This window comes from Bradyrhizobium iriomotense (assembly GCF_030160715.1).
In the GTDB taxonomy this organism is placed as follows: Bacteria; Pseudomonadota; Alphaproteobacteria; order Rhizobiales; family Xanthobacteraceae; genus Bradyrhizobium; species Bradyrhizobium iriomotense.
In genome coordinates this window covers 57,011-172,353 of record NZ_BSOW01000001.1, presented here as the reverse complement: position 1 = coordinate 172,353, position 115,343 = coordinate 57,011, and the positions used below count along the sequence as shown (strand labels likewise).

Genomic DNA, 115,343 nt, shown 5'->3' with positions numbered 1-115,343 from the left:
GCGGGGTCGACGCGCCACGCGCCGAGCGCCGCATCGAGTTCTTCAATCGTCTCCCGCGCGTCGCCCACCACCGCCAGCGCACGATGCTTCACCGCATCGAACCTGGCCGCGTTGATCGAGATGAAGCGCGCGTCGCGGCTGAAGGCGGTCCATGATCCCGTCGTGAAATCCTGAAGCCGCGTACCCACCGCAAGGATGACATCGGCCTCGGCTGCGAGCGCATTCGCCGAGGTTGAGCCGATAATTCCGATCGGTCCCGCATGGGCCGGGTGATAGTGAGTCACCGCGCCCTTGCCGGCGACCGTCTCCACAACAGGAATTCCGTGCTTGACGGCAAATTCCGCGACGACATGTCCCGCCAGCGAGTAGCGCACGCCGCCGCCAGAGATCAGAAGCGGCTTCTTCGCGGTCTTGAGCAGCGCGACTGCTTCCGCGAGCTGCTGACGGTCGGGACGCGGACGCGGGATGGCCCAGGTTCGCGACTCGAAGAAGACCTCGGGGTAGTCGAAAGCTATCTCCTGGGTGTCCTGTGGCAGCGCGAGAAAAGCCGGGCCGCAGTCAGCCGGATCGAGCATGGCGGCCACTGCCTGCGGCAGCGAAGACATGATCTGCGCGGGATGAGTGATCCGATCCCAGTAGCGCGTGACCGCCTTGAAGGCGTCGTTCACGGTGACGGTCGGGTCGCCAAAATGCTCGACCTGCTGGAGAACAGGATCCGGCAGCCGGTTGGTGAACGTATCGCCGGCGACGAGAAGGACGGGCAAGCGGTTTGCGTGAGCTGTTCCCGCCGCCGTCACCATGTTCAGCGCTCCGGGTCCAATGGACGACGTTGCGACCATGATTTGTCGCCGAAGCTTGGCCTTGGCGAAAGCGACAGCCGCCAACGCCATCGACTGCTCGTTCTGTCCGCGCCAGGTCGGCAGACGATCCTGCACCGCCTCCAAGGCCTCCGACAGGCAGGTCACGTTCCCATGACCAAAAATGCCGAAGACGCCGGCGAACAGGGGCACGCGAACTCCGTCGATTTCGGTGAACTGTTGAGTCAGCCATCGCACCACGGCCTGGGCCATGGTGAGTCGGATTGTCGCGCCAGTCATGTGATCTCCTCCCTCGACGGTTTGTGAGGAACATAACCTCTTGCATTGAATATTGACAATGAGATTTTTCCGCAACAATTATTGCCGACAAAGTCTTCCATTCAAATCGTGCTCGATTTTTTCGAAGGTCTGCTCAACTGCGACCTCATCGTGAACGGGATGTCCGACATGACCAAACCGAAGCTTCGCATCGGCCTCATCGGTAGCGGATTCATGGGTAAGACTCACGCGTTCGGCTACGCCATCGCCGCGCGCGTCTTCGACCTCCCTTTCGAGCTGGAACTGCGTACGATCGCAGATATCAGCGACGCGGCGGCCGCGAAAGCAGCCTCAGCCCTGGGTTTCGCGCGCGCGACCTCGGACTGGCGCTCGCTCGTGGCGGACCCAGCTATCGACGTCGTGAACATCACCACGCCCAACGCGCTCCACAAGGAAATGGCGCTAGCTGCGATCGCCGAGGGCAAACATGTGTATTGCGAAAAGCCGCTGGCGCCGCTTGCGACAGACTCCCGCGAAATGGCCGAGGCCGCCGAAGCGGCCGGGGTCAAGACGCAAGTCGGTTTCAACTACCTTTGCAACCCCATGCTGGGCCTCGCACGCGATATGATCGCGGCGGGAGAGCTCGGCGAGATACGCGGCTACCGTGGTGTCCACGCCGAAGACTACATGGCCGACGACTCCGGGCCGTTCACCTTCCGGCATGACCCGGCGGGCGGCGGCGCGCTGGCCGACATTGGCAGCCACGCACTGGCCACCGCCGAATTCCTGTTGGGTCCGACCGCCGGACCGATCATCCGCGTCATGGGCGATTGCGTCACGATGATCGGGGAACGTCCAGATGGCAAAGGCGGCCGGAGGAGCGTCGAAGTCGATGATGTCGGCCGGGCTTTCCTCCGTTTTTCCAACGGCGCCTCCGGCTCGATCGAGGCGAATTGGATTGCGACAGGGCGGAAGATGCAACACGACTTCGAGGTCTATGGAAGCAGAGGCGCCCTCGCCTTCAGCCAGGAACGATTCAACGAGTTGCATTTCTTCTCCACCGATGACCGCCGTGGCCGTCAGGGATTCCGCCGGATCGAGGCAGGCCCGGAGCATCCGCCATACGGCCTGTTCTGCGTCGCGCCAGGCCACCAGCTTGGCTTCAACGACCTGAAGGCGATCGAAGCCGCGGGCTACCTGGACGCTATCGCTGGACGCCGGCCGGAGCCATTCAACTTCCGCGCTGGCCTGCGCATTCAAACGCTCGTCGAGGCTATTCACGCCTCGAGTCGCGCTGGAACATGGAAAGACGTTCCGTGGTGACGTTCACGACACCTTGAAATCGTGGCGTAAATCGCCTGTTGTCAACCCGCGCTGGACAACGATAGTGACCCGCGGCGATGACGATCATCCGCCGCCCAGCGGAACCGATGCGGATGCGACCGACCCATGGCACAGAGCGGCTTTCACGGTGAGAAGTTCAGGGATCTGCTGCACCTGCAGCATACACCGTCGTCGCTGATCACGCGGTCTATGCGCGGCGTCGAAGTTGCAGCCACCGAAACGCGGGATGACAATCCCGTTCCGGGCCTTTGCGGCGCAGTTACTCCCGAGGATGCCTATATCGTCAGCTTGAAACTTCGCGATTACCCTGACTGCGAATATTGGGAGCGCGGCAAATGCGTGACCAAGCCCAATATCCGGGCGGGCGCGACATATCTGTACGACATGAAGTACGATCCGCGCTTTGTGATCGATAAGCCGTTCCACTCCCTTCATTTCTACGTTCCGGCTTTGGCACTCAACGGCATTGCAGAGCAATTCGGCGCGCGGCGTGTCGGCCAACTCGACTGTCAGTTCGGCACCGGCTTTCACGACGAGACTGTGTATCACATCGGCGCCGCGCTCTTGCAGGGACTGCGCCGGCCATCCGAAGCGAACCAGCTCTTCGTCGATCACATGATGCTTGCGCTCACGGCGCACGTCGCTCAGGCGTATGGCGGACTGCGCAACGCCGCCCCCGTGGCCAGTGGTCTAGCTCCCTGGCAGGCCAAGCGGGCCTGCGAAAGGCTCGAGTCTGATCTCGGCGGGAAACTCACATTGCAGGACATCGCGGCTGAACTCGGCCTCTCGGTCAGCCATTTTTCCCGCGCGTTTCGAACGTCCATTGGCCTGCCGCCGCATCAATGGCTGCTTCGCCAACGCGTGAGCACGGCCAAGCAGTTGATGGCCAACCGCAACCTGACACTAGCCGACATTGCACTGTCGGCCGGATTTGCCAATCAAAGCCACTTCACGCGCGTGTTTTCGACCGTGGCTGGAGTGAGCCCGGGCGTGTGGCGCCGCGAAACAGACGGCGCCCCGGAAAGCGAGACGTGAGCTTGGCTGCGCAATGCGCCAATTCTGGGCTCTGCTCGCACCACCTTCTCACTCTGCAATCTCGTTCCTGACGTAACCGGCAGTGTGCGCGCGGTTGGGGATGGTCCCCTCGGCGGGGTGACCGGGCCCGGCGCGAAGCTGACGTCACAAGCCAGCGCGATTGCGATAGCGGCCAGTCCTGCCGGAAGAGACCAGGTCCAATCTCCTGCGAACGGGACCACGACCGCCGCGACGATACAGCCCGTAAGGAACCCGAGCAGGCGACCAAACGACCGATTGAGCGGTGTTGAGTCACGAGCCAGCAAAGGATGGCATGCCGAGGCGAGATCCATTGCCGAAAAGACGGCATTGGCCAAATTGCCCGTCATCACCGCCGTCGAGATTGCGCCCGGCAGCGCAAGACGAAACAGCGCATATTGGCAAGCCATGGCCGATACGGCGATCATCGCGGCAGCGCCAGCCGGCAATCCAAGCGGGTCCGCAGAAGGCCTTGTGATCACGCCAACGATCAACAGCGCGGCAAGCAGCAGAAAATGAACCAGGAGCAACAGCCGCGCCAGGCTTGCACCATGCCGGCGCGATGCCCGGGCAATCAGCCACACGGAGGCCAACGCCAGCATGAAGACGGGCATAACCGACAACTGCGCCCAGTGAAACGAGCCGCCGTCGAGGGCCACGGCAGCAGCGAGCACGATGTTGCCGGTTACGTGGGCGGTGAAGACATGTCCCAGGGTGGAGAAACCGGTGAAGTCCACCATCCCTGCGATGATGCTGAGCAACGGCGGCAGCCTCGCTTCCAGACAGGATAGCTCGGCTGCGTCCGCTGAAACCGCCGGTCCCCCGAACGAGACGCCTCTCGCGAGCAAAGACATCTGCGGCTACTCCACAATCGTTCGCTACTGTGCCGTCCAGCCGCCGTCGACCGACATCGCCGTGCCCGTGATCTGGTCTGCCGCGGACGAGCACAGGAAGGCCACAGTGCCGCCGAGTTGCTCTGGCGAGACGAATTCCAGCGAAGGCTGCTTCTCGGCCAAGAGATCCCTCGCGGCTTGCTGCTGGCTGAGGCCTCGTTGCGCCGCGATGTCTTCGATCTGCTTCTCGACCAGCGGCGTGCGCACCCAGCCGGGACAGACCGCGTTGCAGGTCACGCCGCTTCCGGCCGCCTCCAGGCCGACCACCTTGGTCAGCCCGATCAGCCCGTGTTTGGCGGCGACATAGGCGGCCTTGTGTGTCGAGCCGACGAGGCCGTGCGCGGAAGCGATGTTGACGATCCGTCCCCACCGCTGCTTCCTCATCTGCGGCAGCGCGGCGGAAATACCGTGGAAAGCCGCCGAGAGATTGATCGCCAGGATAGCGTTCCATTTGGCGGCCGGGAATTCATCGACGGGCGCGGTGAACTGGATCCCTGCATTGTTTACGAGGATGTCGAGGCGTCCGAATTTCTCGATTGTGGCCCCGATCAACCCGCGCACAGCCTCCTCTTTCGACATGTCGGCGTCATCGTGGACGACACGCACGTCATTCTCCCGTTCGAGCCCGCTGCGAATGGTTTCGATTTCGCGAGTGTCGCCAAAACCGTTCAAGACGATGTCGGCGCGAAGCCTGGCCAATTCCCGGGCGATGCCCAGTCCAATGCCGCTGGTCGATCCGGTGACGATGGCTACCTTACCCTTCAACATGGGAGACTCCTTTTCGAGGCTTGAGTGGATAATTAATGCGCGCCGCCGCTCTCGAGGCGTTCCGGCCTCTTGAGCAGAAGGCCCGCCAGCAGTGCGACGACGAGCGCCGCACCGAGGATGTAGAAGGTGTCGCTGAACGCCAGGATGTAGGCCTGTTTCTGCACGGTCTTGCCGAGCGCGACGTAAGCGCGGTGCAAGGCATCGGCGCGGTCGATCACGCCATGATTGATGAAGTACTGGGTGAGCTGCTCCAGCCGCGTGCGGGTCGCCTGCTCGAACATGGAGACCGACTGCATCAGAACGTTGGAGTGATATTGCTCGCGCTTGGTCAGCAGCGTCTGCAGTGCGGCGATGCCGATCGCGCCGCCGAGATTGCGCATCATGTTGAACAGCGCGGATGCGGACCCGGCATTCTCCGCCTCGATTCCGGAGGTCGCAATCGCCGAAAGCGGGGCAAACACGAGCGCCTGGCCGAACGCGCGGATGACATTCGGCCAGAACAACTGATCGGCCGCATAATCGTTGGTCATGTAGATGTTCATGAAGTTGGAGGCAGCGAACAGCGCAAAGCCGGAGCCGATGACGATGCGCGGGTCGACACGCTTCATGAGCTGCGGCACCAGCGGGATCAGCATGAGCTGCGGCAGCCCGGTCCAGGCCAGCACCATGCCGATCTGCTCCGAATTGTAGCCCTGGATGCGCGATAGATAGACCGGCAGGATGTAGACGGAGCCATACAGCGCGACACCCAGCAAGAAGTTCGCGAGCACGCCGAAGCCGAAATTGCGGCGGAACAGGATGCGCAGGTTCAAGAGCGGCTGCTTTGCGGTCAGTTCGATGACGATGAACAACGTCAACGCGACCGCTGCGATTACTGCGAGACGAAGGATGAAGGGCGAGCCGAACCAGTCGTCCTTGTTGCCTTCTTCCAGCACGGTCTGCAGCGCAGCGAGCCCGATCGCCATGGTGACGATACCCGCCCAGTCGCCCTGGCGCAGCAATGACAAATTCATCGGCGCTGCTTCCAGCGAGACGTAGAGCATGCCGATCATGACCGCGCCCGGCACGACATTGACGTAGAAGATGTACTCCCAACCGAAATTCTCGGTGAGATAGCCGCCGATGGTCGGACCAATCGCCGGGGCAAAGGTCGCAGAGATCGCAAACAGCGCCAGGCCGATCGGCTGCTTCGGCTTCGGCAGGAGCGTGATGATCAGCGTGAACGCCAGCGGGATCAGGACGCCGCCGGTGAATCCCTGCACAGCTCGCAGGACAATCATTTGCGGCAGATCCTGCGCCAGCGCGCAGGCCGCGGAGAACACCAGGAAGAGAAAGGCATTCGTCAGGAGGTAGATACGAATCGAGAAGATCTGCGCAAGCCAGCCGCTCAGGGGGATCACGACGATCTCGGCAATCAGATAAGAGGTCGAGATCCATCCGCCGTCATCGATGCCGGCGCCGATGCCGCCTTGAATGTCAGCCAGCGAGGCATTGACGATCTGGATGTTCAGCACCGCCATGAAGGCACCGAGGGTGGCACCAATCACCGCGAGCCAGGTCTTTGCGGACGTCGCTGACGTCATGGCCGACGGGCCGCCTTCGCCGGCGGGAACTGCATCGACGGTGGTTTGCGAAGTAGTCATGGTCGTTCCTCGTCCCGTGCGAACGGGAGTTTCATTGAAGCTGTTCAGCTCCGGGGCTCGCGACCACGCGAGGCAAGGCGCTTCGTCGCTTCGCGCTCGGCGACTACAGCCGACTTGGTGTTGACCGTCGGGATAGCCGACATGCCAGGTCGCAAAAGGCCGGCGAGATTGTGATTGTCGAGGACAATCTTGACCGGCACGCGCTGCACGATCTTGGTGAAGTTGCCGGTCGCGTTGTCCGGCGGCAGCAGCGCGAATTCCAGGCCGCTCGCCGGCGCCAGACTGTCGACATGGCCCCTCAGGGCGGTTGATCGGAAGCTGTCGACGTACAGCTCGACCGGCTGGCCGTTGCGCACATGCGTGAGCTGGGTCTCCTTGAAGTTGGCCACCACATAGACCTGGTCGAGCGGCACCAAGGCCATGAGCTGCGTTCCGGCCTGCACATATTGGCCGACGCGCAGCGAACGTGCGCCGACGGTGCCCTCAACCGGCGCGGTGATCCGCGTGTACGACAAGTTCAGCGCAGCCTGCTGTTCGACCGCGCGGGTATGATCGAGCTGGGCGAGCGCCTGGGCGCGCTGGGTCGAGAGTATCTCGACCTTCTTTTTGGCGGCGATCAGGCCCGCCCTGCCCTGCTCGAGCTGCGCGGTCTGAGAACGCAACGCCGCGTCGGTCTGCTGCGCGCGTTGGATGGTGCCTGAACCCGACTTCATGAGCTCGTCATAGCGGGCACGCTCCTGCTGCGCGAACTTCAGATTGGCTTCGGTCGCGTCGACCTCGGCCGCCTGCTGCTCAATGAGCGGCCCCTGTAACTCGATCTGCGCGTCGAGATTTTTGACCGCAGCTTCGGAGGCTGCAACGTCGGCCTTGGCCTGATCCAACGCGGTCCTGAAATCGCGGTCGTCGATCCGTGCCAGAAGTTGACCAGCCTTGACGGTCTCATTGTCCGTCACCAGTACCTCGGTGAGGTAACCCGAAACTTTCGGCGCGATGATCGTGGAATCGGCTTTCACATAGGCATCATCGGTCGTCTCCAGGTAACGGCCGCTGGTGAGATAATAGTGGCCGTAATAGGCGACGCCGGCGACACCTAGCGCCGCGAGGAATGCGAGCGCCGCGCGCCGGATCGCCTGACGTGATGGGCGAAGGCGGGCGTTAGCTTCATGCCCAGGATCATAGGAAATGGTTGACATGGGATTCTCCGAAAGCTGCAGGCTGGGCCAAACTCATTCAGGGCGGTGAACGTCATGCGTCACGATGCCGAGACCGGGAGGCGGCGGGTCGAGCCGCTTCGGATCGGCCAGCGTGCGGCGGATGTCCTCGAGGCCGCTTTGCCAATGGGCGCGCATCGCTTTCGGCCCGAATTCGTAGTCCCGCGATTGGCCCTCGTAGATCTTGGACTGATAGATCAGGTGAATGATGTTGTAGGAGCGATGCCGGGCCATGTCGGCGATGGTGCGGATCTCAGGATCCTGCTTCGCACTTTCCGGCAGTTTTTCGATCGTCCGCTGCAAAGCCTGGCGCATCTTCTGCATCCGCAGCACATGATCGGTCACCGCGCGTGTGCGGCTCGAATATTGGATGTCCTTTTGCCGGCTGGACACTTCCATCAAGTCGTAGGGGACGCGGCCGCGCGCCGACCAGAGATCGACCTGGAACGTCAGCACATCACGAGCATCGCCGTTGAGCACGCGGGAAAGAGGCGTATTCCAGACCACGCCGCCATCCCAATAATGTTCACCTTCGATCTCCACGGCCGGAAATCCCGGGGGCAACGCACCGGAAGCCATGACATGCTTCGGCCCCAGCCGGCGTTCGGCCGTGTCAAAGTAGGTGAGGTTTCCCGTGCGGACGTTGACCGCGCCGACGCTGACGCGCACCTCACCAGAGTTAAGCCGGTCAAAATCCACCAGCCGCTCCAGCGTTCGCTGCAATGGCGAGGTGTCGTAGAAGCTTGTGGCGGCATCACCCGAGAACGGCGAAAAAATCGGCGGCGGGAAGCGGGGTTTGAAGAAGCCCGGCTGCCCCTGCACGAGTGCCCGCATCGCGGCCATCGCGTTGTGCAGCGAGTTCAGATCGAAAGCGAAGGGCATGGCATTGGCCAGTCCCTCCCCGGCGGGCCATTCCACTGGCGAGGCGCAGATGGTCTCCCAGAATTCGCGCAGGCGTGAGACCCGCTCGTCCTCGGGGGAGCCCCCGATGATGGCCGCATTGAGTGCGCCGATCGAGATGCCAGCCAGCCAGTTCGGCCGGATGCCGGCCTCATGCAGGCCTTGGTAGACACCGGCCTGATAGGCGCCCAGCGCCCCGCCCCCTTGCAGCACCAGGGCAACGACATCGTAAGGCAGCGTCCCGGTTTGCTGCGGCACAGGATTCGTTTTCTCGCGCATCACGTTCAACATTGCCAAGACTCCTCGCATTGCGGCTGATCCGATCAACCTAAATTCGCTTCGATCAGGATTGCGGCCCCCGGCGCACGTCGCGGCGCAGTTGCACCGGCGGACAAATAGTCGTGGATCACGGTGCCGAGCCCGAGGGTCAGGTCGGCAATCACGTGCTTGGCCGACAGCACCTGCAGGACCGGCAGCTCGGCGACGGGAGCGAGCGCATGCGAATAGAGGTCGAGCGCAGCCGGTCCGGTCCACGCACCCTTCACGGTGATGTCCTCGAGGTGGAAGCGCACCAGCTCGCAGATGCGCGCCGAGCCGTCGACATGCGGGATGATCTTGAGCAGGAAATTAGGCCCGGCGAGCTTCCTGGCTTCGGCTTCGATGTCGAGGGCCCGGTGCTTGTAGCCCATCGTGCCGGTCGCAACGCGGACCGAACCGTAGTTCAAGGTGCCGACCAGCGTGTCGGTCTCGACCGTGAGCTTCGGCTGCGCCAGCTTCTTGGGGAAGCCCCACAGCTCACGCCCGCCCGCAATCGGCGGATGATCATTGAGGAACATCTGATGGACGAAGCCGCCGGTCTGCCCCTGATAGGACACCGGAATGACCTGCCCGCTTTCGGTGTAATCCCCAAAGCCGGTGGAATCCGGCATGCGGATGAACTCGTAGTTTACGACAGGCTCGACGAGAGCGAGCGGTTCCGGCACGATCCGCCGCAGCGCATCAGGATCGGTCCGGTACTGAATGATAAAGTACTCCCGGTTGACGAACCTGTAAGGGCCGGCGGGAAAAGCCGGATTCGTCAGCGGCATGGCAAACGCGCTCGCGCGCACGGTCTCGTGTTTCACGGTGATGAGCTCCAGGGTTGTCGATGGTGAGCGGGCCGCACCGCTGCATGGGAGGCGCGGCCCGTATCGCGTGAGGCGCCTAAAGCGCGATGAGATTGGGATGAATCGTCATCGCGCTTTAGGTTATTGTTTGAGCATGATCTCTTCGGAAAACCGCTTCACACTTTTCCGGATCATGCTCTAGACCTCCGTGACGTGCTCGGGATCGGCCGAGGCCAGCGCAGCGGCACGCTCGGGCCGCGGCGGATAGATCCACGCCGTGTTGATCTCGCGCTTCGTTTTCTTTGCCACCTCGCCGACCATCTCGAGCTTCCGCTCCCAGCCGCGCGTGAAGATCGCGCCCGCCTCTCCGAGGTCGAGACAGGTGACATAGGCCTTCTGGTGGTACGGCTTGGTCGGGACCCCCAGGAGCTCCGCAGCGGCGTTGTTGCCGGCGAAGGCACCCATCCTCGTGGCATGCTGGCACGACATCAGCGCGTAGTTGCCGGCATCGTCGCATGCGGCACGGGCAGCATCGCCGGTCGCGAACACGCCAGCGATGCCCGGCACGCGCAGGTCGCGGTCGACCAGCAAGCGCCCAAAATTGTCGCGCTCGGCGGGGACCTGCTGCGTCAATGGCGCGGCACGGATGCCCGCCGCCCAGATCACCGTCTCCGCTTCGATGTGCTCGCCGTTCGACAGCGTGACACCGGAGGCGTCAAGCGAGGCCACGCCCGCACCGAGCCGTGTCTCCACGCCGACCTTGCGCAGAGCGTCCTCAATGACGGGGCGAGGACCTGCGCCCATATCGGGGGCGATCGCACTGTTACGATCGACGATAACGACGCGCGGATTGGCATCTTTGCCGAGGATGGCACGAAGGCGCGCCGGCATCTCGGTCGCCGCCTCGATGCCGGTGAAGCCGCCGCCGGCGACAACGACCGTGTCACGCCCGTTCCTTGCCGGCCGATCGGCAAGAGCGTGCAGATGCCGGTCGAGGGCAATCGCATCCTCGAGCTGGTCGACGCTGAAACCGTGCTCGGCAAGGCCGGGAATGTTCGGGCGGAACAGCCTGCTGCCGGTGGCCACGACCAGCCGGTCGTAGGACAGCGTCTTTCGCGTGCCCTTTTTGGTCGCCAACTGCACCATGCGTGACTTGGTGTCGATCGCCTCGGCGCTGCCTTGCACGAAGACGACGTCGATGGCATCGAGGACATCCTGCAGCGGTGCCGTCAGCGTTTCAGGCTTCCGCTCGTAAAGCCGCGGCCGAACCACCAGCGTCGGCTCGGGTGCGACCAGCGCGATCTCGAGCTCCTCGGGCGAAACACCCTGGATGTCGCGCAGGCGGGCGGCGGAAAGCGCGGCGTACATGCCGGCGAAGCCGGCGCCGATGATGACGAGTCGCATATGATTTTCTCCTGAGGTTTGGCTCTGTGGCCGTACGCGCGTCGGCCGCGAAATCGAGCGACTGCGACGCGAAGGGTGAAACGATGAAGTCGCGCTCCTACGGAGACGGACAGTCGGATATGAAGGCCAGCGGCGTCGCGCTTTGGCATCCCGCCTGGCAGCCTCGATTACCCGGCATTCCGTTGCGGAAGGCCGTCGTCTGAGCTGACTTCGCGTGCCAGTCCCTGTAGAAGGGTGGAGCGCCATCGTTGATCAGGATGGAGGTCATCGGAATGGCGCCTTGAGCGGCCTGTGCCGGAGCTTCCGTTTCCTCGCCTGTTGCCGACACGAAGCGAACGGTTAATGAAAGCCCGTACACGAGCGCGGTCGCGACCGCCCTCCGTCGTCGTGTGATTGGAAGGGAGCTGTCAAATCTACACCAGGCCATCGCTTGTCTCCGTCCGTTGTTGGCGTGAACGTCACGGTGGTTTAGCGATTTGAGTCCGCGACTGCCCCAGAGCGATTGCCGTACCTGTCGAGAGATTGCTGCTAACGGCTGTGCTTTCGCCAATCGCTCGGACTTTCCCCAGTCAGCTTCCGGAACGCGGCAGCGAACGCGGTCTGGGTCGAATAGCCGAGCGCGGCCGCAATCGAGACGATCGACTCGTCGGGGTCGCGCAGCATGTTCATGGCCTGCTCGAGCCGGTACTGGCGAAGCCACGCATGAGGCGACAGGCCGGTGCTCTCCTTGAAGGCCCGGCAAAAGTGGAAGCGCGACAAGCCGGCATCGGATGCCAGCGCGGCGAGCGACACGTCAGAATCGGAATTCGAACGCAAGCGTTCGATGGCGCGGCGCAACGTCGTGGGCGAAAGCCCGCCCATGGTCTGCTGGAATGCGATTGACGCGCCCGCATGTGCGGTCAGGAGGCGCGTAGCCAAGAGGTCCGTCAGTTGCTGCCTGAAAAGCGCATCCAAGGCCGCGTTGCCGTCCAGGACATCCGCTGCACTGACGAGCAGACGCGATGTCGTGGGGTCGGGATGTCCTGTCCGCTCCATGAGGTCGCCCACAGCAGGCACAGCTGCTTCTCCGGCGACCCGAGCGAGCGTTTTCTGCGGCAGATAGAGCTGAATGACATTGACAAATCCGGGAATATCCCATCGAGCGCTCGATCCACCCGGAATGATCGTCACAACCCCCGAACGCGCCGTTCCGATGGCAACGGACCGCCCCGAGCGCCGCTCCAGTCGCTGCATCGAGCCAATGTACGTCATGATGACGTGATCGGTCATGGGCTGGACGGTGTCGTGCAGAGCTCCGTGTTTCCAATGAGCGATGGCGCCCCCGGACGGATCTGACGCCATGCGAACTGGTGCGGTCTTAAGGACCCGCGCCATCTCGGCATCGGCGGCGCGCCGCTCAGCGGTCGGTGAAGCGTCCGGCAGCGCCGCGGGCGCCGACAGCAGAGCCTGCAGGGGGTCGTCTGACATTGGTTTGCCCATGGCTTGTGCTCACATCCAGGAAACACCGAGACTTCGTCTCTCCGGTGCTGGCAACGATGACGGCAAACGTCACGCGAGGGTATCGTGCAACGGGGCCGGTCTTGCTGGGTGAGCGAATAGATCGACCTATACTATGGAATAGCTGGCGCTGGTGCGCGCGATCGCCCCGCACCCCGCAATGCGCGAACGCCCATTGAATGGGCGGGTGAAACTAGTGAATCGAGCCGTCCGGGCTGGAGCCAACCGACGCCGGCACGGGAAGCGTGAAGCGAAAATGCGCGCCTCCGTTCGGTCGATTTGCTCCGGAGATGCTCCCGGCATGCGCGGTGATGATCGAGTGGCAAATCGCCAAGCCGATGCCGATTCCGGCATCCTTGGTGCTGAAGAAGCTGTCGAAGACGCGTTCGAGATCAGTCTCGGGAACGCCGGGCCCATTGTCGAAGACGGAAAAAGCCACCGACCCGTCGTTCTCAAGGCGCGTCTGGATATCGATCCGGCGTACGGGTTGTCCCGACTGCACGACCGCCTGCACGCTATTGACGAGCAAGTTGATGATCACCTGCTGCAGCTGAATCCGATCGCCCACCACCTGGGGGCGCCTGACATCGAACGCCGTAGACAGGGCGATCGATTTTGAATCGATGTCGTGGCGGATGAACAGGAGGGCTTCTTCGGCGGCCTCATTGAGATCCAGGAGGCGCTTCTCCGGCTCATGCTTCGCCGCCATGCCTCGTATGCGGTGAATGATCTCGCTGGCACGACGTGCATTCGACACGATTCGAGACGTGAGTTGATTGACCTTCTCGATGTTCGGATCGGGACGGGCCAGCCATCTCAGGCTCGTCTCGCCGTTCGTCACGATGGCCGCTAGCGGCTGGTTGACTTCGTGTGCGATCGACGTCGCCAATTCACCGAGAGTTGCGATGCGGCCGGCATGCGAAAAATCCGCTTGCAACTTTCGTAGCTGTTGCTCTGCACTCAATCGCTCACTGATGTCCAGCATCGTTATGAACGTATTGTCCAACTGCTCGGGCGGCACAGGATAGGTCACGGTAAACAGCACGTCGATGATCGAGCCATCGAAGGCACGAATCCTGGTCTGCTCGATAAAATTCCGTCGCCCTTCGAAATGAGCCACCATGACCCGTTCGGCGAGCCCCGGGGCGGCCGCGAAAATGTAGCGTACGGGCTTGATCATGTCTGCCTGATTGGCAGCGCGAAACAGTGACACCGCATCCCGATTGACGTCGGTCACGCGAACGACGTCCTTGGCATGCTCCACAAGCTCGGGATTCTGCTCGAGATAGGCCGCGATGTCGGTTACGCCGTTCGCCTTCAACTGATCGAACGCTTCGCCAGCGCTGCGGGAATCGACCTGCCACAGTGCGGTCGGCAGGTATTGTATGAGCTTCTGGTATCTCTCCTCGCTCGCCTGCAATTCCCACGAGGTACGTTCATCTTCTGCCACGCCGCTAAGCGTCACGAATATCGTCCCGGGCGGCATCGGCTCCCCGGCATGCCACACCCTGATGGTCGGATCCCGTATGGCTCCGCTCATGACAACTCTGCTTGTCTCAAGCCGGGAGTGGTCGGTCGCAACGCTTTCCAGCAGCGCAGCCAGGACCGCGCGGCTCTCGGCCGGCCAGAATGCGCCAACGGGGTGGCCGATCATCTGCTCGTAACGGGCATGTGCCCCGAACATGCGCACCGCGCGATCGTTCACGGCCAGGATGTTGGTCGCAGCCAGCAAGCCATCGACCCAGTCCGGCCTCCGGCCGAAATCGACAACGCCACCGTCACGTCTGACTTCGGCGATTGCATCGAGCAGTGGACGCGCCGGCGAGACATCAAGCTCCCAGCATGCAGCCAGCGAGCCCTGCAATTCGGCATCCATGCGCAGGTATTCAGCTCGAGAGAGTGCGCCCGCATTTCGACCGAACTCGACGACATCGACAAGAGAGCCGGCTGAATCCCGCCTGACGATCTGTCGCACGGCAACCGTGATCTCCGTTCCGGTCAGGTTACGCCGACGTATGACGCCCTCCCATCGACCTTCGCGCAGGAGCGTGTTGAAGTGATCGCCGCCCGATGACTGGGGTAAGCCGATCTCGTCGAGATGTCGCCCCACCATTGCCATGGCGGGCCATCCGTAAAGAGATTCGGACGCGCCGTTCCAGTATTGGATGATGCCGTTTCCATCACTGACGATGACGCTTTCGGATGCAAAGTCGGCCAGCTCGCCCCCATAGGGCGAGGTAAACGTGCTCTGCGGCGCGGCTCGTCGTACGAGATTAGTCATCGGACGGTGTGTCCCCGCGGCGGGAGCGCCTCGCGTGGTTCAGGGCCTTCTGCAAGAGCTGAAAGAGGACGTCGTCGTTCACAGGCTTCGTCAGGCAGGCATAAGCTCCGCCACTCAGCGCGCGTGCCTGAGTGGCCGGACTCGCGTCCGCGGTGATAAAGATAACCGGCATTGATGAGCCCAGTTCGCGCAGTTTCTCCTGAAGTTCGAGCCCGCTGCGGCCCGGCATGCTCACGTCCGTGATCAGACAATCAAAGCGGCCGGGCTCAAATTCGGCCATGAAGGCTTCCGCCCGATCAAAAGTGCGAGACGGAACCTCCAGCACCTGAAGGAGATCGGAAAGAGCCTCTCGAACAGCTTCGTCGTCATCTACGATGGCAACCAGGAACGTTTCGGACGAACAGATGTCATTTGCTGGCATGGCCTGACGACCATCCGCCGATTGCCGGCCGGCTTGTACCTATTCTTTGGTCTAGGCCGGCTAGTCCCCGCGAAGCTCCACAGGCAACGTTTCCCATATGCGGATCAGATCTCCAACCGACGCCGCTTGCAGTTTTCTCGTTGCATTGCCGCGATGCAGCTTGACGGTGATTTCGCTTATGCCGAGTTCGAACGCAATCTGCTTATTGAGGCGGCCCCTTGCTACCTCGCGCACGACTTCGCGCTCGCGCGGCGTCAACTTTGCAAACCGGGCGACGTGTTGCTCGATGCGGCCGGCCGCAGCTCTCTGCAAGACATCCTTCTCGATTGCCGTCGTGACTGCATCGAGAAGAGTCTGATCTCTGACCGGCTTGGTCAAAAAATCAACGGCCCCAGCTTTCATCGCCTGGACGGTCATGGCGATATCGCCATGGCCGGTTAGGAAGATGATCGGTCGCATATTGCCGTTTTGGGCGAGATGCTGCTGGAGATCCAAGCCGCTTGCTCCGGGCATGCGCACGTCGAGAATCAGGCAGCCTGGTCGCTCCGGAAGGTCGGCGCGCAGCAATTCCTGCGTCGAGCCGAAGCAGCATGCGTCGATCCCTACCGACAGCAGCAGCTCCCGAAGCGAGAAGCGGATCTCTTCGTCGTCATCCACGATCAGAACGAGCGGACGATCTGTGTTCTCAGCGGCGATAGCCATGGGAAAGCGAGACAAGTGCGATACAGTCGGTGAGCCGGCGAATGCGGTCCCAATCATGTCGTGACCTCCTCTGCTTCACCGCTTCTTCTGCAGGGGCGCGGGACCCGCTGCAGCTTTCCGATCACTCGGGTTTGAGCGTTCGCCGTGCGTTGTAGTGGTATAGGGTTCCTGCGTCTTTCCCAAAACGACCAAGCTTTGTCCGATCCTGCTCGTAGCACGTAATCGTGACATTCGGAGCCACGGGAACTTGCAGGATAACCGCCATCAAGAAACCGACAAATGCCTGGAATTGTTTCGGATTTCGATCCGCGACGCTGCGCTTACGGCAACGGATTTGGGCTGGACGGCCGCTTGCCGAATTCCGATAAGGTGCGGGACTCTCGCGGGCACACCATGGCCTGCTCGATCTGACTTCACTCGTGAGACTAGATATCCGACTTCACTCGTGAGACTAGATAGATGGCACAGTCGGCGCCCTTCGGACAGCGGCTCGGGAAGATCCTCCATTTAAAGGATGCGCCGCCCACGCTGACGACGCGGTCATTGCGCAGCCTCGAACTCGCAGTCACCGAAACCCGCAATGATGATCCTGAGCCAGGCCTTTCCGGGTCGTTGACCGCCGAGGACGCCTTCCTCGTGAGCTTGAAACTCCACGATTATCCGGATTGCGAGCTCTGGGAACGCGGCAAGAGCCTCATGAAGGCGGATGTCCGAGCAGGCGCCACGTATCTGTATGACCTCAAGCACGATCCGCGCTACGTGATCGACAAGCCGTTCCATTCCCTGTTCTTTTATCTTCCGCGTTCGGCGCTTGACAGCGTCGCCGAACAGCCCGGCACGACACGTGTCGATCAACTCGATTGTCAGCTCGGCATGGGCCATGACGACGAGGTTATCCGTCATATCGGAGCCTCTCTGCTACAGGGGCTACGTCGGCCGGACGAGACCAACCAGCTTTTCGTCGATCACATGATGATCGCGCTCACCGCACATGTCGCCCAGACCTATGGCGGCCTGCGGCGCATCAGCAAATTGCCTCGCGGCGGCCTCCCAGCCTGGCAGGTGAAGCGTGCCTGCGAAAAGCTCGAATCCGATCTCGGCGGGACGTTTTCATTGCAACTCGTCGCTGCCGAGCTCGGCTTTTCGGTCAGTCATTTTTCGCGCGCATTTCGAACGTCCACCGGACTGCCGCCGCACCAATGGCTGCTTCGCCGGCGCATCGATACGGCCAAGCAGTTGATGCGCGTCCGCGACCTGCCGCTCTCCGAGATCGCGATCGCGGCGGGGTTTGCCAATCAAAGCCACTTTACGCGGGTGTTTTCGACCATGGTCGGCGTCAGCCCGGGAGCCTGGCGCCGCGGCGCACAGGGCGCGCCGGATTAAACCGACACTCAGACCCGCGAGAGCCTCGTTGAGCTCCGCCGATGCATTCGACACGGCCCGCTCCTTCGGCCAGCCGCCCGGCAAATATCGATGTTCGGCGACCTCAAACGTCTGAATTGATTGCCGGCACGGCGCACAGACAAAGTACCGCGCGCCTCTTTGCTCCATCGAGCCGTCGCAGGCAGGACAATGGATCGGGATCATCAGGCAGTCGGCCACGGCGTGATTGCCCTAGTCGACGGTTTCATGTCGCAGGATCGACGTCGGCTGCGTACCGACGAGGTTCGTGCCGACGGAACTGATGCCGGCGCTTTCGAGCAGCATCGCGAGCTGCCTGCGAGCGTGAAACATCCGCGTTTTCACCGTCCCGCGCGGAATGTCGAGAATCTCGGCCACTTCAGCGACCGATCGTTCGTGATAGTAGATCAGATCGATGACGAGCCGATGCTCCAGGCGCAGCTTACCAATACAGGACCGCAACACGGAGTTCGTCTTCCGCCGATCGGCTGCGGCCTCGGGCGACTCGCCCTCGTCGACAATCTCGGGAATCTCGACATCGTCGATGCGTACGTGCGCGCGCCGCCGCAAATGACCAAGCGCCTTGAAGCGAGCGATCGACAGCAGCCATGTCGACACGCGTGACCGCCCCTCGAACGCGCCTGCCGCATGCCACACGTCCAAGAAGACGTGACTTACGAGATCCTCGGCAATTGCTCTCCCGCCGACGAGCCGGCGAATGAACTTGAATAGCCTTTCCCGGTGACGCAGGTAGAGAATATGCATTGCGGCACGATCCCGCTTCGCAACGCATCTGATGAGATCATCATCGGAGTCCCGGTGCCGATTGCCATCATCCGAGGCTCTCGCGTGCCAAGACGGCGCACTCGTTCGTGCTGCGTCCCTGAAGGGTTCACTCTGGCGCCGGGCCAGCCCGGCCAGAAAGCTCTCACCCAGAGCGACTTCAGGCGAGCTTCCCAGTGCCTGGTCGAATTGACACCGCCGCATTGAACCCTCCCATCACCTTGTCGAGGGTTGGAAGATGCGCTGCAAAGGCAGGACAGCCTATCGTCTCGGCGGTTCGACGTCTGATCTCTTGGTTTAGGTAGATCTAGACTTTCCGACTGGCGAATGCGCGGCGACCAAGCGTCGATCGCCAGCCAAAAAGAGGCAATATGATCCCGGAGCGACCGTCAGGCCGCGACCGGGGTTCGTCCGCGCTCGAAGGTGAAGTCACGATATCCCGCCTGCGCGACGGCGGCGCAATACTCCCGGTACTTCGGAAATCCGCCCGTAAAGAGCGTGAGCCCGAGCGGCTTGTCCTTGACGTTGGCGCCGAGATACCAGGTCTTCGCCTTGTTGAGCAGCGAGCGCTGCGCGATCCTGACGACGAGTTCCATCCATCCATCTTCAGCCGCCTTGGTCGGCTCGACGGTGGCGAGGCCTTGATCAGCCATGTGCGTGATCAGGTTCGCAATCCAGTCGACGTCGTTCTCGCTGATCCTGACGATGTTGGCCAGCGCCGCCGGGCCGTTCGGCCCCGTGGTCATGAATAGGTTCGGGAAACCTTCCATCATCAGGCCGAGATACGACCTCGCACCGTGCTTCCATTTGTCGTTGACCTTGCCGCCGCCGCGGCCGACGACGTCGAAAGCCGTCAGCGCGCCAGTGAGCCCATCATAGCCGGTCGCGAGAATCAGCATGTCGAGCTCGGTTTCGCCGGTCTCGGTCCGCACGCCCTTCTCGGTGATTTCGAGAATCGGATCGGCGACGCAGTCCATCAAGTGGACATTGGGCAGATTGAACGTCTCGTAGTATTCAGTGTCGAGGCATGGCCGGCGGGCAAAGATGGGGTAGCCGCGCGGCTTGAGCTTTTCCGCCGTAACGGGATCCCTGACGACCTCGTCGACCTTGCCCCGCACGAATTCTGCGACGTGCTCGTTGGCCTCTTCGTTACTCAGCAGATCCGTGAAAGTCCCCAGCATTGCGAGGCCACCAGCCTTCCAGGCGTCTTCCATGAGCTCGCGACGTCGCACCGGCGTCACGCTGAAGAAGGCGCGGGTGGTCCAGGGACGCACGCCGCCGTTCGGGCTGTTGCGGGCAGCCTCGCGAAGGCCGGCGTAGTTGCGCTTGACCTCCGCGACGTAGTCCGGCTCCAGCTTCTGATTGCGCATCGGCATCGTGAAACTCGGCGTGCGCTGGTAGACGAAGAGCTCGCGGGCCGTCCGGCCGACTTCCTGGACGATCTGGATGCCGCTCGATCCCGTGCCGATCACGCCGACGCGCTTGCCGGCGAAGCTCACCGGATGATGCGGCCACTTGCCGGCGCGCAGCAGCTCGCCCTTGTAGCGCGCGATGCCCGGGATCTGGGGATCCATGGGGACCGACAGCGGACCGGTCGCCATCACGCAGTAGGTTGCCTCGACCGTCTCGCCGCGATCGGTCGTGACCTTCCAGAGCTTGCGCGTCTCGTCCCAGACGGCGTTGGTGACACGAGTGTTGAATTGATAGTGCTTGCGCAGATCGAGCCGGTCGGCCACGAAGTTGAAATAGGCGAGCAACTCCGGCTGCGACGCAAATTCCTCCGACCACGTCCATTCCTGCTCGATCTCCCGAGAGAACGAATAGCTGTAGTCAACGCTCGGAAGATCGACCCGCGCGCCCGGATAGCGGTTCCAATACCACACGCCCCCAACATTGCCGCCGGCCTCGAATGCCGCGAGCTTGAGGCCCATTTCCCGGAATTTGTACACGGCGTACAAGCCGCCGAAACCGGCGCCCACGACGACGACGTCCAGGCGTTGTGCACCCATCTCAGAGCTGCTCATCTCGGGCATTTCCTCGCTTGCATCATTGACTCAAGTCGGAGCGGCGATTGAAGATGTGCCGCATACGAAACCGGCTGCACTCAAGCCGCGGCCTCGCCTTGAAAACCATCTCATGAGTTCTGCAGCACCACTACCGCTTTGACGGCGTGTGGGTTCAGTTTCACATCTATGAAAGAAAACGAGCGCGTTACGACGCGCGTACGGGGCGTCGAAGGTCACGCCCTGCCGAAATGCATCAGCAATCATCGCACACCGGCTTGTCATCAATCGCTCGTGGTGCTCGCATCGCCAGCGTCGCCGAATGCGGTCCAGCCTCCGTCGACGTAGAGGATCGACCCGTTGATGTAGGATGCTTCCGGCGAGGCCAGGAAATAGGCAGCTTTCGCAACCTCCGCCGGCTCGCCGAAGCGGCCGAGCGGAACGCGGCGCCGGATCCGTGCGCTGTCAATGCGGCCCGACGCCCGCAATGCGGCCACGCCCGGCGTGTCGATATAGCCCGGCGCGATGGTGGCGGTGCGCAGTCCGGCAGGGCCAAGTTCGGCCGCCATACATCGCGTCAGAATGTCGATGGCCGCCTTCGAGGCGCCGTAGGCGTGGCGCGGCGCGAACGGCAGGAACGTGTTGATCGAGCCGAGATTGAGAATGATGCCGCCGCCCCCCATCAACTTGACCGCCTCGCGGGCGCAGAGGAACGCGCCAACGACGTTCACCTCCAACACCTTGTCGAAATCCGCGACGGATTGATCGAGCACCGGCACGAAACTGTCGGCCACCGCTGCGTCGTTGACCAGCACGTCGATGCGACCGAAGCGCTCTCTGATCGCGGCAAACAGCGCCAGCACATCCTGCTCCGACGAGACGTCCAGCGCGAAGGCCATGTGTTTCGCGCCGAGCGCGCGCACCAGGTTGGCCGCGCGATCGCCATCCTTGTCCGCGACGACCACGGTGTCGCCGCCGGCGGCAAATCGCCGGGCGATCGCCTCGCCGATGCCGTTGGCGCCGCCGGTCACCAGCACGATGCGCTCCCGCGACGTCCGCTCGGGCCTCGCCAGTTCGGCATCCGGCGTCCCGGTGACGGGTGGATGCGCATCGCCCGGCTGATTGAAGGATTGCCAGCCGCCATCGACGACGAGGACCGCCCCCGTCACATAGCCTGTCTCCGGCGAGGCGAGAAAGCGCGCCACGGCGGCGATCTCATCCGGCCGTCCCATGCGCCCAAGCGGAATGCGCCGCCGAACCAGATCGAGATTCGCCTTGCCCGAGCGCTCGAGCTCCGCGACCATGGGCGTGCGGACATAGCCCGGCGCAATCGCCACGACGCGAATGCCATGCTTCGCCCATTCGCAGGCGAGCGACCGCGTCGCCGAGATCAATCCTGCCTTGGACGCCGCATAGGCGTTGCGCTTCGGGTTGCCGAGCACACCCGCCAGCGACGCAATGTTCACGATGACACCGCCGAGCCCCATCATGCGCCGCGCCACCTCGCGCGCGAGCACGAAGGGGCCGCGCAGGTTGACGCTCAATGCCTTGCGAAACGAGGCGACGTCAGTGTCGACAGTCGCCGCCATGGTTGGTCCGAGTGCTGCGTTGTTCACGAGGACGTCGATCCGTCCAAATCGCCGCATGATCGCGGCGACGAGACCCACGACCTCGTCTTCGGAAGCCACATCGCAGTGGAACGCCGCATGCTCGCCGCCGAATGACGCGGTCACGTCGACGACGTCGGTGCCCGGCAAATCGACGGCCGCGATGATATCGCCGTCCCGGTGGAAAGCTTCGAGCAGCGCGCGGCCGACACCTCCGGACGCTCCCGTGATGACGACGACGCGCCTCTCTTTTTCCATGATTGCCCTCCCTCGCTGCGACGGCGTACGTCTTACGTGCGGCGCGCCTCGGCGAGAATTTCATGGATGGGATCGTTCGGGAGCGGCGCGCCGATCGGCATGCGCGGGCCAAAACGCACCTCCTCGCTCTCGGTCGGCACCGCCTGCTCCTCGAGCCAATCGAACGCCACGATGCGCCGCGCGACGCGCCACTCACCGCCGCGCTTCTCGAAGAGATCGCAATAGCGCCCGGCTATGAGAAATTGCCGCACGACTCCGTCCTGGCCTGGACCACGCTGCAAGGCAAGAAAATAGGTCTCGACCGCGGCACGCGTCGGCCCGACGAGTTCAATCAGGATGTTGCCGACCTGATGGACGTTGCGCGCGCCGCTCTTGAACACCTCGCGCGCCCAGAGAAAGAAGCCCTCGACCGGCCCGGAATAGACGCCGTGCCGATCGGTCGCGTCGGGCCAATAGGCGCTACGCAGGGTGGCTTCATCGGCTCGGTCGACGCCCCGGCAGTAGCGGTAGATGCAATCGCGGATCGCCTCCCGGTCCAGGTACTGGGTCAGCTTTTCTTCGTTGGCCATATATCCTCTTTTCCTACAACCAGCGTCAACTGCGCGACGCAGCGTTGCGTGGCACCAGCAACGCGTCGAGGGGCATGACCCCCTCGCCGCGCGGCATCACCAGAACCGGGTTAAGGTCGATGCTTTCGACCACGTCGTCATTATGGGCGGCAAATTGCGAAAGCCGCGACAGCATCACCGCCAGCGCATCGACGTCGGCCGGCGGCGCACCGCGCACGCCTTCCAGCACCGCAAAGCCTCGAATCTCGCGGATCATTCGTTGCGCCTCGGCGACATCGAACGGCGCGACCCGGAAGGTCACATCCTTGAGCACCTCGACGAGGACGCCGCCGAGCCCGAACATCACCACGGGACCGAAGGACGGATCCCGCACCACGCCGACAATGGTCTCCACGCCTCCCCTGATCATTGGTGAGACGATGACGCCCTCGATCCGCGCGTCGGGCCGCTTGTCGCGGGCACGGGACAGGATGGTGTGGGCGGCGTCACGGGCCTGCGCCTCGTCACGCGGACCGACGATCACGCCACCGATCTCGGTCTTGTGCGCGATATCAGGCGAGGAGATCTTCACCACCACTGGAAAGCCGATCGCCGCGGCGGCCGCACCGGCATCCTCATCCGGGCGCACCAGCGCTTCTTTCGGAAAGGCAATTCCGGCCGCCTGCAACAGCGATTTCGCTTCGTGCTCGCTGAGCGCGCCATCCGGCGGCGCGATGCGCGAGGTGGCGGTCGGAGCCGTGCGCGCCTGCTTCGCCGCGTCGAAGCTGCGGCGAAACCAGACCAGTGCAGCCAACGCGTTCACCAGCGCCGAGCCATCCTCGAAGATCAGGAAGCCGTCGTTCTCGTAGGCCCGAACGATCTCCGTCGGCGCCGACATCGACAGCGCCAGGACCCGGCCTTCATGTCCAGCGGTCGCGGTCCGCAGCGCCTGGCGCAGTTTAGCCGAGAAGGTGGGGCTGGCCGGTCCGCTGCCGAAAATGCCGGCGAAGAGGTAATAGCCGCCCTTCTCCAGCATCGCGGCAATGTAGCTCGTCATCAGCGGGAGATCGGTGAGCGCCTGCGCCGTCGCGTCCACCGGATTGCGTGGCGATGCGTAGGGCAGCATCGCCTTCAGTTCGTCCTGCGCCGCCTCGGGCATTGGCGCGACGTCGAGCCCGCACGCCGATGCATCGTCGGCCATCTGAATGCCGAAGCCGCCCGACAGTGTGAAGATGCCGAACCTGTTGCCGGTGGGATAAAGCCCCCGCGCGCAGGCATAGGTCACGTCCAGGTGCTCGGCAGTGGTCCGCGCGCGATAGGCACCATATTGCCGCAACGCCGCATCGAACACGGCGTCCGATCCCGCCAGCGCCGCGGTGTGCGAGCTCACCGCCTGGGCGCCGACATCGGAGCGGCCGACCTTCAGGAAGACGACGGCCTTCTCCTTGGCCCGCGCAACCTCCAGTGCCTCGATAAACGTGTCGCGATCGCGAATGCCCTCCGCATAGGCCATCACAACCTTGACGTCGCCCTGATCGATGACCCAACGCAGCGCTTCTGCCACATCGATATCGCACTCGTTCCCGGTCGTAATCCATTGCCCGATGCCGAGGCCACGCTGGCGCGCCAAGTGGGCAATGTGGGAACCGTAAGCTCCGCTCTGCGAGACGACGGCGATCGGACCGGGCTCGACGAACGCGGCATCTAGGATCGCCGAGAATGTTCCGTAGTAGCCGATGCCGGCGTTGAACAGTCCAAGGCAATTCGGGCCGAGCACGCGCATGCCGTTCTCGCGGGCAATGCCGGCGATCTGCTCCTGGGCGAGGCGTCCCTCTTCGCTTGCTTCGGCAAAACCGGCCGAAAACACCACGGCCGCCTTGACCTTGCGATCCGCGCAGTCTCTCAGCGCCTGGACCGTGCCCTGCGCCGGCACTGCGAGGATGGCAACGTCCGGCACCTCCGGAAGCGCTGCCACCGAGTCGTAGGACCTGATGCCCTGGACGGTGTCCCGCTTCGGATTGACCGGATAGACCGCGCCCTTGAACCCGCCCTCGCGGAGATAGCGCAAGGGACGCCCGCCGATGCGCGCGACATCATCGGATGCACCGATCAGGGCGATGGATCGCGGCTTGAAGAGAGGATCGAGGGAGGCTGGATGATGGCGCATCAAGGCGTGTTCTCAACTGGGAGGGAATGGCTGGAGTCCGAAGCGCGCCTCCGGCAAGCCGGTCACGCCGAGACCGTCGATCGCGAACAGAAAGCCGCCGTTCGGGTGTCGCGAGACGGCGCGTCCCGTTCCCGAATCCTTGATCGAGGTCACATAGAGCGTCGACATGTCGGGGCCGCCGAAGGCGACCGATGAGGGCAAGTCGGTCGGCGCGTCGATGAGACGATCGAGCTCCCCTTGCGGGGTGAAGCGCGCAACCTTGCCCACCTGCACGAGCGCAACCCAGAGGCAGCCGTCACAATCGATTGTCGCCCCGTCCGGGCCCGACTGATATGGCCCGGTGTCGATGACGATCCGCGGTTCCGGATCGAAGGCGTCGCCGGGCCCGTAGCTGTAGGCACGGATCGCACGATCGAGGCTGTCGGCGAAATACATGGTGCGGCCGTCGGGGCTGAAGCAGAGCGCGTTCGAAATACGAATGCCGTGGGCGAGCACCATGTGTGCGCCACCGGCATCGATGCAAAATAGCTGCCCCAACGGCTCGGCGTGGACGCCCATGGTACCGCAGAGAAACCGCCCCCAACGGTCGACCTTGCCGTCATTGAAGCGCACGCGCGAATCGCTGGGATCCGGCCGGAAGAGCGCCGCCAATTCGCCTGAGCCGAGATCGAGCCGGTAGATGCCATCCGCGAGCGCTGCAACGAGGGTATCGCCTTGGCCAAGCCCGACCGAACCCACCATGGACGGCACGTCCCAGTGTCGCGAGATCCCGCGCTCGGGTTCATAGGCGTGGATCCGGCGCGAGACGCCGTCGACCCAGTAGAGCCGCTGTCGCGCGGCATCCCACACCGGGCTTTCGCCAAGCTGCGCGGCCGTCGTCGATATCCTGCTCACCTGCAGCGCCATCGAGGGAATTTCCAACTACGCCCACTTCAACAATCGCGCGACCCAGGCGGCGCGCGAGTGAGCGACGGGCGGGGCGCGCCCACCCGTCACCGCGTTCACTGGGTCTTGAGGAGATCGCAGGCGCTTTCCGATGCCGGACGCCAGGCATCTTCGGCAGGAATGGTCCCGGTGATCTCGTAATAGTCGTAAGGATATTTCGACTCGGTCGACGTCTTGATGCGGGCTGCATAAAGCGGCCGCATCACCTGGCCGTCGGCACGGATGCCGACATTCTTCATCTCGAAGTCGTCGATTGGCGTGCTCTTCATCTGTCGCATCACGGCATCGCCTTCATCGGTCTGCGTCGCCGCGATTGCCTTGAGATAATGCGTGACGGCGCTGTAGGTGCTCGCTTGCGCCTCATTCGGGATCCGGCCGCTGAACGCCGCCTGAAAACGCTTCGCGAAGGCGCGTGTCTCCTCCGTCATGTCCCAGTAGAACGGCGTCGTCAGGCGCACGTTCTGCAGCGACTGCAGGCCGATACTGTGGGTCTGATTGAGCAGCAGACCCAGCGGCGCAAGCTGCTGCTTCTGCGTCAGCCCGAATTCCTGCGCCTGCTTCATGGCATTGGCGAAGTCCGAACCCGAATTCGCCAGCGCAATGACTTTCGCACCGCTCGATTGTGCCGTCAGCAGGAACGATGAGAGGTCCGAAGAATTGAGCGGGTGCAGCACGGACCCGACGACCTTGCCACCATCGGCCTTGATGAAGTTCGTGGTATCAGCCTGCCAGGCCTTGCCGAAGGAATAGTCGACGGTGACGAAGAACCAGGTGTCGAGCCCCTTTGCCAGCAGTGATTTCACAGTCGCTTTGGGCAACGCATAGGTGTCCATCGCCCATTGCGTCGTCATCGGCGAGCATTTTTCGTTGGTGAACATCGAGGCCGCCGTTCCGGCCAGGAGATACGGCTTCTTCCGGTTCTTCATGACGTCCTGCACGCCAAGCGCAATCGACGACGCCGAACAGCCGACGATCGCGTCTACGCCCTCGTTGTCCAGCCAGCGCAGGGCAATAGCCATGCCGATATCCGGCTTGTTCTGATCGTCGGCCACGACGAGCTCGATCTTCTTGCCGTTGATGGCGCCACCGACGTCGCTGATCGCGAGCCGAGCCGCGGCAACCGAGCCGGGCCCGCAATTGTCGGAATAAGGACCGGTCTGGTCGTTCATGACGCCAATCTTGATGACGTCCCCGGAAATCCCCTGCGCCGCGACCGGTGTCGCAGCAAACGCTATTACACCTGATAGGATCGCCATAACGGCGAGGTAGGCAGCCGACAGTCTCATTTCATCCTCCCTATAGCCCGCGGATCTTCTGGGATCTTCTTGTAGTGGCGGGCGGCCAAAGATCATTCGATGCGCCCTCAAGAGAACGCGTAGGTAATTCCTCCATCGACGAACAACATGTCGCCGGTGATGAAGCTCGCCTCGTCGCTTGCAAGAAACACGGCTGCATTCGCCACGTCGCGCGGCTCCCCGAGTCGCCCTATCGGCACACGCGCGCGGCGCCGCTCCCACGCCTCCTCGCTGACAACGAGATTGGCGCCATCGGTCGGCGTCGGCCCAGGCGCGATCGCGTTCACGCGGATTCCGCGCGGCCCGAACTCGGCCGCGGCCGAGCGCGTCGCACCCGCCACCGCGGCCTTCACCGCGCTGTACATCACGCCATTCGCCATCGCGAGCACGGCAGACGGCGATCCGATATTCACGATGGCTCCGCCGCCGGCTGCGGTCATTGGCGCCAGCACCGCCTGATAGCCCCAGATCACGCCCTTCAGACCGACATCGATCATCCGGCCGACCATCTCCTCGGTCTGCTGCTCCAGCGGGCCGTAGCGATTCCACATCGCGTTGTTGACCAGGATGGTAGGCGGACCGAACGCCTCGACAAGACGATCGACTGCCCCAAAGACGTGGGCCCGCACGCCGGCATTGCCGACGATGGCAATGGCCTTGCCGCCATCTGCGACAATGGCGCGCACCGCGGCTTCCGCCACGTCCAGCTTCAGGTCGAGCACCCCGACCGCCGCGCCCTCACGCGCGAACGCTTCGGCGATAGCGCGGCCGATGCCCCGCCCTCCGCCCGTGATGAGCGCCACGCGCCCCTGCAACCTGCCGCTTCCCACGACGCCCTCTCCACCTCGGCCAATCTTTCGCGCCCTTGGCCTTGACTGGAGGCACCTTGTCATGCGCAGTTGGGGCAAACAAAATATAATTCATTTGTGAAGCCGACTTTCACATCCGTGAATTTTTGGCGGCGACGGGGACGCGAAACATGCAGGCGGCGGTAACGAAATCCGCAGCGATACCGGGTGGCCCGTCCACCGTGAAGTCGGCGCTACGCGCGCTGGAGATCCTTCAGTTCTTCATGAACGTTCAGCGGCCGCGCGCGATGTCCGAGATCGGGCTCGCGCTCGGCTATCCGGCGTCGAGCACGACCGTTCTGCTCAAGACACTCGTGAGCATGGGCTACCTGAATTACGACCGGCGCATGCGCGTCTACTTCCCGACACCCAAGGTGACATCGCTAGGCGACTGGATTCCGCGGGCTCTGTTCGGCAACAGCCGGACGCTCGAAGCCATGCATGACGTCCACGCCGCTACCGGCGAAACCGTATCGATCGGCACAACGAACGATGTCTACCTGCAATACGTCAAGATCGTGCAATCGATCCACCCGCTTCGCTTCCACGTCGACGAGGGGACGCTGCGACCACTGACTCAATCGGCACTGGGTTGGCTCCTGATGTCCACGATGTCGGACGAGAAGGTCGACAACATCATTCGCCGCGCGAACATCGCCACGCCCAACGCGTCGGATCGCGTGAAGCTGCCCGACATGATGACTCGCATTCGACAGATCCGCGGCAAGGGATATTGCTCTGCCGAAGACATTCCCATTCAGGGGGGCGCGACGATCTGCGTCCTGCTGCCCGTGACGATCCAGAATCAGCCCATGGTCATCGGCCTCGGCGGCGCCGCCGAGCGGATCCGGCAGAATTTCAGTCGCTACCTCGCCGTCCTGCAGCGGGCGGCGAAGTCGGTCAGGATGGACGAACAGCTCGACAAGCCGATCGACGTCGAGGTCTAAAGCGCGATGAGATTAGGATAAATCGTCATCGCGCTTTAGGTTGTTGTTTACGCATGATCTTTCCGGAAAACCGCTTCACACCTTTCCCGATCATGCTTTAACAGCGCTCAACCGGGAAGCCGCAGCACAGCCTTGGCGAGAATGTTGCGCTGAATCTCGTTGGAGCCGCCGAAGATCGCGGGCGAACGCGAGTCGAGAAAGAGATTCATCGCGTCGATCTCGATATCTCCCGCGGCAAGATCATCAGCAAGCCGCGCCTCTTCGGCGGCGACCGTGAGCATCTCCTCGGTGATCCGCTGGTAGAGCTCGGTCGTGACGATCTTGAGAGCAGAGACGTCGGCGCCGAGCTCTCCACCGGCGCGCAGGACCTTCGCATAACGCTCGAAGGCGGATCCGAGATCGTAGAGATCGAGCCGCAGGCGGGCGAAGCGCGACAGGAACGCGGGATCTTCGAACGCACCACGGGCATCCGCGAGCCGTCGCAGACGCTCGAGCGCATATTCAGGACGCGTTGGTGCCCCCAGGAAGATGCGTTCGTGGCCAAGTACCGACTTCGCGACGGTCCAGCCTTCATTGACCTTGCCAACCAGGTTCTTCAGCGGCACACGCACGTTGTCGAAGAAGACCTCGCAAAAGTCCGCCTCGCCGCGCAGATTTGCAATCGGCCGGACGCGAACACCGGGCGATGTCAGGTCGAGCAACAGGACGGTGATGCCCTTCTGGCGCACCTTGGCGTCACGTTCGGTGCGAACGAGGACGAAGATCCAGTTGGCGCAATGGGCCAGCGTCGTCCATATCTTCTGTCCGTTGACCACGAACTCGTCGCCATCCAGCACCGCCGACGTCTGCAGACTTGCGAGATCGGATCCCGCATTGGGCTCCGAATAGCCCTGACACCAGACGTGCTCGCCGGACAGGATGCGCGGCAGGTAGTGAGCCTTCTGCTCTTCGGAGCCGTACTCGATGAGGAGTGGACCGACGAGCCCGATGCCATGATCCGGAATGCGCGGACAGCCGAGGCGTCCCCATTCCTCGACATAGATCATGTGCTTGGCCGCCGAGAGGCCCATGCCGCCGTACTGCCGAGGCCAAGTGGGCGCCAGCCAGCCCTTGGCGGCAAGCGCATGATACCACTCGGCGACTTCGTTGAAGAGCGGACGCTGCTTGCGCATGTAGCGCAGCTGCGCCGGGCAGTTCTGGTCGACCCACGCGCGAAAGGTCGACCTGAACTCCTCATCCGGAATGTCGTTCCAGTCGGACGCCATCAAAGCACGTCCTTGAAGACGGGCGTGCGCTTCTCCATGAAGGCCCGCATCGCCTCCTTGGAATCGTCGTGCTGCGTCATCTCCACCGTGAGGTTCTGCTCGAAGCGATAGCCGTCCTTCAGACCCATGGTTTCGACCGTGTTGATCGCACGTTTGGCGAGCTTGAGCGCCATCGGGCTCTTCTTCGCGATCTCGGCGGCCATCTTCATGGCCGCAGGCATCAGTTCCTCCCGAGGCAAACAGTCCTCGATGATACCGCGGCGATAGAGCTCGGCCGCCGGCACCCGGTAGCCGGTCAGCACCATGCGGCGCGCCAGCGTGTGCGGAATGATGCGCATCGTATGCCGCACCCCGCCCATCAACCCGACATCGATCTCCGGCAGGCCGAACACCGCGTTCTCGGACGCCAGGATGATGTCCGAACAGAGCGCGAGGCCGAGGCCAGCGCCCAGCGCCGGACCGTTCACCGCGGCAATCACCGGCTTGTTGGATTCGATGATGCAGAACCCGACCTCGCGCGCCCGCCGCAAATGGCGATAGGTGTCGCCCGGCACCGCCCCGACCTTGCCGCGCGACTTGATGTCGGCGCCCGCCGAGAAGGTTTTTCCCGCGCCGGTCAACACGATCACCCTTACCGTCGGGGTCTCGTTCAACTCGTCGAAGGTCGCGATGAACTCCTCGACGAACTCCTTGGATTGCGCGTTCACCGGCGGCGCATCCATGGTCACGACCGCAATGTGATCCTTGATCTCGGTCTTGATCAGATTGTTGTCCATTAGATCCTCCCGCGGCGATAGCCGCTTTCGCGTTCGACAAACTCCAGGCGCAGTTGTTCAGGCTGTCCCAGCATGGCATTGAGATTGATGGTGCGCTTCAGATAGAGGCCGATGTCGCATTCGTCGGTGTATCCCATGGCGCCATGAAGATGCACCGCGCGCCGGCAGATCGAGAATGCGGCTTCGCCCGCCCGCGCCTTGGCCGCCAATACGGCAAGCTCCGCCGCATCGTCATCGTCCCCCCGCAGCGCATCGACCGCGTTGACCACGGCGGCGGCGGCAAATTCCGCTTCGATCCACATGTCGACCAGGCGGTGCTGGATGGCTTGGAAGCTGCCGATCGGCTTGCCGAACTGCACGCGATCGCTGGCATATGCGATCGTGAGCTCGAGCGCTTTCGACGCGACGCCCGTCAGCTCGGCCGCGAGCGCCAGCCGCGTATGCAGGATCGCCTGGCGGAGCAGATCCTCGGATCGGTTCGCGCGCGACAGCATGCGGTCCGCCGGCACCGCGCAATCGGAAAACGAGATGGTCGCAATCGCACTGCCGTCAACCCCGGCGCGCTCTGATATCGCCACGCCGTCCGCATTGGCGGCGACGCTCAGGAGCATCACGCCGTCGGCGTCCTGGGCGGCCACAAGGAAATCCGTTGCGGCACGCGCGGCATCGACGAAGCGCGTTTCGCCCGACAGCACGATTCTGCCATTGACGCTGCGTGCGACAACCGGCTTGGCACCAGACGTCCAGGCCGGCACCGCGACAACCTCGCCGCTGGCCACTCCGGCTGCCAGGCGGCTGCGCTCTACGCCCGGCGAAGCGCCGCCGAGCAACGTCGCGGCAAAGACCGAGGCCGTGCCGGTCGGTTCGGCGATCAAGGCGCGCCCCAGCGCCTCGCTGAGGACAGCCTGCTCGCGCAGCCCAAGACCCGCGCCGCCGCATTCTTCCGGCAGCAACAGTCCGATCCAGCCGGCTTCCGCCATCGCGGACCAGATCAGCGGGTCCATGGTCCCGCCGCGCCCGCGTCTCTCGCGCATGGCCTTTGCACCTGGAAAACGCGCAGCAAAGCCAGTGACGCTGTCACGAAGCATCACGAGGGTACCGTCGGGATCGTCCAGCATCAGTTCGGGCATGGTTTCTGCTTCTTGGTGACGCCAGCGCCGACGTCAGGTCGGCAATGCATGGTCTTTGAACAGTTCGCGCAGCTTGGTCTTCTGCAGCTTTCCGGTGGCGGTGTGCGGCAACTCGTTCACGAAGACGACATCGTCGGGCAGCCACCATTTCGCGACACGGCCGGACATGTAGTCCAGGATGTCCTCGCGTGCAGGATCTGTGTCCGGCTTTCGGACCACAACCAGAAGCGGCCGCTCCTGCCACTTCGGATGCGGCAATCCGATGACCGCCGCCTCCTGCACCGCCGGGTGGGCGACCGCGATATTCTCGAGGTCGATCGAGGATATCCACTCTCCGCCGGACTTGATCACATCCTTCGAGCGATCCGTGATCTGGATGTAACCGTCGGTATCAATGGTTGCGACGTCTCCCGTCGCAAACCAGCCCTCGGAATCGAGCACCGCACCGCCCTCTCCCTTGAAATAGCCCGAGGCAACCCAGGGCCCGCGCACTATCAGGTTTCCGGCGCTTGCGCCGTCATGCGGCAGCGACGTTCCGTCTTCGCCTACGATCCGAAGCTCGACGCCGTAGATCGCGCGCCCCTGCTTGCACTGCACCGACACTTGGTCGACGACCGGCAGATCGCGATGAACCGGCAGAAGATTACCGATAGAGCCGAGCGGGCTCGTTTCGCTCATGCCCCAGGCATGGATGACGAAGGCGCCGAAAACATTGCGGAATTTCTCGATGATGCTGCGCGGCGCGGCGGATCCCCCAACAACCACACGATCGAGCCTGATCGCCGTGAGATCAAGCGCGGGATTTTCCTCGATGTACTTGAAGAGGCCGAGCCAAACAGTCGGCACGCCGAGCGAGAAGTTGCAGCTTTCTTGCGCCGCCAGTTCGAAGATGCTCTTGCCGTCCAGGGCAGGACCGGGCAGCACCACCTTGGCCCCGCACATCGCGGCAGCATAGGGAATTCCCCAGGCATTCACGTGGAACAAGGGCACGACGAGAAGGACGCTGTCGCCACTGGATAGCTTGAGACCATCGTTCGCGCAGGCGACAAAGGAATGCAGGATGGTCGAACGGTGACTGTAGAGCACCCCCTTGGGGTTGCCGGTCGTGCCGGATGTGTAGCAGAGTGACGACGCTGTTCGCTCGTCAAACACCGGCCAGGTCAGGATGTCGTCTTCCGACTCGACGAGCGACTCATAGCAGAGGCAGCCGGGAACTTGCGCCGGAAGGTGTGCGCTGTCCGTCATCGCCACCAGATGCTCGACAGTGACGAGATTGGGCCGCAGCTTCTGAACGAGATCGGCGAAGGTGATGTCGAATAGCAGCACCCGATTTTCAGCGTGGTTGATGATGTAGTCGATCTGCTCGGGAAACAGGCGTGGATTGACGGTGTGCAGCACCGCGCCGATGCCGGACACGGCGAAATAGAGCTCCATGTGGCGATGGGTGTTCCAGGCGAGCGTCGCGACACGGTCGCCCGGCCTGACGCCGAGTTTGATCAGCGCCTTTGCGAGCCTTGCTGCGCGCGACCGCAACCCCGCATAGTTGGTGCGATGGATCGTCCCCTCGCAGGTTTTGCTGACGATCTCCGCCTTGGGATGGAAACGCGCCGCATGCTCGATCAGACTCGAGATCAGTAACGGTCGATCCTGCATCAATCCGAGCACCGAGCTTCCTCCGTAACCCCAGCTGCGGGCGGCCCTTGTTTGTCTTGCCGTCCTCTCCCGGACATTTCTTGGTGGAGGTGCACACTGTCAAACGAAACGATCCGCGCGGAGGCGAATTTCACATCCTTGAAAATGCGCGAGCTGCGATCGCATCGTCGTCGTCCGGAGCGCTCCCTGCGCCACCATGGCGCAAACCACATTGTGGGAGGCAGAGAAAGCGGAAATCAGCTAGTCGGACTCGCAAGGTACACGTGTGGAGACCTAGGCGTGCACGGCAGCACGCAGAGTACCCGGACTCCTTCGAGTCCCCCTCGAACAACTCCCATGCTGGTCGCTCAGGACCCCGAAGATCCGTGAATTCGCTCGACGAGATCGGCGCGCGAGGGTGCGGGCTCGAATGGGTCGGCGAAATACTGCGTTTCGTGCGCCACCAGTCCGTCGCGAAATTCCATGATGCTCACCGTATAGGATGGCACATCGTCATAGCTGAGCGTGAATTCGGTGACCCAGAGATCGCCGCTTCCAACAATTCGCCGGACCGTGAAGCGTTTTTTATTCGGCTGGACGAAGCGGCTCTGTTGGATGTTGTGCCGACCGCGGATCCGCTCGCCTGATTGCGGATAATCGAGCACGGCATCCTCGCGGTAGATCTCATGCTCCATCTCGAAATCTCCGACATCCGAAGCATGCCAGTGCCGCTCCAATGCAAGCCGCGCAGTTCGATCTTCCATGTCGGTCCTCCTATGCGTGCCAATGGCGGACATTGCCGTGGTCACCGACGATCGTACGAGGCTGGGATTCTCACGTCCGCCTCGCGCCAAACGCTGCCTTCCGGTTGGTCGTGCCGTCAGCTTGCTTTCTCTTTCACGTAGCGTCCCGGCGCGGCCTCACCCGGAGGGTAGAGGTTGCTGCCGAGCTGCGTGCGTGCTGCCAGCTTGTCTTCCGTCCATGGTGCGAGCCAGGCGATCCAGTCATTCCACCAACTGCCGGGCTTCTCCTCCGCGCCGGCGAGCCACGCCGCTGGATCTTCTTCGCGATTGGCGGATACCCAATAGCTTCGCTTGTTCTTCGATGCCGGATTGATCACACCGGCAATATGTCCGCTCGCGCCGAGGACAAAACGAATGTCGCCGCTGAGCAGGCCTGTGGTTCGATATGCGGATCGCCACGGCACGATGTGATCTTCCATCGTCGCGAGGACGTAGGCGGGCAGGTCGACCCGGCCCAGATCCACGGGCGTGTCGCACATCGTCAGCCTGTTCGCCTCGCGGAGGTTGTTCTCCAGGTACATGTTTCTGATGTACCAGCAGTACATCGGGCCGGGCAGATTGGTGACGTCCGCGTTCCAGAACAGGAGATCGAAGCGTTCGGGCGGCTTTCCCTTGAGATAGTGATTGACCACGTTCGGCCAGATCAGCTCCTTCGAGCGCAACGTCTGGAACACGAAGCCGAGTTCGGCGCCTCGGTAGATTCCACCCCTCCCGATCGTCTGCTCCCGCAGAAGCACGCTCTCTTCGTCCACGAATACGCCGAGGTCGCCGGGCTCGCGAAAGTCAAGCATCGTCGTCAGCAACGTCACGCTCGCGACCGATTCGTCGCCTCGCGTGCGCAGAAGCGCGAGCGCCGAGGACAGGATGGTGCCTCCAACGCACCAGCCGACGACGTTGATCTTGTCCGCGCCCGAGATCGATCGGGCGACTTCGATCGCGCGCATTGCGCCGTGCGCGACATAGTCGTCCCACCCAAGATGCCCGCATGACGCATCGGGATTGCGCCAGGACACCATGAAGACGGTCAAGCCGTGCTCGACCGCAAAGCGGACGAACGAATTCGCCGGCTGAAGATCAAGGATATAGAACTTGTTGATGCAGGGCGGGACGATCAGCAATGGGCGAGCGGCCACCTGCTCGGTCGCCGGTTCATACTGGATGAGCTGAAAGAGGTCGTTCTCGAACACTACCGCGCCCCTGGATGTCGCGACGTCCTTTCCCACTTCGAACGCGTGTTCGTCCGTGATCGTGAGGTTCCCCTTGCTGAGATCAGCTATCAGATTGTCCAGGCCGGCCTTCAGGCTTTGACCTTCCGTTTCTGTCGCGATCTTGATGGCGTCGGGATTGGTGGCGACAAAGTTGGTCGGGCTCATTGCCTCGACCAGCTGGCGCGTGAAGAACCGCAGGCGATGCTTCTCTCTCTCGTCCAGATCGAGAGCTTCCACGAAGTCGACGCAATAGCGCGCATTCAGCAGATAGCATTGCTTCAGCAAGCTATAGAGCGAATTATCACGCCATTCCGCACCGTTGAACCTCCGGTCCCCGCGCGCGGGCTCGACCGCTGCTTCAGCCTGCGTGCCCGCGCTCGTCTTGAGGGCATGTTCCGTCAGCGCATAGAGGTGTCTCAGATAGTCCGCCTGGAGTTCGACAAGACGTCCTGTCGATTCCATCACCGAACCGGCCTCCGTGCGGTCGACGGCGGTCGACGCCGACGCAAGGGACCGCCACAGGCTCGCGCCAGCCTTCACGAAGGCATCGACGAACTCGTCTGGCATGTTGAACGGCCGATTCATGTCACCCTCACTCGAACGAAGTAGAATGCGTTGTTGGTTTCCTGCTCCGGGGCCGCTTCTATCCGGCAGCCTTCGCGGTCATCGCGTGACGTCAAAGGATGCCGTGCCGGCTCCCTGTCCGATCGTCACGATCCCGCGCGGACAATCGAGCCCTCCCTGATCCCGTCAACGTTCACCGAGAGACGCTTGATCTTGTCGTACAAGGTTTGCTTCGGAACACCCAAAAGCACGGCGGTTCCCTGGACGTCGCCCTGCTTGCGGCGCAATGCGTCCTCGATGATCGATCGCTCGATGTTTTCGAGTTGCCGAGGCAATGACCCGTCCGAGCTTCCAAGGCCGGATTTGTTGATCATCTTGCCATCGAGGACTCCAAGCACGAAACGGTCCGCGACGTTGCGAAGCTCCCGCACGTTTCCCGGCCACGAATAAGCCAGGAGCGCGGACGTCGTCTGCTCATCGAGGATCGGCGCGTCGCGCTCGAACCGTCTGGCAGCTTCCAGCGCGAAGTGCTCGAACAGCAGGGGAATATCTTCACGCCGCTCGCGCAATGGCGGCAACTCGATGAAGGCGACGCCGAGGCGATAGTAGAGATCGGCGCGAAACAGTCGCTTCTCGCTCAACTCCAGCAAGTTGGACTTGCTCGCCGCGACGACGCGGCAATCCACCGCAATCGGCTTGTTCGAGCCGACGCGCTCGATCGACCGATCCTGGAGCGACCTCAGCAGCTTCACCTGCACGCTGAGCGGCATGCTCTCGATTTCGTCGAGGAAGAGCGTTCCTCCATTGGCGTATTCGATCTTGCCGATGCGCTGACGCGTGGCGCCGGTGAATGCGCCGATCTCGTGCCCGAACAACTCGCTTTCGACCAGCGATTCCGGAAGCCCGCCGCAGTTTACCGGGACATAATTGCCGCCGCGTCGTCCGCTGTGATTGTGAAGACAGCGCGCGACGACATCCTTGCCGGTGCCGGTTTCGCCGTAGATCGTGACATCGACATTCGTCGCGGCCAATGTGGATACGAGCCTGCGCACCTCCTGGATCTGCGGCGATCGGCCGAGCAGGCTCGCCTCGATGCCCTGACGATCCGCCAGGGCCGATCGCAACGAGCGTACCTCCAGTGTCAGCCGTCTCTTCTCGATCGCTCTGCGCACCACGGAAACGAGCTGCTCCGACGAGCACGGCTTCTCGATGAAGTCGTAGGCACCATTTCGCATCGCCTGAACGGCCATCGAGATATCGCCATGCCCGGTAATCAGGATCACCGGCAAATCGTGATCCAGCCGGCGCAGATCGGTCAGCCAATCAAGACCGCTCTTGCCGCGCAGGCGTACGTCGCAGACGACGACAAACGGCTTGTCGGATCGGACGGCCGCATCGGCGAGCTCGACGGATGCGAAACCGGAGACGGCAAACCCGGCGAGTTCGAGCGCCTGAACGCCACCGATCCGGACATCGTCGTCGTCCTCGACGTAGATCACGCCAATCGATTGGTCATCGCTCATGCGAAGCCCCTGCTGTTTCAGCCAATGGAAGGAGCACGACAAATTCGGCACCACGCGGCACGAGATTTCGTGCATGCAGTTCGCCGCCAAAGGAGCGTGCAATGTGATTTGACAACATCAGACCGAGACCGAGCCCCTTGCCGGCAGGCTTGGTCGTCACGAAAGGCTCGAACATGCGCTCGAGAACATCGGGCGCAATCGAGGGACCGCTATTGCTGATGGCGATGCGGGCACGGGCGGCCTGCCCCTCCTCCCTGGTTGCGCGGATCGAGATCGACTTTTGTTCGACCCCTTCCAAGGCATCCAGCGCATTTGCCAAGATGTTGCAAAGCAGCTGTTCCAGTCGGATCTGATCAGCGACGACGCGGAGACCCGCCTCGACGTCCATTGAGACTTCGGCTCCGGCTTCCTTGACACGCGCAGCGACGATCTTGAGCGATTCAGCCAGTGCATGCGCGACCGAGACCGCATCAAGTGGGCTATTCGACTTGTATGCAAAGACCCGGAGCTGGCTGGTCAAGCGCCCGAGCCTGCGCACCAGTTCACCGATGCGGGTGAGATTCCCGCGGGCATCGCCAATCGCCCCGCGATCGACGAGCAGGATCGCGTTGTCGGCAGCGGTCTGCAAGGCTGCCAGCGGCTGGTTCAACTCGTGCACGATGCCGGCCGACATCTGGCCGAGAGCAGCAAGCTTGCCGGCATGAACGAGCTCATCCTGCGCGGCGCGCAGTTCAGCGGCCCGCTCCTGCACCCTGATCTCGAGTGTGTCGTTCGCCGCCTGCAACGCCACCTGGCTTGCGAGCCGCTGCCTGATTTCTCTCCTGCGCTGTTCGAGCAGACCAAACGCCAGCAATGCCGCGATAGCGGCAAGTCCCGAGAAGCCCCCGATGATGACGGCCGTCTGTCTCATTGGCCTCTCGTCCCCGAGAAGCAGCAGCCTCCACAGGTTTCCGTTCAACCAGCGCTCGTCGATGCTGTAAGTCGAGCCGTCCTCAGCCGAAACACGCCCGCCGCCCTCCAGATACATCCAGCCGAGCGGCTTGAGCTCGGAGTTTCCGTAGGGCTTGGAGCGGGAGATGTTCTCTAGAACTTCGGGCGACAATTGTGCAATCGGACGAAAGCGCCATTCATCTCGTGAGGCGAGGATGGTGACCTGACGTCCATCGACCAGGGCAATATCGCTTGCCCTGTCGCGCCATTCGCGCTCAAGCGACTCGAGATTGACCTTGACGACGGCGACGCCCTTCGTCAGGCCGCCCTCCTTCAGTGCATAAGAAAGATAGTAACCGGCTCGCGCGCTCGTAATGCCGACGCCGAAGAACGCGCCGCGGCCAGTCGCAAGAGCTTCGCTCATATACGGACGATACGAGAGGTTTCTGCCAACCGGCGTTCCCGGCTGATCGAAATCGGCAGCGGCGAGTGCCTCGCCGGAGACGGTCAGGACGTAGAGGTTGTCCGCTCCCGCAAGCAGGTTGATCGATTTCAAGTACACGCTGACCGCGTGCTGCAGTGCGGCATCGGCGGGGTCGCCGAGCAAGCGAAAAACATCAGGCGATGTCTCAAGCAGCGACGGCAGGTACTCAAATCGAGAGAGATAGCCGTCCAGGCGTGCCGCCTCGACGGCCAGCCGCTGCTGCGCGACGGCGTGCAAATCGCCCAGCCCCCGGTAGAACGCGACAGCATATCCAAGCCACGAAGCGGCCACGACCAGCACGAGAGCCATTGCGCCGCGAACAAGCCAACGCGCCGAATGGGGAGCCACCGAGCCGACTTGGGGACTCTCCTTGATGCTCACCAGGGATGGCAGGTCCGTCATCTCAAGAACCAAACAAATCCGAGGCGTGTCGGCCGCGATCAACGCCCCCTCACGCATAGTGCAACTCTATGGTCTTGCCCCGGAATACGCGATAGGAAAATCCGGTGTAGGCGACGACGACAGGAACCGTCGCGCACATGCCTATCAGCACGAACTTGAGCGCTTCAGGGCTGGCGGCGGCCTGCCTGACCGCGAGCCTGTCGATCACGACAGCGTCCATCAGCATCCCTCCCCGTTCGTTACCGTCGTCAAGCCGTTGCGCAACGGAAGAGCTTCCCGCCGTTGCGCGCGATCAATGAAGCTTCACATGCGGCTCCGTACGCCGCGTGATCAGGCGGGCAAGCGTGTCGAGCGCCACCTTCACCGATCCGTGCAGCGCGTATTCGTGCATCTTGTAGAGGGACAGGTACATCATCCGGGCGAAGATGCCCTCGAAGACGAGATTTCCGCCGACGAGCGCTCCCATCATCGATCCGACCGTGCTGAATTCGCCGAGCGACACGAGGGATCCGAAGTCCCTGTAGCGATACGGCTTGAGCGGCTCGCCTCGCAGAAATCGGGGAATTTGCGAATAGAGGTGAGAGGCCTGCTGATGAGCCGCCTGCGCGCGCGGCGGGACGTTGCCGCGCTCGCCCCAGGAGCAGGCCGAGCAGTCGCCGATCGCGAAAATGTTGTCGTCGCGCGTCGTTTGCAGAGTCGGCCGCACGACCAGCTGGTTGATTCGGTTGGTCTCGAGGCCGGCGATGTCCTTCAGGACATCGGGCGCCTTGACACCCGCCGCCCAGACGATCAGTTCGGCGGGGATCGTCCGGCCGTCGGCCAGGCTGACGTGGTCCGCCCCGACCTCCGAGACCTTGGCGCCGACCAGCACGTCGACGCCCAGTCTGGCCAGGAGCTTTTCGGTCTCCCTCGATACTCGCTCAGGCAGCGCCGGCAGAACGCGTGCAGCGGCCTCGATCAGCGTGATCCTGATATCCTTCTGGGGATCGACCTGGTCGAGCCCGTACGCCACCACTTCACGTGTCGTCCTGTGGAGCTCAGCGGCAAGCTCGACGCCCGTCGCGCCGGCCCCGATGATCGCGACCTTCAACTGGTGAACGCCCAAGGGCGAGGATTGGGCATGTGCGCGGATGCACGCATTCACCATGCGTTCGTGGAACCGCTTGGCATCGGCCTGCGACTCGAGCTTGATCGCATGGTCGACGACACCAGGCGTGCCAAAGTCGTTGTTCTGGCTCCCGATGGAGACGACAAGCACGTCGTAATCGACCGCTCGCTTGGGCGTGACCTCCCGGCCTTCGGCATCGACGTAAGGCGCCACCTGCACCTGGCGCCGCTCCCGATCGATCCCGATCATGTCTCCGATGCGGTAGCGGAAGCCATGCCAGTAGGACTGCGCGAGATAGTCGACCTCGTGAGCAGCGATATCCATGCTCCCGGCTGCAATCTCATGCAGCTTCGGCTTCCACACATGCGTGCGGTTTCGCTCGATCAGGGTGACGTCGAGCTTCCCTCTCCGTCCATACTTGTCGCCCAGGCGGGTCGCGAGCTCCAATCCTCCGGCTCCGCCTCCGACGATCACGACCCGGGGTTTGCCCTGCTGGGGATTACTCATGGTGGCCTCGACCGATCAGGTTCACTGCTTGCCAACCGCTTTTTTGTCGATCAAGCCCTGTCTGAGACCGCATCCGCGACGGCGACGGCAGCCATGTTCACGATGCGGCGTACGGTAGATGATGGCGTGAGAATGTGGGCCGGCTTGGCGGCGCCAAGCAAAATGCCCCCTACGGTCAGTCCCTGGCCCGCAGCCATCCGCAACAGATTGTAGGAGATGTTGGCCGCGTCGAGATTCGGCATCACCAGTACGTTCGCCGGCCCCTCGAAACCGGAATCGGGAAACTCGTGGTCCAGCACGGACTGCGACAGCGCGGCGTCGCCGCGCATCTCGCCCTCCACGATCAGATCAGGCGAGCGTTCACGAATGATCGTCCGCGCCGTCCGCATCTTCTGCGCCTCGGGATACGCGGAGCTGCCAAAGCTCGAATGCGACAGCAGCGCCACCCTCGGCGTGATGCCAAATCGCCTGACTTCCGCCGCCGCCAACAGGGCGATCTCCGCGACCAGCTCGGCGGTCGGATTGAGATTGTAGTGCGTGTCGCAGATGAAAAGCTGATGCTGCTGGAGGATGAGCATCTGCATGACGGCAAGCGCCCGCACCTCATCCCGGGTCCCGATCACGTTGCGGATGGCTGCGAGGTGATCCGCCGTCCTTCCGATGACACCGCACAACATCGCATCGCCCACGCCACGCTCGAGCAGGAGCGAGGCAAGCACCGTCGCGTTGCTTCGTGCCTCCGACAGCGCCAGTGCCGCCGATACGCCGTCCCGCTTCCTCCGCGCGTGATAGATGTCCGCGCAGGCGGAATAGACCCGTGCATCATGCGGATCAATGATCTCGCAGTCACTGCCGGGCCTCAATCGAAGACCAAAGGCCTTGATCCGCTCCTCGATCGTCGCGGCCCGACCGACGAGCTTGGGCCTGGCGATCCCCTCGTCGGCAATGACCTGCGCGGCGCGGAGCACGCGCTCCTCCTCACCCTCCGCCAGAATGAGCGACTTGCCGCTTCCCTTTGCCACGGTGAACACCGGCTGCATCGCGTTGCCGGAGTGATAGACAAACCGGCCCAACCGCTGGCGATACGCCTCCATGTCGGCGATCGGACGCCTGGCAACGCCTGTTTCGGCGGCCGCCTTGGCCACCGCGGGCGCGATCATCTCGATGAGGCGCGGGTCGAACGGCTTGGGAATGAGATAGTCGCGGCCGAAGCGAAGCCCCTCGCCCTTGTACGCGGCAGCTACGACCTCGGGCACCTCGGCCATGGCCAGGTCGGCGAGCGCGCGGACGGTCGCGAGCTTCATCTCCTCGTTGATGGTCGTCGCCCCGCAATCGAGCGCCCCTCTGAAGATGAACGGAAAGCACAGGACATTGTTGATCTGGTTGGGGTAGTCCGAGCGCCCCGTTCCGATGATCGCGTCCGGACGTACCGCCAGCGCATCCTCCGGCATGATTTCGGGGATCGGATTGGCCATCGCGAAGATCAGCGGATCGCGGGCCATCTTCTTGACCATGTCGGGCGTGAGCACCTTGCCGGCCGACAGACCGAGGAAAATATCCGCGTCCTGAATGATGTCGCCGAGCTTTCGCGCGTCCGTCTTCACGGCATAGCGCGCCTTGTTGTCGTCCATGCTCTCGGTCCGACCGGCATAGACCACGCCCTTCACATCGGTCACGATGATGCGGTCGCGCCGTAGCCCCAGACTGACGATGAGATCAAGGCACGCGAGCGCCGCCGCCCCCGCGCCGGAGCAGACGAGCCTGACCTCCGAAATATCCTTCTTGACCAGCTTCAGCCCATTGAGGATCGCCGCGGCCGCGATGATCGCGGTGCCGTGCTGATCGTCATGGAAGACCGGGATCTTCATCCGCTCGCGGAGCTTCTGTTCGATGTAGAAGCATTCCGGCGCCTTGATGTCCTCGAGGTTGATGCCGCCGAAGGTCGGCTCCATCCTGGCGATCGTCTCGATCAGGGCGTCGGGATTCTCCTCGGCTAGCTCGATGTCGAATACGTCGATCCCGGCAAACTTCTTGAACAGGCACGCCTTGCCTTCCATGACCGGCTTGCCGGCCAGCGCACCGATATTACCAAGACCGAGCACGGCGGTGCCGTTGGTGACGACGGCGACGAGATTGCTGCGCGCCGTCAGCTCGTCCGCCTGCGAGGGGTCTTTTGCGATGACGAGGCAAGGTTCCGCAACGCCGGGCGAATATGCCAGGGCGAGATCGCGCTGCGTGGCCATTGCCGTCGTCGGCACGACGGAAATCTTCCCCGGCCGCGGCAGGCGGTGATATTCGAGTGCGGCTTCCCTCAGATTCTGGTCCATCGTTTCCCCGACTGGATTCTTGCTCGTTCGAGAGGCCGGTACAGCGGCCCCTCGCCTTCCCTGCGCCCTTGGCTCAGATCATGTTTTGGCCGCCGTTCGCCGAAATCGTCGCCCCCGTGATGAAACCTGCATCGTCGGATGCAAGGAACGAGACAACACGGGCGATCTCATGCGGTTCGCCCAGACGGCCGACCGGGATCTGCGGCAGGATGTTCTTGGCGACGATCTCCGGATTGATCGCCTTCACCATGTCAGTGGCGATATAGCCGGGGCAGATCGCGTTGACGGTGATGCCTGCCCGCGCCCCCTCCAGGGCGAGCGCCTTAACGAAGCCGATGTCGCCCGCCTTGGCCGCGGAATAATTGACCTGGCCCATCTGGCCCTTCTGGCCGTTGATCGACGAGATGCAGATCACCCGGCCGAACTTGCGCTCGCGCATCCCGTCCCACACCGGCCTCGTCATGTTGAAGAGCGAGTTGAGGTTGGTGTTGATGACGGCGTACCACTGGTCGGGCGTCATCTTGTGGAACATGCCGTCCTTGGTGATGCCCGCATTGTTGACCAGTACATCGACCGGGCCGAGCTCGGCCTCGACCTGCTTCAGGCCCGCCACGCAGGCGTCGTAGTTCGAGACGTCCCATTTGTAGACGTTGATGCCGGTCTGGCTTTTGAACTTCGCGGCCGCTTCGTCATTGCCGGCATAGCTCGCCGCGACCTTGTAGCCGGCCGCCTTGAGCGCGATTGAAATCGCCTCTCCGATGCCGCGCGTTCCGCCGGTCACCACCGCAACCCTCGACATAGTTCCCTCCTGATCCTGATCAGTTTGTCTTGCGGCTCCCCGAGAGCCCCGTCTTTCGCGGACGGCCTGGTGCCGTCCGCCTCATGCCCGATTGGAGCGACTGGAGTCGCTCGCCGGCTCAGCGCTCCACAGTGAGGGCGACGCCCATGCCGCCGCCGATGCACAGCGTGGCGAGGCCCTTCTTCGCTTTGCGTTTCTGCATCTCGAACAGAAGGGTCGTCAGGACCCGCGCGCCGGACGCGCCGATCGGATGACCGATGGCGATAGCGCCGCCGTTCACGTTCACGATCGACGGATCCCAGCCCATGTCCTTGTTGACGGCGATGGCCTGCGCGGCGAAGGCTTCGTTGGCCTCGACGAGATCGAGATCCCCAACCTTCCAGCTGGCTTTCTCGAGCGCCTTGCGGGACGCCGGAATCGGTCCCGACCCCATGACCGCGGGATCGACGCCTGCGGTTGCCCAGGACACGATCTTCGCGAGCGGCGTGAGGCCGCGCTTGCTGGCTTCATCCGCGCTCATCAGCACCAGAGCGGCCGCGCCGTCGTTGATTCCCGAGGCGTTGCCGGCGGTCACTGTGCCCTCCTTGTTGAAGGCGGGCTTCAGCTTCCCGAGCGCGTCGACGGTCGTGCCCGGCCGGATATATTCATCCTGGTCGACGACGATGTCGCCCTTTCGGGTCTTGACGGTGACGGGAACGATCTCGTCCTTGAACCTGCCCGCCTTCTGGGCGTCTTCGGCCTTGTTCTGCGAACCGGCCGCGAATGCGTCCTGCTCCGCGCGGCTGATCTGCCATTTGGTAGCAATGTTCTCCGCGGTGACTCCCATGTGATAGCCGTGGAAAGCATCCATCAGGCCGTCCTTCAGCATGGAGTCGACGAACTTGACGTCGCCCATCTTGGTGCCCGGCCGCAGGTGCGACAGATGTGGCGCCATCGACATCGATTCCATCCCGCCCGCGACAATGACCTTCGCATCGCCGTTCGCGATCTGCTGAAGACCAAGGGCCACCGACCGCAGCCCCGAACCGCAAAGCTGATTCATGCCCCATGCCGTCTTCTCCCGCGGAATGCCGGCCGCCATCGCCGCCTGGCGCGCAGGATTCTGCCCCTCACCGCCGGCCAGCACCTGGCCCAGGATGACCTCGTCCACGTCTTCAGGAGAAACCTTGGCGCGTTCGAGGGCGGCCTTGATCGCAACGGCGCCGAGCTCATGCGCGGAGATCGAGCCCAAGGCTCCGTTGAAGGAACCGACCGGTGTCCGCGCTGCGGAGACAATAACTACATCCGTCATGAATCAACTCCCCTTTTTCCGATTTGAACGAATAACAGTCCGCAGCGCGCACCGTATTCAGAGGCTTTGAGGCTCGCTCACCGCCATCTCGAAGTCCGCGGGATCGACGTCCCGATCGAGCGCGACGCGCAGCTTCCCGCGGTCAAGCTCCCCTTCCCACCAAGCGACCACGACGCATGCCACGCCGTTGCCGCAGAGATTCGTCAGGGCGCGGCATTCGCTCATGAACTTGTCGATGCCGAGCACGATCGCCATGCCAGGCAGAAGCTCCGGCCGGACCGCAGCGAGCGTACCTGCCAGCGTGATGAAACCCGCTCCGGTAATTCCCGAGGCCCCTTTCGATGTCAGCATGGCAACGATCAGAATCGTCATCTGCTCGCCGAAGGTCAGATCGACGTTCATTGCCTGAGCAATAAAGAGAGTAGCCAGCGTCATGTAGATGTTGGTGCCATCCAGGTTGAACGAGTAACCGGTCGGGACGACCAACCCGACCACCGACTTGGAGCAACCGAGGATCTCGAGCTTCTCCATCAGCTGCGGTAGCGCGCTCTCGGAAGATGACGTACCGAGCACGATCAGCAGCTCGTCCTTGATGTATTTTAGGAACTTGAAGATCGAGAAACCGGCAATGCGGGCGATCAGGCCGAGGCCGACGACAACGAACAGCAGCGCCGTCAGATAGAAAGTCGCGATCAGCCCCGCAAGATTACCGAGCGCCTGAGGTCCGTAGCGGCCGATCGTGAAGGCCATTGCACCAAAGGCACCGATCGGCGCGATCTTCACGATGATCGAAATGACCCCGAACATTGCGTAAGCGACATCGTCGATGAACGCACGGACCGTGTGGGCCCGCTCGCCGAGGCCCATCAGCGCGAAGCCGAACAAAATCGCGAACAGCAGAACCTGGAGGATTTCACCTTGCGCGAATGCCCCGACGACCGTATCGGGGATGATGTGCAGGACGAAGTCGACCGACTTCATTTCGCTCGCCTGCTTGGCATAGCCGGCGACCGCCGCCGCGTTCGATTGGCCCTGGAAGCCCGCGCCCGGCCGCAGCACGTTGGCGACGATCAGGCCGAGCGCCAGCGCAAAGGTCGAAACCACCTCGAAGTAGACGAGCGCCTTGACCGCCACGCGGCCGACCTTCTTTACCTCCGAGATGTGGGCAATTCCGGAAACCACCGTGCAGAAGATGATCGGCGCAATCGCCATCTTGATGAGCTTGACGAAGCCGTCGCCCATCGCCTTGATCCAGTCGTTCTTCGCGAGATCAGGCCAGAGCCAGCCGACGATGACGCCCAGCACGATTGCTACGAGCACCTGCACATAGAGAATCCGGTAAAACGGTTTCTTCTGTGGCGCGGTCGTCGTTGCATGCATGTGTCTTCTCCCTGGTCTCGCTGTGTCTGCGTGGCGGCAAGCGATGCTATTTCTTCTGCGGTGGCAGATCGGTGCAATGTCCCTCGAACACCTCAGCCGCCATGCCGATGGACTCGCCGAGCGTCGGGTGCGGGTGAATGGTCTTGCCGATATCTGCCGGCTCGCAGCCCATCTCGATCGCGAGACAGATCTCGCTGATGAGGTCGCCTGCGTGCGTCCCGACGATCCCGCCACCGATCACGCGGTGAGTGGACGCATCGAACAGCAGCTTGGTGAACCCCTCGTCGCGACCATTGGCGATGGCGCGGCCGGAGGCCGCCCAGGGGAAGACCGCCTTGCCGACCTTGATGCCCTCGGCCTTGCACTGGTCTTCGGTCTTGCCGGCCCAGGCGACCTCGGGATCGGTGTAGGCGACGGACGGAATCTGCCGCGCGTCGAAATAGGATTTTTCGCCATGAGCGACTTCCGCCGCGACATGGCCTTCATGCACGGCCTTGTGCGCAAGCATCGGCTGCCCCACGATATCGCCGATTGCGAAGACGTGCGCCACATTGGTGCGCATCTGCTTGTCGACATCGATGAACCCGCGCTCGGTTACGGCTACGCCGGCCTTCTCGGCCCCGATGTTCTTGCCGTTCGGGCTTCGGCCGACCGATACCAGAACGAGGTCATAGACCTGCGGCTCCGCAGGCGCCTGCTCGCCTTCGAACTTCACCTCGATCCCGGCTTCAGTCGCCTTGGCGCCCACCGTTTTGGTCTTCAACATGACCTTGTCGAAGCGCTTGGCATTCATCCTGTCCCAGACCTTGACCAGGTCGCGGTCAGCTCCCTGCATCAGGCCGTCGAGCATTTCGACGACGTCGATGCGGGTGCCGAGCGTTGAATAGACCGTCGCCATTTCAAGCCCGATGATGCCTCCGCCGATCACCAGCATGCGCTTGGGGATCGATTTGAGCTGGAGCGCGCCAGTCGAATCGACGATACGGGGATCCTCCGGCAGGAACGGCAGATTCACGGCCTGGCTGCCGGCGGCAATGACCGCCTTGGCGAACCTGATCGTTTTCTTGCCGCCGGCCGCGGCGACCTCGAGATGATGCGGATCGAGGAAGGTGCCGACGCCCGTCACAACCTCGACCTTGCGGGCCTTCGCCATCCCGGCGAGGCCACCGGTCAGCTTCTTGACGACGCCGTCCTTGAATGCGCGCAACTTGCCGAGGTCGATCTGCGGCGCTCCAAAGGAAATCCCGTGGTCGGGGAGATGCTTGACCTCGTCGACCACGGATGCCGTATGCAGCAGCGCCTTGCTCGGGATACAGCCGACATTGAGACAGACACCGCCGAGCGTGTCGTAACGCTCGACCAGCACGGTCCTCATGCCGAGATCAGCGGCACGGAAAGCCGCCGAGTAGCCGCCGGGACCCGCGCCCAGCACCAGCATGTCGCATTCGATATCCGCCTTGCCGGAATAGGATGCTGCGGAAGGCGCGGCCGGCGGCGGGCTGGCAGTCGCCGCCGGCTGCGCTGCTGGCGCGGGCTTCGGCGCGGCCGCCGTGCCCTCTGCCTCCAGCAACAGGATCATCGAGCCTTCGCTCACCTTGTCGCCGGTCTTGACCCTCACTTCCTTGACCACGCCCGCATGCGAGGACGGAATCTCCATCGAGGCCTTGTCGGACTCGACCATGATAAGGCTGGTGTCGACAGCGACGGTCTCGCCGGCCTTTACCAAGACCTCGATCACCGCGACGTCCTTGAAGTCGCCGATATCCGGGACCTTCACTTCGATCTGCTGAGCCATGCTGCCCCTCCTGATTTCAGAACAGCACGCGCCGCAAATCGGCGAGCACGTTGGCGAAGTAGACGTTGAAGCGCGCCGCCGCGGCGCCGTCGATGACGCGATGATCCCAGGACAGCGACAGCGGCAAGGTCAGGCGTGAGGTCCAGGTCTTGCCATCAGCCGAATGCTGCTTCCAATAGCCCTTGCACACGCCCATGATCGCGACTTCCGGCGCGTTGATGATCGGCGTGAAGTAAATGCCGCCGATGCCGCCGAGCGAGGAGATCGAAAAGGTCCCACCCTGCATCTGGTCGGGCTTGATCTTGCCTTCGCGCGCGAGCTTGGCGAGGTCGTTCATCTCCTTGGCGATGTCCGGCACCGACTTCTTGTCGGCATCACGGATCACCGGCACCATCAAGCCGTTCGGCGTGTCCGCTGCAAAGCCGATGTGCCAGTAGTTCTTGTAAACCAGCGTGTCGCCGTCGAGACTTGCGTTGAACTCCGGGAACTTCTTGAGCGTCGCGACCGCGGCCTTGACCATGAACGGCAGGAGCGAAAGCTTCACGCCGCTCTTCTCCAGCTCCTTGTTCATCTTCACCCGGAACTGTTCGAGGTCGGTGATATCGGCCTCGTCGTGGGTCGTGACGTGCGGAATGACGACCCAGTTGCGGTGAAGGTTGGCCGCCGAAATCTTCTTGATGCGTCCGAGCTCCTTGCGCTCGACGGGCCCGAACTTCGCGAAATCCACCTTGGGCCAGGGCAGAAGATCGATCCCGCCGACACCGCCTCCGCTTGCGGCCGCGGCTTGCGGCTTGGCCGGCGCGGCTCCGCCCTTGGCGAAAGCCTCGAGGTCTTCACGCAGGATGCGGCCGTGATTGCCTGAGCCATTCACCTTGCCGAGATCGACGCCGAGCTCGCGCGCGAGCTTGCGCACCGCCGGCCCCGCATAGGCGAGCGCGAAAGCCTTCTCGTCGACTGCGCCGGCCTGCGCCGCAGGAGCAGCCGCGGGCACGGGCGATGTGGGCGCAGGCGAAGGCGAGCCTGCGGCGGCAGCCGCGTCGCTGGTCGCAAGCACGAGGATAACAGAGCCCTCGCTCACCTTGTCGCCGGTCTTGACCTTGATCTCGCGGACCGTGCCCGCGAGCGGTGCCGGCACTTCCATCGTCGCCTTGTCCGACTCGAGCGCGATCAGGGGATCCTCTGCCTTCACGCTGTCGCCCGGTTTGACGAAGATCTCGATGACCGGAACGTCCTTGAAGTCGCCGATATCGGGTACCCGCACCTCGGCGACGCCCGCCGGCGCGCTGACGGGCGATGGCGGTGCGCTGACGACCGGGCGAGTCTCGACCTGCTCGGCCCCCGCGCCCTCGAATTGCACGATCACCGCGCCTTCGCTCACCTTGTCGCCGACCTTGACGACCACAGACTTCACCACGCCGTCGCGCGGCGACGGCACCTCCATGGTCGCCTTGTCGGACTCCAGCGCAACCAGCGGATCTTCGGCCTTCACCTTGTCGCCCGGTTTGACGAAGACCTCGATCACCGGGACGTCCTTGAAGTCACCGATATCGGGAACCTTGATGTCGATCACACCGCTCATCGTTCTGCCTCGGCTCCGCTGCGTCACACGGTCCAGGGCGCAGAGCGCCCAGCGTCGATTTGATATTTGGCGATCGCCTCGGCCACGACCGCCGGCTTGATGGCTCCATCGTCGGCGAGTGCCTTGAGCGCAGCGACGGCGACGTAATGCCGGTCGACCTCGAAGAACTTGCGGAGCTTCACGCGATAGTCGCTGCGACCGAAGCCGTCCGTGCCGAGCACGACATAGCGGCGCCCGGCCGCCTGGACGTATTCCCGGATCTGATCCGGGTAGTTGCGCATGTAGTCGGTGGAGGCCACGACCGGCCCGGCATGTCCTTCCAGCTGCGTCTCCACCCAACTCTTGCGCCGCGGCTCGGTCGGATGCAGCAGATTCCAGCGCTCCGCGGCCATGCCGTCGCGACGCAGCTCGTTGAAGCTCGTCGCGCTCCACACATCCGCGGTCACGCCGAAGTCGGCCTTGAGCAGATCGGCGGCCGCCATCACTTCGCGCAGGATCGTACCGGAGCCGACAAGCTGGACGCGAAGACCCTTCTTCGCCGTCTCGCCTCCGCTGTTCAGCAGATAGAGTCCCCTGAGAATTCCCTCTTCCGCACCCTTGCCGGCGTCGGCGAGCGCGGGATGCGGATAATTCTCATTCATCAACGTGATGTAGTAGTAGACGTCCTCCTGCACCTCGTACATGCGCCGCATGCCTTCACGCACGATCGTCACGACCTCATAGGCAAAGGTCGGATCGTAGGACACGCAGTTCGGGATGGTGCCGGCAAGAATGTGGCTATGCCCGTCCTCGTGTTGCAACCCTTCGCCATTCAGCGTGGTGCGTCCGGCGGTGCCGCCGAGAAGGAATCCTCTCGCACGCATATCCCCCGCGAGCCAGGCTAGATCGCCGACGCGCTGAAGACCGAACATCGAGTAGTAGATATAGAATGGAATCATCGGCACGTTGTTCGTGCTGTAGGAGGTCGCCGCGACGATCCAGCTCGACATGGCGCCGCCTTCGTTGATGCCCTCCTGGAAGACCTGCCCGCTCTTGTCCTCGCGGTAGTACATGAGCTGATCGGCGTCCTGCGGACGGTAGAGCTGACCGACCGAAGAGTAGATGCCGAGCTGGCGGAACATGCCTTCCATACCGAAGGTTCGCGACTCGTCCGGCACGATCGGCACGATATGCTTGCCAATCGCCTTGTCGCGCACGAGGGCGCCGAGCATCTGCACGAAGGCCATCGTGGTCGAAATTTCGCGGTCGCCCGTGCTTTCGAGCAGCCGCTGGAAGGCCGAGAGCGGTGGAATTTGCAAGGATTCCGACTTGCGTCTGCGCTGCGGCAGGCTGCCGCCGAGCTTTTCACGCTGCGCCCGGAAGTATTTCATCTCCGGGCTGTCTTCCGGCAGGCGAAGGAACGGGACCTTCGCCAGGTCCTCGTCGGCGACCGGCACCTGGAAGCGATCGCGGAAGCCGCGCAGAGCGTCCTGCGTCATCTTCTTGGCCTGGTGCGCGATCATCTGGCCTTCGCCCGACTCGCCCATGCCGAAGCCCTTGACGGTCTTGGGCAGAATGACGGTGGGCTGTCCCTTGTGATTCACCGCGGCGGCGTAGGCCGCAAAGACCTTCTCCGGATCGTGGCCGCCACGCGCCAGCTTCCAGATATCGTCATCACTCATGTCGGCGACGAGTTGCTTCAGCTCGTCATACTTGCCGAAGAAGTGCTCGCGGATGTAGGCACCGCTCTTGCTCTTGAAATCCTGGTACTCGCCGTCGACGCACTCCTCCATGCGCCTCAGCAGCAAGCCGCTCTTATCTTTCTCCAGCAGGCGATCCCATCCCGATCCCCACAGCACCTTGATGACGTTCCAGCCCGCTCCGCGGAAGACACTCTCGAGCTCCTGAACGATCTTGCCGTTGCCTCGAACGGGCCCGTCGAGTCGCTGGAGGTTGCAGTTGATGACGAAGATGAGGTTGTCGAGCTTCTCGCGGCCGGCGAGCGAGATCGCGCCGAGCGATTCCGGCTCGTCCGTCTCGCCGTCGCCCATGAAGGCCCAGACCTTGCGGTTCGAGGTCTCGGCGAGATTGCGATTCTGGAGATATTTCAGGAATCGCGCCTGATAGATCGCGATCAGGGGCCCCAGTCCCATCGACACCGTCGGGAATTGCCAGAAGTCGGGCATGAGCCAGGGGTGCGGATAGCTCGACAGACCCTTGCCAGCGGCCTCCTGCCTGAAGCTGAGGAGTTGCTCCTCGCTCAGCCGTCCCTCGAGAAAGGCGCGCGCGTAGATGCCGGGTGAACTGTGCCCTTGGACGAGAATCAGATCGCCGCCGTGCGCCTCCGTCGGCGCGTGCCAGAAATGACCGAAACCGATGTCGTAGAGTGTCGCGGCCGACTGGAAGCTTGCAATATGGCCGCCGAGCTCCGAGCTCTCTTTATTGGCACGGAGCACGATCGCAAGGGCATTCCACCGGATGATCGAGCGCAGCTTGTGCTCGATCGCACGATCGCCCGGCAATGCGGGCTGCTGACCCACCGGAATTGTGTTGCAATAGGGTGTCGTCAACGTCTGCTGGATGCCGAGCCCGCCCTTGCGGGCGGCGTCAATCACCGTATTGACGACGAACTCGGCTCGCTCGCTGCCGCGGTGACCCTGTATTGCCGACAGCGCATCCAACCACTCCTGGGTTTCCTGCGGATCCAGGTCGTGCGGGTCTGCAACTGTCATTGCGTCCTCCATTGCATGCTAAACCGGCGTCAAGCGTCGAGGCGCACGCCCGCCCGTGCGCTCCGGCTTGAGGCGGCGCGCAATGCTGGGCAGGCGATGTCGCCTGTCGCTCTAGGTGAGGAATTGAATGCTGGTTGGCATCTGAGCGTTCCCCTCGTCGTGCTTGTTCTGGAGCTCGTGCTCCTTTTGCCGACGACCTAAGCAGCATCCGTGCCAGCTCCCCAAAGGTTGAGCCAATCGCCGCATCCTCTTCATTTTGCTTGAGAATGCCGGCAGACCTGCCCAGCCTCCGGGCCTGACCAGAGACGATCTGTCCGAAGCTCCGGAAAACGGGCCGGAGGGCTCATCCGAAATGTCGGACCGCCATGCCAACAGTTCCGAAGACATCGCCGATATCGACCCGGTCTCGTAATCCGAATGGGCCACGGCACGATGCGAAGCTGCTCACAGGCTACCTGGCAGCCGGCTACTCGTGGTTGATATTTTCCCACGTGCCCGCGGCACGATCAGAGATCTTCGAGGCGACGCCAAGACTGTTGCACGCGGCGATCGTCTCTGCTGAACGCAAAATAGTAACCGCCGCTGCCGGGCTGGTCATGTCGACGATCAATCGCAACGCCCGAATAATGGCAATACAGCAGAGTGCCGACGCCACCGTGGCCGACAAAGAGCACATCGCCCGGTTTGTTGCGAGCCAGGACGCGCTCGACCTCGCGGACGATCCGCGACTGGGCGTCAACCGCCCGCTCCCAGCCCCGAACGCTGATCTGAGGCTGCGCAAAAAACTGATCGGCGACCGCCTGAAACTCGTCAGGCATCAAGAAGCCGGTTGCGGATCGGTCATTCTCATGCATCGCCTCCCGCACCTCTACCTCGAGGTTCAGCTTCGCGGCGATGATCTCGGCTGTCTCGATCGCCTTCCGCTCGCCGCTGGAGATGATCTGCGTGGTCTGCGAGAGCTGCCCCGTGCTCGCGACTGCCTCCGTGCGAGCCCTCCCGATCTCGCTCAGGCCCCAGGACGGGACGGGGATCGCCGGATCAATGTTCACCTGGGGATGGGTGAGATAGCGTACGAGGCTCGTCATGAGCTAAGCATCGTTCTGCGTCGAGACCCGCAGGCTCGCGGCATCGAAGACGTGCACGTCCCGAGCTGCGGCGAAGAACGTAGCTCGTTCGCCGGGCATCGGGGTCTGCCTGCCGCGGACCTCGGCAACGAACAACCTGTCGTCGGCGCGGCGCACATAGGCGAACGAGGATTCGCCGAGCCGCTCGACCAGTTCGACGACGCCTTCCACGGCGAAGGGACCGTCTTCGCCTCGGCCAAGATGCTCCGGACGGACACCGACCGTCAGCGTGTCGCCGACCCTCAACGAGGCCGTCGGCAGATCGAAGCTGCGAAAGCCGGGCCCGGCCACGCGCGCGCATCCGCCTTCGACGCTGCCAACCTTGGCTTCGAAGAAATTCATCGCGGGCGAGCCAATGAAGCCGGCGACGAATAGATTGGCCGGCGCATAGTAGAGATCGAGCGGCCTGCCGACCTGCTCGATGCAGCCCTTGTTCATCACGACGATGCGATCGGCGAGCGTCATCGCCTCGACCTGGTCGTGCGTGACATAGACGATCGTCGATTTCAGCAGCCTGTGCAAATTCGCGATCTCGACGCGTGTCGAGACGCGCAAGGCCGCATCGAGATTGGAGAGCGGCTCGTCGAACAGGAAAACAGCGGGCTCGCGCACGATCGCGCGGCCGATCGCAACGCGCTGACGCTGGCCGCCCGAGAGATCACGCGGATAGCGCTCGAGCAGCTCCTCGAGCCGCAGCATGCGGGCCGCCTCCGCGACGCGCCGCTCGCGTTCGGCCGGCGGGACCCCGGTGAACTTCAACCCGAACGTCATGTTCTTGCGCACATTCATGTGCGGATAGAGCGCGTAGGACTGGAACACCATCGCGATGCCGCGCTCGGCGGGCGCGAGCGTGTTGACGGGCTTGCCGGCGATATGGATGTCGCCGCCCGATGCGCCGTCGAGCCCGGCAATCATGCGCAGAAGCGTCGACTTGCCGCAGCCTGAAGGGCCGACGAGAACGACGAACTCACCGTCCTCGATTTTCAGGTTGACGTCGTTGAGCACTGTCGTCGCGCCATAACGCTTGTTGAGGTGCTCGATGCGCAGATTGGCCATTCTGACAACCTATTTGACTGCGCCGGAGGTGAGGCCTGCGATGAGTTGGCGCGAAAGGATCACGTAGATCACGACGACCGGCAGGATCGCCATCGACAGCGCGGCGAGCACGGAATTCCAGTCGGTGATGTACTGGCCAAGAAACTGCTGCACGCCGAGCGTGACCGTATGCGTCGAGTCGCTCGACGTCAGGATCAGCGGAAACCAGAGGTCGTTCCAGATCGGCACGATCGTGAAGACAGCGACAGTCGCGATCGCCGGCCGCAGCAGCGGCGCGACCACTTCGAAGAAGATGCGGGTTTCCGGCACGCCATCGCAGCGCGCGGCGTCGCGCAGATCCTTGGGGATCTGCTGGATGAACTCGCTCAATATGAAGATCGACATCGGCAGGCCTTGCGCGACGTAGACGAGGATCAAGGCCGTCAGCGTATCGTTGAGGCCGGCGGACCGCATCATGTTGAGGATCGCGACGGAGCCAAGCCGAATCGGCACCATGATGCCGATCGACAGAAACAGTGCCAGCGCCGTCGAACCGCGAAAGCGGTATTCGGTCAGCGCCCAGGCTGCCATCGCGCCAAACAGCAGCACGAGCGCCATGCTGACGAGGGTCACGATCAGCGAATTCGAATAGTAGGTCAGGATATGCGAGGAGCGAAAAACCTTCTCATAGCCGACGAGGCTGAAGGTTGTAGCGTCCGGCGGCGCCAGCGGGCTCCCGAAGATGGCGCTGCGCGTCTTGAACGAATTCATCACGACGAGCAGGATCGGACCGACCGCCAGCAGGCTGTAGGCGATCAGGACCAGATGGACACCGAGGCTCCTTGCGCGCTGCTCAGCCGTCATGCCGCCCCCTCAGAAAGCGAAACGGCGGATACGCCGCTGCACGAGGAAGAGATAGAGGCAGAGGCCGACGAGGATGATGAAGAACATGACGGTCGCGACCGCGGACCCCATCGTCGGATTGCCGAGCTGAAGCTGGTTGCCGAAGAAGGTGCGGTAGAAGAACGTGCCGAGAATGTCGGTCGCGAAATTCGGCCCCGCAAGCGCGCCCTTGACCGAATAGATCAGATCGAAAGCGTTGAAGTTGGCGACGAAGGTCAGAACCGAGACCAGGCTGATCGTCGGCAGGACGAGCGGAAGCTTGATGTGGAAGAAGATGCGGAAATGTCCGAGCCCGTCGACGCGTGCCGCGTCGATCAACTCGTCGGGGATGTTGAGCAGCGCGGCATAGATCAGCATCATCGGGATGCCGACGAATTGCCAGACGGAAATGAGGGACAGGGTGACGAGCGCGCTCGATTCGAGCCCCAGCCAGGGAGCGAACAGTGAGCCCAACCCCACCGCCTTCAAGGCGCCTGACGCTACGCCCCAGAGCGGGGAAAGAATCAGGTTCCAGGAGAAGCCGACGATGACGACCGAAAGCATCGTCGGCAGAAACATGACGGTGCGATAGAAGCCCTTCAGCCTCAGGCCCGGCAGGCTCAGCAATCCTGCGAGCGCGATGCCGATCGGATTCTGCACGCACATGTGCACGGCGAAGAATATCAGATTGTTGCCGAAGGCATTCCAGAACGGCTTCGACCACAGCGCGTCGCCGAGCAGCGTTTGGAAATTGGCAAGCCCGACGAAATGCCGCCCTCCGGACGGATCGCTCGTGTAGGTGGAGAGCGCCATCGTCGCGACGAGCGGATAGATCGAGAACAGGCTGTAGATCGCGACCGCCGGTCCGAGAAAGAACAGCAGAAGGCCCGCGAGTTTTGCGCGAGGCATCTGTGCGGTGATGTTCGAGACCGATTCGGGCATGACGGAAAGAGATCAAACCTACCGTGCGTTATCGTCCCTCTCCGCGCTTGCGGCTCGTGCCATCGGTCAGCGGAGTGTGCAGCAATGATCGAACAAAACGAGGAAAGTCCCTCTCCCCGCGAAAGCGAGGAGAGGGACTGGCGTCATTTGGCGGGCTTGTACCACTTGTCGAGGCCATCCTGCAGCTGCTTGCCGGCGGCATCAGGCGTCAGTTTGCCGTTGACGACCTGCGCCGACACGTTCCAAAGCTCGTTTTCCAGATTTGGCGTGCCGCGCGACAGGATCTGATACGAGTTGCGGATCGTCGACTTGCAGGTCTGGCGCCATCCGACCATCGTCGCCGCGACGTCGTCCTCGACCTTCACCGGAGTCTTGGCGAGCGGGAAGAAGCCGGGAAGCGCATTGGCGTAGATCGTTGCGAATTCCGGCGTCGTCAGCCATTCCAGGAACTTCTTTGCGTCTTCCTTGTTCTTCGACGCTGCGTTGATCCCCATCGCGATGTCGGTGTGATCGGAGATATAGCAATCCGTCGTGCCGGCCGGCTGCGGCGGCGGGAATGCACCCATGGCGAATTTCGCTTGGCCGCGGAAGGTCGAGATGTCCCACGAGCCAGCCGCATAGATCGCGCCCTTGCCGAGCGAGAACAGGTTCTGACTGTCGGCGTAGGTCTGCGCCTGGAAGCCCGATCCGAGATACGGCGCCCAGCTTGCGATCTCCTTGAACGCCGCGACGTATTGCGGGTCGGTGAGCTTCTCCTTGCCGGCAATCAGATTGGCGCGACCGGCCTCGCCCTTCCAATAGTCGGGCCCGACGTTCTGGAAGCCCATGGTCGCGGCCTCCCACTGGTCAGCCGTGCCCATCACCAGCGGGACATAGGTCCCGTCCTTCTTGAATTTCTCAAGCACGGCGTGGAATTCCTCGAGCGTCTTCGGCTCGGACACGCCGACCTTGGCGAAAGCTTCCTTGTTGTAGATGAACCCTGCGATGACGGAAGCGATCGGGACGCAGAACGTGGTTTTGCCATCGTCCGTTTGCCATGCGGCCTTCGCGACATCAGAGAAATTGTCCATGCCCTTGAGGCCGTCGACCCCGTCGAGCTGATGCTTTTGATAGAGCGCGAGCGAGGCGTCGAACGGACGGCACGTGATGAGATCGCCGGCGGTGCCGCCGTCGAGCCGCGCGTTGAGCGCGGCGTTGTATTCCTTGGGCGCCGAAGGCGCGAATTCGATCTTGATGTCGGGATACTGCTTGTTGAAGGCGGGAATGATCTTCGAGTTCCAGATGTCGGCGTCGTCATTGCGCCAGCTCTCGATCTTCAACGAGCCTGCCTGGGCCGACGCAAGCCCCGCAAGCAACGCCAACGCGGCAACCTCAGCTCCCATTGCAGCCTTGAATGTCCGTCTCATGCTACGCTCCCTTGTTCGGGCTTTGGCCCGTGATTCCATTGGCGCTTGCGCGGCGCAACGCGTCGTCTATCCGGCCTTCCGCAGCAGCGAGCCACGTGACGGCTTCGCTCATGCTGACGATACCGCAGGCAATCAGGATCGCCGGCTTGACCTCGCCGCCGGCCTCGCGCAGTGCCGCACCCGCTTTGGCATCGCTGACGCCGGCGATCGTTGCGACGATCCCGCGCGCCCGCTCGCGCAGTTTCGCATTGTCGGCCTTCAGATTGACCATCAGGCCCTGATGGATGTGACCAAGCTCGAATCCCATCAATGACGAGAGCATGCCGAGCGCGGCCTTTTGCGCAGCTCCGGCCGCAAGGCGTGTCGAGCCCCGCAGCGCCTCCTCCCCGCTCTCGAGCAGGATCGACGCGTCGGCACCGACCAGCAAGGGCGAGCCTGGACGATGCGCGATGCCGATCACGAAAGCGCCGCGACGGCGCGCCTCGGCGGCGGCCGCGACGGTGAACGGCGTCGAGCCGCTCGCCGATACGACGATCACGGCATCACGAGAGAGGTCACCGAGCCCGGTCATGGCACGCTCACCGGCTGCGGCATCATCCTCCGCCGACCCATCGATGCGGAACGGCTCGGCGGTCCCACCGGGCAGGACAATCGCGATGCGGCTCTCATCGAGTCCGAACGTACCGGGAAGCTCGGCTGCATCTTCGGCCGCCGCAAGACCGGAGGAGCCTGCACCCGCGTAGACCAGACGCCCGCCTGCCCGCCAGATCGCCGCAAGGCGAAGCGCGGCGGCGCGGATGTCTTCGGAGGCAGATGCGACCGAAGCAATCGCGCGGCGGAAGGATGCGAGCATCGCCTCCGCGAACACCGCCTCGTTGATCATCACGACACCGGCGGTGTCGCGCCACCTCTCTCCGTCCGTCTCCAAGCTCGGCAGTACCGACATCGTGAATACCAATGGTAGATACCTCTTGTATTTGTTTTAGCCACGTGACATACCACTTGTCTAGAGGCGTTAAGAAATTTTTTAGGAGGCTCCTTGGCGACGGCCCAGTTCTTCCTCGGTGTGGACGGTGGCGGGACCCGCTGCCGCGCGAGACTGCGGGATTCGTCGGGCCGCGAGCTCGGGCGCGGCCTTGGGCCGGCTTCGAACATCTATCTCGATTTCGACGAGGCCATGCGGGTCGTCCGTGAAACGATGGAGTCCGCAATTGCCGCCGGCGCGCCAAGGCAGGAGATTGCCGTCGGGCTTAGCCTTGCCGGACTTTCGGACGACAAGGAAGCAGAGCGCGTCTCCGCTGCCCTGCCCGGCTTTGCACGAGTCGTCGCTGTCAATGATGCGATCGCCGCCTGCGTCGGCGCCAATGGCCTCGGCGACGGCGGCTTGATCATCGCGGGAACGGGCTCGGCGGGCATCGCTCGCGTGGGAAATCGGACGACTATCATCGGCGGACGCGGTTTCTGGCTCGGCGATGACGGATCTGCCGCACGCCTCGGCGAGTCGGCATTGCGCGCGACGCTGCGTGCGATCGACGGCCTCGAGCCGATGAGCGGACTCGCACAAGCGCTCGGACGCCATTTCGATGACGATCCATTGCGGATGAGCCGCTGGGCAGCGGACGCGAGGCCCAGGGACTACGGCGCCTTCGCACCCCAGATCCTGGACGTCGCAAGGTCCGGAGATATGCGCGCCCGCGAAATCGTCGGCGAAGCGGCCAGCGCGATAGCGGCACTTGCGAACGCGCTGAATACGCTTGGTGCCGAGCGCATTGCGCTCGCCGGCGGCTTCGGTGAGCCCTTGCGTCCCTTTTTGCCGCCTGATGTGGCCAAGCGCCTCGCCCCGCCGCGGCGCGACGCAGTGGACGGCGCCATCCTGCTCGCCGGCGGAACGCTCGCGGAGGACGCGGCATGTCCTTGACGGTCGAAACCGCACCGGGCCAGAAGCTCTATCGTGCCGTGGTCGACGCGCTTCGGCGCGAGATCGAGATCGGACGCTTCGCGGAGACGCAATTGCTTCCGGCCGAGCGCGTGTTGTGCGAGCTGCTCGATGTATCGCGCACCACGCTGCGCAAGGCGATTGCCGATCTGATCGCCGAAGGCGTGCTGTTTCACCGCCATGGCGCCGGGACCTTCATCCATCGCGCAACGCCGCGCGTCGAACAGCCCTCCTCGCGGCTGACGAGCTTCACGGAAGACATGCGGCTGCGCGGATTGGAGGCGAGCTCGCGCGAGCTCGAGCGCGGCGTGTTCCTGCCGACGCCGGAAGAGGCCATGATGCTTGGCGTACGGCCGAACGAACGCGTGTTCCGGCTCGGCCGACTGCGCCTGGCCGACGGTTCGCCCATGGCGATCGAGCGCGCCGCCATTCCGATACGCTTCCTTCCTGAACAGGATTCGGTCGGCAGCTCGCTTTACGAGGCGCTCTCCGCGAGAGGCTTCAAGCCCACCCGGGGCCTGCAGCGCTTGCGTGCGACCCTCGTCGACAATGCGGATGCGGAACTGCTCGGCGTCGCACTGGACAGCCCGGCGCTCTATATCCAGCGTATCGCTTATCTCGCCGACGGATCCTGCGTCGAGTTCACAAAATCCTGGTACCGTGCCGACGCCTATGATTTCGTCTCCGAACTCACGTTGTCGCCGCCGGCCCGAAAGGCGCACCGATGACGACCCACATGTTTCAGGAGATCGGCGAGGCAGGCGATGCGGTCGCGCGCCAGCTTGGCCAGAATGCGGAGCGCCTCGCTGAGCTTGGGGCGCGGCTACGCGGCCTCGATCCGCCGCTCGTTGCGACCATCGCCCGCGGCTCGTCGGATTGCTGCGCGCTCTATCTGAAATACCTCGTCGAGATCGTTTCGGGGGTGCCCTGTGCCTCCATCGGCCCCTCCATCGCGACGCTTTATCGTACGCCGATGCGCCTCGAAGGCGGCGTTTCCGTCGCGATCTCGCAATCGGGACGCAGCCCGGACATCGTCGAAATGCAGCGCGCCGCACGACGCGGCGGTGCGCTGGCCGTCGCACTTGTCAACGACGTGGCCTCACCGCTTGCGCAAGAGGCCGAAGTGCTGCTGCCATTGTGCGCCGGCACGGAATGTTCCGTCGCAGCGACCAAATCGATGGTTGCAGGTCTGGTCGCGGGCGCGAGCCTCGTCGCGGCCTGGCGCGAGGATCGGCCGCTCGCAGACGCCCTCACCGGCCTGCCGGACGTCCTGCGCGGGCAGGCGGCGCCGCCGCCCGCAGCGATGCTCGAGAGGCTCGCAAATGCCCGCAGCGCATTCGTGCTCGGCCGCGGCGCGACGCTTGCGATCGCCGCGGAGGCGGCCCTGAAGCTCAAGGAGACCTGCGCGATTCACGCCGAGGCCTACTCCGCGGCCGAGGTGCTGCATGGCCCGGCCGAACTGGTGGCCCCGGGCTTTCCCGTCATCGCCTTCCTGCCGTCCGACGCAGCGCGGGAAGGCATGCTGCCGACACTCGCGGCGCTGGCCAATGCCGGCGCGACGGTGATTACGATCGAAGCGGGCGGCGCCGATGAGGCGGATCGTCTCGCGACGGCGAAAGTCGAGGCGACGCTGCTGGAGCCCATCGTCATGATCCACCGCTTCTACCGCCTTGCCGAGGCGCTTGCGCGCCAGCTCGGGCGCGATCCCGACCGCCCGCGCAACCTGCGCAAGGTGACGGAGACTGTCTGATGACCGTTCTGTCCGGCGCGCGGATTTTTGATGGCGAGCATTTTCTCGACGACCACGCAGTCGTCGTCGAAGGCGGGCGCATCGCGGCAATCGTCCCTCACGCCGAGAGACCGCACGACGACGTGCGCGATCTCGGCGGCGGCCTGCTCGTGCCCGGCTTTATCGATGTGCAGGTCAATGGCGGCGGTGGCGTCCTGTTCAACGCGGACCCGACGCCAGAAGGCATCGCCCGCATTGCCACGGCCCATCGCGGGCACGGCACCGTCGGGCTGCTGCCGACGCTCGTGACCGACACGCCGCAGGTGACGGCAGCGGCGATCGCCGCAACGCGCGAGGCGCGGCACCTGACCGCGGCGACGCTCGGCATCCATTTGGAAGGGCCCTTCCTGGATCCGAAGCGCAAGGGCGCGCATGAGCTCCGATACATACGCGACCTCGGGCCTGGCGACCTTACGACGATCGTCGAGGCGAATTGCGGCGCGGTCATGCTGACTCTCGCGCCCAATCGGGTCCGCGCGGAGAGCATTGCCGAGCTCGCGCGGCATGGCGTACTCATCTCGCTCGGCCATTCCGATGCAAGCTACGCGGAGGCGTGCGCGGCCGTCAAAGCCGGCGCGCGGGCGTTCACCCATCTGTTCAATGCAATGAGTGCGCCCGCCGGGCGCGAGCCGGGTATGGTCGGCGCCGCGCTCGATCTCACCGATCCATTCGTCGGCATCATCGCGGACGGTCACCACGTGCACGAGGCGAACCTGCGTATCGCCTTCGCCGCCAAGCGGCATGACCGTTTCATGCTGATTACCGACGCGATGCCACCGGCCGCGGACGGGCCGGATCAGTTCGATCTACAGGGCCGCCGCGTGACACGCCTAGAGGGCTGCCTGCGGCTCGAGGATGGAACGCTCGCAGGCTCCGTTCTGACCATGGACGAAGCCGTACGCTACGCTGTCAACGTCACGCGACTCGATCTCGCCGATGCCCTCGCGATGGCCTCGCGCGTGCCCGCGACGTTTCTGCGGCGCGAGACGGAGCTCGGCCGCATTGCCCCCGGATATCTGGCGAGCCTCGTGCATCTCGACGACGATTTGCGCGTGCTCGAAACCTGGATCGAGGGCCAGCCGGCCGCCGACGGCTCCTGACGCACGGATCTGGCGGGCGTTGTTTCGATTGAAGGACGCGATTGAGCCATGTCTTCTTCCTCTTCGTCGACATCGCACCCCATCCGCGTTCTCGTGGTTGGCCTCGGCACCATGGGAACCAGCCACGCCCGCGCCTACAACGCGATCGAAGGCTTCGAACTCGTTGGCCTCTGCACCTCTCGCGCGGCCGAGCGTCATGACCTCGATACCGAGTTTCGTGGTCTGCCGCGTTTCGAACGATACGACGAGGCACTCGCGACGCTGCGCCCCGACGCCGTCGCGATCTGCACCTACACCGAGCATCACGCCGTCATGGCCCTTCAGGCTTTTGCGGCGGGCGCGCACGTGTTCTGCGAGAAGCCGCTCGCCGACACGCTGGAGGCCGCCGGGAGTGTGGTCGACGCCGCGCGCGCAAGCGGAAAGGCGCTGCTGGTCGGCTATATCCTGCGCGTCCATCCGTCATGGTCGCGCTTCGTCGAGATAGGCCGCACGCTCGGAAAGCCGCTCGTGATGCGCATGAATCTCAACCAGCAATCGGCCGGCTCCTTCTGGGAGGTTCACAAGAAGCTCATGCTGTCGACCTCGCCCATCGTCGATTGCGGCGTGCACTATGTCGACATCATGTGCCAGGTGACACGCTCGCGGCCGATCGCCGTGCACGCCGTCGGGGCGCGGCTCACGGACGAGATTGCACCTGGCATGTACAACTACGGCCATCTTCACATCGTGTTCGAAGACGGATCAGTTGGTTGGTACGAAGTTGGTTGGGGACCGATGATGAGCGAGACCGCCCATTTCGTGAAGGACATTATCGGGCCGAACGGCAGCGTGTCGATTGTTGCGAAGGAGAGCACCGATACGACAGCGAGCTCGGCGGACCATGATACGCATACGCGCACCAACGCGCTCCATATCCATCACGCAGCCCGCAATCTGGAGGGCCGCTTCGCGAGGCCCGACGAACTCCTCTCGACCGAGGACGAACCAGGCCATCAGGAGCTCTGCGAGCGCGAGCAGCAGCTATTTCTCAGAGCCATCCGTGGCGAGGTCGACTTGTCCGAGCATCACGAGGCCGCGATCAACTCGCTGCGCATCGTCTTTGCAGCCGACGCCAGCGTTCGGAGCGGCGAAGTCGTGCGTCTGTAATAGCGACACACGAGCTTTCGCGCCTGCGGTATCCTATTCAGTCGCCCCGATCTTAAGTGTAACCGGTCCTTCGATTGTGCCGATGGTCAAGGGTTCCGTCACACCCACCGGCTTCACATGCAAGCGGTCGAACGCCGGGCGGAAACCGCCTTGCGTCGCTCCCGTCAATTCGAGGCCGCTCGCTTTACGGCGCAAGTGAAAGGACAGAAGCAGGGCATCGGTGCGCCAAGCCGCCATGTCGCCGTCGTCCTCGTAGAGATCGGCGGTGGAATGCGACGCCGGTGCGCCGAATATCATAAGCGACCGCTCGCCGGGATTGCCGGCCGAATCGATGTCGACGACCGGGATCATGGCTCCGGCACGGACGAATACTGGCAACCGTCCCAAGGATGCGGCAATTTGCACCGTCTCCCCGCCGGCGAAGTGCCGGCCATCGTGCCAGTCATACCAGCCGCCTTCATGCGCAGGCAGCAGAACGCGGCGATCGGAAGCGCCCTCCTCGAGCACGGGCGCGACGAGCAGATCGGGGCCGAGCATGAAGGCGTCCTCGATGCCCCTCACCGCCGCATCGTCCGGGAAATCCCAGAACAGCGGACGCACCGCGGGCTCATGGTCGCGGCTGGCGCGCCACATCTGTGTGTAGAGGTAGGGCAGCAGCCGGTGCCGCAGCCCGATCACCGCACGCACCTGCGGCAACACGGATGGGTGCATCCAGGGCAGAGTGACCGAGCCGTCGTCGTTCCATGAGTTCATGATCATGCGCGGCCAGAGCGCGCAGAACTCGACGAAGCGGCAGAGCAATTCCGGGGTTGGCCTTGGACCATGGAAACCGCCGACATCGTGGCCGATGTTGAACAGCCCGGACAGGCTCATGTTGAGGCCCTGGGTGAGATTGAAGCGCAACGTCTTCCAGGCAGTTTCGTTGTCACCCGACCAGGTCTGGCCATAGCGCGCAAGCCCCGCCGGCCCGGCACGGGTGATGACGTAGGGCCGCCGCGTGGGTGATCGGTCGGCCTGCGCGTCGAAGGAGACCTTCGTCATCAGCAGCGCCTGCGCCGGACGCGCCAGCGCCTGGGCGAAGGGGCGACCATCACCGGCACAGACCGCGTCCTCATCCCAGATCTCGAACTCATTGTTGTCGCTCCACATGGAAACGACGCCATGATCGAGCAGCGCATGCTCGATGCCCTGGCGCCACCACCGGCGCCCGTCGGGATTTGTGAAGTCGACGTGAAAGCCGACGCCATCCCAGAACTGCGCGACGGCTGGAGCTCCCGTCACCTTGTCCTTCACCAGGATGCCGGCGTCGATGGCCTCGGTGAGCCGGGGATGATCGTCGAGCAGGCACGGCTTGATGTTGGTCACCGGCTGCGTGCCGGCTTCGACGAGCCGAGCCATGGTCGCGGATGGATCGGGAAACTTGTCGTGGTTCCAGTTGAACACGTAGCGACGCCCGCCGATCGAGGTATAGCCGGAACCGAAATGGAAGCTGTCGCAACGAATGGCGTGGCGGCGGCAGTCGGCGATGAACTCCGTGACCCGCCGGTCGGCGTCGGGCGCATCCGCGATCGCCATCGACGTGACGCCGAACCCGAGCGACCAGCGCGGCGCAAAGGCCTGCCCCCCTGTGAGCCAGGAGAAACGACGCACGACCTCGCGCACACTGGGCCCGGCGAGCACGTAGAAGTCGAGGTCGCCATCGTCGGCCCGATAAGACCGGAACGTGCCATGGTAATTGTCGATCGTGCAGCCGAGATCGACCGATCCGGTGGCAAGATTGTCATAGAAAATGCCGTGAGCGCCTTGTGGCCCGTCGACGATGACGAGAGGCAGCATCTTGTAGAGCGGATCGCTCAGCTCGGCATCAAACCCGCAAGGGTCTACCGCGTCGATGGCAAAGCGCCGTCCCGTGCGATCCAGCGGGCCCGCCTTGTCGCCGAGGCCATAGTGGCGTTCGTCCGGATGACGCGCCATCATGTGCGCAATGGCCGGGGTTTTGTTGGACACAAAATAGGCCTGGGTCGGCCGATCGCGCAGGAATGCCTCGACCTCTCCATCACGACGCCAGGAAATGCCGAACGGACGGAGCGTGACCTCGGCCGTCAGTCCCGCTGCCGCGACGCTGACGGTGCCCTCACCCACCGTGACCGTCAGCGCGGGATTGGCGAATCCCGACAGATCATCGCGGTCGCGTCCTCTATACGGCGGCTCGATGCCGCCAGGCGCCAGCGACCAGCCCCGATCAAGTCGAAAGCCGTCCGCGCGGCGCAACGTCACCCGGCCGAGATCGCGCTCGAGGATGCGCACCGCGATGGTTGCTCCCTGCCCGACGTCGAACATTGCGGCTCCGCCCTCGCACCCGCGATAGCGGCCCTCAACCAGGGCTTTCATGTCTCAGCACTCCATCATTGGTCTTGTTTTATCGTCGCCTGCCATCGCGATTCAGCGGCCCGGCCGCACGGCAGCGCCCTGGGCGTCGAACAGGTGAAGGTGGGCCGGCTCGAAACGAACCGGGAGAGTCTCGCCGCGGCCCCGCAGCGCCTGACCGTTCTGCCGCACCGTGATCTGCGGCAGGCCGGGCGCGCTGGCATAGAAATACGTGTCGCCGCCGAGTTGCTCGACGAGGTCGATGGTGAGTGTCAGATCGGCCGCGCCGTCAGCGAGCGCGATATGCTCGGGCCGCACGCCGAGCGTGGCCGATGCGCCTACAGCGAGCGAACCCGTCGTTACCTTGATCGGTTCACCGGTCTCGCCGACTCGTACCAGCCCTGGCGAAATCACCTGCACCGGCAGCAGATTCATGCGCGGCGAGCCGATGAAGCCCGCAACAAAGAGATTGTCCGGCCGATTGTAGAGGTCGAGCGGCGTGCCAACCTGCTCGATGCGGCCGCCGCGCAGCACGACAATGCGGTGCGCCATGGTCATCGCCTCGACCTGATCGTGAGTGACGTAGATCATGGTGCCGCCGATCTCCGCATGCAGCGCCGCGAGCTCCTTGCGGGTGGCAACGCGCAGTTCGGCGTCGAGATTGGACAACGGCTCGTCGAGCAGGAATATCTTGGGATCGCGGACGATCGCGCGACCAATCGCCACGCGCTGCCGCTGGCCGCCCGACAGCGCCTTCGGCTTGCGCTCGAGATACTCGGTGAGGCGCAGCATCTTGGCCGCGCGCCGAACCCGGCCATCGGTCTCGGTATGCGCAAGACCCATGTTCTCGAGCGCAAAGGCCATGTTCTTGTAGACCGTCATGTGCGGATAGAGCGCGTAGGACTGAAATACCATGGCGAGTCCCCGGTCCGACGCCGGCACGCGCGTGACGTCGAGGCCATCGATGGCAATCTCGCCGTCAGTGACGTCCTCGAGCCCGGCGATGATGCGCAGCAAGGTCGACTTGCCGCAGCCGGACGGGCCGACGAAGACGATGAATTCGCCGTCCGCAATCGCAAGATCGACGCCGTGGATCACGGCGATCGTCCCGTAGGCCTTGCGGACGCCCTTGAGAGTCAGGCCAGCCATGACGACTCCCTCGCCATCATTTCATCCCCGTATTGGCTATACCGGTGGCGATGAAGCGCTGCAGAAAGACGAAGACGAGAGCCACCGGGATCAGCGAGACCACCGTCATCGCCAGGAGATAATTCCACTGGGTCTGCAGCTCCCCCTGGAAGGCGTTCAGACCGATCTGCAGCGTGAAGGATTCTGACTTGGTGAGCACCGCGAGCGGCCATAGAAACTCATTCCACCGCCACATGATGGAAAAGATGGCCAGCACTGCCAGGGCCGGTGCCGCCAGCGGCATGACGATCCGCCAGTAGATTTGCCACTCGCTTGCCTTGTCCATGCGCGCCGCCTCGATGAGGTCTCGCGGCAGCGTCAGCATGTATTGTCGTAACAGGAACACGCCCGTGGGCGTCGCGGCGCCCGGAAGAATGACCGCCCAGAGCGAATTGACGAGGCCGAGTTTCGTGACGACGAGATAGACGGGCACGAGAATAATGGTGATCGGGATCATGAGGGTGCCAATCACCATCAGCATGGCGATGGTCTTGCCTCTGAATTCGTAGATGGAGAGAGCATAGGCTGCCATCGAATTGATGAGCAGCGTGATCAGTGTTGCGATCATCGTGACGAACACCGAGTTCCACAAATAGCGCGTGAAGGCGAATTTCTGGAGCGGCTCGGTGTAGTTCGAGGTCATGAAACTCAGGTGCCGGACCGGCGCGAGCTTGGCCGTTGCCACGCGATATTGCTGTTTGGGATCGGCCGGGTCGACCATCTGGGCGATCAACCCGATGCGCCTGATTTGCGCGAGCTCGCGACGCTCGCCATTGTCGAGGGTAGCTGCAAAAAGCGGCAGGGGTTGCGGGAAGCCCGCGATCCGGACCTCCTGCTGGGACAACGGCAGCAGCGAGGGCGGAAATTCCAGGAGACTCGCCTGGGTCTTGAACGAGGACAGGACCAGCCACACGACAGGCCCGAACATCAGGATGACGCCAAGCCCCAGATAGGCATAGGCGGCGATGTCAGTCCAATGCCAGTGCCCGCTCCGACGTCGGGCGCGCAGCAGCTGAATAGGCTTCATGAGGCGCTCCGGGTGCGAGACAACTGCGCCAGCGTGAGCAGAAACAGCACGACGCCAAGCACGATCGACGCCGCCGCGGCGAGGCCGAAATTCTGCACCTGGCTCGCAAACGCCGTTTCATAAATGTACTGCACGATCATCAGGGTTGCGGTGCCTGGTCCGCCGCCGGTCAGCACGAACACCTCATCGAAGGTCTGCACGCCGCGGATCAGCGCGAGCACGATCACCACGATGAGGTTCGGCCAGAGCAGCGGCAGCGTGATCCGCCAGAGCACACGCCAGCGCGGCGTCGCGTCCATCTGCGCCGCTTCGTAGAGATCGGCTGGAATGGCCTGCAACCCCGCGAGCAGGATGAGCGTGTAGAAGCCCATATGCGCCCAGACCGAGACGAAGACCGACCAGAACATCGCCCAGCCGGGATCCACGAAGAACAGGATCTTCTGCCCGCCGATCATGGTGAGCCCGGCGTTCAAGAGGCCGTCGCGCTGCAGGATCCATTTCCACACCAGCGCAACCACGACCGGTGACAGCAGCACCGGAAAGAAATAGACCGCGCGAAAAAAGCCGCGGCCGCGGATCGGCATGTTCAGGACCAGCGCGGTGACGAGCGAAAACGTCACCATGGAGACGAGCTGGAAGATGGTGAAACGCAGCGTATTCGCAACGCCGCGCCAGAAATGATCGACCCGGCACGAAGCGGGATCGAAGAAGGAGCCGCAATCGAACAGATAGGCGTACTGATCGGTCCCGACATAGGGGCGCTGCGAAGGAAACAGCGACTCCCCGCCCGTGAACGAAAACACCAGATCGATCGCAAGCGGGACGAACACGAACAACGAGAAGAAAACGAGGTTCGGCAGCAGAAACACATAGGCCATCCGCCGCTCGCCGACGAGCTGCTGCAACAGGCGCATCGGACGATCGACGAGGCGCAGCAAGGCGCCGAGCACCGCACCGAACGCCGTCCCGCCCGCGCGGCGCAAACGCGCGAGCAGCGAGGCCGTCGGCGCGGCCTGCGGTTCAATGCCAGTTGGCAAATCGGTCATGCCGCCACGCGTCCGGCGCCTACTTCTTGTTGCGCTCGGCGAGCTGCTGTTCGACGTCGCCCGAGATGCGCTTATAGGCCTCATCGAGTGTGACCTCGCCGGCAACGGCCTGGCCGAGCCGGCTGATCACCGCATTGAGGATGACGCGGCTGGCCGGATAACCCTGCAACTGGTTGGCCGCTGGCGCGAGCTGGTTCACGCTGTCGCTGAAGACCTTGAGCGCCGCGTTCGCAACCGGCGACGCATCCTTGTAGTCGAGGCCTTTGCGGGCAAGACCGAGATGGCCGGGCACGAACAGGGAGCGGGCATAGAACTCGGCGATGACGTCCTCGCTCGCGAGGTAGTCGAGCACGCGCGCCACCTGCTCGGGGTGCTTGGTCGACTTGATGCCGACCAACGCCGCACCGCCCGGCATGCCGGAGCAGTTCGCCGGCCCGCACGGCGTCGGCACCGCCACCCAGTCAAACGCCGTTCCGATCGTCTTGTCGAACTGGCTGATCTGCCAGGAACCTGATTCATACATGACGACCTGGGCGTTCTTGAATTCCTCGTTGGCGCCGCGGTAGGTCGCCCCCGCCACCGAACCCCACAACTCCTTCGACATCACGCCGCTGTTGTGCCAGTCATAGATCAGCTTGGCCGCGCGCTTGAACCCGTCGTCGACGACCGCCGGCTGACCCTTGCCATCGAACACGGCGGCGCCTTCCGAAATCGCCAATCCGAAAAAGCGGTGACCCGAGCGGTCGAACGCGATCGGAAACGGCGCCTGGACCTTGTCCGCCACCTCTTTTGCCGCCTTGGCCCAATCCTCCCAGGACGACTTCGGACCCGGCATTGCGACGCCCGCCTGCTCGAACAGCGTCTTGTTGACGAAAGGACCGGTCACGGTGAGCTGGGTCATGAAGCCCGGGATCGACGACGTGTCGCCCGGCACCCGCATCCATTGCAGGAAGGGACCGTAGTTCGCTTCCCAGTAGTCGGCGTTCTTCAAGTAAGGGCGCAGATCCAGCATATGGCGGGCAAGGCCGCCCATGTCGCTGACGCGGGCGATGTCGGGCCCCTGCCCCGAAGCCAGTTGCACGGGCAGATTCTCGTTGATGGCCTTGAACGGCACCTGGTCCAGAACAACGTGAATGTCCCGGTTCTTGTCCTCGAAGCGGCGGAGCAGATCGGCCATCACCTCGCCCTCGTTGCCGTCCGAGTACCAGGTCATCCGCAGGACTGTCTGCGCTTCGGCGCCGCGACCGCCCGAACTGCCCGCCAAGAAGCAGGCCGCCAGCACAAAGGCGCTCATGGCGCGTCGGGTAATAGTTCTCATTACGTCCTCCCCGGCGATGTTTTAGTTGTTGGACGTAATTTGGCAAACGTTTGCCTAACTTGTCAATCGCTGTATTCTCCCACTTCAGCGCATCACACCCGAGCCGAATCATGACGAGCAAGCAACGCTCCGCCCCCGCCTCACTTGCGACAGTCGCCGCAGCCGCCGGGGTTTCGATCGCTACCGTCTCGCGCATCGTCAACGGGGAGACGCGCCGGGCCTCGGCCGAGACCGTCGAGCGCGTCCGCAAGGCCATCGCCGTCGTGGGCTACCACCCCAACCATGCCGGCCGGACGTTGCGCCGGCGCGAAAGCCGCCTCGTCGCGATGCTCGCCCCCAACCTGGACAATCTCGTGATGGCCGCCATCGCCGCATCGACTGAAGCCGCGCTGCGCGCCGCCGGTTACGTCATGATCCTCTGCGACACGCACGATCGCCCCGATCTGCAGGACGAATATCTCAACGCCATGCGTTCGCAGGTGGTGCGCGGCTACATCATGGTCGCCAGCGTGCCGAGCGCAGGGCTGAAGGACTTCGTCGCCGATGGCGCGCCGATGGTCTTCGTCAATCGTCGCCCGCCGTTCGGGCGCGGCGCCTTCGTTGGCATCGACAACGTCAAGGCGGGTGCTGACGCCGCCGACATGCTGTGGTCCGCGGGGCTGCGACGCTGCGGCGTGCTGGCGCCCGCCCAGGGATCCTCCGTCACGCGGGATCGCCTCAAGGGATTCTGCGGCCGCATGCGCGCTCTGGGCGTCACAGAAATCCCGGCGGCCGAGGCCGCCGGCCGTTCTCACCTCGAGATCGGCTATGAGGCCGCCCGGCGGCTCGCTGCGCGCAACGGCTGGCTCGAGGGACTGATGTGCGTCAGCGACCAGATCGCCTACGGCGCCTATCGCTTTGCTCGCGAGAGCGGCATCGTGATTCCGGAACGTTGCAAGCTCGTCGGCATCGATGGCAACCCACTCAACCGCTGGATTGCACCATGGCTGCGATCGATCGAGGTGAAATACGAGGATTTTGGCGAACCGATCGTCGAGTTACTCGACCACGTCTGGCACGCCGGCGGCGACGCGGAGCACATCATGCCGCACGGCGTGGCATGACGAGGTTTCACCTTCGACTGCATTTGTCGTGCACATCGCCGCTACCACAGATCTCGTGCAGGCGGTCGCTGGCAATGCCCTCGGCATCCGGCGCGTGCCCGGGGGCTCCCCTCTAAGTTGACACAACGCTCGAAGCAGACCTCCACTGCATGCCGGCTGCGGCAATCCGTCCTTCCGCTCGAACGTGCTTCGCCTTGCCTTGCGAAGGCGGCACGTTGACGAGATTGGGGCAAATGATACGATTTGCGGGCGCCGGGCCTAGCCAATCGAGCCAGGCGCCGGAATGAAGGCGTGAGGGACCCACCCCGTCGTGTCACGCCTCATACGTGCGTCCTACCCCTCATACTTCGCACGCGGGGAAACGGAGATTCGGTAACGGCGCGCCTTGCCGCATCGAGGCAGCTTTATGGGGGATGATGCGCAATACCGGGCGAGCACCCGCAGGCTCGGGACTCGGCTCGGCTGCGGCATGGTTTACCGATATGAACCTTTCATCGTTTATGGGCGCTGGCTGGGCCCACGGTCCGCAGGTTCTATGCGACGAGGAAGGGATTCTCCTGTGCCGAACCTCCCGCGAAGGCATCGACGGCAAACGGCAGGTTGTGCTGGCCGTTGTCCCGGCGGCGGAACATCCCACCTCGCAAAGCCTTGACCGCCTCACGCACGAATTTGCACTGAAGGACGAACTGGACAGCGGCTGGGCGGCCAAGCCGCTGGAGCTCGTGCAGGATCGCAGCCACACGATTCTTGTCCTCGAAGATCTCGGTGGCGAGCCGCTCACCTGGCTGATGGACGCTCCCATGGAGACAGGGAGTTTCCTGCGCCTGGCGATCCAGATCGCTGCGGCCCTGAGCAAGGTCCACCAGCGCGGTCTGGTGCACAAGGATATCAAACCAGCAAATGTCCTGGTGAACCGCAGCAACGGAAGCGTGCACCTCACCGGCTTCGGCTTTGCTTCGCGCCGACCGCGCGAACGGCAGGCCCCGGCCACGCCCGAATCGATCGCCGGCACATTCGCTTACATGTCGCCCGAGCAGACCGGGCGCATGAACCGCTCGATCGACTCCCGGAGCGACCTGTACTCACTCGGCGTCACGCTTTACCAGATGGTCACCGGCTCACTTCCGTTCACGGCGTCCGATCCGATGGAGTGGGTGCACTGCCACGTCGCAAGAGAGCCGGAGCCGCCGAGCAAGCGATGCGCGAACGTCCCCGCCGCGGTGTCCGCGATCATCATGAAGTTGCTCGCCAAGATGGCCGAGGAGCGCTACCAGACTGCAGCCGGCGCCGAAAGGGATCTGCAGCACTGTCTTGCAGAGTGGGAGCTTCGGCGCCGCATCGACGACTTCCCGCTGGGCCAGCACGACACGCCCGACCGGCTGCTCGTGCCCGAGAACCTGTACGGAAGAACGCGCGAGCGCGAGATGTTGCTCGCCTCGTTCGAGCGCATCGTCGAGAGCGGCGCGCCCGAATTGGCGCTGATCTCGGGATATTCCGGGATCGGCAAATCCTCTGTCGTCAACGAGCTCCACAAAGTGCTGGTGCCCTCGCGCGGGCTGTTTGCATCGGGCAAGTTCGACCAGCACAAGCGCGACGTCCCATACGCGACGCTCGCCAAGGCATTCCAGAGCCTCGTTCGGCCCCTCCTGGGCAAGAGCGATGCCGAGCTGAGCGAGTGGCGCCATGACATCCTGAGCGCGCTCGGTCCGAACGGACAGCTCGTCGTGGACCTGATCCCGGACCTGAAGGCTATCATCGGTGAACAACCGCCTGTCCCTGAGCTGCCGCTCCAGCACGCGCAAAACCGCTTTCACCGCGCGTTCGAGCAATTCATCGGCGTATTTGCCCGATCCGAAAATCCGCTGGTGCTGTTTCTCGATGATCTGCAATGGCTCGATCTGGCGACGTTCGAGCTGCTCGAGGATCTGTTGACCCGGTCGAATCTGAAGCACCTGATGCTGATCGGCGCCTACCGCGATAATGAGGTGGATTCCGCTCATCCGGTGATGCGCATGCGCGAAGCCATCAAGACACGGGGTGGCCGGGTCGTGGAGATCACGCTCGCGCCGCTCGGCCGCAGACATCTCGGCGAGTTGCTTGCGGACGCGCTTCGCTGCGAACCGAAGCGCGTCGTGCCGCTGGTGCAGCTCGTGCATGATAAGACCGGCGGCAATCCCTTCTTTGCCATCCAGTTCATGTTTTCACTGGTCGAAGAAGGGCTGCTCGCGTTCGACCATGATGCGGCACGCTGGTCCTGGGATCTCGATCGCATCCACGCCAAGCGATACACCGACAACGTCATCGACCTCATGCTCGGAAAGCTGACCCGGCTGCCGGTTGCAACGCGCACGGCCTTGCAGCAAATGGCCTGTCTCGGAAATACTGCCGAGGTCGCGGTGCTTTCGATCGTCCTCGGGACGTCGGACGAGCAGGTCCATGCAGACCTGTGGCCCGCCGTTCGACAGGAGTTCGTGGAGCCACAGGCCGACGCCTATCGGTTCGTCCACGATCGATTCCAGGAGGCGGCCTACGCGCTGATCCCGGAGGCAGAACGGGCCGCCGCCCATCTGCGTATTGGCCGGCTGTTCGCTGCGCGAACCCCGCCGGAAGCAGTCGAGGAAAACGTCTTCGAGATCGTAAGCCAACTCAACCGCGGCGCGGCCTTGATCACCGCGGCCGAGGAGCGCGTGAAGGTGGCGGAGCTGAACCTGTTGGCCGGCCGGCGCGCCAAGGCAGCGCCCGCCTTCGCCATGGCGCTCGCTCACTTCGCCGCCGGTGAGGCCATGCTTGCCGAGGATCGCTGGGAGCAGCGTTACACGCTCGGCTTCGCCCTGGCGCTACAGCGGGCCGAATGCGAGTTCCTTGGTGGCGAGCCGGCAACGGCGAAAAACCGACTTGCCGAACTAGCGAGCCGCGCGGCCACCCTGCCCGACCTCGCCGCCGTCACCCGGCTTCGCATGGAGCCAAGCGATCGTGACGTCGAGATTGCCCTCGACTACCTGCGGCGCGTCGGCATTGCCTGGTCCGCGCATCCGACATCGGAGGAAGTCGGACGGGAATATGAGCGGATGTGGCATCAGATCGGTGAACGCCCGATCGAGGCCCTGCTCGACCTGCCCCAGATGGCCGATCCGGTCGCGCGGGGAACCATGGACGTTCTCACGGTCCTTGTCTCGCCAGCCTGGTACATCGACGAGAGCCTGCGCCGTCTCATCATCGCACGCATGGCCAATCTGAGCATGGAATACGGCAATTCCGATGCCTCATGCCTCGCCTATATCGTGCTTGGCACCGTGCTTGGCCCCGACTTTGGCGATTATGCTGCCGGCTACCGCTTCGCCCAACTCGGCCTCGACCTGGTCGAACGGCGGGGGCTCGATCGATTCAAGGCTCGCGTCTATCTGGGCTTCGGGAGCTGGACGCGGCATGTGAGGACAGGCCGCCCCTGGCTTCGGCTGGCCTTCGACGCCGCGCAGCAGGTCGGCGACCTCAACTACGCGAGCTTTACCCGTCATCATCTCTTGACGCATCTTCTCGCCTGCGGCGATCCACTCGCGGACGTGCAGCGTGAGGCCGAGGCCGGGCTCGATTTCGCGCGCCGGGCGGGCACTGATCTGGCGGCCGATCGAATTGCCGGGCAGCTCCAGCTGGTCCGGACCCTGCGCGGCCTCACCACAAAGTTTGGCTCTTTCGACGAGGCCGGGTTCAACGAGGCGCAATTTGAGCGTCGCCTCGAGGAGGACCCGCATCTGGAACAGGCCGGCTTCTGGTACTGGGTCCGCAAGCTGCAGGCACGCGTCCTCGCCGACGACCCCGGCGCGATCGCGGCGGCGACGAAGGCCGATCAGCTGCTCTGGACGTCGAAGGCCCTTTTCGACCGGGTCGAGTTTCACTTCTATGCCGCTTTGGCGCAGGCGGCTTTGGCGCAGGCCGCATTGGGCGAGGCCGTACCTGACCGCGGGGGAGCCCTGAATCTTGACGCCCTCGCCGTCCATCATCGCCAGCTTCAGCAATGGGCCGAGATCTGCCCTGAAGACTTCGCCGACCGTGCCGCTCTCGTCACCGCGGAGATCGCGCGGATTGAGGGTCGCGAGCTCGATGCGATGCGCTCTTACGATCGGGCCATCGCCTCCGCGCGCGCAAACGGATTTCCTCAGAATGAGGCGATCGCGAACGAACTCGCAGGACGCTTCTACGCGACGCGCGGGTTCGAGAAAATCGCCTATGCCTATCTGCGCGATGCTCACTACGGGTTTCTACGCTGGGGAGCTGATGCCAAAGTAAGACAGCTCGAACGCCTCTATCCTCGCCTCCACGTCGCAGAGGACACCAGCTCCGCCGGCAGGCCGACCGTCCAGCAAATGGACGTCACCACCGTGGTGAAGGCGTCTCAGGCGGTCTCGAGTGAAATTGAGCTGCCAAAGCTCATCGAAGCACTGATGAAGATCGCGCTACAGAACGCGGGCGCGGATCGCGGCTTGCTGATCCTGTCGCGGCATGATGACTTCCGGATCGAGGCGGAAGGCCAGTCCAGGGGCGACGACTTTGCGGTCGTGATGCACCAGACTCCCCTCTCGGCGCCGGATTGTCCAGAAGCATTGGTGCGCTACGTCATTCGCTCGCAAAAACCGCTCATCGTCGATGATGCAACGCGGCCCGATCCGCTTTACGGCGAAGGGTACGTGCATCGCCGACATCCCCGATCGATCCTCTGCCTGCCGCTCATGAAGCAGGCCAAGCTCGCCGGATTGCTCTATCTCGAGAACACACTGACGACACACGCGTTCACGCCCGATCGTGTTGCGGTGCTGGATCTGCTGGCAGCTCAGGCTGCGATTTCGCTCGAAAACACGCTCCTCTACCGTGATCTTCAGGAACGCGAGGCCCGCATCCGACGGCTCGTCGACTCCAACATCATCGGAATACTTTTCTGGGACGGCAGCGGCGATATCAGCTACGCCAACGATGCTTTCCTGAGCATGACCGGATATTCCAGGCAGGAACTGGTTTCGGGCACGATCAGCTGGAAGGACATTACTCCGTCGGAATACCGGAACGAGGATACGCAGCGGATCGAACATCTCCGGATACGGGGGCAGAACGCGCCTCGAGAGAAGGAGTTCGTCAGAAAGGACGGCAGCCGCGTTCCTGTCCTGATCGGCTCCGCCTCGCTCGCCGGATCGTCCGATCAATGCGTCTCGTTCGTGCTCGATCTCACTGCGCGCAAGCAGGCGGAAGAGAAATACCGCCTGCTGATGGAGCAGGCGCATGATGCCATCCTGGTGCTCGATCAGAAAGGGCTGGTGATCGAAGCAAACCGCACGGCCGGGGTCATGCTGGGGCGGCCCCGGGAGCAGATCGTCGGCGTCCCGTTCCGATCCGTCCTGGATCCTGCGAGAGCGGTCGAAGTGGACAACCTGCTCGCGCCGGGTTCAGCTGGCCTGCTCCAGCTGCGTCTGGATGGCCCCGACGGCAAGGGTCTCGACGCAGAGCTGTCCGCCGCCCACGTGTCGACTGGCGGCCACGAGTTGGTCATCGTCATCGGGCGCGACATCACCCATCGCCTGCGCCTCGAGCAGCAGCTGCGCCAATCGCAAAAGATGGATGCAATCGGCCAGCTCACCGGCGGCGTGGCCCATGACTTCAACAACATCCTGACTGTGGTCACGGGGACCATCCAGATCCTGATCGATGGTCTTTCGGACCAGCCCGAGCTTGTTGCCATCGCTCACATGATCGACGAGGCCGCCACGCGCGGCGCCGATCTGACGAGGCAACTCCTGGCGTTTGCGCGCAAGCAGCCCCTGCAACCACGCGACGTCGACGTCAACACCCTCATTGTCGATACCGCCAAGCTGCTGCGGCCGACGCTCGGCGAGCATGTCGAGATCGGCTCGACGCTGCAAGCCGATGGCTGGCACGCGCTGATCGACCCGAGTCAGCTTTCGACCGCCTTGATCAATTTGGCGGTGAATGCCCGCGACGCGATGGCTGGCGGAGGCAGGATCTCGTTCGGCACAACGAATGTGAGCTTCGATGTGGACAACGCCGGCCCGGAGGGCATTCTCGGCGACTTCGTCCTGGTCACCGTGAGCGACACCGGGGTCGGCGTTCCGCTGTCGATCCGGGACAAGATATTCGAGCCCTTCTTCACGACCAAAGAGCTTGGCAAGGGAACGGGCCTCGGATTGAGCATGGTCTATGGCTTCATCAAGCAATCCGGCGGTCACATCAGGATCGATAGTGAGGAAAGGCGCGGAACGACCATCAGCTTGTATCTGCCGCGCTCGGCTCGCGCTGCGGCTTTCTTTGACGTTGCACCGAAGAGCGAACTACAACGCGGCACTGAGACCATCCTCGTGGTCGAGGACGACGAGCTGGTGCGCAACTATGTCGTGGCGCAGCTCAAGAATTTTGGCTATCGCACGATCGCCGCGGCCAATGGTCCCGATGCACTCGTTCTGGTGAACCAGGGCACAGCGTTCGATATGCTCTTCACCGATGTCGTGATGCCTGGCGGGATGAACGGACGCGAACTCGCCGAAGCCGTCGCCCGGCTGCGCCCCGGCCTGCCGGTGCTCTACATGTCGGGATATGCGGAAGCCGCCATGATGCATGACGGTCGGCTGGACCCAGGCATTACCTTGCTCAGCAAGCCCTACCGGCCGGCAGATTTGGCGCGGTCGATTCGTCAGGTCCTCGACTCACGGGCGCGTCGCGACGGATCGAGTTGAACGCGTCAGCGATCAACGTTTCCTTCCGCTCGCATCCGCGGCGTACCGTTCGAGTCCTCAGTTCGCCGACAGATGGATCACATTCCATGACGCCGGCTTGAGCGTCGCCTGCAACCGCCCGCCGTCGAAGCTCACACTCTGCAACGGCGCCGGCCTGACCTTGCTCGGCGCATCCTTGGTATTCGTCGCCTTGAGATCATCATGCCTGAGTTCAAACCGCTCGCCCACCGTCAGGCGGCCGAAGCTTCTAGCCTCGACGCTCACCTCCAGCTCCTGCTTCAGGTCCCGGTTGAGCAGAAAGAGCGATAGGCCGCCGCCGTCATCCGCGACTGCCGCCAACTTGAGATACGGCACGTTGGGTACTGCAAAGGTCTGCTCCTGGGGGCCGCGGGGATCGTAGTAGGATGAATCGTAGGTCTCCGACTCGGCTTGCGCGCGCAAGACCCTGCCGCGGCCGTAGCGGCTCATATGAGCGAATGGAAAGAAAATGGTCTGGCGCCACGCGCCGCCGCCCGTCTCGGTCATGATCGGCGCGATGACGTTGACGAGTTGCGCGAGGCAGGCGACCCTCACCCGATCGGCGTGATTGAGCAAGGAAATGCAGGCACCGCCGAAGGCAAGTGCGTCCTCCATCGTGTAGATTTCCTCGAGGATCGGCGGTGCCACCGGCCAGCCCTCCTTCACCCGGTCGGCCCGACTGCGGCGCGTTCGATACCAGACGTTCCATTCATCGAAGCTCAGCATGAGACGCTTGTTGGAGCGTCGCTTGGCCGCCACCGCATCCGCCAACGCGACGACCTCATCGATGAACCTGTCCATCAGGTCGGGGCTCGCGAGAAACGATGCGGTGTCCTGCCTGTAGTTGTTGAGATAGGTGTGGAGCGAAATGTAGTCGACATGATCGAAGGTGTGCTCGAGGACCGTATCTTCCCACTGGCCGAAGGTCGGCATGTTGCGCCCCGACGAACCGCATGCAGCAAGCTCGATGGTCGGATCCACCCAGCGCATCATCTTGGCGGCTTCGGCGGCGACCGCACCGTAGGCGGCGGCGCTCTTGTGCTCCATCTGCCAAGGTCCGTCCACCTCGTTGCCGAGGCACCACAGCTTGACGTCATGCGGCTTGTCCCAACCGTGCTTGCGGCGCAGCTCCGACCAGGCCGTTCCGCCCGGATGGTTGCAGTATTCGACCAGGCTGCGAGCCGCATCGCCGCCGCGGGTGCCGAGATTGACCGCCATCATCGGCTCGACGGCGGCGGCCTTGCACCAGTCCATGAATTCGTTGGTGCCGAAGCTGTTCGGCTCAGTGCTGAACCAGGCGAGGTCGAGGCGCGCCGGCCTCGTCTCCAGCGGCCCGACGCCGTCCTCCCAATTGTATCCCGAGACGAAATTACCGCCGGGATATCGAATGAGCGTGGGCCCGAGCTCCTTGACCAGCGCGAGCACGTCCTTCCGAAAGCCCTTCTCGTCCGCGGTCGGATGGCCGGGCTCGTAAATACCGCCATAGACGCACCGGCCCAAATGTTCGACGAACGCACCGAACAGACGAGGATCGGTTTGACCGATGGCGAAGTCTCGGTCGATCAGAACTCTTGCTTTCCTCATGCTCTTCTCTCGGGTGCCCCGGGGCTGGTGAGATCGTTCATGCCAGATACGCCTGCCGCAACATCGGCGGCCTCAGTTAATAGCACGGCTTCACGCAATTGGCGCGTATAGGGATGCTGCGGCGCCCTCAGCACCGTTCTCGCATCGCCGCTCTCGACGACGCAGCCCTTCTGCATGATCATAATGCGGTCGCTGATGTAGTAGGCCGTGGCCAGATCATGCGTGACATAGATGATGGATATCCCAAGATCGTCCCGCAGCGTCTTGAACAGATTGACGATGGATATGCGCAGCGACGCATCGATCATGGACACCGGCTCATCCGCGACAATCAGTTTCGGCTCGGCCAGGAGTGCACGAGCGATTGCGACCCTTTGGAGCTGCCCGCCGGACAGCTCGTGCGGGTACCGATGGCGCACCTCCTGGAGCGAGAGTCCGACTTTTTGCAGCGCGTCATCGACGCTCGTTTCGGCTGCCCCCTCGCCGGCCGCCCGGGAAAACCGGCGCCGTGTCATGAACAGATAGCGATCGAGCCGCTTCAACGGATTGAAGGACTCAAAGGGATTCTGAAAGATCGGCTGCACCTTGTGCATGAACGCCATGCGAGCGTCACTGCTTCGAATGGCAGCAAGGTCAATGCCGTCGAGCACCAATTTGCCGCTGGTCGGCGTTTCGATGTTCAGGATCATCCGGGCAAGCGTCGTCTTGCCGCTTCCGGATTCGCCGATGATCGCCAATATCTCGGGTCGCCGGGCAGCAAGCTGGAAGCTCACCTGGTTCACCGCGGCGATCTTCTGCCGCGACAATAGCCCACCCCGGCCGAATGTCTTGCTGACCTCGGAGATGTCGAGGAGCAGATCGTTCATGCCCGGGCGCCTTGGTTGACGGCGAAGCAGGCGACGCGATGGCCGGTGTCGGCTTCCAGCATGGCGGGAACCTCGCGCTTGCAAATCTCTGTTGCGAGCGGGCAGCGCGGATGGAAGCGGCATCCGGGCGGGGGATCGGCGAGATTTGGCGGCGAACCGCCAAGCCCCTCGCGGGGCGTGTCATCGCCGATGCGCGGAAGGCTCGAAATGAGATGCCTGGTGTACGGATGTAGCGGATTCCGGAAAATCTCCGCGGTTGCGGCCTCCTCCACGAGACGGCCGGCATACATGATTGCGAGGCGATCGGTGATGTGCGCGTGCACGCCCATGTCATGGGTGACGAACAGGACCGACGAGCCGGTCTCCCGCTGAATGCTCCGAATCATGCCGAGCACCTCCTTCTGCACCACCACATCCAGTGCGGTCGTGGGCTCGTCGGCGATGATGAAATCAGGACGGCAAATCGTTGCGAGCGCAAGCGTGGCTCGTTGACGCATGCCCCCGGAGAGCTCATGCGGAAAGGCAGCCAGCACCGACGGATCGAGCCTGACCCGCGCCAGATGGGCGACCACCTGCTGCTCAAACTGCTTCCGGCTGCCGCCGATATGCGGGTACGCGAAATCGACGAACGCCGATTCGACGCGCCGAACCGGGTTCAGCACGTTCATCGATCCCTGCATGATATAGGACAGATGCCGCCAGCGAATCCGCGCAACGTCCACTGGCGGAGCGCGGTGCAATCCGCCATAGCCGGGCAGGAATGCAAACTCCACGCTGCCGCCCACGATCTCGAGCGGCGGTCTGATCGCTCCTGCGATGCTCTTGATCAGCGTCGTCTTGCCGGAACTGGATTCTCCGGCAAGCCCGTAGATCTCGCCACGACGAACAGCGAAGCTGACGCCATCGACCGCTTTGACGCCGCGTCTGACGCCGAAGTGGCTGGTCCGGTAATGGGCCTGCAGGTCGCGAACCCAAAGAATCGGCTGGGCGTCTTGGGGCGCGTGCGGCTGCTGAACATTGGCGCGCATCACGAGGCCTCTCCGACGCTCCAGAGGCGGCTTCGCGGGTCGATGTAGGCGTTCGCCGACAGTGCGAGCAGGAAGAGCCCGATAAACGCCATGACCACCGTGATTGTCGGAAAGGCGATCCACCACCAAATTCCCGCCACCATTGCGGTGTGCTGGTTGGCCCAATAGATCATGCCGCCGATCGTCGGCGTATTGATGTCGGTAAAGCCGAGCACCGCGAGCGTCACCTCGAGCCCGATCGACCACACCATGTTGTTCATGGTCGTAGAGAATACGATCGGCATGACATAGGGCAGATGCTCCTCAGTCAGGATCTGCCGTGTACTCATCCCGGAAAAAAGGCTGGTCTGCGTGAATTCGCGCGCCTTCAGGCTCATGACCACGGAGCGTATCAGCCGGGCGTCGTAGGCCCAACCGAAGCAGGCCATGATCAGCGCCAGCATCAGCCAGGAGATGCGGTCGCGCATCACGAAATAGAACAACACCAGGATCGGCAGCAGAGGAATGACGATGAAAGTATCGTTCACCGACATCAGGGCGCGATCGATCCACCCCCCTTTGTAGCCGCTTATGAGTCCGATCACGAGGGCAAACAGGCGGCTGATCAGGGCCACCGTGCATCCGAACAACAACGTATTCCGGATGGCGAAGCTCAGCTGCCAGAACACGTCCTGGCCGCGCGATGTCGTGCCGAACCAGTATGTGAGCGACGGCGGCACATCGGGCGGCACCACATACACGCTCTCCGGCGGATATGGCGAGAAGCTCGCCAGCACGGACAGCAGCAGAACGAAGGCGAGCAGCACGGCCCCGATCCGGAATTCAGGACTGTGGCGCAGCAGGTCGCGCAAGAGGATGGCCATTAGCTGACCTTCACCCTCGGATCGAGCAGCGGATAGAGAAGATCGATGGCGAGCACCCCGATCGACACGCCGAGGATCGAGATGGTGGTGACGCCGAGGACAAGGCCGTAATCTCCGGCATAGACGGCGTCGACCAGGAGCGAACCGAGACCGGGATAGCCGAACACCTTCTCGGTGATCACGGCACCGTTGAAGATTCCGCCGAGCGACATGGCAAGCCCCGTCACCTGCGGCACGAGTGCGTTACGCATCACGTAGGATGTCAGGATGCGCCAGGACCTTACGCCGGCGAGTTCGGCATAGACGACGAAGTCCTCGGCGAGGACATTGGATACCAGCGAGCGCATGCCGAGGAACCAGCTCCCCATGCCTATCAGGATCAGAGAGAGCGCCGGCAGGATCGCGTGCTGCAGCACGCTCAGAACGAATTCGGGAGTCCATGTCTGGGGCAGGTTCATCGCCGATCCGCCGCTGATCGGGAGCACCGGCCAAAGGAAGCCGAACACGATCAGCAGCAGCATCGCCAGAATATAGTAAGGGATCGGATGGAGGCCCATGGCGATCACCCCCATCAGCTTCAGGCCACGGCTCTGCCGGTAGTAGCCGGCAAGTCCACCCAGCAGATTTCCGAGCCCCCAGGCGACAATGGTCGAAACCGCAAGGAGTCCCGCAGTCCAGGGCAGCGCACGTCCGATGAGGGTGCCGACGGGGGTCGGAAACGCCGACATCGAGGGACCGAAATCAGCGCGCAGGATCCGCTTCCAGAACAGCAGGTATTGCTCAACGGGCGTGCCGCTGAGACCATAGAGCTCGCGCAAGGAGTTGCGCATCTGCTCGATCGCCCCCGGGGACGTGTTGCCGAAGGAGGTCACCGCCGAGATCGACTGCTCGACAGGATCAATCGGCGAAGCATGGGTGACGACGTACGCGATATTGACGCCGATGAAGACGACCAGCAGGAACTGCCCGAGCCGCCGGCCCACATAGGCGAGGTATCCGCTCATGGGAGCACCAGGGATATCCGCCAAAGTCGTTCAGACAGGCACGGCAAATGCGGTCGCTTTCGTGTCATCGCATCCTAACTGGACGGCTTCAGCCTGACGAACATGTAGCGCGAATTGCCCCAGTTCGGCACGGGATTAGTGTAGGAATTCTCCGAGGTCGGAAAGCCGGTCCAGTAGGTCTGGTCCATCGCAGTGAATACGTTGTAAGCCATCAGCGGTATGGTGGGCATCTCCTTCACGGCGAGCTTGACGTACTCCTTGCCGAGCTCGATCGATTTCGGATCATCGAAGCCAACCGTCCGGATCTCCTCGATGATCTTGTCGAGCGCGGGATTGGACCAGCGCTGCCAGTTGCGGAGCGGCTGCGGTTTGCCTGGCTCGGCGACGAACTGCGAATGCCAGCTGTCGAGGAAGTAAGACAAGTCCTGGTGGCCACCCCAGGTTTCGACGCTCCAGCCGATGAAGGTGTCGAAATCGCCGGCGGCCCGTCGCGTGGGCAGCGTCCCCTGCGCGACATCGATCTTGGCGTCGATACCCGCCTGCTTCCATTGCTGTACGATCATCGTTCCGGCGCGGGTCATCACTGGACGTAAATCGCCTTCGACCATGACGCGGACGCTGAACGGCTTTCCGTCGGGCGTCACCCAGGTGCCACCTCGCTTGCTGAAGCCGGCCTTCTCCAGAAGTTCCTGCGCCGCCTGCGGATCGGTCTTCCACCAGCCCCTGCCGAACGCCCTGGCGATCTCCGCGGGATCGGATGGGATCTGTTCGCCCATGGAAGGCCGCAGCATTTCAGCGATCTGCTTGCCGATCGCGGGATCATAAGGCTTGATCTTGCGCTTGCCGGTATCGATCTCAAAGGCCTTGAGCCACTCCTCCATCGGCCCATGATAGGTCGCCGGATGAGTTCCGGTCGGCGGCACGCCGATCGCCGATATCGTGGCGGCACCGCGATAGGCTGCCATCGCGACGGCCTTGATATCAATCAACAGCGCCAGAGCCCATCGCACATCCGGATTCTTGAAACTCTCATTCTGGGTGTTGAAGATCACGGCGGGAAGAGTCGGATCGGGGTGACCATAGGGAAAGCCCTTGAACCATGCCCGCGTCGCCTTGCTCTGCTTGGCCAGGGCAAACATGCCCTCCGGCGCGATATCGTGGATCACGTCGAGCTCGTGATTGAGCTGCGCGATCACCCGCTTCTCGGGCGGGCCAGGATCGACATAGGCGAGGTATTTCGGACCGGGCTTGCCGAAGCGCGCCAGCGTGGTGCGCTGCCAGTCGTCCCGCAGCTGCCAGATGTACCACTTGCCGTCCGGATCGTAGCTATGCAGCACGTAGGCGCCGAGAGAGATCGGCTTGTTGAAATCGAATTTGACGGGATCCTCGACCTTGTCGAAGACGTGCTTGGGCAGGATCCAGACCGCCCCCCAGCGCACCGTGAAATTGGCGTGGAAGCGTGAATTGGGCTTCTTGAGCTTGAACACGACCGTATGGGCGTCCGGTGCATCGACGGATGCAACGTTGCTCGCCAGCACCGCGCTGAAGCGCATACCCGGATTCTTGATCTGGGTCGTCACCGTCGAGACGACATCGTCGGCGGTGAATTCGACCCCGTCGCTCCAGAAGATGCCGCTGCGGAGCTTGACCGTCATTTCGGTAAAGTCGGCGTTGTATTGCGGCTTGTCGGCAGCCAGCGAATTGTCCCAGACACCGTCGAGCCCGCTCTCGGGATCGATGTACCAAAGCGTGTCGAGCGCGACCTGCTGCAGCCCATTCGACTGCGATCCGGCATTGATCGCCCAGATGTTGAACCAGCCCGCGTTCTTGACGGTTCCTTCCGGATTTTCCAGGATCAGCAAATCCCTTCGCGGGATGTTTTGCGGAATGCCCTGCGCACGGCTCGGCGCCGCCAGCGGGACCAGCAGCGAACCGAGCGCGCAAGCAACCAGCAGCAATGCTCGAATGCAGCGCATCCTGTCCTCCGGCACGGTTTGCCTCAACGCATGTTTTGGCGCGATGCTAGAGGCGCCAAAACCGTTGAACAACAGAAATCTTGAGCCGCGGGGAGGACGAACTGCACGCTCTTTTGGCTGTGCGGCTCCGCCTAGGGTGGGACCGTCAGCATGGGCCGCTTTTCGAATTTCGTCATCCGAGCTGTATCAGCCGCGTCGTCAGAATGGTGGCTGAGTAAAACACCTCGCTGTGCCTTGCGGACCACCATGCGACGGCTTCCTGGACGCGCACGGCTCCGAAGAGGTCCCGCAAAAATATCGAAAACAACCCCATGCAAAGGAGTCGATGACCATCGGCGGCGTCTTCGTATTTTACGAAAATGATTGACACGTCGGGCAAATCACCAGCATTATGCCATCGTCGCAGTGCGTGGGTCGGTCACTAGGGCCGGCGCTCGAACTGCGCGCCAACTAGCGCAGACGATCTCTTTGTCTTGACTTCACGAAATTTGCTGAATTGGTCATGCGCGATATGCGGCAGGGCCAATCGAGGGCCGACGCGTTCGGCCTGCCCTCGATACGTTCCCCTTTGAACCCACTGCTCCCGCGGTTCTAGCAGTCCGTCGCCTTTTTCTGGGACGGTGCGGGCTCAGCCGCACCGGCCGTCGCCTTCTTTGATTGTTCAGTTGGCGCGGGACGGGTCTGCTCGACCATGCCTGCCGTCCTATCCGGTGACTGCGCGGAGGGTGCGGGCCGAGTCGTCGTCGATTGCTCGGCAGCGGTAGGTTGGCTCTGCATCTGCCGCTGCGCGTCTTCCGACGACGTTGCGGTATGCTCCGATGCTTTGCTCATCGAAGACGTCGGCGGATGCTGCTTGGAATCGGTTGCTGTGGAGCCGGTGGTTTGTCCGGTATAGCCCGGGACGTTCCCTGATCCTGCATCGCGGCTCGCCGTGTTGCACGGACCGGCCACCGAGCTGGTACTGAAGGCGAGCACCGCACCCAAGATCATAAGTCTGTAAGTAATCATAGCCCTTCTCCTTGGTTGGAGTCTTGGACGGTTGAACGATGGTCTGGGCCTTCTGTTCCGAGCGCGTGAGAGCAGCGCCAACATTAAGGAGTGGCTAAGTTCCCCGGCTAAAATTGCATGGAGCGTTCAGCGCACAGGAGAGCATCTGGCTCAAGGTCGCATATGGGTCATTCGCGTCGGTTTGGCGTCCCATAGCGGCGTCCAGTTAAGCGAACATATCCGGCACCGGCGTGAAAGTCCCAGACGGGCCAAGACGAGACTCATGAACCGCAGCAACTAATCAATCTTTATGAGCGGATTTGCCGGCGCAGCATCAAGAAGCGCACTCAGCGACAAACAAGCCGCCGCCGCGTTGAGAGCGGCGACTGCTTTTCTTTGCGCGCTCACATGGCCGCGACTGTCGCCGCGTGGTGAAGAAAGTTAGCGGTAGCGCCAGCTTCCGACGCCATCAGTTAGATGACGCTCCTGTTTGCGCAATTCATCAACCAGACGTTCGAGGTAGGGCGGCAGAGGCGAGATTTCGGGAACTAAGTCCTGCTGCAATCGGTCACCCACCTCGTCACAGATCGACCGGACAGTTTTACGGTCGATGTGCTCGGATATTCGGCTATGGGATTCCATTTCGCGACATCTCGATTAGGCCCCACGATTAACTTAAGTTACAGGATCGAAAATGGTTTCGCTGAGAGAAAATGGTTTCGCTGAGAGATGGCGGTGGCTCGAGTTACGTCTGGCAGCCGACCGAATGTGCTGCGGAACTTGGAAACCGCGTTGAAGGAACGCTTCCTTCAGGTTGACGTTTTCTTTGGCAAGGCAGGACGACACGTCGAGAGGTGGAACGATGCCCCGCCCTGACGAACGCCCCACTATAGACTGCCGCGTTTTGATCATTGAGGATGAGTACATTCTCGGAGATGACCTAGCGAACGCGATCCGATCGCTCGGCATACATGTGATAGGGCCGGTTACCGAACTCTCCGACGCGATGTCTGTCGGACATGATGGCTTTGAAGTCGCCGTGATCGATATCAATCTGCGAGGAAGTTCGGCCTATCCAATCGCCGACGAACTCCTTTGTCTCGGCAAGCCGTTTATCTTCACGACTGGCTATGGTGCCGAGACCATTCCCCAGCGCTTCCGGCATGTGCGGCGATGGGAGAAGCCGTATGAGCTTGAGAAAGTCGCGGCTGATGTCGCCGAGCTATGTTCCCGACAGCTTCAGCCTGTGCTTTAGCTGTGTAGAGGCAGTCACCTCCGGCATTGATATTGCCTTGGTATGATCCGTCCAAATGGTTCGCGATGTACCGATTGGCGATGTCGCAGGTCATCGTACCGCGGGTAAGGACGCCTGCGGTGCGCTCATGGGGCCGCAGTGATTGTCGGCCCCGTGAGCGAGGTGTTGCTGCTCGGCGTGCCGTGCAACGCTTCGGCACCTCGGACTAGCATTCTGCATCCTGGCGAGGCCTGTTCTTTTCGCGGGGCCGCCGCTGAAGAAGCAGCTTCGCACGAAGCAGGCGGACACCCACCCGTTTGGATTCTGGCAGACGCAGGAAGCCTAGCCGTGAAGCTGCGTTGCGCGATCAGACACTTTCGATCCGGCTTCCGATATGGCTTCGAACTTGGCGACGCGCTGATCGAGGCGCCACAACTCGATGCGATAGAAGCTCACCAGCGCCTGGGCCTGACGCTTGGCATCCTCCTCGCTGTTACAGACGAGGTTGATGCAACCGAAGACGTGGCCGTCGGCATCGACCTGGAACGCCCGGTAATGTTTCATGATCTGCCCTCTCCTTCCCAGCGCCTGCGAGCCGCTGGCGCGGTCAGCCAATCGGTCAGACTGGAAGCCATTTCGTCCTGTTTGGCGCGCCGAAGCAGCATCTCTCGCTCCTTGCCGGCCGGAAGGCGGCGGGCGCGCTGACGGGCATTTTCGGCTGACATCTGCAAACGCTCCTGAAGCGAATGCGTCTGTTTGGTTCGACTGCGTTTGGCGGTCATCTGCATTCACGAATCCTCGGATGGAAGGGAATCGGGCCCCGGCCGGAGGCTCAGAGCGCCGGGGCCGATTCCCCGCCGCACCGGGGGTGGCCCGGTGCAGGAACTGTTCCTAGCTTCGGAGCGGAACCTAGTTCCGGCATTTCCATAGGTTAAGGCTGAGGCGATTGTTGCTGCCGCCAGGTGAGGTGCTGCACTGCGATGCAATGAGGGGGCGTACGCTCGCGGTTATCGCCAGCGCAGGCGCGTGTTTGGGCGCCAACTATTTGCGGCGGTAGAGTTGCAAATAGCTCGGCGAGAACAGCGCGGCGTCCTTGAGGGCATCGAGATCGTTGATGGTCAGCGTCCGCTCGCGCAGCACGATCAGGCCGGCGGCGCGCAATTCCTGCACGGTGCGATTGAGATGGACCACCGACAGGCCGGTGGCATCGGCCAGATCCATCTGCGTCACCGGCATGATGCAGGAATTGCCGTCGATCATCCCGACCGGACGAAGCCGCTCGAAGATCTCGCAGAACAGATGCGCCACGCGTTCCAGCGCGACACGGCGGCCGAGATTGATGGCCCATTCGCGCTGGATTGCGCTGTTCACGAGCGTCTCGCACCAGAACGCCTCCGCGAGCGAACGGTCGCTGGCGACCAAGGTCTCGAAGCGCGCACGCTTGATTTCGGAATAGACGACCGGCGTCAGAGTCGCGATGGAGTGATCCATCACCGCCAGCAGGAACGCATGCGCGTCGCAGGTCTCGCCGGGAAAGATGAAGTTCACGATTTGGCGCCGCCCGTCCTCAAGCGTCTTGTAGCGGCAGAGCCATCCCGACAGCACGATGCGAACGCTGTCCACGGGATCGCCCTCGGAGATCAGATCCTCGCCCGATCCGGCGCGCTGCATCCCTTCGAGGACAGCGTGCTCGAGCGAAGCAGACGCCTGAGCCGACAAGGTCCGCAGCGCATTCAGCCTGCGGATGATCGGCTCCGTCACGCTTCGATCGAGTGTCGACACGGGCATCAGTTACCCACCGCCGGTGTGTGGAACGTGCGCTTGCTCAGGGGGATGGTGATCGTGCATTGGAGCCCCGAAGGGCTGAACGTCATCGTCGTCTGCCCCTTGAACTCGAACGCCAGCGTGCGCTCCAGAAGCTCGGTGCCAAAGCCTTTGCGCGGCGGCGGCGTAACCTGCGGCCCGCCCCGCTCGCGCCATCCGAAGACCAGCTCCGCCGGATTGATGGTCTCATCCAGGCGCCAGGAGATCTCGATGCGCCCGGTGGGCTGGCTCAAGGCTCCGTATTTCAGCGCGTTGGTCGCGAGCTCGTGGATGGCGAGCGCAAAGGTTTCCGCGGCCTTGGGCTGGAAACGCGCCTTGGGGCCGGAGACCCGCACCTGCTCGCCTTCGCGGGCGTTGTAGGCCAAAAGCTCCTCGACAACGAGATATTCGAGATCGACGCCGCCTTCGGGATCGCGGGTCACCAGTGCCTGGGTGCGGGCGAAGGCGTTGAGCCGACCGTCGAGATGGGAGGCATATTCCTCGACGGTGGTGCTCGATTCCGCGGAGCGGCGCGCGATCGACCGCACGACCCCGAGCGTGTTGCGGACACGATGCTGGAGCTCGGCGAGCAGCAGGCGCTGCCGCTCCTCGGCGCGGGTGATCGCGGTGACGTCGATGAAGGTGATAACGACGCCAGCGATGAAATTGTCGATGCTGCGATAAGGCAGGATGCGCACGATGTAGCGCGTGCCGCTGTCCGGCGCGGTCAGCTCGCGCTCGGCGCTGGCCAGCGTCCGCAGCACGCGGCGGACATCGTCATAGAGCTCCTCGATCGGGATGCGCGCCTTAATGTGGGCGATGGGTCGGCCGACGTCGGTTTCGACCAGATGGAGCACGTGCGTGACCGTCGGCGTGAAATTCATCACCCGCAGGTCGTTGTCGAGGAACACGGTCGCAATCTGCGTGCTCTCGAGGAAATTCTTCAGATCGCTCGTGGCGCGGGTCAACTCCTGCACCCGGTGCGCCAGCTCGCCATTGACGGTAGTCAGCTCCTCGTTGACCGACTGCAACTCCTCGCGCGAGGTTTCGAGCTCCTCATTGGCCGATTGCAGCTCCTCGTTGAGGGACTGGTACTCCTCGTTGGAGGATTTCAGCTCCTCGTTGGTGCTCTCCAGCTCCTCGATGGTCGCCTGCAACCGCTCTCGGGTCGCCCGCAGCTCGCTTTCCAGCCGCTCGACGTGCTCGGTGCGCACCAGCGCATTGGGGGTGCTCTGATTGACATCGATCACCCGGACGGGGCCGTCCTTGAACAGGACAAGGAAATTGCGATGGCCGCCGGCGCCGTCCTGGATCGGCTCGACCGTGATGTCGACCAGCACGCGGTTGCCGTTCAGCCCAAGCTGCACCTGCTCCGCATGGGCGGCCTCGTTGGTCTCCGCCGCGCGGCTGAGGGCGGTGCGCAATTCGAGCCGGAGATCGCGGTGCACGAGCTGGAGCAAATCGAGCGTGGCGGCGCCCGCGGTCGGCTCAATGTAGCGGCCGGTGCGCCCCGAAAAATGCAGGATCTGGAAATTGTCATCGGTAATGACATAGGCGGGCGCGTAACGCTCCGCGATGCGTTGAGCTCGGCGCTCCAGACCGACATCGGGGCCGAACGAGCGCACCGGTGGCGCCTCGACCGGCACCCTGCCCGTCGTGGTCGTAATCGGAAACTCCGGGGGCAGCCGCGTTCCGGTCTCGAGTTTCTTGAAGATGCGGGCGCGGCGATCGATCGGCGCGAACAGCTTTGGGTGCCGCGTCACGTTCTCGGAATTGCCGAGAAAAAGATAGCGGTCCGGCAGCAGCGCGAAATGGAACAGCGGGATCACCCGGTTCTGCAATTCGGCATTGAGATAGATGAGGAGGTTGCGGCAGGAGACGAGGTCGAGCTTGGAAAACGGCGCGTCCTTGATGACGTTGTGCTGCGAGAAGATGCACATCTCGCGCAATTCCTTCACCACGCAATAGGTGTCGCCCTCGCGGACGAACCAGCGCGCCAGGCGCTCACTGGTCATATCTGCCTCGATGGTGGTGCGGTAGCGGCCGACGCGAGCGGCCGCCAGCGCACGACCGTCGATGTCGGTCGCGAAGATCTGGACCTGCGGCGCGGAATCGAGCCGCGCCATGTGCTCGCGCAGGAGGATGCCGATCGAGTAGGCCTCCTCGCCGGTGGCGCAGCCGAGCACCCAGATGCGAACTTGCTGGCCCGCACTCTTGCCTTCGAAGATCTTCGGGATGATCTGGCTCTCCAGCACCTCGAACTCGCGCTTGTCGCGGAAGAACTCGGTGACGCCGATCAGGAGGTCGTTGAAGAGATGCTGGGCCTCGTCCTTGTCGTGCCGAAGGAAATCGACATAGGCCGGAATCTCGTCGATCTGGACCACCTGCATGCGCCGCTGCACGCGGCGGAGGAAGGTGTTCTGCTTGTAGCCGTGGAAATCGTTGCCGGTCTTGTTGCGCAGGATGTCGGCGATGCGCGACAGCGAGGTCGCGGCCGCCGCCAGCACCTCGTCGAAGCCCTGCTTCTCCTCGAGGCGCCGCAGATGGCGGGCGTAGACCTGGATGTGCTCGGGGATGTCCTCGGGCGGCAGCACGTAGTCGGCGATGGAAGCGGGCGTGTTGCCGTCGAGCAGATGCTCGGACTCAGGGGGCGCTGTCTTTTCAGCGATGGCAAGACCACCGTGGTCCTTGAGCGTGGCGGTGCCGAGCGTGCCGTCACCGCCGGTGCCGGCCAAAATCACGCCGATAGACTGCTCGGCGCGCTCTTCGGCGAGCGATACCAGGAAGCTGTCGATCGTGGCACGTTCGCCAGGTGCCTGCTCGGCCTTGCGGATCGCGAAACGGTCGCCCTGGATCGTGGTGATCATCGCTGGCGGGCAAAGATAGATCGTACCTCCCTCGATGGTCCCGGCGTCACCGATGTCGGCGACCTTGGCGCCGTTCGAGCCGCGAACGGCCTCGCGCAGCCGGGCCTCGTCGAAGGCCTCGTGATGCTGAAGCGCCAGCACGATGGCCTGATCGCCCGCCACGGTCAGCTTGGCAAAGAAGCGCTCGATGCTGTCCAGGGCGCCGGGCGATGCGCCGACCCCGATGATCAGCGGGGACTTGACCTGACGCTCTCCCTCGACCGGCTGGTCGCCGACTTCATTCATGGCTCTGGTAGCTCTCATTGGCTGGCCGGGAGCGACGGGCGCCCAGCCCCTCCAAATAGCAAAAACTGATGTTACCCCAACAGGTCAATGGTAGAAATGGCGCTCGCTCAGCCGGTGGCCGAACGTCGCCAGTCCCGGCGGGAAGCTCATCTTCGCTGGTGCAGCAGGAACCCGCGATGCAATGTCCGAAGAGCTCGCGGCCCTGGTCAGGCTCGCCAGCGCAACCAGGTGCCGGCTGCTCGACGAGAACATCGCTGGCGCCGCAGCGTCGAGCATGTTCGAGATCGGTGCGAACCTGAGAAGACCGCCCGTCAGCCGCGGCCCTGCGGCGCCGGATCAACCTGCTCCCGAAGATAGATGACCCGCTGCTCGATCAAGGTGCGGTGGCGCTCCCACTCGACCACGGTCTGCTTGAGGAGCTCGACGAGCCGCTCCGCCTGGCCGGTGTCGTGCCCGCCGGCCGTGAGGTCGCGCACCCGGTCTTCCTGGTCGCGAATCCGCTGCCAGCCCTCTTCGATGTCCCGATCGGCCTTGACGAGAAGACGCTGCTCGGCGTTGAGCTGCTGAGTACACTCGGCGAGGGACAGGGCCATGGGATGCCTCTAAGACTCCCGTTTGCGAGCCGGAGGATCGAGCGATTGTAGCACGACGCGCCGGATCATGTCGGCATTTTCGCGATATTCGGCCGCCCGCGCCTCGTACATCTCGGCGACCGCAGACCGGCCGTTGCGCCTGCCGTCGCGAGCCATGCGCTGCACCAGCTCCGCGCGTTCCTCGATGATGCGCAGCGCGACCCGCATGGCTTCATCCACGCGTCCCTCCTGCTCCCTGGCAAGGGCATCTGCGGTATAGGCATGACCGACCTGGCAGCGGAAACGCGTCGGGACCGATCCCTTGACCTCGGACAGGACGCCGCCACAGGCCGGACAGGTCAGCGCGACTGGATCGGCAAGCGAGGTTAGACTGTCGCTTCCGATCCGGTCGCCGGCGGCGATCTCAACCTCGAGCCTGATCTCCGGCGGGATCGGCAGCGCGTGCCCGGCGGGTTCTTTGACGAGATCGGACAAGACGTCGCCCACGGCGGCGCCGGGCATGCAGAGATCGATGGTGGTTGCCTCCATGGCGCGTCTTGGCATCTCTTCGGAGATGGCATCCGAAGGATCCTGGACGACGGTCGTCCCGCCGCAGCGCTTGATGGCGTTGAGACCGGCCGAGCCATCGGACAACAGGCCGCTCAGGAGCACGCCGATCACGCGCGGACCGTGGTGCAGTGCCGCCGAACGAAACAGCGCATCGATCGCCGGCCGCACCATGTTTTCGCGCGGGCCGCGCCCAAGGACCACATGATCGGCCGAGAGCAGCAGATGGTGGTCAGGCGCCGCCAGGTAGACGTGGCCGGTCTCGATTTTCATTCCGTTCTCCGCCTGCCGGACCGGAAGCTTGCTGGCGCTGCTGGCGACTTGGGAGAGGATGCCTATGCCCTGCGCCGGTATGTGCAACACAATGAATATGGCAGCTGGCAGGCCCGCCGGCAGGCGGCCCAGGATCTGCTTCAACGGCGCGGTCGCCCCAGCCGAGCCCCCGATGACGATGATGTCGTGGTTGCTCATGGAACCGACCTTCGCTTGCATCGTTTGCACCAAGGCGCCTCCCCGGCTTATGTTCCTATCTGCCCGGAGGGAGCGCTGGAGGCACCATGTCCGCATCGTCCGCGTTGTCCCGTCAACGCATGCCGCTTGCAGGCCGCCGTATCCTCGTGGTGGAGGACGAATATTTCCTCGCCGATGACATCGGCGAGACGCTCCGCACCCTCGGTGCCGAGATCGCCGGGCCCGTCGGACACCTTGAGGACGCAGTCGAAATTCTGCGCGATGGCAGCGTCCTCGACGCCGCAGTCCTCGACGTGAACCTTCGCACCGGGATGATCTTTCCCATTGCCCGCGAGCTCAGAGCGCGCCAAGTGCCGTTCGTCTTCACCACGGGCTACGACAGAATCTCAATCATTTCCGAGTTCCAGAATGTGCTGCTCCTGGAGAAACCGATCGACCTTGCGGCGATGGCCCGGAAGCTGACTGCACTGATCGACAATCCGCGGATCTAACAAGCAACGGCGCATGATCACCCTTGCGCCGCCGATCGTCACGAGATGGAAAGACATTGGATGATCTACGCACCCAACCACGCGCTGGACACCAAGCTGCTGGCGACTTCGCGCGAGCTGGTGCGCGAGGCCCTCGCGCTGCTGCGTAACAGCGATCACCTCGTGAGTGGCCTGCGCCTGCGTGACGAGCTGGGACGTCGCGACCTTCCGCCCAGCGAGGGTCAGCCGTCCGGACGTAACGTCCGACCGTCGCGCTCACAGCAAGTTGACAGCTAGAATAGATGAGCGATGGCCAGCCAAGCGGTCACCGCGAGGCATAGAACAACCGCGGCGTAAGGCAGCGCGACGCGCAAGATAACCTCCCGCCCTTTCAGCTCAGCATCATCCAGACAATTGCGCCCGTCATCACGAGAAAACCCGTAATGGCAGTTGCAATGAAGGCCTGTTCCACGCGATCCATCGCCATGGCAGCCCCCTTTCCAGCCCGATCAGTGTGATAGGCTGGGTCGCCCTGCGCATTAGGGTATGTGAATCGGCCGCTTCTACTTTTGTCCGCGGACGCGAGCTAAGGCCGCGCCGCAGCAGTTGGCAGCGATGCGCCGCTACGCGTTTAGCTATTCCCGCCAGAATTTCGCCAGCTCCTCCGCCGTCACCAGATCCACCTGGCCATGGAAGCGGTTCGCGCCTTGTAGCGCGAAGCGATCGCGGTGATCGCAGGCAAAACCTCTCCATCCAGGGCGTTGCCCAAAGCCCGCCGGGAGCGAAAATGTTCTGCCTGTCGATGCAGGGGTGAACGCGATGTGCTCGGCCGTGACGCTTGCCTCGCATCACCAGGGAATGAAATCCGAAACGCGACTGCTTCTTTGTCTTTGGACAGCGAAGCACGCCGCAAGCCAAAGCAAAATTTGCCGGAATGAGACTGCGCGGCTTGCCGGAACGAAGCGCTCCTGGCCCGCTAAGTCATTGAAATCATTGGAGCGGGTGAAGGGAATCGAACCCTCGTATTCAGCTTGGAAGGCTGCTGCTCTACCATTGAGCTACACCCGCATCGAGGATCACCTAACACGGCGCGCGGGGCTCCTCAACCGTCCAGACCCCGCCTTTTGGGCATTGCGAACAGGCCCTGTTCCGTCGCGCGGTCTCGACTTATATTGAGTCTCCCGAAACCAACGAAAGGAGGTGATCCAGTGTCTTATCTCAAGCGCTGTCACCTCGCTGGGATCGCCCGCTAGGCTTTGACGAAAAGCCTGGCAACGGGGCGCTCTCAGCCCTGGACCAGCGAGACAACAGATCGGGCGCGACGGGGTCTTCCCCGCCGCGCCTTTCCTTTTTCGCGCACATACTGGTCTTTTGCGCTCCTCGCGGGATCAATACGGCAGGCTGCCCGTCAGCACTTCGCGGATCTTCTGCGACAGTTCCGACTTCCGATAGGGTTTTCTCAGCAGCGCCACACCGGGATCGAGGTGGCCCTCATGCACGATGGCGTCGTCGGTATAGCCTGACGTGTAGAGCACCCTCACATCCGGACGTCGCTCGCGGATCGCCTCCGCCAATTCACGTCCGTTCATGCCGCCGGGCATGATGATGTCGGTGAACAAGAGATCGAACTTGACGCCCTGCCCCACCAGCGCGAGCGCGGCCGCACCATCGCTGGCAACCAGCGTCCGATAGCCGAGACTGCCGAGCTGGGCGATCACATAGCCCTGCACCAGCGGATCGTCCTCGACCACCAGGATCGTCTCGTGTCCGCGCGCCGGGCTGGGCGCCGCCACGGGCCCGGCCGGGCTCGCCGTCCGACCGATCGAGCGCGGCAGAAACAGCCTCACCACCGTGCCGCGACCTTCCTCGCTCTCGATCACGACCGTGCCGCCGGTCTGCTTGGCGAAGCCGTAGACCATGCTGAGCCCGAGCCCGGTGCCCCGGCCGACGCCCTTGGTGGTGAAGAACGGCTCGAACACGCGGTCGCGGATGTCGGTCGGGATGCCATGACCGGTATCGGCGACCGCGATCATCACGAACTCGCCCGGCTCCATCTCGCGATCGCCGGACTCGCCCGCGCCGTCGAGCACGCGATTGGCGGTCTGAAGCGTGAGCTTGCCGCCGCCCGGCATGGCATCGCGCGCGTTGACGGCGAGATTGACGATCGCCGAGGAAAGCTGTGAGGGATCGGCCATCGCGAACCACGCATCGTCGGCGAGCTCGGCGTTGATCTCGATGTGCTCGCCGAGGATCGGATTGAGCAGCCGCGCGGTCTCGACCACGAGGCCGTTGACGTCGATCTCTCGCGGATCGAGCGGCTGGCGCCGCGCGAAGGTCAGAAGCTGAGAAGTGATCTCGGCGCCGCGCGTCGCTGCCTCGTCGATCAGCTGCGCGATTGCGGCAAGCTGCGGCTTGTCGGCAAGACCTTCCTGCAGGATCTCGATGGTCCCGGTGATGACCGTCAGCACGTTGTTGAAATCATGCGCGACGCCGCCGGTGAGCTGGCCGATCGCGTCCATCTTCTGCGATTGCCGCAGCCGCTCCTCGGTCTCGTGCTGTTCGGTGAGGTCGGTGGTCGAGCCGCGATAGCCCAGGAAGCGGCCGTCAGCGTCGAACACCGGGCGGCCGTTGACGCTGAAATGCCTGATACGTCCGGCGGCATCGCGGCCGCGATACTCGAACTTGCGGAACGGCTCGTGGCGCTCCAGCGCCGCCATGTGGTCGCGCCATTTCTGCGGCTCGGTCTCCAGATCGATTGCGCCGTCGGGACGCCGCCTGCCGACCACGCGATCACGCAGCATCCCGAAGGAGCCCGCGCGATCCGAGATATAGGTGAACACGTGATCCGGCCCGGTCTCCCAGAACCAGTCGGACGCGGTTTCCGCGTAGTCGCGGAAGCGCTGCTCGCTGCGCCGCGCATCATCCTCGGCACGCCGCCGGACCTGGAGATCGCGTTCGAGGTTGACGTTGGCGAGCCGCAGATCGCCATACGCACGCTGCAGGCTCGAGCACATGGCGTTGAATGCGTCGATCACCTTGTCGAGCTCGTCGAGCTCGTGCGACGGCCCGCGCTCCAGGTGCAACGGCGGCTGCTGCCGCGCCAGCGTGAATTTGCTGACGAACTCGGCGATGGCGACGAGGTGCCGGGTGACCAGCAGATGGAACATGTAAATAATGAAGAGCGAGACGAGGAACGTCTTTGCCGCCTGGCTCGCCAGGATGATCAGGGCACGGTTCAGCAATTGCCTGTAGACGTCGGTCAGCGTCGCCTCGACATGCAGCGTGCCGATCCTGTGCTTCTCGCCTTGCGAGACGTAGTCGATCGGATAGTCGCGGGCCACGACCGAGCGGCCGCCGCTGTCGCCGACCACTACCCGAAGCGGATTGGGGCGATCGGCGAATTCGCGAATCTCGACAGCCTGGATGTCCGGCAGCCGAAGGATGCCGTTGAGCTGGAGCTCGAGCTGGTTCCTGTCGAGACTCCACAGGCTTTCGCCAAGGCTGCCGAGATAGCTGCGGCCGATCTCGTTGAGCCGTGTCTCGATGATGGCGACCTCGCGATGGTAATCCAGATAAAGCTGAAGCGCGGTCAGGGTCAGAGTCACGATCGAGGAGAACAGGAGAACGGCGGCAAGCAGGCGCAGGCCGATGCCGCTGCGGAACCAGGAGAAGACGCGGGGCAGCAGGAACCCGATCGCCCCCCCGATTCGCGGCAGATCCTCATTCGCAGCCGCCGGCGCGATCGCGCGGCCGCGATTGGGATCGTGCTCACCTGCGTTGCCCATGCACTCCCCCGAGATGGCGGCGATCCTGCGTCGGCCCACGGCGGCCGCCAGCAGTCCGACAGTTCGACCTCCCCTGGAAGACCAGACCCGCTCGCGCAGCCTCCCTGCCATATCCTGGACGATTCATCGTCTGTGGGGGGCAATTTTTGCGCCCAGCCGCGGGACGCCTGCACAAATTAGCACCGTGCGTGCTAAAATGACACCGGTGAAAGTGCGGAAGTCGGCCGCGTTCCAGGCGGCCGATGGCCGCGGTGATTCGCGGGGACGCAATCACCATCTGCGGTAGATCGTACCGATTCCTGAATTCGGTGGCAGCAGGGCGAGCGGGGAGACGCATCATGTGGCGGATAGGTCTGGTCGGCGCGCTGCTGCTGTTCGCTTACCCTTCGCAGGCGCAGTCCGTCATCCGGCTGGCGCGGATTGCCAACATCCCCGACCAGTATGTCGGCGGCGAGATGCTGCGCGCGGTCTATGCCCGGCTGAACATCAAGCTCGAATTCGAGGACGTGCCCGGCAAGCGGGCCCTCGCGCTATCGAGCGCCGGCGAGCTCGATGGCGAGATCCAGCGCATCGGCACGCTGTCCAAAGACTACCCGACGCTGGTCCGGGTCTCGCCCGCGATCAACTATATCGAGCCTGCGGTCTTCACGACGAAGCTTCGTTTCGATGTCGCCGGCTGGGATTCCATCAAGGACTACAGCATCGGCATCGTGCGCGGCGTCGGCTCCTCGGAGAACGGCACGCAAGGATTTGGGCGCGTCACTGCGACCACGAACCTGGAGAGCCTTATCCAGATGCTGGACGCCGATCGCTTCGACGTGATCGTCACCGACCTTTTCAGCGGGCTCGCCGCGGTGCGCAAGCTGAACCTGCAGGCACGGGTCTATCCGCTTTCGCCGCCGCTCGAACGTATCGACATCTACCACTATCTGCACGAGCGCCACCGCGACCTCGTGCCCAAGGTCGGAAAGGTGATCGAGGAGATGACCGCAAGCGGCGAGCTCGCCAGATTGCGCGCGGAGCTCGTCAAGCAGGTGCTGAGCGAATCCTGACCGCTGAGGCTCATACTTTTCCGGATCTAGCTTTAGAATCCGCAGACGTTGCGCGGCCGCTTGCCGCGACGGCTCTCGACGATCGGCTCGCCGCCGTTCAGGATCGAGCTGCCGTAGTAGCGATGGTGACCGGCATCGTCGTGAAGATCTGCCGGTTCTGACGGCGGCGCGCGCCGCGCATCGCTGATGATCTTGATGGTCCGAGCTGACATTGCCGCCTCCGCCGCTGCCTGTCGTGTTCTTCGTCGCCATCAGTCGCGATCGCGGGAACCCACGTTCAAGGCGAAGCCGGACAATCGGGTTTCAAGACGGTTTCGCTGCCCGCGTGATCACGCAATATTTCCTGATCGGCGATTGTCGGACTCATCGGCCGTCATACGTCCTTCGAACCGGCAAAGGTGCAAAACAAGCGAGGTGACGATGCTCTACGCCATCCTGGCCTATCACGTGGAAAGCGAGGTCATGTCCTGGACGAAAGACGAGGATGCCGCCGTCATGGCGGGGCTTCGCAAGGTCCGAGAACCCTTGAAAGCCAAGGGACATTTCGGGCCGACGGCCCGGCTCGACGGCACCGCCAAGGCGCGCACGCTGCGCGGCCCCGGCGCAGGGATAGTGCTGGATGGCCCCTTTGCCGAGACCAAGGAGCAGCTCCTCGGCTTCTACATCATGGAGTTTCCAGACGAGGCCGGAGCGATCGCGGCCGCGCGGGAGCTGCGCAAGGTCAATCCGAGCGCGGTCTACGAGATCCGCCCGATCAAGCTTTTCCTGCCGGCCGATGGGTTTGGCGCGACGGCCGCCGAGACTTGAGCGAGCACGCCGCCACTAAGCATCACTTGCCGGCGGCGCGCTGGCGAGGCGGCGGATCAGGAGTGCCCCGAAAGCGAGAAACCAGACATAGGCCGCGTATTGCGGCGCGACCGCCGCCACCGCCGTGCCGGGCAGGAATACGACGAGCGGAAACAGCGCCGCGACGAATTCATGGCGCCAGCCGCCGAACACCAGCCACCAAAGCCAGGCATTGAGGCCGGCGATCACGGTGAGATGCAGGCCGTAGAGGACGGCAACCGCATTGCTCATGTTGTAGTTGGTATAGAGCCCGTTGGTCACCGGCAGCAGGATGATCGACAGCAGGAATATCAGATTGAGCAGCACCACGTCGCGGCCGGCCTCCGGCTGGCGCGCAAGCCGGCGGTGATGGCTGATCCAGAACACCCCCGCGATGATGAAGCTCAGGATCAGGCCGCCGATACGGCCGGAATAGAGCTGGCCGAGATCGTGCCAGGTCGGCATCTCCTTGAACTCACCGGCCTTGGGCAGGTCGTTGGCGAGCAGCGTCATCGCCACGCCGAAGATGGTGTTGCTCAGCGATTCCAGCCGGCGCATCTCGAACTGGTCCGTCCTGAGGTCGGTCGTGACGTCGGTCATCTGCGCACCCCTCTCGGGGCTGGAACTCGAGGCCCCGTCCTGTCCCCTAAATCCTAACGCGCCCCCCGTCCAGCCGCATTGCGGATCGCCTCGGGATCGCAGAATCTGCGGCTTTCACTGGGGCGATTCGTGGCGGCTGCGACATATCTGGACACGCTGAATGCCGAGCAGCGCCGCGCCGTCGAGCATGGCGTGGCTGATGACAGCACCGTGGCCGGCCCTCTCCTCGTCATTGCCGGAGCCGGCTCCGGCAAGACCAACACGCTGGCCCACCGGGTCGCCCATCTGATCGTCGCGGGCGCCGATCCGCGCCGGATCCTGCTGATGACGTTTTCGCGACGCGCCGCAGCCGAGATGGCGGCTCGCGTGGAGCGTATCGCCAGAAAGGTGCTGGGCGAGAACAACGCCGCCATCATGCGCGACGCCTTGAGCTGGGCAGGAACCTTCCACGGCATCGGCGCGCGGCTGTTGCGCGAATATGCCGAGCGGATCGGCGTCGATCCCGCCTTCACCATCCACGACCGCGAGGATTCCGCCGACCTGATGAATCTGGTCCGGCACGACTGCGGATTGTCGCGGACCGAAAGCCGTTTTCCCGCCAAGGGCACCTGCCTGTCGATCTATTCCCGCTGCGTCAATGCCGAGATGGAGATCGAGAAGGTGCTCGGCCAGCATTATCCGTGGTGCGCGGGCTGGGCTTCCGAGCTGAAGCGGCTATTCGCGGCCTATGTCGAGGCCAAGCAGGCGCAGCACGTGCTCGATTACGACGACCTCCTGCTCTATTGGTCGCAGATGATGAGCGACGCGCTGATCGCGGAAGAGATCGGCGGCCGCTTCGATCACGTGCTGGTCGACGAATATCAGGACACCAACCGCCTGCAATCCACCATCCTGCTGGCGCTGAAGCCGGAAGGCCGCGGCCTCACCGTGGTCGGCGACGATGCGCAGTCGATCTATTCCTTCCGCGCCGCCACCGTGCGCAACATCCTCGAGTTCCCGCAAAGTTTTTCGCCGCGCGCCGAGATCATTACGCTCGACCGCAACTACCGCTCGACGCAGCCGGTGCTGGCGGCCGCCAATGGCGTGATCGGCCTTGCACGCGAGCGCTTCACCAAGAACCTCTGGACCGACCGCACCTCCTCGCACAAGCCGCAGCTCGTCGCCGTGCGCGACGAGGCCGAGCAGGCGCGCTACATCGTCGAGCAGGTCCTGGCCAATCGCGAGCAGGGATCGCTGCTCAAGCACCAGGCAGTGCTGTTCCGCACCTCCTCGCACTCCGGCCCGCTGGAAATCGAACTCACTCGCCGCAACATCCCCTTCGTCAAGTTCGGCGGGCTGAAATTCCTCGACGCCGCCCATGTCAAGGACATGCTCGCGCTGCTGCGCTTCATCGAGAACCCGCGCGACCGCGTCGCGGGCTTTCGCATCCTGCATCTGTTGCCGGGGGTCGGACCTGCAACCGCGCAGCGCGTGCTCGACCACATGGCGGAGAGCCCCTCGCCGCTTGCCGCGCTCACAAAACTTCCCGCGCCGCCGCGTACCGGCGAGGACTGGACCGCCTTCACCCGCACGGTCGAGAACCTCAGCTATTCCGAATGGCCGGCCGATCTCGAGCGCGCGCGACTCTGGTACGAGCCGCATCTCGACCGCATCCACGAGGATGCCGAGACGCGCCGCGCCGATCTCGTGCAGCTCGAGCAGATCGCGAGCGGCTATGTCTCGCGCGAAAAATTCCTCACCGAGCTTACGCTCGATCCGCCGGATGCGACGTCCGACCAGGCCGGCGTTCCCCTACTCGACGAGGACTATCTGATCCTCTCCACCATTCACTCCGCCAAGGGCCAGGAATGGAAGTCGGTATTCCTGCTCAACGTCGTCGACGGCTGCATGCCGTCCGATCTCGGCGCCGGCACGAGCGCCGAGCTGGAGGAGGAGCGCCGCCTGCTCTACGTTGCGATGACCCGTGCCAAGGACGACTTGCATTTGGTCGTGCCGCAGCGTTTTTTCACCCACGGTCAGGCCGCCTCGGGCGACCGGCACGTCTACGCCTCGCGCACCCGCTTCATTCCGGAAGCGCTGGTGCCGCTGTTCGAGCGGACGACCTGGCCGAAGGCACAAGCCGGCACGGCGCGGACCGCGGCGCAGGGGCCGAAGATCGATATCGGAGCCAGGATGCGGGGCATGTGGCGCTAATGCAGGACACGCGCACGAAGCCTCACGAATTCCGAGCACAAATTCCAAGGGAGCATGGAGATGACGACAGCAGGAAGGAACGCGATCAAGGCGGAGCTCGACACGCTGCGGAAGCTCGCACGCGAGGTGATCCAGTCGTCGAAGGGCAAGAGGCCCCTTCCCGTCAAGGACCAACGCACGCTGCGCCAGCAGCAGAAGCGGGCCGTCGAGGCCATCGTCGCCGAAATCAAGGAGCTGAAGCAGTTGAAGCGCCGCGTTCTCCAGGCGCGCGCGCCCGAGGCGATGACGGAAAAATTCGTGCCTTGATACGGGCCCGCCACGGCGATCGGCAGAATCGGTGGTGGCGAAACGGAAACCGTGCATTTCCTGAAGCGGTCTTGTGACGGTAAAGCCGGCGATTAGATATCGGCGTGCTTTCCCAAGAGACCCGATCAATGACCGCACCGCTCGAATTCGGACTGGATACCTTTGGCGACGTCACCAAGGACGCAAGCGGCGCACCGCTGCCGCATGCGCAGGTGATCCGCAACGTCGTCGAGGAGGCCGTGCTGGCGGACGAGCTCGGCATCGACTTCATCGGGCTCGGCGAGCATCACCGCGCCGATTTCGCGATCTCATCGCCGGAAGTCGCGCTCGCGGCAATTGCGGCCCGCACCAAGCGCATCCATCTCGGCTCCGCCGTGACGGTGCTCTCCTCGGACGACCCCATCCGCGTGTTCCAGCGCTTTGCGACACTGGATTCGCTGTCGAACGGGCGCGCCGAGGTGATCCTCGGACGCGGCTCGTTCACGGAGTCCTTCCCGCTGTTCGGCTTCGACCTGCGCCGTTACGAGGAGCTGTTCGAGGAAAAACTCGACCTATTCGCCGCACTTCTCTCCCAGAAGCCGGTCACCTGGGAAGGCAAGCTGCGACCGCCGCTGAAGAACCAGCTCGTCTATCCGCCGGTCGAGCACGGCCAGCTCAAGACCTGGATCGGCGTCGGCGGCAGCCCGGAATCGGTGGTGCGCGCCGCGCATTACGATCTGCCCTTGATGCTCGCGATCATCGGCGGCGATCCCAAGCGCTTTTCGCCTTACGTCGAACTCTATCACCGCGCCTACAAGGAGTTCGGCCGCGCGGTGAAGCCGATCGGCGTGCACTCGCCCGGCTACGTCGCCGCGACCGACGCACAGGCGCGCGAGGAGCTGTGGAGCGACTACAAGACCATGCGCGATCGCATCGGCAGGGAACGCGGCTGGCCGCCGATGGGCCGCGAAGAGTTCGTGCACGAAGCCGATCACGGCTCGCTCTATGTCGGCTCGCCCGAGACGGTCGCGCGCAAGATCGCCGCGACCGCAAAGGCGCTCGGCATCTCGCGCTTCCAGCTCAAATATTCCGCGGGCCCCCTGCCCCATGAGAAGCTGATGCGCAGCATCGAGCTCTACGGCAGCCGGGTGATCCCGATGGTCCGCGAGATGATGGCTGAGGGCTGACCCTCAGCCTTTGAGTGCGGTGACGACGACCTCGATCAGGGCGCTGCCGCCGAGATCGGCGACGCCGACGGTTGCACGCGCCGGCAGATTGTCGCCGAAGAACTCGGTCCAGACCGCATCCATCTCCTTCTTCTTCGACAGATCGGTCACGAAGATCGAGGCGCTGACGATGCGGGAGGCATCGCTGCCCACCTCCTTCAGATAGCCTGCGATCTTGCCGAGGATGTTGCGGGTCTGCTCGCCCATCGACACGCTGGTGTCGTCGGCGATCGTACCGCCGACGAACACAAAGCCGTTGGCCTCGACGGCGCGGTGCATGATCGGCGTGCGGATGTTACGGGTGATGGTCATGAGTCCCCTTGTTTGTTCTAGGAGGTGAAGGAACGGAAGCGGTCGATGCCGAGATCGCCGATCCGGGTCTGGGTGCCGCCATTGACGATCAGCTCCGCCATGACGGCGCCGGCACCCGGGCCGAGCTGGAAGCCATGCAGCGAGAAGCCGAACTGGTGATAGAGCCCGGCATGGCGCGCGCTCGGACCCAAAACGGGCAGCTCATCTTTGGTCCGCGCCTCGATGCCGGCCCAGGCGCGCATGATGGTGGCATCGCGCATCACCGGAAACAGCTCGAACACGGTGCGCGCGCTGACGGCGAGGCTCTTCCAGTCCAACACCGTCTCGTTACGGTCCTGGTCCGGGGTTGCCAGATGACCGCCGCCGATCAGCACGGTGCCGTTCTTGAACTGCTTGAAGGACAGCTTGCGGCCGCGCAGGATCACGACAGGGTCGATGAAATGCGGCACGCGTGACGTGATCATCAGCATCGGCGCCACGGTCTCGACCGGCACCGGCTCGCCGAGCGATGCGGCGATACGTCCCGCCCACGCGCCGGCGGCGTTGACCAGCACGGGTGCGGCATAGGTGTCGGCGCCGACATCGACGCACCAAAGATCGCCCTCGCGGCGCACATTGCTTGCGGCCACGCCCTCACGGACCGTTGCGCCCAGCAGTTCCGCCTTGCGCCGAAACGCCGTGGTCGTCTGGGCAGGATTGGCCGCGCCATCGCGGCGCGAGACCACGCCGCCGGGACAGGTGTCGGCCACCGCGGGCACCAGCCGCCGCAGCTCTGCGCCGTCGATCAGCTCCTCATGCGTGAAGCCGAGCGCGTTCAGCTCGGCGACGCGCGCGCGGTAGGCCGCAAGCTCGGTCTCGTTCTCCGCGACCAGAACCTGCCCGTGGCTCTCGAAGCTGCAATCATCGTCGAGCAGTTCTTCGATCCGCTCCCAGATCCCCATCGAGCGGATCGAGAGCGGGATCTCGGCGACGTCACGCGCGAGCTGGCGCACGCCGCCGGCATTGACGCCGGAGGCGTGGCGGCCGGCATAGTCCTTCTCGATCAGCACCGGCTTCATGCCGGCGAGCGCCAAATGCAGCGCCGTCGAGCATCCGTGGATACCGCCACCCACGATGATGGCATCCGCAAGCCTGGTCATCCGCGCACCACTGCCTTGACGTCGTCGTCCGTCTTCGGCATCGCCGCGAGCTCGGCGAGCGTGATCGGCTTCACCGGCGCGCGCAGCCGGTAGTAGCCGATCTCCTGCGGGGTCTTGCCACGCGCCTGCGCCATCAGCTCAGTGACGGTGAGACCGCACAGACGCCCCTGGCACGGCCCCATGCCGGTGCGGCGATAGGCCTTGAGCTGGTTCGGCCCCGTCGCGCCGATCGCGACGGCATCGACGATGTCCTTGGCCGTCACCTCCTCGCAGCGGCAGACGATGGTGTCATCAGCGGGAATGCGGAATTGCCGCGCCGGGCGGAACAGCGTGTCGAGGAACGCGCGGCCTCGCTCGGCCTGCGCCAGGGCCGCCTTGAGCGCGGTCATCGGCGTGAGCTTCGCGGCGGCGGCGGGTGCCAGCGCTTCGATTGCGGCACGCGCGGCGATGCGGCCGCGAACCACCGCGGCGTTCGCGCCGCCGATGCCGGCACCGTCGCCGGCGATCGCGATGCCCTCGATCGACGTGCCGCCGTCGCCGTTGATCACCGGCGACCAGCAGAGTTGCAACTCATCCCAGCGGTGCTCGACGCCCGCCGCCATCGCGAGATTGACATTGGGCACGACGCCCTGATGCAACAGAAGAAGGTCCGCAGGGATTGTCTCGCGACGGTTACCTGCGACATAGCTCACGCCGGCAAGCTGCCCCTCGCCTGCCGCGGTAAGCTCAGTCACGCCAGTTGTGACCGGTACCTTCGCCTTCACCTCGCGCATCATCGCAAGGCCTTTCATAAAGTAAGGCGAGGTCACGAAGGCAAAGGCATGAGGCAGCGCAGCAAGATAGTTCTTGCGCTCGGTGGTATCGAGAATGCGATCGATGCGGCCGCCGAGGCGCAGGATCTGCGCCGCGAGCAGCCAGAGCAGCGGCCCCTGCCCCGCGATCACCGTGCGTCCGTCCGGCACCAGCGCCGACGATTTCAGCATGGTCTGCGCGGCGCCCGCGGTCATCACGCCCGGCAGCGTCCAGCCCGGAATCGGAAACGGCCGCTCCAGCGCGCCAGTCGCAAGGATCACGCGCCGCGCCTTGACGAAGGCAGACGCGCCGCCGACCGAAATCCCGATCTCGAGATGACGATCCAGACTCCAGACGGTCGCGCGATGGATGATCTCGGCCTTGCTCGCTCGCACCTCGCCGACGAGCTCGGCACCCGCCCAGTAATCGGCACCGAGCTGGTCGCGCGCAGTCACGGGCGTCGATGCGATCGCGCGCCAGACCTGGCCGCCCGGGCCCGGGTTTTCGTCGAGCAAAAGCGTCGACAGGCCGGCTGCTGACGCGGACGCGGTCGCAGCAAGGCCGGCGGGCCCCGCCCCGATCACGACGACGTCGTAGGCGTCGCGCTGAGGAACAGCGTTCATCGGCCGATCTCCCTTTTGCCCTTCTGGATCTCGATCTGCATGCCCGCGGCGACCGGCACCAGGCAGCCCTGGCGGTTGCCGACGCCGTCGATGGTGACGAGGCAGTCGAAGCACACGCCCATCATGCAATAGGGCAAGCGCGGCGTACCGCTCACCGCGGTCGCGCGCCGCACGTCGCGGCCCGAGGCAAGCAGCGCGGCGGATACGGTGTCGCCCTCGCGCGCCTCGACGGCAACGCCGTCGACGAAGATCTGCAACGATGGACGCTTGTCCTGGTCGGATCGTCTGAACATTGGATGCCTCTTGGCCCCTTCCATGAAGTCGCTAGTAGCCGCTGTTGTTCGCCGCGCCCTCGCCGCCAAAGCGGCGCGCCGAGAACGCGCCGACCAGCTCCGGCTCGAGCGCGCCGCCTGCGACCATGCGCGCGATTTCGAAGGCGTGGTTGGAGGCCAGAGTCACGCCGGAATGGCAGCAGGCGACGAAGGCGCCGGGATGCGTTTCCGACTGGTCATAGATCGGAAAGCCGTCCTGCGGCATGACGCGGATGCCGGCCCAGCTCCTGACCACGTTGAGCCGCGCCAGATGCGGAAACATCCGCTGCGCGCGGTCCGCCATCACGGCGCTGATCGAATGCTTCAGTGCACGATCGTCGAGCTCGTCCTCCTTGCTGTCGCCGATCATCACCGTGCCCTCGTCGGTCTGGCGGATCGTCGTCAGCGGATGCGGCAGGAACGGCATGGTGCGTTCGGTCACCACGATCTGGCCGCGCGTCGGCCCCATCGGCGCGAAGAGACCGACCATCGGTGCGAGCGTCTGGTTGGCATTGCCTGCGGCGAGCACGATCTTGTGCGCGCGGATTTCGCCTTGCGGCGTCGTCAGGCGGAATTCGCCGCTATCTCTCGTGATCGCCGAGACCGGCCGCTCCGGAAAATAATCGACGCCGAATGCCTTGAAGCCGGTATGGAAGGCCCGGAAGGTACGCAGCGAATTGACGTGGCCATCGAACGGACAGAAGCTGCCGCCGGACACCTCCGGGCCAATCAGCGGCAGCATCTTCTTCACCTCGGATGCCCCTAGCATCTCCATCCTGTAGTCGGCCGCGCCGACCTGGTTGTGCATGCGCGTGACGAGCTGGGTGCGCTGCTCGTACTCGTCCTCGCCGAGCGTCAAATGAAAGCCGCCGTTCTGCTGGAGGCAGACGTCGAGGCCGGTCTGGTCCTTCAACTCGGCGGCGAGGCTGGGCCAGGCTTGCGACGCGCGCACTGTCCACACGGTATAGGCGGGCATGCCAAGCCCCTTGCTCTGCACCCACACCAGCGCAAAATTCGCGCGCGAGGCGCGCTTGGCGATGTCGCCCTCGTCGAGCACGGCGACGCGCTTGCCGAGGCGACCGAGCCCCCAGGCAATGGCGGAGCCGAGCAGTCCGCCGCCGACGACGGCGACGTCGTAGTCCCTGTGCATGCGTTCTCCTATCGCCCGGGATCGCCTTTGCCGGCGAGCACGCGATCGAGCCCGTAGAAGCGGTCGAGCAGGATGAGGGCCGTCATGGTGATTGCGATGACGCTGGCCGAGACTGACGTCACGAGCGGGTCGATGTTGTCCTGGATGTAGAGGAACATCCTGACCGGCAGCGTTTCGGTGCCGGGCGCCGCCAGGAAGACGGTCATGGTCAAATCGTCGAAGGACTGGATGAAGGCGAGCGCCCAGCCGCTGATCACGCCGGGCAGGATCAGCGGCAGGGTCACGCGGCGGAACAGCGTGAAGCCGCCGGCGCCGAGCGAGACCGCGGCCATCTCGACCGAGCGGTCCATGCCGGTCGCGGCCGCAAGTGTGAGCCGAAGCGCGAAGGGAAACACGACGATGACATGCGCGATCAGCAGCGCCGCAAAGGTACCGCCGAGCCCGAGCGAGGTGAAAAAGCGCAGGAAGGCGATGCCGAGCACCACATGCGGAATCATCAAAGGCGACAGGAACAGCGCCGCCAGCACGTCACGGCCGCGAAATCGGTAGCGCGCGATCGCGAGCGCCGCGGGCACCGCAAACAGCAGCGCGACGAAAGAAGACACCATGCCGAGCCCGAGGCTGACCCAGAACGCGTGCACGAATTCCGGATAGCTCGCGATCGTCCTGAACCAGCGCAGCGAGAAGCCGTTGACCGGCAGCGACAGAAAGCCCTCGGGCGTGAAGGCGACCAGGCAGACCACCACGATCGGCGCCAGCATGAAGACGACGAAGAGCGCGTGGAAGGTGAGCGCGAGCGGGCCGTTCGTCCTCATCGGAACACCTCGGCATAACGGCGCTCGATCAGCGCGTTGCTGCCGACGACGATCAGCACCAGCGCAAGCAGCAGCAGCACCGCGACCGCCGCACCAAGCGGCCAGTTCAGCGTGTTGAGGAACTCGTCATAGGCGAGCGTCGCCGCGACCTTCAGCCTCCGCCCGCCGATGATCGCGGGCGTCGCGAACGCGCTCGCCGACAGCGAGAACACGATGATCGCGCCCGACAGAACGCCGGGCATGATCTGCGGCAGGATGATGCGACGGATGATGGTGAAGGCACCCGCGCCGAGCGACATCGCGGCGTTCTCGATCTGCGGGTCGACGCGCTGGAGCGCGGCCCAGACCGACAGCACCATGAACGGCATCATCACATGCGCGAGCGCGACCACCATGCCGGTCTCGGTGAACATGAAGGGCAAGGGCGCGCGGATCAGGCCGAGCGACATCAGCAGCTTGTTGACGAGGCCGTTATTGCCGCCGAACAAAAGCGCCCAGCCGAGGGTCCGCGCCACCACAGAGATCAGCAGCGGCCCGAGGATCAGGAGCAGGAAGATGCCCTTCCAGCGTCCGCTCATGCGGTTGAGGATGTAGGCCTCGGGCGCACCGAGCACGGCGGTGATCAGCGTTGCGAGCAGCGCGATGCGGAAGGTCCGCCAGAACATCTCGGCGTAGTAGGGATCGCTCGCGATCTCCTGCCAGTTCTTGAGGATGAAGACCGGCTCGATGCCCTTGTACTGGCCCCAGTCGTGAAACGAGAGCATCACGGTCATGAGAAGCGGGATCACCAGCACGCCGACGAACAGCATCAGCGCGGGCAGCGTCAGCGCCCAGGACGCACGCGTCTCGGCAGTCTGTGTCGATGTATCGGCGGCGGCAGTCATGCAGCGCCTCCGCTCGCGCGCAGGCTCATGTCTTCCACGCGCCAATCAAGACGGACCGCCTCGCCTTCGCCGGGCTGCGGCGAGCCGTCATTCTGCCGGATCACGATCGCCGGCCCGCATTCGGTCTCGCACTGAAACAGCCAGTGATTGCCCTGGAAAATCCGCGTGACAATTTTCGCAGCTAACCCTGAGTCAGCAAAGCTGATCCGCTCGGGGCGGAGACTGATCGTCACCGTATCAGTCACGCCGACCGGTGCCGGCGCGTGCCAGGAGCCGGCGACAAGCCGGGCTGGCTGAGCCGTCCGATCGACGTTTGCTGCGAAATCATTGGTCTTGCCGAGGAATTGCGATACGAAGGCCGAGGCCGGCCGCTCATAGGTCTGTTGCGGCGTGCCGATCTGCTCGATCCTGCCCTGGCTCATCACCACGATGCGGTCGGACAGCGACATCGCCTCGTTCTGGTCGTGGGTGACGAGGATCGTAGTGGTGCCGATGGTGCGCTGGATCTGCCGCAGCTCGATCTGCATCTCCTCGCGCAGCTTGGCATCGAGGTTCGACAGCGGCTCGTCAAGCAACAGCACGCTCGGCTGGATCACCAGCGCACGCGCCAGCGCAACGCGCTGCTGCTGGCCGCCCGACATGCGCCGCGGATAGCGCTCCTCAAAACCCTTGAGGCCGACCATCGCCAGCGCCGCGCCGACGCGCTTCGCGCGCTCGTTACGCTTCACGTTGCGCATTTCGAGGCCAAAGGCGACGTTCTCCGCCGCCGTCATGTGCGGGAACAGCGCGTAGCTCTGGAATACGATGCCGAGGCCACGTTTCGCCGGATGCACCTTGGTCAGATCGCGCCCCTCGAGCCGGATCGCGCCGCGCGACGGTTCGAGGAAGCCCGCGATCATCTGGAGCGTCGTGGTCTTGCCGCAGCCGGAGGGACCGAGGAACGAGATGAACTCGCCCCTTTCCACCGCAAGGCTGAAATCGTCGACGACGGTTTGCGAGCCGAACTGCTTGCCGACGCCATCGAGCTCGAGGAAGGCCATCGCGTTAGCGCTCGACCTCGCGGTTCCACCGCTTGGTCCACTCCTCGCGCTTCTCGTTGATGACCGTCCAGTCGGGGTTATAGAGCTTTGCCGCGCGCTCGCCGATTGGCGCCATCTTGCCGAGCTCCGGCGGCACGACGAGCGATTTCAGCACCGGGCCGTAGCCATAGTCCTTCAGCATCACGAGCTGGATTTTCGGATCGAGCAGCATCTTGATGAAGCTTCCCGCCAACGGCGAGGTGGTGGGCTTGGCGATCGGACAGGCGGTGGTAAGCAACGTCGCCGCGCCTTCCTTGGGATAGACGAAGTCGACGGGGAAGCCGGTGTTGGCAAAGCTCTGCACGCGGCCCGTGCCCCACACCGCGATGACGGCCTGGCCGGACTGGAACAACTCGGTCATCTTGCCCGGCGACGGCTCATAGGCGAGCACGTTCGGATTGATGTCGGTCTTGAAGATCTTGAAGCCCGCATCGACGTTCGACTCGCCGCCGCCGTTCATCTTGGCGAGCATCACCAGCGCTTCCAGGCCGTAAGTGTTGTTGATCGGCGGGATGACGAGCTGCTTGGCGTATTTCGGATCCTTCAGATCGTTCCACGAGGTCGGCGCCGCCCAGCCCTTCTCCGCAAACACCTTGGTGTTGTACATCAAGCCGGTGGCGACGAGACCAATCGCAACGGCACGATCGTCCTTGAAGCGCGCGGCGTCATAGAGATCGGCGGGCAAGCCATCGAGCTTGCCGCAGAAGCCGAGCTGGATCGCCTGGTACATCGGACCGTCGTCGACGATCGCGACGTCGATCTGCTGATTGCCCTTCTGCGCCTGGAGCTTTGCCAGCGTGTCGGTCGAGTTGCCGGCGACGTATTCGACCTTGACGCCGTTCTCCTTCTCGAAATTCGGGATCACCTCGTCGCGGATCGTCTTCTCGAACGAGCCGCCATAGCCGGCGACATAGAGCGTCTTCTGCTGTGCCGAGACGACCGACGGCGCAGCGGCGAGCGCCGCGATGCTGACCGCTGTGAGAAGGCTGAGAGTCTTCATAAGGACCAATCTCCAATACCGGGATGAGGTGACGTGTCGTCGATCAGACGGCCGAAGCGCACCCGCGTTCCCCTCGGCGCAAAATACCGATCCGAACAGGGCTCCGGCCCCTGCTCGCGGATTTTGGTGCGACCGGCGGGCTTTGGGCCCCGATCTGCCGAAAAAGCGGGCTGTCTCCAGCACTGATGAAAAAGATCGCAGAGCGAGACTTCCATCGTCCAATGAATAATGGCACCCTCTGCATGCCGAAATGTTATGAATAGAGAACTGGATGGCGCGGATCAATTCGCGGCAGGTGGAAGCCTTCCGCGCGATGATGCTGACCGGCAGCGTGACCGAGGCCGCGAAGCTGATGGTCGTGACGCAGCCGGCGGTCAGCCGGTTGCTCCGCGATTTCCAGGCGCTGCTGAAGATGGAGCTGTTCGAGCGGCGCGGCACCGGCCTGGTGCCGACCGCGGCCGCAACTGCGCTCTACACCGAAGTCGAGCGGTCCTTCGTCGGCCTCGAACGCATCACCGCCGCCGCCGAGGAGATCCGCGGCCGTCGCACCGGCTCATTGCGGATCGCAGCGCTCCCGGCGCTCGCGAACGGTTACCTGCCGCGGCTCGCCGGACATTTCCTGAAAGAGCGGCCCAACCTCAACCTCGCCTTCTTCGGCGTGATCTCGCCGATCGTGGTCGACTGGGTGCTGAACAATCAGTGCGACATCGGCTTTGCCGAGGTGCCGATCGCCCATTCCGGCCTGCCGAGCCTGCGGCTGCCGGCGCTGGCGCGCGTCGCGGTGCTGCCGGCCGGACATCGTCTCGCGGACAAGGAAGTCTTGGAGCCGCGCGATTTCGAGGGCGAGACGTTCATCTCGCTCTCGGCGGGATCGGCGAGCCGGCACCTCGTCGACCAGGTCTTCCACCGCAGCGACGTCCGCCGCGTGCTGCGCGTCGAGACCACGCTGTCGGAGATCATGTGCGGAATGGTGTCGTCGGGGCTTGGGGTCGCGATCTGCGATCCTTTCACCGCTCAGGAATTTTCGACCCGCGGAGTCATCGTGCGCCGCTTCCTGCCACGCATCGACTTCGAATTCTCCGCGGTCTTTCCCGCCCAGCGCAGCCCCTCGCCGGTAGCGCTCGATCTGGTCGAGGCGCTACGGCGCGCGCTGGAGGAGATAGAGGGGTGATCCGAGAGACGGGACTCAGGATCGATCATGCACGGTCTTTTTACGGCG

Annotated in this window: 94 protein-coding genes and 1 tRNA gene (2 of these 95 running past the window's edge); 20 read left to right on the top strand and 75 right to left on the bottom strand. The window is 63.5% G+C overall.

Annotated elements, in window-relative coordinates:
* Nucleotides 1-1,097, bottom strand: partial view of a 3D-(3,5/4)-trihydroxycyclohexane-1,2-dione acylhydrolase (decyclizing) gene (iolD, locus tag QQL28_RS00745; RefSeq protein WP_284260155.1) — the 5' portion only. Its footprint begins 775 nt before the window's first position; the window shows 1,097 of its 1,872 coding nt (coding positions 1-1,097); the start codon lies at nucleotides 1,095-1,097; its stop codon lies off the left edge, out of view.
* A gap of 168 nt (nucleotides 1,098-1,265) precedes the next feature.
* Between iolD and QQL28_RS00740 the strand changes: the two genes are divergently transcribed.
* The gene (locus tag QQL28_RS00740; protein WP_431309559.1) at nucleotides 1,266-2,399 is read left to right on the top strand and encodes a Gfo/Idh/MocA family protein; all 1,134 of its coding nucleotides are present in this window, start codon (nucleotides 1,266-1,268) and stop codon (nucleotides 2,397-2,399) included.
* A 126-nt stretch (nucleotides 2,400-2,525) separates the two neighbouring features.
* A complete protein-coding gene (locus tag QQL28_RS00735) occupies nucleotides 2,526-3,455 on the top strand; it encodes a helix-turn-helix domain-containing protein (RefSeq protein ID WP_284260154.1) in 930 nt (309 codons plus the stop codon).
* On the opposite strand, the gene QQL28_RS00730 is transcribed toward QQL28_RS00735, so the two are convergent.
* The 11 genes from QQL28_RS00730 to QQL28_RS00680 form a co-directional block, all read right to left on the bottom strand.
* Nucleotides 3,359-4,234 carry a YoaK family protein gene (locus QQL28_RS00730; protein ID WP_284260153.1) on the bottom strand — a complete coding sequence of 292 codons (876 nt, stop codon included), beginning with the start codon at nucleotides 4,232-4,234 and terminating at the stop codon, nucleotides 3,359-3,361. The genes QQL28_RS00735 and QQL28_RS00730 overlap by 97 nt on opposite strands.
* A 117-nt stretch (nucleotides 4,235-4,351) precedes the next feature.
* On the bottom strand, nucleotides 4,352-5,134 hold the full coding sequence (locus QQL28_RS00725; protein ID WP_284260152.1) for a 3-hydroxybutyrate dehydrogenase: 783 nt from the start codon (nucleotides 5,132-5,134) through the stop codon (nucleotides 4,352-4,354).
* Nucleotides 5,135-5,166: 32 nt separating this feature from the next.
* Nucleotides 5,167-6,777, bottom strand: coding sequence for an MDR family MFS transporter (locus tag QQL28_RS00720; RefSeq protein WP_431309553.1), 1,611 nt, complete (start codon nucleotides 6,775-6,777; stop codon nucleotides 5,167-5,169).
* Nucleotides 6,778-6,821: 44 nt separating this feature from the next.
* On the bottom strand, nucleotides 6,822-7,970 hold the full coding sequence (locus QQL28_RS00715) for an HlyD family secretion protein (protein WP_284260149.1): 1,149 nt from the start codon (nucleotides 7,968-7,970) through the stop codon (nucleotides 6,822-6,824).
* A gap of 33 nt (nucleotides 7,971-8,003) precedes the next feature.
* The gene (locus QQL28_RS00710) at nucleotides 8,004-9,179 is read right to left on the bottom strand and encodes a DUF3734 domain-containing protein (RefSeq protein ID WP_284260147.1); all 1,176 of its coding nucleotides are present in this window, start codon (nucleotides 9,177-9,179) and stop codon (nucleotides 8,004-8,006) included.
* A 32-nt stretch (nucleotides 9,180-9,211) separates the two neighbouring features.
* On the bottom strand, nucleotides 9,212-10,012 hold the full coding sequence (locus tag QQL28_RS00705) for an acetoacetate decarboxylase (RefSeq protein ID WP_284260145.1): 801 nt from the start codon (nucleotides 10,010-10,012) through the stop codon (nucleotides 9,212-9,214).
* A gap of 180 nt (nucleotides 10,013-10,192) precedes the next feature.
* The gene (locus QQL28_RS00700) at nucleotides 10,193-11,398 is read right to left on the bottom strand and encodes an NAD(P)/FAD-dependent oxidoreductase (RefSeq protein ID WP_284260143.1); all 1,206 of its coding nucleotides are present in this window, start codon (nucleotides 11,396-11,398) and stop codon (nucleotides 10,193-10,195) included.
* Between the two features lie 528 nt (nucleotides 11,399-11,926).
* On the bottom strand, nucleotides 11,927-12,877 hold the full coding sequence (locus tag QQL28_RS00695) for a helix-turn-helix domain-containing protein (protein ID WP_284260141.1): 951 nt from the start codon (nucleotides 12,875-12,877) through the stop codon (nucleotides 11,927-11,929).
* Nucleotides 12,878-13,088: 211 nt separating this feature from the next.
* Nucleotides 13,089-15,176, bottom strand: coding sequence for a PAS domain-containing sensor histidine kinase (locus tag QQL28_RS00690; RefSeq protein ID WP_284260139.1), 2,088 nt, complete (start codon nucleotides 15,174-15,176; stop codon nucleotides 13,089-13,091).
* The gene (locus tag QQL28_RS00685) at nucleotides 15,169-15,597 is read right to left on the bottom strand and encodes a response regulator transcription factor (protein ID WP_284260138.1); all 429 of its coding nucleotides are present in this window, start codon (nucleotides 15,595-15,597) and stop codon (nucleotides 15,169-15,171) included. The genes QQL28_RS00690 and QQL28_RS00685 overlap by 8 nt, the downstream gene beginning before the upstream one ends.
* 60 nt (nucleotides 15,598-15,657) lie before the next feature.
* Entirely contained in the window at nucleotides 15,658-16,299 is a 642-nt protein-coding gene (locus tag QQL28_RS00680) for a response regulator transcription factor (RefSeq protein WP_284260531.1), read from the bottom strand.
* 459 nt (nucleotides 16,300-16,758) lie between these two features.
* On the opposite strand from QQL28_RS00680, the gene QQL28_RS00675 reads away from it, so the two are divergent.
* The gene (locus tag QQL28_RS00675; protein WP_284260136.1) at nucleotides 16,759-17,682 is read left to right on the top strand and encodes a helix-turn-helix domain-containing protein; all 924 of its coding nucleotides are present in this window, start codon (nucleotides 16,759-16,761) and stop codon (nucleotides 17,680-17,682) included.
* Nucleotides 17,683-17,913: 231 nt separating this feature from the next.
* Here the strand turns inward: QQL28_RS00675 and QQL28_RS00670 are convergent, their stop codons facing one another.
* From QQL28_RS00670 to QQL28_RS00635, 8 genes are all read right to left on the bottom strand, one after another.
* The gene (locus QQL28_RS00670) at nucleotides 17,914-18,687 is read right to left on the bottom strand and encodes a sigma-70 family RNA polymerase sigma factor (RefSeq protein WP_284260134.1); all 774 of its coding nucleotides are present in this window, start codon (nucleotides 18,685-18,687) and stop codon (nucleotides 17,914-17,916) included.
* Nucleotides 18,688-18,872: 185 nt separating this feature from the next.
* Complete coding sequence (locus QQL28_RS00665) at nucleotides 18,873-20,507, bottom strand: flavin-containing monooxygenase (protein WP_284260133.1); 1,635 nt, start codon at nucleotides 20,505-20,507, stop codon at nucleotides 18,873-18,875.
* A 263-nt stretch (nucleotides 20,508-20,770) separates the two neighbouring features.
* On the bottom strand, nucleotides 20,771-22,351 hold the full coding sequence (locus tag QQL28_RS00660; RefSeq protein ID WP_284260132.1) for a glucose 1-dehydrogenase: 1,581 nt from the start codon (nucleotides 22,349-22,351) through the stop codon (nucleotides 20,771-20,773).
* A gap of 32 nt (nucleotides 22,352-22,383) precedes the next feature.
* Nucleotides 22,384-22,920: a nuclear transport factor 2 family protein gene (locus QQL28_RS00655; RefSeq protein WP_284260131.1), complete on the bottom strand. Its 537-nt coding sequence runs from the start codon at nucleotides 22,918-22,920 to the stop codon at nucleotides 22,384-22,386.
* 25 nt (nucleotides 22,921-22,945) lie between these two features.
* Nucleotides 22,946-25,066 carry an acetate--CoA ligase family protein gene (locus QQL28_RS00650; protein WP_284260130.1) on the bottom strand — a complete coding sequence of 707 codons (2,121 nt, stop codon included), beginning with the start codon at nucleotides 25,064-25,066 and terminating at the stop codon, nucleotides 22,946-22,948.
* A 12-nt stretch (nucleotides 25,067-25,078) separates the two neighbouring features.
* Entirely contained in the window at nucleotides 25,079-25,972 is an 894-nt protein-coding gene (locus tag QQL28_RS00645) for an SMP-30/gluconolactonase/LRE family protein (RefSeq protein WP_284260128.1), read from the bottom strand.
* Nucleotides 25,973-26,067: 95 nt separating this feature from the next.
* Nucleotides 26,068-27,297, bottom strand: a complete 1,230-nt coding sequence (locus QQL28_RS00640; RefSeq protein WP_284260126.1) for an ABC transporter substrate-binding protein — start codon at nucleotides 27,295-27,297, stop codon at nucleotides 26,068-26,070.
* A 77-nt stretch (nucleotides 27,298-27,374) separates the two neighbouring features.
* The gene (locus tag QQL28_RS00635; protein ID WP_284260124.1) at nucleotides 27,375-28,136 is read right to left on the bottom strand and encodes an SDR family NAD(P)-dependent oxidoreductase; all 762 of its coding nucleotides are present in this window, start codon (nucleotides 28,134-28,136) and stop codon (nucleotides 27,375-27,377) included.
* Nucleotides 28,137-28,285: 149 nt separating this feature from the next.
* Here QQL28_RS00635 and QQL28_RS00630 point away from each other — a divergent pair, with 149 nt between their 5' ends.
* Entirely contained in the window at nucleotides 28,286-29,101 is an 816-nt protein-coding gene (locus QQL28_RS00630; RefSeq protein ID WP_284260122.1) for an IclR family transcriptional regulator, read from the top strand.
* A 107-nt stretch (nucleotides 29,102-29,208) separates the two neighbouring features.
* On the opposite strand, the gene QQL28_RS00625 is transcribed toward QQL28_RS00630, so the two are convergent.
* The 23 genes from QQL28_RS00625 to QQL28_RS00515 form a co-directional block, all read right to left on the bottom strand.
* Nucleotides 29,209-30,366 (bottom strand): acyl-CoA dehydrogenase family protein, encoded by a 1,158-nt coding sequence (locus tag QQL28_RS00625; RefSeq protein ID WP_284260121.1) that lies wholly within the window; start codon nucleotides 30,364-30,366, stop codon nucleotides 29,209-29,211.
* Nucleotides 30,366-31,142, bottom strand: a complete 777-nt coding sequence (locus QQL28_RS00620; protein ID WP_284260120.1) for an enoyl-CoA hydratase/isomerase family protein — start codon at nucleotides 31,140-31,142, stop codon at nucleotides 30,366-30,368. Before QQL28_RS00620 ends, QQL28_RS00625 begins: the two co-directional genes overlap by 1 nt.
* A complete protein-coding gene (locus QQL28_RS00615) occupies nucleotides 31,142-32,272 on the bottom strand; it encodes an acyl-CoA dehydrogenase family protein (RefSeq protein ID WP_284260118.1) in 1,131 nt (376 codons plus the stop codon). The genes QQL28_RS00620 and QQL28_RS00615 overlap by 1 nt, the downstream gene beginning before the upstream one ends.
* Before the next feature lie 33 nt (nucleotides 32,273-32,305).
* A complete protein-coding gene (locus QQL28_RS00610; protein ID WP_284260116.1) occupies nucleotides 32,306-33,937 on the bottom strand; it encodes a 3-(methylthio)propionyl-CoA ligase in 1,632 nt (543 codons plus the stop codon).
* A gap of 335 nt (nucleotides 33,938-34,272) precedes the next feature.
* Complete coding sequence (locus QQL28_RS00605; RefSeq protein WP_284260529.1) at nucleotides 34,273-34,668, bottom strand: nuclear transport factor 2 family protein; 396 nt, start codon at nucleotides 34,666-34,668, stop codon at nucleotides 34,273-34,275.
* A gap of 116 nt (nucleotides 34,669-34,784) precedes the next feature.
* Complete coding sequence (locus QQL28_RS00600; RefSeq protein ID WP_284260115.1) at nucleotides 34,785-36,500, bottom strand: PHA/PHB synthase family protein; 1,716 nt, start codon at nucleotides 36,498-36,500, stop codon at nucleotides 34,785-34,787.
* 125 nt (nucleotides 36,501-36,625) lie between these two features.
* The gene (locus QQL28_RS00595) at nucleotides 36,626-38,002 is read right to left on the bottom strand and encodes a sigma-54-dependent transcriptional regulator (RefSeq protein ID WP_284260114.1); all 1,377 of its coding nucleotides are present in this window, start codon (nucleotides 38,000-38,002) and stop codon (nucleotides 36,626-36,628) included.
* The gene (locus QQL28_RS00590) at nucleotides 37,992-39,860 is read right to left on the bottom strand and encodes a sensor histidine kinase (protein ID WP_284260113.1); all 1,869 of its coding nucleotides are present in this window, start codon (nucleotides 39,858-39,860) and stop codon (nucleotides 37,992-37,994) included. The genes QQL28_RS00595 and QQL28_RS00590 overlap by 11 nt, the downstream gene beginning before the upstream one ends.
* 7 nt (nucleotides 39,861-39,867) lie before the next feature.
* Nucleotides 39,868-40,038: a hypothetical protein gene (locus QQL28_RS00585; RefSeq protein WP_284260112.1), complete on the bottom strand. Its 171-nt coding sequence runs from the start codon at nucleotides 40,036-40,038 to the stop codon at nucleotides 39,868-39,870.
* A 72-nt stretch (nucleotides 40,039-40,110) separates the two neighbouring features.
* A complete protein-coding gene (locus QQL28_RS00580; protein WP_284260111.1) occupies nucleotides 40,111-41,433 on the bottom strand; it encodes an NAD(P)/FAD-dependent oxidoreductase in 1,323 nt (440 codons plus the stop codon).
* Nucleotides 41,434-41,483: 50 nt separating this feature from the next.
* Nucleotides 41,484-43,760: an NADP-dependent malic enzyme gene (locus QQL28_RS00575; RefSeq protein WP_284260110.1), complete on the bottom strand. Its 2,277-nt coding sequence runs from the start codon at nucleotides 43,758-43,760 to the stop codon at nucleotides 41,484-41,486.
* Nucleotides 43,761-43,833: 73 nt separating this feature from the next.
* A complete protein-coding gene (phbB, locus tag QQL28_RS00570; RefSeq protein WP_284260107.1) occupies nucleotides 43,834-44,559 on the bottom strand; it encodes an acetoacetyl-CoA reductase in 726 nt (241 codons plus the stop codon).
* 118 nt (nucleotides 44,560-44,677) lie between these two features.
* Entirely contained in the window at nucleotides 44,678-45,850 is a 1,173-nt protein-coding gene (locus tag QQL28_RS00565; RefSeq protein WP_284260105.1) for an acetyl-CoA C-acetyltransferase, read from the bottom strand.
* Nucleotides 45,851-45,907: 57 nt separating this feature from the next.
* The gene (locus QQL28_RS00560; protein WP_284260103.1) at nucleotides 45,908-47,230 is read right to left on the bottom strand and encodes a dicarboxylate/amino acid:cation symporter; all 1,323 of its coding nucleotides are present in this window, start codon (nucleotides 47,228-47,230) and stop codon (nucleotides 45,908-45,910) included.
* A 46-nt stretch (nucleotides 47,231-47,276) separates the two neighbouring features.
* On the bottom strand, nucleotides 47,277-49,025 hold the full coding sequence (lpdA, locus tag QQL28_RS00555; RefSeq protein WP_284260101.1) for a dihydrolipoyl dehydrogenase: 1,749 nt from the start codon (nucleotides 49,023-49,025) through the stop codon (nucleotides 47,277-47,279).
* A gap of 16 nt (nucleotides 49,026-49,041) precedes the next feature.
* Complete coding sequence (locus QQL28_RS00550) at nucleotides 49,042-50,604, bottom strand: dihydrolipoyllysine-residue acetyltransferase (protein ID WP_284260099.1); 1,563 nt, start codon at nucleotides 50,602-50,604, stop codon at nucleotides 49,042-49,044.
* Between the two features lie 23 nt (nucleotides 50,605-50,627).
* The gene (gene aceE / locus QQL28_RS00545) at nucleotides 50,628-53,315 is read right to left on the bottom strand and encodes a pyruvate dehydrogenase (acetyl-transferring), homodimeric type (protein ID WP_284260097.1); all 2,688 of its coding nucleotides are present in this window, start codon (nucleotides 53,313-53,315) and stop codon (nucleotides 50,628-50,630) included.
* A gap of 506 nt (nucleotides 53,316-53,821) precedes the next feature.
* Nucleotides 53,822-54,400 (bottom strand): histidine phosphatase family protein, encoded by a 579-nt coding sequence (locus tag QQL28_RS00540; protein WP_284260095.1) that lies wholly within the window; start codon nucleotides 54,398-54,400, stop codon nucleotides 53,822-53,824.
* 3 nt (nucleotides 54,401-54,403) lie between these two features.
* The gene (locus tag QQL28_RS00535) at nucleotides 54,404-55,495 is read right to left on the bottom strand and encodes an ABC transporter ATP-binding protein (RefSeq protein WP_284260093.1); all 1,092 of its coding nucleotides are present in this window, start codon (nucleotides 55,493-55,495) and stop codon (nucleotides 54,404-54,406) included.
* Nucleotides 55,496-55,504: 9 nt separating this feature from the next.
* Nucleotides 55,505-56,338: a carbohydrate ABC transporter permease gene (locus QQL28_RS00530; protein WP_284260092.1), complete on the bottom strand. Its 834-nt coding sequence runs from the start codon at nucleotides 56,336-56,338 to the stop codon at nucleotides 55,505-55,507.
* Between the two features lie 9 nt (nucleotides 56,339-56,347).
* Nucleotides 56,348-57,298, bottom strand: a complete 951-nt coding sequence (locus tag QQL28_RS00525; RefSeq protein ID WP_284260090.1) for a carbohydrate ABC transporter permease — start codon at nucleotides 57,296-57,298, stop codon at nucleotides 56,348-56,350.
* A gap of 143 nt (nucleotides 57,299-57,441) precedes the next feature.
* Nucleotides 57,442-58,704, bottom strand: a complete 1,263-nt coding sequence (locus QQL28_RS00520) for an ABC transporter substrate-binding protein (RefSeq protein WP_284260089.1) — start codon at nucleotides 58,702-58,704, stop codon at nucleotides 57,442-57,444.
* Nucleotide 58,705: 1 nt separating this feature from the next.
* Entirely contained in the window at nucleotides 58,706-59,650 is a 945-nt protein-coding gene (locus QQL28_RS00515) for an N-acetylmuramic acid 6-phosphate etherase (RefSeq protein WP_284260088.1), read from the bottom strand.
* A 93-nt stretch (nucleotides 59,651-59,743) separates the two neighbouring features.
* On the opposite strand from QQL28_RS00515, the gene QQL28_RS00510 reads away from it, so the two are divergent.
* From QQL28_RS00510 to QQL28_RS00490, 5 genes are read left to right on the top strand one after another with little or no spacing between them, the layout of a single operon-like run.
* Complete coding sequence (locus QQL28_RS00510; RefSeq protein ID WP_284260087.1) at nucleotides 59,744-60,622, top strand: glucosamine kinase nucleotide-binding domain-containing protein; 879 nt, start codon at nucleotides 59,744-59,746, stop codon at nucleotides 60,620-60,622.
* Complete coding sequence (locus QQL28_RS00505; RefSeq protein ID WP_284260086.1) at nucleotides 60,613-61,368, top strand: GntR family transcriptional regulator; 756 nt, start codon at nucleotides 60,613-60,615, stop codon at nucleotides 61,366-61,368. Before QQL28_RS00510 ends, QQL28_RS00505 begins: the two co-directional genes overlap by 10 nt.
* A complete protein-coding gene (locus QQL28_RS00500; protein ID WP_284260085.1) occupies nucleotides 61,365-62,390 on the top strand; it encodes an SIS domain-containing protein in 1,026 nt (341 codons plus the stop codon). The genes QQL28_RS00505 and QQL28_RS00500 overlap by 4 nt, the downstream gene beginning before the upstream one ends.
* Nucleotides 62,390-63,529: an N-acetylglucosamine-6-phosphate deacetylase gene (gene nagA / locus QQL28_RS00495; RefSeq protein ID WP_284260084.1), complete on the top strand. Its 1,140-nt coding sequence runs from the start codon at nucleotides 62,390-62,392 to the stop codon at nucleotides 63,527-63,529. Before QQL28_RS00500 ends, nagA begins: the two co-directional genes overlap by 1 nt.
* A 48-nt stretch (nucleotides 63,530-63,577) precedes the next feature.
* The gene (locus QQL28_RS00490; RefSeq protein WP_284260083.1) at nucleotides 63,578-64,675 is read left to right on the top strand and encodes a Gfo/Idh/MocA family protein; all 1,098 of its coding nucleotides are present in this window, start codon (nucleotides 63,578-63,580) and stop codon (nucleotides 64,673-64,675) included.
* Between the two features lie 33 nt (nucleotides 64,676-64,708).
* Here QQL28_RS00490 and QQL28_RS00485 read toward each other — a convergent pair whose 3' ends face one another.
* Genes QQL28_RS00485 through QQL28_RS00465 form a run of 5 tightly spaced genes read right to left on the bottom strand, consistent with a single transcriptional unit; the run spans nucleotide 64,709 to nucleotide 71,621 of the window.
* Nucleotides 64,709-67,066 (bottom strand): glycoside hydrolase family 31 protein, encoded by a 2,358-nt coding sequence (locus QQL28_RS00485; RefSeq protein WP_284260082.1) that lies wholly within the window; start codon nucleotides 67,064-67,066, stop codon nucleotides 64,709-64,711.
* 51 nt (nucleotides 67,067-67,117) lie between these two features.
* Nucleotides 67,118-68,191: an ABC transporter ATP-binding protein gene (locus QQL28_RS00480; RefSeq protein WP_284260080.1), complete on the bottom strand. Its 1,074-nt coding sequence runs from the start codon at nucleotides 68,189-68,191 to the stop codon at nucleotides 67,118-67,120.
* A 16-nt stretch (nucleotides 68,192-68,207) separates the two neighbouring features.
* The gene (locus QQL28_RS00475; protein ID WP_284260078.1) at nucleotides 68,208-69,257 is read right to left on the bottom strand and encodes a carbohydrate ABC transporter permease; all 1,050 of its coding nucleotides are present in this window, start codon (nucleotides 69,255-69,257) and stop codon (nucleotides 68,208-68,210) included.
* Entirely contained in the window at nucleotides 69,254-70,303 is a 1,050-nt protein-coding gene (locus tag QQL28_RS00470; protein ID WP_431309552.1) for a carbohydrate ABC transporter permease, read from the bottom strand. The genes QQL28_RS00475 and QQL28_RS00470 overlap by 4 nt, the downstream gene beginning before the upstream one ends.
* Before the next feature lie 19 nt (nucleotides 70,304-70,322).
* On the bottom strand, nucleotides 70,323-71,621 hold the full coding sequence (locus QQL28_RS00465; RefSeq protein ID WP_284260076.1) for an ABC transporter substrate-binding protein: 1,299 nt from the start codon (nucleotides 71,619-71,621) through the stop codon (nucleotides 70,323-70,325).
* 110 nt (nucleotides 71,622-71,731) lie between these two features.
* Here QQL28_RS00465 and QQL28_RS00460 point away from each other — a divergent pair, with 110 nt between their 5' ends.
* Nucleotides 71,732-72,724 (top strand): LacI family DNA-binding transcriptional regulator, encoded by a 993-nt coding sequence (locus QQL28_RS00460; RefSeq protein WP_284260074.1) that lies wholly within the window; start codon nucleotides 71,732-71,734, stop codon nucleotides 72,722-72,724.
* Between the two features lie 482 nt (nucleotides 72,725-73,206).
* Nucleotides 73,207-79,458: an AAA family ATPase gene (locus QQL28_RS00455; RefSeq protein ID WP_284260073.1), complete on the top strand. Its 6,252-nt coding sequence runs from the start codon at nucleotides 73,207-73,209 to the stop codon at nucleotides 79,456-79,458.
* Nucleotides 79,459-79,515: 57 nt separating this feature from the next.
* Here QQL28_RS00455 and arfA read toward each other — a convergent pair whose 3' ends face one another.
* The 6 genes from arfA to QQL28_RS00425 all read right to left on the bottom strand — a co-directional run bounded on the left by arfA (nucleotide 79,516) and on the right by QQL28_RS00425 (nucleotide 86,797).
* Nucleotides 79,516-81,060: an arabinosylfuranosidase ArfA gene (gene arfA, locus QQL28_RS00450; RefSeq protein ID WP_284260072.1), complete on the bottom strand. Its 1,545-nt coding sequence runs from the start codon at nucleotides 81,058-81,060 to the stop codon at nucleotides 79,516-79,518.
* Entirely contained in the window at nucleotides 81,057-81,926 is an 870-nt protein-coding gene (locus QQL28_RS00445; RefSeq protein WP_284260071.1) for an ABC transporter ATP-binding protein, read from the bottom strand. The genes arfA and QQL28_RS00445 overlap by 4 nt, the downstream gene beginning before the upstream one ends.
* Nucleotides 81,923-82,954, bottom strand: coding sequence for an ABC transporter ATP-binding protein (locus QQL28_RS00440; protein WP_284260070.1), 1,032 nt, complete (start codon nucleotides 82,952-82,954; stop codon nucleotides 81,923-81,925). Before QQL28_RS00440 ends, QQL28_RS00445 begins: the two co-directional genes overlap by 4 nt.
* On the bottom strand, nucleotides 82,954-83,817 hold the full coding sequence (locus QQL28_RS00435) for an ABC transporter permease (RefSeq protein ID WP_284260068.1): 864 nt from the start codon (nucleotides 83,815-83,817) through the stop codon (nucleotides 82,954-82,956). Before QQL28_RS00435 ends, QQL28_RS00440 begins: the two co-directional genes overlap by 1 nt.
* Nucleotides 83,817-84,821, bottom strand: a complete 1,005-nt coding sequence (locus QQL28_RS00430) for an ABC transporter permease (protein ID WP_284260066.1) — start codon at nucleotides 84,819-84,821, stop codon at nucleotides 83,817-83,819. The genes QQL28_RS00435 and QQL28_RS00430 overlap by 1 nt, the downstream gene beginning before the upstream one ends.
* A gap of 74 nt (nucleotides 84,822-84,895) precedes the next feature.
* Entirely contained in the window at nucleotides 84,896-86,797 is a 1,902-nt protein-coding gene (locus QQL28_RS00425) for an ABC transporter substrate-binding protein (protein ID WP_284260065.1), read from the bottom strand.
* 1,849 nt (nucleotides 86,798-88,646) lie between these two features.
* Here QQL28_RS00425 and QQL28_RS00415 point away from each other — a divergent pair.
* Nucleotides 88,647-89,039, top strand: a complete 393-nt coding sequence (locus QQL28_RS00415; protein ID WP_284260063.1) for a response regulator — start codon at nucleotides 88,647-88,649, stop codon at nucleotides 89,037-89,039.
* Between the two features lie 321 nt (nucleotides 89,040-89,360).
* Here QQL28_RS00415 and QQL28_RS00410 read toward each other — a convergent pair whose 3' ends face one another.
* From QQL28_RS00410 to QQL28_RS00380, 7 genes are all read right to left on the bottom strand, one after another.
* Complete coding sequence (locus QQL28_RS00410) at nucleotides 89,361-89,582, bottom strand: hypothetical protein (RefSeq protein ID WP_284260062.1); 222 nt, start codon at nucleotides 89,580-89,582, stop codon at nucleotides 89,361-89,363.
* A complete protein-coding gene (locus tag QQL28_RS00405) occupies nucleotides 89,579-89,806 on the bottom strand; it encodes a hypothetical protein (RefSeq protein ID WP_431309551.1) in 228 nt (75 codons plus the stop codon). The genes QQL28_RS00410 and QQL28_RS00405 overlap by 4 nt, the downstream gene beginning before the upstream one ends.
* Nucleotides 89,807-90,059: 253 nt before the next feature.
* A complete protein-coding gene (locus QQL28_RS00400) occupies nucleotides 90,060-90,806 on the bottom strand; it encodes a Crp/Fnr family transcriptional regulator (RefSeq protein ID WP_284260061.1) in 747 nt (248 codons plus the stop codon).
* Nucleotides 90,806-93,973, bottom strand: a complete 3,168-nt coding sequence (locus tag QQL28_RS00395; protein ID WP_284260060.1) for a CheR family methyltransferase — start codon at nucleotides 93,971-93,973, stop codon at nucleotides 90,806-90,808. The genes QQL28_RS00400 and QQL28_RS00395 overlap by 1 nt, the downstream gene beginning before the upstream one ends.
* Before the next feature lie 84 nt (nucleotides 93,974-94,057).
* Nucleotides 94,058-94,249, bottom strand: a complete 192-nt coding sequence (locus tag QQL28_RS00390) for a hypothetical protein (protein ID WP_284260059.1) — start codon at nucleotides 94,247-94,249, stop codon at nucleotides 94,058-94,060.
* Nucleotides 94,250-94,284: 35 nt separating this feature from the next.
* Entirely contained in the window at nucleotides 94,285-94,566 is a 282-nt protein-coding gene (locus QQL28_RS00385; protein ID WP_284260058.1) for a hypothetical protein, read from the bottom strand.
* 9 nt (nucleotides 94,567-94,575) lie between these two features.
* Nucleotides 94,576-95,583, bottom strand: a complete 1,008-nt coding sequence (locus QQL28_RS00380) for a chemotaxis protein CheB (RefSeq protein ID WP_284260057.1) — start codon at nucleotides 95,581-95,583, stop codon at nucleotides 94,576-94,578.
* A 119-nt stretch (nucleotides 95,584-95,702) separates the two neighbouring features.
* Here QQL28_RS00380 and QQL28_RS00375 point away from each other — a divergent pair, with 119 nt between their 5' ends.
* Together QQL28_RS00375 and QQL28_RS00370 are read left to right on the top strand one after the other, a co-directional pair.
* Entirely contained in the window at nucleotides 95,703-96,074 is a 372-nt protein-coding gene (locus tag QQL28_RS00375) for a response regulator (protein ID WP_284260056.1), read from the top strand.
* 60 nt (nucleotides 96,075-96,134) lie between these two features.
* Complete coding sequence (locus QQL28_RS00370; RefSeq protein WP_284260055.1) at nucleotides 96,135-96,350, top strand: hypothetical protein; 216 nt, start codon at nucleotides 96,135-96,137, stop codon at nucleotides 96,348-96,350.
* Between the two features lie 697 nt (nucleotides 96,351-97,047).
* On the opposite strand, the gene QQL28_RS00365 is transcribed toward QQL28_RS00370, so the two are convergent.
* Both QQL28_RS00365 and QQL28_RS00360 read right to left on the bottom strand, forming a co-directional pair.
* Nucleotides 97,048-97,121: transfer RNA gene (locus QQL28_RS00365), tRNA-Gly, on the bottom strand.
* A gap of 320 nt (nucleotides 97,122-97,441) precedes the next feature.
* Nucleotides 97,442-99,838 carry an ATP-binding protein gene (locus tag QQL28_RS00360; protein ID WP_284260054.1) on the bottom strand — a complete coding sequence of 799 codons (2,397 nt, stop codon included), beginning with the start codon at nucleotides 99,836-99,838 and terminating at the stop codon, nucleotides 97,442-97,444.
* 338 nt (nucleotides 99,839-100,176) lie between these two features.
* Here QQL28_RS00360 and QQL28_RS00355 point away from each other — a divergent pair, with 338 nt between their 5' ends.
* Nucleotides 100,177-100,890 (top strand): substrate-binding periplasmic protein, encoded by a 714-nt coding sequence (locus tag QQL28_RS00355; RefSeq protein WP_284260053.1) that lies wholly within the window; start codon nucleotides 100,177-100,179, stop codon nucleotides 100,888-100,890.
* Nucleotides 100,891-100,922: 32 nt separating this feature from the next.
* Here the strand turns inward: QQL28_RS00355 and QQL28_RS00350 are convergent, their stop codons facing one another.
* On the bottom strand, nucleotides 100,923-101,102 hold the full coding sequence (locus QQL28_RS00350; RefSeq protein WP_284260052.1) for a hypothetical protein: 180 nt from the start codon (nucleotides 101,100-101,102) through the stop codon (nucleotides 100,923-100,925).
* 208 nt (nucleotides 101,103-101,310) lie between these two features.
* Here QQL28_RS00350 and QQL28_RS00345 point away from each other — a divergent pair, with 208 nt between their 5' ends.
* Entirely contained in the window at nucleotides 101,311-101,697 is a 387-nt protein-coding gene (locus tag QQL28_RS00345) for a YciI family protein (protein ID WP_284260051.1), read from the top strand.
* A gap of 15 nt (nucleotides 101,698-101,712) precedes the next feature.
* On the opposite strand, the gene QQL28_RS00340 is transcribed toward QQL28_RS00345, so the two are convergent.
* Entirely contained in the window at nucleotides 101,713-102,315 is a 603-nt protein-coding gene (locus tag QQL28_RS00340) for a TMEM175 family protein (RefSeq protein WP_284260050.1), read from the bottom strand.
* Nucleotides 102,316-102,444: 129 nt separating this feature from the next.
* Here QQL28_RS00340 and QQL28_RS00335 point away from each other — a divergent pair, with 129 nt between their 5' ends.
* From QQL28_RS00335 to QQL28_RS00325, 3 genes are all read left to right on the top strand, one after another.
* Nucleotides 102,445-104,508: an ATP-dependent helicase gene (locus QQL28_RS00335; protein ID WP_284260049.1), complete on the top strand. Its 2,064-nt coding sequence runs from the start codon at nucleotides 102,445-102,447 to the stop codon at nucleotides 104,506-104,508.
* 60 nt (nucleotides 104,509-104,568) lie between these two features.
* Complete coding sequence (locus tag QQL28_RS00330) at nucleotides 104,569-104,814, top strand: hypothetical protein (RefSeq protein WP_284260048.1); 246 nt, start codon at nucleotides 104,569-104,571, stop codon at nucleotides 104,812-104,814.
* A 128-nt stretch (nucleotides 104,815-104,942) separates the two neighbouring features.
* Nucleotides 104,943-105,980: an LLM class flavin-dependent oxidoreductase gene (locus QQL28_RS00325; RefSeq protein ID WP_284260047.1), complete on the top strand. Its 1,038-nt coding sequence runs from the start codon at nucleotides 104,943-104,945 to the stop codon at nucleotides 105,978-105,980.
* 3 nt (nucleotides 105,981-105,983) lie between these two features.
* Here QQL28_RS00325 and QQL28_RS00320 read toward each other — a convergent pair whose 3' ends face one another.
* Genes QQL28_RS00320 through QQL28_RS00280 form a run of 9 tightly spaced genes read right to left on the bottom strand, consistent with a single transcriptional unit; the run spans nucleotide 105,984 to nucleotide 114,124 of the window.
* Nucleotides 105,984-106,331, bottom strand: a complete 348-nt coding sequence (locus tag QQL28_RS00320; protein ID WP_284260046.1) for a RidA family protein — start codon at nucleotides 106,329-106,331, stop codon at nucleotides 105,984-105,986.
* Between the two features lie 17 nt (nucleotides 106,332-106,348).
* Nucleotides 106,349-107,470 (bottom strand): NAD(P)/FAD-dependent oxidoreductase, encoded by a 1,122-nt coding sequence (locus QQL28_RS00315; RefSeq protein ID WP_284260045.1) that lies wholly within the window; start codon nucleotides 107,468-107,470, stop codon nucleotides 106,349-106,351.
* Nucleotides 107,467-108,885, bottom strand: coding sequence for an FAD/NAD(P)-dependent oxidoreductase (locus QQL28_RS00310; RefSeq protein WP_284260044.1), 1,419 nt, complete (start codon nucleotides 108,883-108,885; stop codon nucleotides 107,467-107,469). Before QQL28_RS00310 ends, QQL28_RS00315 begins: the two co-directional genes overlap by 4 nt.
* The gene (locus QQL28_RS00305; protein ID WP_284260043.1) at nucleotides 108,882-109,178 is read right to left on the bottom strand and encodes a (2Fe-2S)-binding protein; all 297 of its coding nucleotides are present in this window, start codon (nucleotides 109,176-109,178) and stop codon (nucleotides 108,882-108,884) included. Before QQL28_RS00305 ends, QQL28_RS00310 begins: the two co-directional genes overlap by 4 nt.
* A gap of 31 nt (nucleotides 109,179-109,209) precedes the next feature.
* On the bottom strand, nucleotides 109,210-110,346 hold the full coding sequence (locus QQL28_RS00300; RefSeq protein WP_284260042.1) for an NAD(P)/FAD-dependent oxidoreductase: 1,137 nt from the start codon (nucleotides 110,344-110,346) through the stop codon (nucleotides 109,210-109,212).
* 8 nt (nucleotides 110,347-110,354) lie between these two features.
* A complete protein-coding gene (locus tag QQL28_RS00295; RefSeq protein WP_284260041.1) occupies nucleotides 110,355-111,161 on the bottom strand; it encodes an ABC transporter permease in 807 nt (268 codons plus the stop codon).
* Nucleotides 111,158-112,045, bottom strand: coding sequence for an ABC transporter permease (locus tag QQL28_RS00290; protein WP_284260040.1), 888 nt, complete (start codon nucleotides 112,043-112,045; stop codon nucleotides 111,158-111,160). Before QQL28_RS00290 ends, QQL28_RS00295 begins: the two co-directional genes overlap by 4 nt.
* Nucleotides 112,042-113,085, bottom strand: a complete 1,044-nt coding sequence (locus QQL28_RS00285) for an ABC transporter ATP-binding protein (RefSeq protein ID WP_284260039.1) — start codon at nucleotides 113,083-113,085, stop codon at nucleotides 112,042-112,044. Before QQL28_RS00285 ends, QQL28_RS00290 begins: the two co-directional genes overlap by 4 nt.
* A 4-nt stretch (nucleotides 113,086-113,089) precedes the next feature.
* The gene (locus tag QQL28_RS00280; protein ID WP_284260038.1) at nucleotides 113,090-114,124 is read right to left on the bottom strand and encodes an ABC transporter substrate-binding protein; all 1,035 of its coding nucleotides are present in this window, start codon (nucleotides 114,122-114,124) and stop codon (nucleotides 113,090-113,092) included.
* A gap of 271 nt (nucleotides 114,125-114,395) precedes the next feature.
* On the opposite strand from QQL28_RS00280, the gene QQL28_RS00275 reads away from it, so the two are divergent.
* The gene (locus tag QQL28_RS00275) at nucleotides 114,396-115,295 is read left to right on the top strand and encodes a LysR substrate-binding domain-containing protein (RefSeq protein WP_284260037.1); all 900 of its coding nucleotides are present in this window, start codon (nucleotides 114,396-114,398) and stop codon (nucleotides 115,293-115,295) included.
* 40 nt (nucleotides 115,296-115,335) lie between these two features.
* On the opposite strand, the gene QQL28_RS00270 is transcribed toward QQL28_RS00275, so the two are convergent.
* Nucleotides 115,336-115,343 carry the final stretch of a YybH family protein gene (locus tag QQL28_RS00270; RefSeq protein WP_284260036.1) on the bottom strand. It continues 394 nt past the right edge of the window, so only the last 8 of its 402 coding nucleotides appear in the window; its start codon lies beyond the right edge, outside the window; the stop codon is at nucleotides 115,336-115,338.

Excerpts from the sequence above, each read along its gene's own strand:
- QQL28_RS00560 (WP_284260103.1), bottom strand. The coding sequence starts at position 47,230 with ATGCATGCAACGACGACCGCGCCACAGAAGAAACCGTTTTACCGGATT.
- QQL28_RS00675 (WP_284260136.1), top strand. The coding sequence starts at position 16,759 with ATGGCACAGTCGGCGCCCTTCGGACAGCGGCTCGGGAAGATCCTCCAT.
- QQL28_RS00695 (WP_284260141.1), bottom strand. The coding sequence starts at position 12,877 with ATGGGCAAACCAATGTCAGACGACCCCCTGCAGGCTCTGCTGTCGGCG.
- QQL28_RS00370 (WP_284260055.1), top strand. The coding sequence starts at position 96,135 with ATGATCTACGCACCCAACCACGCGCTGGACACCAAGCTGCTGGCGACT.
- QQL28_RS00280 (WP_284260038.1), bottom strand. The coding sequence starts at position 114,124 with ATGAAGACTCTCAGCCTTCTCACAGCGGTCAGCATCGCGGCGCTCGCC.
- QQL28_RS00670 (WP_284260134.1), bottom strand. The coding sequence starts at position 18,687 with ATGCGGCGGTGTCAATTCGACCAGGCACTGGGAAGCTCGCCTGAAGTC.
- QQL28_RS00620 (WP_284260120.1), bottom strand. The coding sequence starts at position 31,142 with ATGGACAACAATCTGATCAAGACCGAGATCAAGGATCACATTGCGGTC.
- QQL28_RS00485 (WP_284260082.1), bottom strand. The coding sequence starts at position 67,066 with ATGAAAGCCCTGGTTGAGGGCCGCTATCGCGGGTGCGAGGGCGGAGCC.
- QQL28_RS00345 (WP_284260051.1), top strand. The coding sequence starts at position 101,311 with ATGCTCTACGCCATCCTGGCCTATCACGTGGAAAGCGAGGTCATGTCC.
- QQL28_RS00630 (WP_284260122.1), top strand. The coding sequence starts at position 28,286 with ATGCAGGCGGCGGTAACGAAATCCGCAGCGATACCGGGTGGCCCGTCC.
- QQL28_RS00305 (WP_284260043.1), bottom strand. The coding sequence starts at position 109,178 with ATGTTCAGACGATCCGACCAGGACAAGCGTCCATCGTTGCAGATCTTC.
- QQL28_RS00640 (WP_284260126.1), bottom strand. The coding sequence starts at position 27,297 with ATGAGACTGTCGGCTGCCTACCTCGCCGTTATGGCGATCCTATCAGGT.
- QQL28_RS00735 (WP_284260154.1), top strand. The coding sequence starts at position 2,526 with ATGGCACAGAGCGGCTTTCACGGTGAGAAGTTCAGGGATCTGCTGCAC.
- QQL28_RS00360 (WP_284260054.1), bottom strand. The coding sequence starts at position 99,838 with ATGGGCAACGCAGGTGAGCACGATCCCAATCGCGGCCGCGCGATCGCG.
- QQL28_RS00595 (WP_284260114.1), bottom strand. The coding sequence starts at position 38,002 with ATGAGCGATGACCAATCGATTGGCGTGATCTACGTCGAGGACGACGAC.
- QQL28_RS00660 (WP_284260132.1), bottom strand. The coding sequence starts at position 22,351 with ATGGAAAAAGAGAGGCGCGTCGTCGTCATCACGGGAGCGTCCGGAGGT.
- QQL28_RS00720 (WP_431309553.1), bottom strand. The coding sequence starts at position 6,777 with ATGACTACTTCGCAAACCACCGTCGATGCAGTTCCCGCCGGCGAAGGC.
- QQL28_RS00340 (WP_284260050.1), bottom strand. The coding sequence starts at position 102,315 with ATGACCGACGTCACGACCGACCTCAGGACGGACCAGTTCGAGATGCGC.
- QQL28_RS00580 (WP_284260111.1), bottom strand. The coding sequence starts at position 41,433 with ATGAGTAATCCCCAGCAGGGCAAACCCCGGGTCGTGATCGTCGGAGGC.
- QQL28_RS00575 (WP_284260110.1), bottom strand. The coding sequence starts at position 43,760 with ATGGACCAGAATCTGAGGGAAGCCGCACTCGAATATCACCGCCTGCCG.
- QQL28_RS00475 (WP_284260078.1), bottom strand. The coding sequence starts at position 69,257 with ATGAAGCCTATTCAGCTGCTGCGCGCCCGACGTCGGAGCGGGCACTGG.
- QQL28_RS00550 (WP_284260099.1), bottom strand. The coding sequence starts at position 50,604 with ATGAGCGGTGTGATCGACATCAAGGTTCCCGATATCGGTGACTTCAAG.
- QQL28_RS00315 (WP_284260045.1), bottom strand. The coding sequence starts at position 107,470 with ATGACCAGGCTTGCGGATGCCATCATCGTGGGTGGCGGTATCCACGGA.
- QQL28_RS00565 (WP_284260105.1), bottom strand. The coding sequence starts at position 45,850 with ATGACGGATGTAGTTATTGTCTCCGCAGCGCGGACACCGGTCGGTTCC.
- QQL28_RS00515 (WP_284260088.1), bottom strand. The coding sequence starts at position 59,650 with ATGTCGGTACTGCCGAGCTTGGAGACGGACGGAGAGAGGTGGCGCGAC.
- QQL28_RS00680 (WP_284260531.1), bottom strand. The coding sequence starts at position 16,299 with ATGGCTATCGCCGCTGAGAACACAGATCGTCCGCTCGTTCTGATCGTG.
- QQL28_RS00535 (WP_284260093.1), bottom strand. The coding sequence starts at position 55,495 with ATGGCCAATCTGCGCATCGAGCACCTCAACAAGCGTTATGGCGCGACG.
- QQL28_RS00655 (WP_284260131.1), bottom strand. The coding sequence starts at position 22,920 with ATGGCCAACGAAGAAAAGCTGACCCAGTACCTGGACCGGGAGGCGATC.
- QQL28_RS00415 (WP_284260063.1), top strand. The coding sequence starts at position 88,647 with ATGCCCCGCCCTGACGAACGCCCCACTATAGACTGCCGCGTTTTGATC.
- QQL28_RS00465 (WP_284260076.1), bottom strand. The coding sequence starts at position 71,621 with ATGAGAACTATTACCCGACGCGCCATGAGCGCCTTTGTGCTGGCGGCC.
- QQL28_RS00490 (WP_284260083.1), top strand. The coding sequence starts at position 63,578 with ATGTCTTCTTCCTCTTCGTCGACATCGCACCCCATCCGCGTTCTCGTG.
- QQL28_RS00520 (WP_284260089.1), bottom strand. The coding sequence starts at position 58,704 with ATGAGACGGACATTCAAGGCTGCAATGGGAGCTGAGGTTGCCGCGTTG.
- QQL28_RS00455 (WP_284260073.1), top strand. The coding sequence starts at position 73,207 with ATGAACCTTTCATCGTTTATGGGCGCTGGCTGGGCCCACGGTCCGCAG.
- QQL28_RS00480 (WP_284260080.1), bottom strand. The coding sequence starts at position 68,191 with ATGGCTGGCCTGACTCTCAAGGGCGTCCGCAAGGCCTACGGGACGATC.
- QQL28_RS00740 (WP_431309559.1), top strand. The coding sequence starts at position 1,266 with ATGACCAAACCGAAGCTTCGCATCGGCCTCATCGGTAGCGGATTCATG.
- nagA (WP_284260084.1), top strand. The coding sequence starts at position 62,390 with ATGACCGTTCTGTCCGGCGCGCGGATTTTTGATGGCGAGCATTTTCTC.
- QQL28_RS00540 (WP_284260095.1), bottom strand. The coding sequence starts at position 54,400 with ATGACGAGCCTCGTACGCTATCTCACCCATCCCCAGGTGAACATTGAT.
- QQL28_RS00585 (WP_284260112.1), bottom strand. The coding sequence starts at position 40,038 with ATGGACGCTGTCGTGATCGACAGGCTCGCGGTCAGGCAGGCCGCCGCC.
- QQL28_RS00440 (WP_284260070.1), bottom strand. The coding sequence starts at position 82,954 with ATGCGCGCCAATGTTCAGCAGCCGCACGCGCCCCAAGACGCCCAGCCG.
- QQL28_RS00645 (WP_284260128.1), bottom strand. The coding sequence starts at position 25,972 with ATGGCGCTGCAGGTGAGCAGGATATCGACGACGGCCGCGCAGCTTGGC.
- QQL28_RS00385 (WP_284260058.1), bottom strand. The coding sequence starts at position 94,566 with ATGGCCCTGTCCCTCGCCGAGTGTACTCAGCAGCTCAACGCCGAGCAG.
- QQL28_RS00395 (WP_284260060.1), bottom strand. The coding sequence starts at position 93,973 with ATGAATGAAGTCGGCGACCAGCCGGTCGAGGGAGAGCGTCAGGTCAAG.
- QQL28_RS00375 (WP_284260056.1), top strand. The coding sequence starts at position 95,703 with ATGCCGCTTGCAGGCCGCCGTATCCTCGTGGTGGAGGACGAATATTTC.
- QQL28_RS00605 (WP_284260529.1), bottom strand. The coding sequence starts at position 34,668 with ATGGAAGATCGAACTGCGCGGCTTGCATTGGAGCGGCACTGGCATGCT.
- QQL28_RS00425 (WP_284260065.1), bottom strand. The coding sequence starts at position 86,797 with ATGCGCTGCATTCGAGCATTGCTGCTGGTTGCTTGCGCGCTCGGTTCG.
- lpdA (WP_284260101.1), bottom strand. The coding sequence starts at position 49,025 with ATGGCTCAGCAGATCGAAGTGAAGGTCCCGGATATCGGCGACTTCAAG.
- QQL28_RS00445 (WP_284260071.1), bottom strand. The coding sequence starts at position 81,926 with ATGAACGATCTGCTCCTCGACATCTCCGAGGTCAGCAAGACATTCGGC.
- QQL28_RS00505 (WP_284260086.1), top strand. The coding sequence starts at position 60,613 with ATGTCCTTGACGGTCGAAACCGCACCGGGCCAGAAGCTCTATCGTGCC.
- phbB (WP_284260107.1), bottom strand. The coding sequence starts at position 44,559 with ATGTCGAGGGTTGCGGTGGTGACCGGCGGAACGCGCGGCATCGGAGAG.
- QQL28_RS00320 (WP_284260046.1), bottom strand. The coding sequence starts at position 106,331 with ATGACCATCACCCGTAACATCCGCACGCCGATCATGCACCGCGCCGTC.
- arfA (WP_284260072.1), bottom strand. The coding sequence starts at position 81,060 with ATGAGGAAAGCAAGAGTTCTGATCGACCGAGACTTCGCCATCGGTCAA.
- QQL28_RS00380 (WP_284260057.1), bottom strand. The coding sequence starts at position 95,583 with ATGAGCAACCACGACATCATCGTCATCGGGGGCTCGGCTGGGGCGACC.
- QQL28_RS00600 (WP_284260115.1), bottom strand. The coding sequence starts at position 36,500 with ATGAATCGGCCGTTCAACATGCCAGACGAGTTCGTCGATGCCTTCGTG.
- QQL28_RS00330 (WP_284260048.1), top strand. The coding sequence starts at position 104,569 with ATGACGACAGCAGGAAGGAACGCGATCAAGGCGGAGCTCGACACGCTG.
- QQL28_RS00325 (WP_284260047.1), top strand. The coding sequence starts at position 104,943 with ATGACCGCACCGCTCGAATTCGGACTGGATACCTTTGGCGACGTCACC.
- QQL28_RS00500 (WP_284260085.1), top strand. The coding sequence starts at position 61,365 with ATGACGACCCACATGTTTCAGGAGATCGGCGAGGCAGGCGATGCGGTC.
- QQL28_RS00625 (WP_284260121.1), bottom strand. The coding sequence starts at position 30,366 with ATGGCGTCCGACTGGAACGACATTCCGGATGAGGAGTTCAGGTCGACC.
- QQL28_RS00350 (WP_284260052.1), bottom strand. The coding sequence starts at position 101,102 with ATGTCAGCTCGGACCATCAAGATCATCAGCGATGCGCGGCGCGCGCCG.
- QQL28_RS00700 (WP_284260143.1), bottom strand. The coding sequence starts at position 11,398 with ATGCGACTCGTCATCATCGGCGCCGGCTTCGCCGGCATGTACGCCGCG.
- QQL28_RS00615 (WP_284260118.1), bottom strand. The coding sequence starts at position 32,272 with ATGCCCGAACTGATGCTGGACGATCCCGACGGTACCCTCGTGATGCTT.
- QQL28_RS00390 (WP_284260059.1), bottom strand. The coding sequence starts at position 94,249 with ATGCTCGACGCTGCGGCGCCAGCGATGTTCTCGTCGAGCAGCCGGCAC.
- QQL28_RS00690 (WP_284260139.1), bottom strand. The coding sequence starts at position 15,176 with ATGACTAATCTCGTACGACGAGCCGCGCCGCAGAGCACGTTTACCTCG.
- QQL28_RS00295 (WP_284260041.1), bottom strand. The coding sequence starts at position 111,161 with ATGAGGACGAACGGCCCGCTCGCGCTCACCTTCCACGCGCTCTTCGTC.
- aceE (WP_284260097.1), bottom strand. The coding sequence starts at position 53,315 with ATGACAGTTGCAGACCCGCACGACCTGGATCCGCAGGAAACCCAGGAG.
- QQL28_RS00275 (WP_284260037.1), top strand. The coding sequence starts at position 114,396 with ATGGCGCGGATCAATTCGCGGCAGGTGGAAGCCTTCCGCGCGATGATG.
- QQL28_RS00400 (WP_284260061.1), bottom strand. The coding sequence starts at position 90,806 with ATGCCCGTGTCGACACTCGATCGAAGCGTGACGGAGCCGATCATCCGC.
- QQL28_RS00430 (WP_284260066.1), bottom strand. The coding sequence starts at position 84,821 with ATGAGCGGATACCTCGCCTATGTGGGCCGGCGGCTCGGGCAGTTCCTG.
- QQL28_RS00300 (WP_284260042.1), bottom strand. The coding sequence starts at position 110,346 with ATGCACAGGGACTACGACGTCGCCGTCGTCGGCGGCGGACTGCTCGGC.
- QQL28_RS00715 (WP_284260149.1), bottom strand. The coding sequence starts at position 7,970 with ATGTCAACCATTTCCTATGATCCTGGGCATGAAGCTAACGCCCGCCTT.
- QQL28_RS00290 (WP_284260040.1), bottom strand. The coding sequence starts at position 112,045 with ATGACTGCCGCCGCCGATACATCGACACAGACTGCCGAGACGCGTGCG.
- QQL28_RS00525 (WP_284260090.1), bottom strand. The coding sequence starts at position 57,298 with ATGCCCGAATCGGTCTCGAACATCACCGCACAGATGCCTCGCGCAAAA.
- QQL28_RS00285 (WP_284260039.1), bottom strand. The coding sequence starts at position 113,085 with ATGGCCTTCCTCGAGCTCGATGGCGTCGGCAAGCAGTTCGGCTCGCAA.
- QQL28_RS00530 (WP_284260092.1), bottom strand. The coding sequence starts at position 56,338 with ATGACGGCTGAGCAGCGCGCAAGGAGCCTCGGTGTCCATCTGGTCCTG.
- QQL28_RS00470 (WP_431309552.1), bottom strand. The coding sequence starts at position 70,303 with ATGACCGATTTGCCAACTGGCATTGAACCGCAGGCCGCGCCGACGGCC.
- QQL28_RS00710 (WP_284260147.1), bottom strand. The coding sequence starts at position 9,179 with ATGTTGAACGTGATGCGCGAGAAAACGAATCCTGTGCCGCAGCAAACC.
- QQL28_RS00355 (WP_284260053.1), top strand. The coding sequence starts at position 100,177 with ATGTGGCGGATAGGTCTGGTCGGCGCGCTGCTGCTGTTCGCTTACCCT.
- QQL28_RS00685 (WP_284260138.1), bottom strand. The coding sequence starts at position 15,597 with ATGCCAGCAAATGACATCTGTTCGTCCGAAACGTTCCTGGTTGCCATC.
- QQL28_RS00460 (WP_284260074.1), top strand. The coding sequence starts at position 71,732 with ATGACGAGCAAGCAACGCTCCGCCCCCGCCTCACTTGCGACAGTCGCC.
- QQL28_RS00665 (WP_284260133.1), bottom strand. The coding sequence starts at position 20,507 with ATGAGCAGCTCTGAGATGGGTGCACAACGCCTGGACGTCGTCGTCGTG.
- QQL28_RS00650 (WP_284260130.1), bottom strand. The coding sequence starts at position 25,066 with ATGCGCCATCATCCAGCCTCCCTCGATCCTCTCTTCAAGCCGCGATCC.
- QQL28_RS00310 (WP_284260044.1), bottom strand. The coding sequence starts at position 108,885 with ATGAACGCTGTTCCTCAGCGCGACGCCTACGACGTCGTCGTGATCGGG.
- QQL28_RS00410 (WP_284260062.1), bottom strand. The coding sequence starts at position 89,582 with ATGAAACATTACCGGGCGTTCCAGGTCGATGCCGACGGCCACGTCTTC.
- QQL28_RS00405 (WP_431309551.1), bottom strand. The coding sequence starts at position 89,806 with ATGCAGATGACCGCCAAACGCAGTCGAACCAAACAGACGCATTCGCTT.
- QQL28_RS00725 (WP_284260152.1), bottom strand. The coding sequence starts at position 5,134 with ATGTTGAAGGGTAAGGTAGCCATCGTCACCGGATCGACCAGCGGCATT.
- QQL28_RS00435 (WP_284260068.1), bottom strand. The coding sequence starts at position 83,817 with ATGGCCATCCTCTTGCGCGACCTGCTGCGCCACAGTCCTGAATTCCGG.